We start from the raw sequence: 113,926 nt of genomic DNA on the forward strand, positions 1-113,926 counted from the left end.
CTCACTGACAAACTTGCTTATCTTATCTCCATAACTTTGCACCACTTCTACCGTGCCATCTGTACTAGCACCATCTACTATGATGTATTCTATATCTTTATAAGTTTGCCCTAACACCGAGTCTATGGCATCTTTTATAGTTGCGGCATTGTTCCATACTACAGTTATGATTGAGATTTTCAAAGTTTTTTCTCCCACTCATACGCACTTTTCACTATCAACTCAAGATTATTATATTTTGGTTTCCATTTCATCTTTTGTATTATTTTGCCATTGTCTGATACAAGTATAGACGGATCACCTTCTCTTCTATCGCCTTTTATTACTTTAAACTCATGTTTTGTAGTCTCTTTAACACTTTTAATTATCTCTTTAACACTATATCCATGTCCATAGCCACAGTTAAAAGTATCGCTTTGATTTTTATCCAAATACTCTATAGCTTTAATATGTGCATCGGCTAAGTCATCTACATGTATATAATCTCTTATACATGTACCGTCATGCGTATTATAGTCTTCACCAAATATAGTAATAGCTTCTCGTTTTTGTAGTGCTGTTTTTACTACTAGTGGTATGAGATGCGTTTCTGGATCATGTGACTCTCCTACTCTTGGGGCTAGTTTTTCACCCTCGTAGTGTATATCAGCTCCAGCTACATTGAAGTATCGAAATATACAGTATTTAAAATCTTTCTTTACTTTGGCTTCATCTTTTATCACTTGTTCACTCATGAGTTTGCTTTGACCGTATGGATTTATGGGCTTTGTGTCAAACTCTTCTGTGATGGTTTGTTGGGCGTCATTTAAAGTTGGTTCGCCATATGTAGCAGCAGTAGAACTAAAAATAAACTTCTTCACACCATAGCTTGAAGCACACTTTACTAAGTTAGTAGTATTTACAGTGTTGTTCATGTAGTACTTCATAGGATTTTGCATCGATTCGCCTACTTGAGAAAATGCTGCAAAGTGCATTATCGTATCTATCTCATAAGTTTCAAACAGCTCTGCAACTTTGTCAAACTCTTTGAGATCAAGCTTTACAAAATCAAACTTTTTTATCTTTTGGAGTGTGTCTATAGTGCTTTGAAATCCTGTAGAGAGATTGTCCACTACCACTATGTCTTTGTCTTGTTCTAAAAGTTGTTTGGCTACATGGCTTCCGATGTAACCTGCTGCTCCTGTTATAAGTGTCATTTTAACTCTCCATTACTATTTGCTTCAAACTTTTTATATATCTACCCAAACTATATTTCTCTTTAGCTTCTTTTTTATTATACTTTTGGATTTGTTTCAACTTCTCTTTGTCATTTATCAAACACTCTATCCCCTCAACCAAACTTTCTACTGATTTTGGCTCAACTAAAACACCATTTTTACTATTAACAACTTCTGGAAGATACTTATAATTTGTAGTAACAATAGCATTTTCACACGCCATAGCTTCGATGATAGATATGGGAAATGCTTCAGACTTATAATAGCTTGGTAGTACAAATATATCTGAACTTTGAAGTAGCTTTACTTTATCCTCTCCAAATGTTTTACCTATATATTTGATCTTATCGTTTTGAGATATTTTACTCTCAAACATCTCTTTTACTTCATCTATGTTCATATATTCATCTGCTATATATCCACCTGCAATACTCAAACATATATCATCATATTTTTTACTTAACTTTTCAAAAGCATCTATAAGCTCAAATATCCCTTTGCTACTCATGATATTTGATAGATAGACTAGATTTGTCTTACTTGCATCTTTTTCCACCAGCTTTTCATCCAGCTCTTTGTCATAAAAGTTTGGTATAACCTCTACTTTCATACGCTCAAAGTCTCCAAACTGTAACTTCATACTATCAAGTAGCACTATAGAAGTATCTACTTTCTCGTAACTTTTAAAAAGTATCTTTTGATACCACTTCGGACTACTGTGTAAAAACTCATAAAAGTCAGAGCCATGAAGATGATTGACTATTTGTACACCTCTTAAGCTAACAAGATTTATAAGCACTATATCTTTTATACTACCAAGCATACTGCGACTACATGTAAAATACACTACATCATACTTACTAAACAAAGCTTTTACAGATATAAAAAAAAGTGTCTTAAAAGTACCAAATATTTTGCCTAGTTTTGATTTATCCTCAAGGTTTGTATTTACTACTATTTTTTCACTCTCTTCTATACTCTCTACAAACCTTGTAAATGCTAGTGACTGACCATGAACAGGTGGTAAAAGTGGACCTAGTAAAAATATTTTTTTCACTTTGCTAACAACTTTTTCACAAACTTGTGTCCACCATACTTTTTCAAAAAATACCCTATCCGCGTAAATAGTTTTAAGTTATGGTAGCTTTGAAAACACTCCACTAAAGCAAAATCAACATCTAAGTTTTCAAACTGAACCTCAGCATTGCTTGCTTTTACATCCCATTTAGAACTACCACCACTATTATGAGTGCCCTTGGCATCATTAAAGCCATCATTGACAATTTTTGAAAATTTTGGATAAACAGTATAGCTTTTTTGCAAAAACTGAGAAAACCCCCATCGTATTGCCCACGAGTCGATCTTTCCAAGCATTTGTAGCTCTAGCATTTTATACATATCGTTACCCCCGAGTTCAAACTTTTTTCTCATTTGTTTGTTATGTTTTAACTTCTCAAAACTTTTTACATCCCAATCTACACTATTCCATTTATCTTTCCAAGTCGCCCATCCCCATGATGAACCACGAGGTGAAAGATACAGATCTTTGTCGTAAGTTTCAAGACACGGAAGCTTAGGACCATACCCAGAGATAGACCAGATATTGCTATCGTTTTTATAAAATTCTAGTGCATTATTCATATAGTCTAAAAAATCACTAGACACTATTAGGTCATCCTCTAGAACAATCACTTTTCCATACTTATTTATAATCTCACTAACTCCATCTATTATAGAGTTTGCCAAGCCTTTATTTTGTGGAGCTTCTATTATCTGAGTACTCTTAAAACCATTGATAGTCTGTAAGTACTCTCTTACCTCTAAAACATCGTTTTTGTCAACTTCACTTTTGTACCCATCTGAATAGATAAAAAGCTCACTTTTCTTTGCCAAATCATTTTGAAGTAAACTTTCTATTGTATCTTTTGGGACTCGTCTGTATGTGAAAAGGACAATCGGAACTAAATTTTTATTCGTCATTTTTTAATCTCGTATCTTTTTTATTTAATTGTATTGCATAAACAAGTACCAACCCTGCCATTAAAAATAGATCCCTGCTTGCTATTAAGGCAAAACTAACTTGTCTTGTCATAATGAATGCAAAATAAACTACCATCAGCAAAACTAGTAGCTGTTGTGTAAACGACTGCAATATCATTAATCTCATATGACACTCTGATTTGTAAACATACGATAGACATAAGTATTAAACATCAAAAAATAAGCTAAAATCAACAAAATTGCTGTGATTTTTTCATATAATTTAATCGAATAATAAACAGAGCTTGCAGCAACAATTGCAAAACAAATATTAAAGTAGACTGTAATTCTACCAATTATTTCTACTGCAAAAAATATATTAGTTAAAATATCACCTAGAAAAAAGAGTACAAAATATAATGCTAGCTTTGGTTGTTTATCCAAAACAGTTTTACTCTTATATAAAATAAACAGTGTCGTTGTTATCCTCAGTAGCACTCCAAGACCGCTACTTATTCGCTCTTCATTGAAAGCAAACTTCGCTGTTTCAAGATATTGTATATAATGTGAAAAAACATCAATCCCTGAGCCAATTAATGAAAGCAATGAAGCCATTTGGGTTAAAAACCAATCACTACCAATAAAAGCTATCGATAAAACATATAATACAAAAAACAAATTTCGGTTAAACTTTACTATTCGTAAAAAATAAACCGACAACATAATTAATGCTGACACATGAAAGAGTGAAGCAACTAAAATATAAATTGCATATTGAAAAGGTTTCTTTTCTATGATAAACTGAATCGCATAGAAAAAGATTACAACAGCTAGTGACTGTCTTAGTCCACTGAGCGTCCAAAAGAAAATACCATTTGTGATGACAAAAAAGAACATAAGAGGCAATAAAAATTGAAATCTGTAAGATGCTTTGATAAAAAAGAACCATATCAAGCCCGCAACTAATCCAAAAAAAAGACCTGCAGGTACACCAAGCTTTGCAAAAATAAAATTTAAATATTCCCAACCTACCTCATTCTCTTTCCAGAATGACGGAAATTTACCATGGTTAAGTATGTAGTTGTAAAACTCCAAGTATCCGCTGTAGTCTACTCCTACATAAGATTCTCTCGTTCCTGCAACTATGATAATCGCAACAATAACCCAGAAAAGTCTAATATTCCAACTAAATCCTGAAGTTTCATTTTTAAGTGAATTTATATTATTATTTATTATTTTTCCTGCAGGCAATGCAAGTGTTAAAAACAACAATATATTATATGTTAAAAGTGCAATAATAACTGTCATTTTATAACTATCTTATTTGGTAATCGGTTAGGAAAAAATATCATGTTAAATATTCACTTCATACTTGTGTAATTTTTTAAATTGCAAAAAAAATCCTTTAGTTAAAAAGAACACTTCGTGTAAACGCAACTTCCTCAATATCTTTTGAACCAGATCTTTAAATTTCTGATATCCGGTTCTCGTTATTTTGACTTTTGATCTCTCCCTCAACAACAAGCTATCCCCAATAAAACTATCGTCCACTAAAATCATCGATGGAACAACACCATATATATTTAACTTTTTGTCATTCCATTTGTCAATGGGTTTATAAATCACTTTGTATTCAGCCAACATCTTATGTGCTCCGCTTTTGTTGATTAGATAGCCGTATGCACCGACAGGAGCTTCTGCAAAACGAACAAGCTTTTGAATCTGTGAAATTTTCTTTTGATGCCATACTGAGGACAATGCATCGATATGCCTTGATCTTTTCGTATGATGGCCAAGCATAACACACTCCCAATCTGAGGGCAACTGCTTTACAATACTTTTCAAATCTTCTTGCCCAAACGAAAAATTGACATCATCTTCTAGTATAAGTGCCAGTTCAATATCATTATCTATCATACTTTGATAGATAGAGAGTTGGCTTAAAGCGACTCCTATTTCACCTTCGGTCAATTTCCGGCCTAAAATTCTTTCTGCTTTCGCCTGATCGGCTACTTTGTCAAGATATGATTTTTCAAGCTCTTTACCATATACCGCTTTGATAAAAGTTGGTTTGATGCTGTTTATTTTGCATATATGAAGCATCTCTGTTTTTTTTTCTACATCTTTTTCCAAATTAATAATAAAACATTTTATATCATTCATTTCTTTTTCACTTTGAGAGAATTTAAAAATTTTAAGACTGACTGTTTAGTAGTTTGCTTAGAGTGAGTTATGAGGATATTCACTTTTTCAAGCACTTTGATATATCTTGCCTTAACTGCTTCACTCCATTTACTTTGATAGAAAAGTCTTTGAATTTTTAGTTTCTGTAAAATAATTATACTTACTAATGCTCTATTCTCACTCACCATGCAGAGCTCCCATCAAAAATTCCAAAGACTTTTTCTTTTCACTATTTAAAATCATATTTACTCTACTATAGTCAATCTTCTCTAACTCTTTGCCTTCCAAATCTTTCACATCAAAAACAAGTCTCTCTTCTAGTCCTAACTTAGTGGTTAACGATACAAACCTGTCCATCCCTCGACCCTCATTTCCTATAACTACAAAATCTTTTTCAAAGATTATAGAAAAAACCATCCCATGAAAAGAGTCTGTCACTACTGCATCAGCATTGGCAAAAGATGCAAGCCACTGCGGTACTGAGTAGGTCACTTGCGAACTATCAAATCCTTTAAGATGATGTACACTTTTCATATCAGCACTTTTTTGCACAAACTCTATGATCTCTTTTTTCTCTTCTGCTTCATCGAGCACATAAGTTAGAAGTCCACCTGCGTTTGTATTTACTGCATCGTACTTTGCAATAATCTCATCTTTGTAAAACTCTTTGCTCATAAGCATTGTCGGGTCTAGCACATGTACAGCTTTGTCATAGTCAAAGGTATCTTTACAAATAACTACGCCAGAAGACTCTCTAACCGATACAGCTACAAAATCTTGAAGAAGCTTGGCTATTTCTTGGCTATCGCCTTTACCCTCCCAAAAGTCTTTTCCAAAAGAAGCCGCATAAGCTATTTTTTTAGTTTTGCTACCATCTACAAAGTCTAAAAAGTAGCTTTTATAATATTTGTCATTTATATACGCTTTTCTCCAAACTTGGTCACTTCCTACTATGACCGCATCAAAGTTTTCTTTTTTAGCAAAGTTTTCTAAATCTTGTTTTGTATATAAATCTTCACTGATTTTAAATATCTCTTTTTCGATAAATGGTCGATGAAACTTCTTTCTTTCTAGTCTTGCTTCATTTAGTTTATTGTTATTTTTCATATTTCTAAAATTATGAAAAGGTATTTTGAGTAATATCTCTTTTATTATTTTTTTCCACCATACTTGAGTATTAGTACTTTGCTTATATATCAAAACCACATCATGCTCCTGAGCATCTAAAAGCCTATATAAAGCAACTGCTTGTAAAATCCCCCCATAGTTTTCAGCTATTGGTAGAGTTAGAATTCCTATTTTCATCCTAATCATTTCTCCCATCGTCTCTTGCAAAATATCTTATGATACATGAGTGAAACAGTACCCATGAAGCATAAGAGAGTTCTTTTATTTTTATTGTTTTTATATCTTGTTGCATATACTCTTTTGAGATGGTCATTATCTTTGTAAAGTCAAAAAAGTACTCACTATCATCGCCTAAAAAATCAGGTATATACATGTGCTTGTAGTTTTGAAAGTTTTTTAGTCCGTTTTTAATCTTTTGAGGTGTATCTGCATTTAGTTTTTGCAGGGGTATTATATTTGTGTATGGTAAGTCTTTTATATCTCTTGCAAAATCACAAGTATTACCTAAAACTATCCAAAAACTACTGTAAGTTTCTGCTTCAAAACTACCGCTACTATTTAAGCTCACAAACTTTTTATCAAGCTTTATAATATCACCTTGGTACAACTCATTTTGTTTAGATGCTGGTGTATAAAATCCTTGTGAATAGTTGTCATTTACTATCTTTTTTATCTGTTTTTGTAACTGTTCAAAATCATAAACAGTAGGCCATCTAGAGCTACAACTCATATATCTAATATCTCTTTATCTGTTCCGCTATATGTAGCTAAGTAGCTATCTATCTCTTTATCTAACTTCTCATCTACTTGCAAAAAGTCAAAATTGGAAGCGATAATCTGCCTGTGTGCATCTTGCATGATGCTTTGAGCTTGGTTTTGTATGGTTGTTGTGTTTGCAGCAGGTGCTAAATATTCTTGAGGTAATGAGCTACTAAAATTTGTATGTGTTTCATACGAACTGCCCAAAGAAGAACTTGCTAAAACTCCCACCAAAAACATATGATTGATATAACTTGAGGTACTTTGTGTGTTATAAATATTATATTTAGTTTGCATCTTCATCTCCATATATTGGGTTGAAAGTATCTATAAACTCTTTTTGTAGCATCTCAAAAAAGAGCTCTTTGTTTATCTCATGGCACTTTTGTAAATAGACTTCATAATTGCTCATAAAGTCATCAAGCTCACCCATAAAAGTGTCTATATCTATCATTGAACCTTGTATAGCTCTGCCGTTCATCACAAAAGTAGAGTTGTTTGAAACTACAATGTTATTAAAAGTATCATCTTTTTTTATAGTTTGCACTATTTGTGTTTTTGCTGTATCTTTTCTTTTGCCATCTTTGTTTAAAAGATTAAACTCAGTATGGTCAAATATATTTGGTACTGCAAAAAAATCACCGTATCTTATGCCAAGTCGTTTGACTTGCACTATAAAATCTAAAGCAAAAATAGTTTTGTAAAGCTCCACCAACTCTTGCTTTATAAATTCACTCCATCCTGGATAGTCATTGGTATCGTCAAAGTTTTCTTTACTATAAACAAACACAAAAACTCTAGGACCCACTAAGATACTATAAGGAGTAGAGTTATTGAAAAGTCTATAGTGCGGTTGATCTATAAGATTGTCTTGAACTCTAATATCCTCAGGTATATGAGCTACAGGAAGCTTCTCACTCATATGAAACTTCTGTTTTAAAGCATGTTGCACCAAACCATACACAGCATCTATAGGGCAAGATATATCAAACCTAATCTCAATAGCAGCAGAGACTATAGGCGTAGGTGATATTTTACTAGGATACGGTGGTTTCATTATCTCTCTTTTCTTTCATTTGGTTTAATTTTAGCTAAATTTTGCTTTTGTTTAAAGTAGTTAAACTCATCATCTTCAAAGCTAACTTCTTTGACTATTATTCCATACTTTGTTTATCTTCTACTTTCATCTTCTCAAAAACCCCTTAACAGCTTTTACACCCTTATCTCCCAAAATACCTCGAATAGCATTTTTAGCTTTACCTGATGTATTGCTCACCATTGATGTAACTGTCTCTAAAGCATCGCTTTCTTCATCATCGTTTGTAAACACTTCCAGAAGCATTGGTTTGTCACTCATCTCTTTAGTGAAAAATCTCTCATAAACCTCTTCATACTCTTTTTTGCTCGATGCACTCATATATTCAAATCCAAGACTCTGGGCATAGCCTTTTACAAGGGTTTTAGACTTATTTCCAAAGTGTCCACCTGCTGCATGATAAGCATCTGATGACTCTCCAAATGCTGCTGCTGGGTGGTTAAAGTTTTTAAACTCTGTACCTATTCCATTATTTATAAGCAATATTCTTACATTTTTTCCTACATGTCTATTACCAATAGAGTTCATATCATAGAAAAATGCCAAATCTCCAACTATACTAAAGTAAAGTTTTTCTTTATTTGCAAGTGATGCACCTATGAGTGATGATACACATCCATCTATCCCAAAACCACCTACATTGCTAGCTGATTCTACACCTTGAGGTAAATCAAACAAATTCCATGCTCTTAAGCTATTTAAAATCCCAAAATGCACTACTGAATTTTGAGGGATTTTATCGTGAGATTTTTTTGCAAGCCATATATTTGAAAATGGCACTTCTGATACTGCTTGATACATTTCTTTCATGTGATATTTACATACTTTGAGGTACGAATCACTTTGTCTAGTTTCTTTTGTATAGTTTTTAAAAAATGCAATCTCTGGCATCTCAAAAACATACTTTAATTTTCTAAAAGTATCTCTTATCTCGCCATCTTCACTTACTCTCCAAATGCTCTTTCCTATTATTTTGCCGCAAGAATAATCACCCGTTATTTCTCCGATATGAATAGTTAAATCTGGCTTGATTTCACGAAACATCGCAAGAGTCTGAGAAGACGAAATAGAATGAAGAACTTTATAGTTTCCATAATATCCACTTGTATGGTCACAAAACACCACGGCATCATTTGATGCACAAAAATCATCTATGACTTGTGTCAGTTCTTTACACATATTCTGATGCGAACCTACAAATATAGCTATTTTTTTATTTTCAATAGATGGAAAATCATTTGATAAAGTGATTCGTTTTATAGCTCTAACATCTGGTAATTTTTCAACATCAAAATTTTTACTATATTTTGTAGTAAGATTAATATGAACAGGACCACCACCATTTCTAAAAAGTTCTAAAATAGCACTATTTACTTTTACTTCACAACTCCAAAAATCATCATCATCTTTTACAATGGGTAAATGTACACTCAACTTTACAGTATCTTTTGGCATAACAGTTCTATCTATTAGCTGCGGACTCATATGCCCTATCTTTGCTATGTCTTGGCTCGATGTTACAGCAAGTACTGGCAACTTTCTATAATACGCCTCAGTAAGAGCAGGCAGATAGTTTCTTGACGCCGTGGCACCCGTACAGCTAAGAACTACAGGCTCACCTGATTCAGCAGCTAATCCACACGCCATATATGCAGCTGATCTCTCATCTACTGCGGAGTATAGTTCAAAAAAAGGATCATTTTGCAAACTTCGTACAAAAGTAACATTGGTTGCACCTGGAGAAGCAATAATTTTTTTTATTTTATTTACTTTTAGCACTGATATAAGTATCTGTACATTTTTTTCATCTGAATAGTAGGTTTTCATTTTATTGTCCTTGTGTTATATAAAGTATCGAAACAATATATATTTTATTTTATTTTTTATGCCATTGATTTCATTTAGTGGTGTAAATTCTTTTGTAAATTTATCTTTTTTAGCTTCCATTCTCCAACTGACTGGATTAAATTTTGGATTTTGCATAAACTCTTTTAAACATCTTTTTAGTCCATCTTTTGCATCAATAAATTCAGCTGTGTTGATAAACTCATTGATTTTAGAGTTATCAAACCTTCTATCATACAATCTATCATAAATGATTTGGTACTTTCCATGGTTCCAAGTAGAAAAATCATCCATATTTTGAAATAATACTTTTGGTCGTTTTCCTGTCATTTCTTCAATGGCGTCTAAATAAACTGCTAAAAGCTCTTCCCAAGTATATGAAGTGTTGCTTGTGATATGGTAGGCTTGTCCCAAAGTATTTTGTTGATTCATGAGATTCACCATAGCTTTTGCTACATCAAATCCATAAGTTACCGTCGTAAAATGATTCTTTATATCTTCACTAAAAACTATTGTTCTTCCCTGTAATGCACGATAAAGCCAATTTTCTTTTTCTAATGTTCCTAACTGTAAACGAATCTCACTATAGGTGATATAGGGTCGGATGATTGTCCAGTTTTGTTTAGATGATGATTTTAAAATATCCTCTTGCCTTGCTTTTGAAAGAGCATATTCACTTGTAGCTAAGTACTCTTCATCTTTGCATGTATCAAGTAGTCTTGTTGAGTCTTCTTTGATATACTCCATACTATTGTCATACACTCTTGAAGAGCTTAAAAAAATATATTGAGAAGTAGCATCTAAAAGCTTATGCACTCTTGCTTGAAATTCATCCTCTTTATAGACCATAAAATCAACTACTACATCCCATTTCTCTTTTAAAAGAGTATTTAAAAAGTTATCATCTTTTGCATCACCTTGAATATACTCAATAAACTCACTTGAGTCCCTTTTGCCTCTTGTAGTTACAAATACTTTTTCTCTTCTTGAAGCTAAAATATCAGCAAGATGCACACCCATAGCACCCGTACCGCCTAAAAGTAATATTTTCATTTTCCTGCCCTTAAAGATTTGATATGTTTTAAAGTATTTAAACTCCAATAAAGTGATAATGCTTTTGCTTGCATAAAAAACATAATTCTTGTTTTTGGGCTAATAGAGTTTAAAAGCCATACTGCCACTCCCTGTGATATTGCAGTAGCAACTGCGGCACCAACTGCTCCATAAATAGGTATCAGTAAATAGTTTAAGGCAATATTTAAAATAAGTCCTGCAAACGCTCTGTAAAAAGAGTATATTTGTAAGCCTTCTGCTAGAAAATATCGAAATGAAATAATACTTATTGCATTAAAAACCATACCCCAAATATGTATTATTAATATCGATGAAGATTGACTATAACTCTCTCCAAAAATTAAATTCATAAAAGGTGAAGCTATAAATATAACACCGATTGCAACACTTACTCCTAAAACAGCCATCAAGTTTAAAAGATGTTGAGTTCTTTGTAGATATAAAGTATAGTTATTTTTTCTAGCATTAAGCATAGCGGGGAATAATGATGTAGCAATAATGGCAGGAATAAACATCCAGCCCTCACTTATTCTAACAGCAGCAGCATAAACTCCCACCGCTTCATCACCTATCATGCTACCAAGCATGACTTGATCGATTCTAGTAAATAGTACAAATACAGCGCCCGATAAAATAAGAGGATAAGCTTCTTTTAATAAGTATTTTACTTTTACAAATGAAACCTTCCAATCTGAAATCTTATTTGATTTTTGAATATAAATTATGATGAGTCCAGTAGCAAGCAAAATACTTTCGATTAATACCACCCAAGCAAATGCAATAAGTGGGGCTTCGAGTATGATTAAAACTCCTTTGATAGTTGAACTAGTAAAAATAACTATTGCATCAATTATTGCACTATATTTTGCTTGAACATGTGACTCAAACCAGTACTTTATAACTTCAAAAGAAGTAAAAAAGAAAGCTGAAGAGATGATGATAACCATGATAAATACAAGATCATTCTCAGGTCGCACGATGGAGATACTAAATGCAGCCAATGGTAAAAGTAAAATTGCACCAATAAAACGAAGAGTAAATGATGTGCCCATAATCTCATGACTGTCTTGAGGATGAGAAAGCAACTCTTTAGTTACAAGCTTATCTAAACCCAATGATGACAACACCCCAAAAATCGCCACAAAAGAAAGAGCATAGTTAAAAATACCAAACTGCTCAGGACCCAAATAACGAGCAAGCCAAACAGTAATAAATAAACCAATAGCTATACGAAATATTTTTTCAGCAAAAAGCCATGAAGTGTTTGATAGGTATTTTTTGAAGCCTGAGTTATTTGTCACTTGATTTCCAAAAAGAATTTACTAGATTTTTTATGCCGATACCTTCGCCTGTGCCTATGTTTATGTGGGTGTTTCTTGTCTCTTGAGATCCTTCGCTTCGCTCAGGATGACGGAGAGAAGGCTCAGGATGACGAGGGTTTTGCTCAGGATGACGGAGAGAAGGCTCAGGATAACAAAGGTTCGTCACTCTGAGTGAGCGTAGCGAGTGAAGAGTCTCTGTTGAAGCATTATTAGAGATAATCAACCTAAATTTCCCTTGCAATCCCTCATTTTTAACTAGCTTGTCGAGATATAAAATATTTTTTACCAAATCCTGCTCTCTGTTATAAGTAGGTATTAATATATCAATCATGTGATTTTATCCACTCAATCATCTTCCTAATCCCCTCTTCCTTAGAAACCTTTGGTTCCCAACCTATCAACTCTTTTGCTTTTGATATATCAGCTACAAACACTCTTTGGTCTGACTCTCTTGGAGGTAATTGAGTATATGTCATTTTAATATCTAACTCTTGTTCTAAAAAAGAAAAAAGTTCTAAGAGTGAAGATGAGTTTTGCATACCACCTCCAATATTAAAAGCTTGCCCTTTTATGGTATCTATCTTTTGAGAAGCTTTTAAGTATAAATCTACACAATCACTCGCATAAAGTAAATCTCTTACTTGTTTTCCATTTCCTGAAATTGTAAATGGCTCTTTTAAAGTATTTGTTTTTATCTCTATTGCTTTTTGTGTGAACCATCCAAGCCAACCTTGATCATAAGTAGCAAATTGTCTTCCACCAAACATAGAAGAGTGTCTAAATACTGCTGTTTTAATACCATAGATTCTTGCAAAGTCAAGCATATACTGATCAGCACTTCCTTTAGAAGTACCATAAGGTGAGTGAAAGTCTAAAGTTACTTTTTCATCAAAGCCATTTGGTTTATCGGTGCATTTGTATCTTGTGTCTGTTTCTTCATAAGAGTATTGTTCTAAATCACCATAAACTTTATTTGTAGATGAGTAGATAATAGTTGAATCTGGACTATAAAGTCTTACGGCATTCAGAAGATTGAAACTTCCTCCTACATTTACCTCAAAGTCCATTCTTGGGTCTGCTATGGAAGTAGTCATAGCAACTTGACCAGCTAAATGATAGATAACATCTGGCTTATGAGTTTTTATTGTTCTCTCAACATCGTTTGTATTTCGTATGTCTCCATGGATAAATATAAACTCACCTTGAGATTCCAGCCACTCTTTGTTTTGATAGCTTCCAAATCTATAAAGACTATCAAATACTACAAGCTCATCACCTCTTTTTAGTATTTCACTTGCTATGTTTGAACCTAAAAATCCACATCCGCCTGTTATTAGGTATTTCATTGTTTAGCCTTTACAAACTCTCTAATCTTCTCAATCATATACCCTATAGCCTCATCACCCATACCAGGATACAACCCTATCCAAAAGCTATCATTCATAATCTTATCAGTATTTGTAAGCTCGCCTACTATTCTATAATCTACATTTAGCACCATACTATCAAACATAGGATGTCTTGTCATATTTCCTGCGAAAAGATTTCTTGTTTGGATATTGTTGTTTTCCAAATGCTCCACAAGTTCATTTCTGCTAAATTTTGCACTATCAGTCAATGTCATCATAAATCCAAACCAGCTAGGATCTGAGTTTGGCTGAGTTTCTACGAGTTGCAATTCTTGTAAATCTATAAGTGCATCATAAAGTTTCTTTTGGTTCTCTTTTCTTTTTTTTACAAAGCTTGGGAATTTTTCTAACTGAGCTACACCAACTGCTGCTTGCATATCTGAAACTTTGAGGTTAAATCCAAAGTGAGAGTAAACATACTTATGATCATACCCTTTTGGCAATGTTCCAAACTGTTGCGTAAATCTACATCCACATGTATTGTCAACACCGCTTTCACACCAGCAGTCTCTTCCCCAGTCTCTCATACTCAGCATAATTCTTCTAAGGAGTGGATTGTCTGTATATACAGCCCCGCCTTCTCCCATAGTCATATGATGTGGTGGATAAAAGCTAGATGTTCCTATGTCTCCCCATGTTCCGGTTGGTTTTCCTTCATAAGTACTTCCCAATGCGTCACAATTATCTTCTATGAGCCAAAGGTTGTGTTTATCACAAAACTCTTTTACAGCTCTTAGGTTGAATGGATTTCCTAAAGTATGAGCTATCATGATAGCTTTTGTTTTAGGGCTAAGGGCAAGTTCTAGCTTTGTCACATCTATATTTGCATAAATTAGTTCCATATCTACAAACACAGGTACGGCACCATACTGAACTATAGGAGCTACAGTAGTAGGAAATCCAGCAGCAACAGTGATAACTTCATCACCTCTTTTTATTTGTCTATCTCTTAGCATAGGGGAAGTCAAAGTATAAAATGCCAACAAATTAGCAGAACTTCCAGAGTTGACTAAAAATGCCCATCGTACATTTAAAAAATCAGCCAACTCTTTTTCAAACTTTTTAGAATAGTCCCCATATGTAAGCCAAAAATCTAAAGAACTATCAACAAGATACTGCATCTCTGTTTCATCAAAAACTCTTCCTGCGTAGTTGACTCTACTTTTTCCTGCTACAAACTCTTTGGTTTGTTGTGGTTTATGTACGAGTTCATAATACTCTTTGGTTTTTTGTAAAATTTCCTGTTTTAACTGCTGTGCTTGTGTCATTGTATAGCTTCCTTTATTATTAGTTTAATCCCATCTTCTATGGAAATTTTTGGTTTCCAGCCTAAATCAAACAAAGGCTTAACATCTTCTTCAATTTCCATAAACTCACCTTCTCTATAAGCTTTAGCACCAAAATTTAGTTTTGTACTAATTGGTTTTATTTTTGAAATCTCTTTGTAGATTTTCAATATAAACTCTTTGAGTTCTATTTGATCGCCTGTTCCAACATCAAATTCGCTAAATGCTTGAAAAATCTTCGACTTTTCAAGCATTAATAAATAAACATCTACAACATCATCAATATAAATAAAATCTCTTTTTTGAATACCCTCTGTTAAATCAACAGACTCTACATTTTGAAGCATCTGATTTGTAATCCATGTTACAAATTTTGTATTATCATCTTTTGGACCATACATATGTTCTAGTTTTAAATTTACTACTTTTATCCTATCACTAAAATATTTCAACCACTCTACAAACTGCTTTTTTGAAAGTGAGTAGTGGTTTAAATACTTATAAAGAAGTGTGTCCGTGTTGAAAAATGTGTCCGTGTTGAAAAATGTGTCCGTGTTGAAAAATGTAGCTGTCTCCAAAAGTTTTAGTGAAAACATCAAATTTGTATCAACTATATTTGATATACTTGAATTATTTCGTCCATAGTTTGTAACCGTATGTATTACAGCATCTATTTTTTGATCTTCAAAAGGTTTTTCTATGGCAACTTTGTCTATATCATAGCTTTTTACTTTTGATAATACTGAATCTATTCTCCAGATATTTGAAGTACTTCTTTTTAAAATAACTACTTCATACTTCAACTCTAATAATCTATGAAGAAGATGACTTCCTAAAAATCCTGTTGCACCTGTAAGTAAAATAGTCATTTAGCTAATTGCCCACTCTATATTTTTAGCTTTTGCATCCACCACATAGCTTTCTAAATCATCGTTAGTTAACAGTGCTTTATCATTTTCATAATAAGCTTTATACCACTTGACAGTTTTCTCAAAAGTAATTTCACTGCTCCAAACATCTTTCCATTTTAATAGAATATGAGCTTTGCTACAATCAAGTTTTAGTAAATTTGCTTCATGTAGTTGATTTGGGTCTTTGTTTATTTCATAATCTATTTTATCCCAATGTTTTTTTACATTTTTTACCACTTCTTCTACTGTTATACTTCCCTCATCACTTGGTCCAAAATTCCAAGCTTCACCAAACTCTACTTTTTCTTCGAGAAGTTTTTGTCCTATGTTTAAATATCCACTCAAAGGTTCAAGAACATGTTGCCAAGGACGAGTTGCATATGGGTTTCGTATGCTTACTTTTTTGCTTTGAGAGACTGAGAGCATGATGTCTGTTATCAGTCTATCTTTTGCCCAGTCACCGCCGCCTATGACATTTCCAGCTCGACAAGATGCAAGTAAAGTGTTGTGAGTTTTTTTATACTCTTTTGGATTAAAATAAGAATTTCTATATGAATTTGCCAGTAAATCAGCACACCCTTTTGATGAACTATATGGGTCATATCCACCCATAGGGTCGTTTTCTCGATAACCCCAAATCCATTCTTTGTTTTCATAGGCTTTGTCACTTGTGATGTTTACTATCGCTTTTACACCGTTTCTTCTACAAGCTTCAAAAACTTTGAGAGTACCTATCACATTTGTTTCATAAGTCTCAATTGGATTTTCATAAGAAAGCCTTACGAGTGGTTGAGCTGCAAGATGAAATACGATATCTGGTTTGTAAGTTTCAAAGGTTTGATTTAATTTTTCTAAATCTCGTATATCTCCGATAATTGAAACTATGTCAAGATTTAAGAGTTCTATATGGTTTGGGTTTGTAGGAGCTTCCAACGAGTACCCGACAACTTTTGCACCCATTTGATTTAACCAATAAGCCAACCAAGAACCTTTAAAGCCAGTATGCCCTGTAACAAGTACAGTTTTGTCTTTATAGATTCCAGAAAATAGATTTTGCATTACCAAATTTTCCATGGAGCTTTTCCATTATCCCAAAGTTTGTTTAAATCATTTTTATCTTTTAAACTATCCATTGGTTTCCAAAAACCGTCATGCTTAAAAGTAAATATCTCTCCATCTTGCGCAAGATTTTGAAGAGGTGCTTGTTCAAATACCGTACTGTCACCTCCGGTAATATAATCAAATACTTTTGGTTCACATACGAAAAAACCTGCATTTATCCATCCGCCATCGCCTTTTGGTTTTTCAAGAAAATGTGTTACTTGATTGTTTTCTTCTATATTTAAAGCACCAAATCTTCCATCAGGTTGAGCTGATGTCATAGTCATGGCTTTTCCATGTGATTTATGGAAATTTACAAGTTCTTCAATATTTATATCACTCACACCATCACCATAAGTAAGCATAAATGGTTCATTCCCCACAAACTCCTGCGCTCTTTTTACTCTTCCGCCTGTCATACTATCTACCCCAGTATCAAGAAGTGTCACTTTCCACGGTTCGCTAGAGTTGTTTAAAACTTCCATTTTCCCATTTTGCATATCGATAGTCACATCGCTTTGATGAAGAAAATAGTTCGCAAAATACTCTTTTATATAGTATCCTTTGTAGCCAAGTAAAATCACAAAATCATTAAAACCATACTTTGAGTATATTTTCATAATGTGCCAAAGAATTGGTTTTCCTCCAATCTCTACCATCGGCTTTGGTCGAACATCCGTCTCTTCCGAAAGACGAGTTCCAAATCCACCTGCTAATAATAATACTTTCACTTATTTCACTCCTTTATAATTGTTTAAATACCATTTATACATACTCACAACACCATCTTCAAGCTCAACCTTATGTTTCCATCCCAAAGAGTGAAGTTTGCTAGGGTCAGTGAGTTTTACCATCGTTCCATCAGGTTTATCTGTATTGAAAGAAAGTTCACCTTTGAAACCGATAATTTCTTTGATAAGTTCAGCTAGTTCTTTGATGGAGATATCTTTGCCTGTTCCTATGTTGATATGAGTGTTTTTTATCTCTTTATTTTTGTTTGCTTCACTTTGTTCGCAATGACAATTTGATGGAACTGCATGATTCACTTCATTTTTAATGACATCTTGAAAATCTCTATTTTCTAGTAAAAATACACATGCATCTGCCATATCTTCTGAGTACAAAAACTCTCTTCTAGGCTCTCCTGTTCCCCAAATTTCTACACTCTCTTTTGTAACGCCAAATTTTGCTAGATATGTTTTTGCTTCTTCTAGTGTTGAAACATTTAAGTCTTCTATCGCTTCATTATATCTTTTTTCATTGAGAAGTTTTGCCAGATGAATCTTTCGTATAAGAGCTGGTAGTACATGAGATTTTTCAAGGTCAAAGTTATCATTTGGTCCATACAAATTTGTAGGCATCACAGATATGAAGTTTGTACCATATTGGATATTGTAGCTTTCACACATCTTTATCCCTGCTATTTTTGCTATAGCGTATGGTTCATTTGTATATTCGAGTGGAGAAGTTAGGAGACAATCTTCTGGCATAGGCTGAGGAGCATTTTTTGGGTAGATGCATGTACTTCCTAAAAATAGCAGTTTTTTTACTCCATGAACGAAGCTTTGGTGGATAACATTGTTTTGAATCTGTAAGTTCTCATAGATAAAGTCTGCTCTATAAGTGTTATTTGCGATTATCCCGCCTACTTTTGCGGCAGCGAGTATCACATACTCTGGTTTTTCAGATTCGAAAAATTCTTCAACTGCTTTTTGGTCGATAAGGTCTAGTTCTTCATGAGTTTTTGTGATTAGATTTGTATAGCCTTTAGCTTCAAGGTTTTTGACTATAGCACTACCCACAAGTCCACGATGTCCTGCTATATATATTTTACTGTTTTTATTCATATTTTTACTCGAAATAACTCATAGTTTTGTATCCGCCATCTTTGAGGTAAACATCTTTTGTCATAAGTTTCAGGTCTGATTTCATCATGTCGTTTACAAGGTCTTGCAAGTTATACTCTCTATTCCATCCAAGTTTTTTCTCAGCTTTTGTTGGGTCGCCTAAGAGCAAATCAACCTCTGTAGGTCTGAAGTATCTAGGGTCTACACAAACAACTGTTTGATCTAAAGTCAAGTGAGAGATATCTACATTTGATGCTTTTGCTTTTTCCAAGTCTAAAGAATCAATGATACCTACTTCATCAACCCCAACACCTTCAAATCTTAGATTAATTCCAGCATAAGCAAAAGCAAATTTTACAAAGTCTCTAACAGTTGTTGTTTGTCCAGTTGCGATAACCCAATCTTCCGGCTCGTCAGCTTGAAGTATCATCCACATCATGCGTACATAATCTTTTGCATGTCCCCAGTCTCTTTTTGAATCAAGATTACCAAGATATAATTTATCTTGTAGTCCAAGAGCTATCTTAGAAGCTGCTCTTGTTATCTTTCTGGTTACAAATGTTTCACCTCTTACTGGGCTTTCATGGTTAAATAAAATACCGTTGCATGCAAACATTCCATAAGCCTCTCTGTAGTTTACGGTTATCCAGTATGCGTACATCTTTGCCACTGCGTATGGGCTTCTTGGATAAAATGGAGTTGTTTCACTTTGAGGAGTCTCTTGCACTTTTCCGTAAAGTTCTGAAGTAGATGCTTGGTAAATTTTTGTTTTTTTAGTTAAGCCTAAAAGTTTAACAGCTTCTAAAATTCTAAGAGTTCCTGTACCGTCCGCATTTGCTACATACTCAGGTGTTTCAAAAGAGACTGCCACATGGCTCATTGCAGCTAAGTTATATATCTCATCAGGTTGAGTCTCTTGGATGATTCTAGTTAAGTTCATACTATCTGTCATATCACCATAATGCAAAATAAGATTTCTGTTTTCCACATGCGGATCTTCATAAAGGTGATCTATTCTGTCTGTATTAAATAAAGAACTTCTTCTTTTTATACCATGTACTACATAGCCTTTTTTAAGTAAAAACTCTGCTAAGTATGATCCATCCTGTCCTGTTATACCGGTGATAAGTGCTACTTTTTTTTCTGCCATTTTATTTATTTTCTCCTATATTTATTTTTTTGAAATAATCTTTTACATATGCGTGAACTTCGTCACTTTGAAGCAGCTCTTCTACACTAAACCATCTGTATTCGCTATGCTGCTCTTTTGGCAGGTTCTTCAAGTTTGGCACCTTTAGTTTGTACCCTAAGTTTACATAGTGTGTAGAAACATTTTCATAAATACTATCATCATAAAAATGTTGAAAAACCCCTATAAAGTTAGGTTCATCTACTAGTTCTATTCCTAACTCTAGTTTTGCAAGCCGTTTCATTGCATTTGCAAGTGTTTCATTTTTACGAACTATGCCGCCTGTGGTAAAATAATATCCAAAAGCCGGTTTATTGACCCTTTTGCCTAAAAGCACTTTGTCTTTATGCATAGCTATGAGATCTATAGAAACCAGAGGCGCATACTCTATTACAGTTTTAAACATTTCATCTGGAACCATACTACTCTCTTGCAAAATCATCATCAAGTCTCACTATATCATCTTCACCGGTATACTCTCCGACTTGAGCCTCTATAAGTACTACTGGGATCTTTCCTTCATTTGCCAATCTATGAACCTCTCCCATTTTTATATAAGTAGATTCATTTGGTCGTACCAATCTTTTCTCATTTCCTACTGTTACTGTAGCCGTGCCTGATACTACTATCCAGTGTTCGTTTCTATGATAGTGTTTTTGCAGGCTCAGTCTCTGTCCGGGTTTAACTTCTATGCGTTTTATCTTGTATGTCTTCTAAGACTGTGTAAGTTCCCCATGGACGATGAGCTGTGAGATGAATATTATGAAGTCCGTTTCCTTCTGCTTTTATCTTTTTTACTACATCTTTTACTTTTTGAGATGAGCCTTTTTTAGAGATAAGCAGTGCATCACCGGTATCTACAATAATAAGATCTTCTACATCAACTGTAGCAATTTTTCTCCCTGTTCCGTAAACAAGATTGTTTTTAGAATCAATACTTATATGGTTTGGATTTTTTGTATTTCCATCTTTATCTTTTTCAAGTTCTTCAAAGAGTGCATCAAAACTCCCCACATCGCTCCATGAGATATCTGATGGCACCACTTTTACTTTACTTGATTTTTCCATAACTGCATAGTCAATGCTCTCTTCTGGGATAGCACTCATAAATTCGTGAGTTATTCGTAATTGGTTATTAGTTATCAATTGTTTATTTTCAAATGCTTTTTTTGAGGCTTCAAATATTTCAGGTGAATATTTTTGAAGTTCATCTAAAAATACTCCTGCTTTAAAACAGAACATTCCGCTGTTCCACAAATAGTGGTTAGTGGTTAGTGGTTGGTTGTTAGTGTCGATATAACTTTGTGCTGTTTGCAAGTCCGGTTTTTCATGAAAAGCTTTTACATTCTCGCCGTCGCTTTCGATGTAACCAAATCCGGTTTCGGCAAATGTTGGTTTGATGCCAAATGTTACAAGAAAGTTTTCGTTAGCCAGCTCTTTTGCTCTTTGAATGACTTTTTGATACTCTTCTTCATTTTTTATGAGGTGGTCTGATGGAGTAATAAGCACTATCTCTTCATAATCTAGTGCCATACAAGCCAAAGCTATTGCAGGAGCAGTATTTCTTCCAACCGGTTCAAGAAGATAGTTTGTGGTTGATGGTTGATAGTTGATAGTTTTTTGGATCTCTTCAAATTGATCTATTGCTAAAAAGTACTGCTCACTGTTTGATACGATAAACTGACTTTCGCACACTTTGGAGTTTCGCTCAACTGTTAGTTGAAACAGTGACTTATCATCAAAACGACCATCGAGACTCTCTTTAGTAAATAGCTTTACAAACTGTTTTGGCATAAGAGTTCGGCTGATCGGCCAAAGCCGCGTACCGCTTCCACCGCATAAAATTATATTAGTCATATTATTTTCCTCATCATCTCAAGTTCGTGCTGGAGCATCTCATACTCCTCTTTTTTTCTTTTGATAAACTTTTGCGTAAGCGAGATTTTCTCCTCCAACCCTTTTGGAGTCAGAAGGTAGCGGTACTGTTTTTTGTTCTGGTTGTTGTAAAAATTCTCTACTTTAAGAAGCCCTTTTGCGCCGAGTGCTTTTAAGACATAGTTGATTTTGCCCACGCTATAACCAAGCTCATCCGCCAAAGTTTTTTGTGTAGTAACTCTTCCCAAGCTTCGCAAAATAGAAAGTTCTAACTCTTCGTTTGTCAATGTTTAATCCTAATAAATTTTATGCTCTAATTCAAAATATGAATTGTACATGGTTTATGCTTTGTTTTTACTTTTTTGGCATGTGAATAATCTGAGATAAAGTTCGAGGGAGAGAGAGATTCTTCACTTCGTTCAGAATGACGGACGCCCGTCACTCTGAGTGAGCACTTCCTTCGTCACTCTGAGTGAGCATAGTGAGTGAAGAGTCTATGTCGCAGTTCAAGCGAGATCCTTCGCTTTGCTCAGGATGACGGTAAGGGGCACTCAGGATGACGGAAACTCGTCACTCTGAGCGAGCGCAGCGAGTGAAGAGTCTCTGTCTGTTATATCAAATCCTCATACAAATCTTGCCAAGTTTCATTTTCTTTCTCAATGAGACTTATTTTTTTGCTTCTTTTCCATCCTTTGAGAACTTTTTCTCTTGTGATTGCTGTTTCCATCTCATCACAAAGCTCAAAATATACTAACTTTGTTACATTGTATTTTGCACTAAAGCCTTCCATGACATGATTTTTATGCTCATAAATTCTTTTGATCAAGTCAGATGTAACGCCTACATACAAAACATGATTTGACTTGTTGGTAAGTATATAAACAGCAGGTTGTTTTTGCAAGTGTTTGCCTTTTTGAGTTTTGTAAATTATAACAAAATTTTGACTTGAGTTTATGAGGGAGATCCTTCGCTTCGCTCAGAATGACGAGGTGACACTCAAAATGACAAACACTCGTCGCTCTGAATGAGCACTTCCTTCGTCACTCTGAATGAGCGTAGCGAGTGAAGAGTCTATGTCGCAGTTCAAGCGAGATTCTTCACTTCGTTCAGAATGACGGAAAACTCGTCACTCTGAGTGAGCGTAGCGAGGGAAGAGTCTATGTTGAAGTTAGAGAGAGATTCTTCACTTCGTTCAGAATGACGGAAAACTCGTCACTCTGAATGAGCGTAGCGAGGGAAGAGTCTATGTTGAAGTTAGAGAGAGATTCTTCACTTCGTTCAGAATGACAGGGGCTCAGGATGACGGGAAAGGCTTACTCTTCAGATTTATAAAACCCTTTATACCACTTCACAAACTCGCCTATTCCATCGACAAGTTTTGTATCGGGTTTGTATCCAAAATCATTCATCAGATCTTGTGTATCGGCGTAGGTTGATTCTACATCGCCGGGCTGCATATCCATAAAGTTTTTCTCTGCTTTTTTGCCAAGTGCGTCTTCAAGCGTCTCTATAAACTCCATCAAACTTACTGGAGCATTATTGCCTATGTTGTACACACTATAATCAGAAGGATTGTCTATAACCTTGATAACACCGTCTACTATGTCATCAATGTATGTAAAGTCTCTGCTCATCTTGCCGTGGTTAAATACTTTTATGGCTCTGTCATTTGATATGGCGTCGGCAAAAAGCATCGGCGCCATATCGGGTCTGCCCCATGGTCCGTAAACCGTAAAAAATCTCAGGCCGGTAGTCTGTATGCCGTATAGATGGCTATATGTATGAGCCATAAGCTCGTTTGATTTTTTGGTAGCAGCATAAAGACTTATAGGGGTGTCCGTTTTATCCGTAGTTTTAAATGGCTGTGATTCATTGAGCCCATACACGGATGAGCTGCTTGCGTATGAGAGATTTTTTACACCGTAGTTTCTGCAAGCCTCCAAAATATTTAAAAATCCTACAACATTGCTCTGGATGTAAGCATGCGGATTTTCTATGGAGTACCGCACACCCGCTTGAGCAGCTAAATTCACCACTGCGTCAAATTGCTCAGTTTCAAAGATATGATTGATAGCTTTTGTGTCCTCTAAGTCTACTTTGTAAAACTTGTGCAGTGGGAATTTAGTGCTTAGGGTATAGTGATTAGGGATTAGGGATTTTTTTTGGATTCCTAATTCTGCCAATCTTGCATACTTTAGATTTACATCATAATAGTCGTTTATATTGTCAAGACCAACTACCTCATCGCCACGCTCAAGTAGTTTTTTTGCAAGGTGAAAACCGATGAAGCCTGCTGTTCCGGTGACAAGGATTTTCATTTTGAAATCCTTGTAGTGTTTAGTGTGTAGGGGTTAGTGATTAGTGTTTTCATCTATATTTTCCTTTTCAGTGAACTTATAAGTCCGTTTATCATTTTTTTTATTTCATTTATATCTTGACTATATTGTTCTATATCTTTAAAATATCCTATTTTTTGACCTATTATAATTTGAGTCTCAACTTCTGAAGCTGAACCAAGTGCAATATATAAAAACTGCACATACTCTTTTGTGCTATTTCTTCCAAAACCTTCTGCAATATTGCTAGGGATAGACACAACCGCTCTTCTTATCTGATCAGATAAAGCATAAGTTTCTTCTTTTGGTAACTGTTTAACAAGCAAATATACAGATGCAACAAAATCTATACTTTTTTGCCAAACTGTCAAATCTTTAAAACTTTTTACCATTCTCTATCTCCTCCCTAACCCCTAAACCCTAAACCCTAACCCCTAACCCCTAAACACTAAACACTAACTATCGCTATTAAATATATCACGAGTGTATATTTTCTCTTCGACATCTTTTATGTCTTCTGAAATTCTATTTGCAACAATAACATCGCTTATCTTTTTAAACTCGTCCAGATCTTTTATGACTCTTGAGTTGAAAAAATCATCCTCTTCATATGCAGGTTCATAGATGACGACTTCTATCCCTTTCGCTTTGATGCGTTTCATGATGCCTTGGATAGCGGAGCTTCTAAAGTTGTCAGATCCTGATTTCATTACAAGTCTGTAGATTCCAACTGTGCCAGTTGGAGTTGATTGTTGATAGTTGATAGTTGATAGCTTCTTTATGATTGAATCTGCTATGAAATCTTTTCTTGTGCTGTTTGATTTTACAATCGCCTCTATCATATTTGAGGGTACATCTGCATAGTTTGCAAGGAGCTGTTTTGTGTCTTTTGGCAGGCAGTATCCGCCGTAGCCGAATGATGGGTTGTTGTAGTGTGTGCCGATGCGCGGGTCAAGCCCTACTCCCTCTATGATCTGCTTTGTGTTTAGTCCATGAGTCTGCGCGTAAGAGTCAAGCTCGTTAAAATATGCTACTCTCATAGCAAGGTAGGTGTTTGCAAAAAGTTTTATCGCCTCAGCTTCCGTTGCATCGGTAAAGAGAATCGGGATATCTTTTTTGATGGCACCCTCAGCCAAAAGATTTGCAAATACTTCCGCTCTCTTGCTCTTTTCACCTACTATAATGCGGCTTGGGTAGAGGTTGTCATGAAGAGCCAAACCCTCTCTTAAAAATTCGGGAGAGAAGATAATGTTGTCCACTTTAAACTTCTCTTTTAAGCTTTTTGTATAGCCTACCGGGATTGTGGATTTTATAACTATGACAGCATGCGGGTTGATACTAAGCACATCGTCTATAACATACTCTATGCTTTTGGTGTTAAAGTAGTTTGTATCCGGGTCATAATCTGTAGGAGTTGCAACAATAACATACTCAGCATTTTCGTATGCTTCGTTTTTATCTAAAGTCGCGCGGAAGCTTCCTTGGTTATCAGGGTTTAGTTTTTGGGGGTTAGTGATTAGTGTTGTGAGATACTCTTGTATATCTTTATCTTCTATCGGCGAGATACCTTTGTTTATCATCTCCACCTTTTCAGGAATGATATCCAGTGCGACCACTTCGTTATGCTGCGCTAGTAAAATCCCGTTGCTTAGTCCCACATATCCCGTACCTGCTATTGCTATCTTCATCTACTGCCTTTATATTTTATATTGAAGTTCGAGCTCATAAGTCCCTCAATCTCTTCATTTATCAACATTTTATCCTTTTGTTGCATGAAAATTCAATTGTTGAATTTTACCAAATTCAAACTTCAGATTCTTTTATCGTTTTATACTTTGTGCTTTTTTTAGTCTTATTTCAGTAATTTTTAATAAATATTTTATTATTTAACAGATAGAATGTTTGCATAAAACAAAATAGTTTATGGAAAGAAATGAATGCGAATACTATAAGCAAAATTGATACTTTGGTAAAAAAAGTATACTACACTCATGAAAGATTTAATGTAGAAGCGGCATTTGCTCTGCTCTATCACAAAGAGCCCTTAAGTGTAGGTGAACTTTCAAAATTTATTAGAATCTCAGATGAAGTAATAGCGCTTGATGAAACCTGTTATTTCATCGTTTTTCAATTTACTTCCGAAGAAAAAGCATATAAAGCATCGCAAAATATAATCCATAAACTAGATCAATACTATAATGCACATTCAGAATGTTTTATTGCAGTCGATAGTTTAAACATTAACAAATCTCCACAGAACATATTATGCCGACTAAAACAAATCATTACTTTGGCCCGTCAAAATTCTTCTACTAGAGTTGAGACAGAAGATGTACTGGATAAATTACAATGCTAATACAAAAAACTAAACGAGAAACAAAATGTTTATAAAAGAGATGAAAGAATTGGTAAAGTTTGCAATAGAACTTGACATAGTAAACATGTGTACAAAAATTGGTTATAAGGGTGATTACATTATCTCATTTTCCGGACAAAAAGAAGCTATATCCAAGATCAAATACTTTTGTAATGAATCCGGTATAGAAAACAAAATAATGCACGAACAAGCAAAAGCATACAGCACTATATTTTGTGTATTTCACGCCGGAGATGACATCTACAAACTAAAAGATTAACGCGCTTGGTTGTTTAATGGGCGAAGGATGGTGCGGATGAGAGGACTTGAACCTCCACGCCTTGCGGCACCAGATCCTAAGTCTATTTTTTAGTGTTTTTCATCTTTTCTTAAACTATTTCATTTCCTTTCAAAATCCCTATATTTAGGGATTTATAAAAGGTTTAAAATTTTCATATCATATCATCTATTTTCATTGTTTTTCAAATTTTGTAGTAAAAACTGTAGTAAAAAAAATGATTTTTAAAGTACAATTTGGCATCTAACTAAATTTTATTAATCAATCTGTTTTATGATATAATATTTATGTCATTTGATATAAATATTATATCAATATTAGGAGCAAGCATGTTAGAAGCACTTTTGGGTACCAAAAACCGAGAATTAACCTTACAGTATCTTCTTGTATTCAAAGAAGGTTATGCACGAGAAATAGCTAAATATTTTGATGTATCTTTGCCATCTATTCAAAACCAACTGAAACATTTTGAAGAGAATGGTTTGGCACTAAGTAAAATGTCTGGTCGAACTAAGGTCTATTTTTTTAATCCAAGATATGTATTTCTTCCTGAGCTTACTACATTACTCGATAAAGCGAGACTATATTACAAACCAGAGTTAAAAGAAAAACTAGATATGCAAAGAAAACGACCAAGAAGAGTAGGAAAACCTTTATGAAAAAACAAATTAAAGATATGGATTTAAAAGAACTAGGAGGACTAATATGTGATGCTCTTATCGCTAAAGATATACATGTTGTTCTCTCTGGTGGTTCATGTGTAGAAATTTATAGTAGAGGTGAATATACATCTTGGGATTTAGATCTAATCAACCAATACAATGAACAATTTAAAAAGATTCATGCGGTAATGAAGGAACTTGGATTTAAAGAACACAATAAATATTTTGTACATGACGATACAAAATTTTTTATAGAGTTTCCTTCTGGTCCATTAGGTGTTGGTGATGCACCTGTTGAAAATATCGCTGAAATTGATACAGAAGCAGGTGTATTAAGACTTTTAACTCCAACAGACTGCATCAAAGATAGACTTGCTGCATATTACCATTGGGATGATGAGCAATCATTGCAACAAGCTATATGGGTTGCCCAACAAAATGAATATGATCTTCAATCAATAAAAGAGTGGTCTATAAAGGAAGGTTCGGAAGCTAAATATACTATTTTTGAAAATAGTCTCAAACATAGGGATAAGTAATGGCACTAAAACCAGCAGGTGGTAAATAAAAAGTTGATTTTGAAGTTTTCTTAAAGCGACTGTAAAAAGTCTTGTGAAGCCCTATTTTAAAGGATGGTGCGGATGAGAGGACTTGAACCTCCACGCCTTGCGGCACCAGATCCTAAGTCTATTTTTGAGCGTTTTTCATCTTTTCTTAAACTGTTTCATTTCCTTTCAAAATCCCTATATTTAGGGATTTATAAAAGGTTTAAAATTTTCATATCATATCATCTATTTTCATTGTTTTTCAAATTTTGTAGTAAAAACTGTAGTAAAAAAAATGATTTCTTACTAAAAGACCTACCATAAATATTTCATTGATTTTAGCAAAACCATCAATCTACTTTTTCAGGAATAAGCTCTGGAATTATCTGCGAAGCAAAGAATGAATTTACTTTGAGGCGAAGTGGTGCTTTACTATGTTCACTTTCTATATAGCCCATTTTCGTTAGGGTGCTTACGAGTTTTGTTGCTGTACTTACACTTTTACCTATGGCAGAAGGCACATATCTTCTCTCTAGTTCACCATTTAACAACAAATGAGAGAACAGTAGTTCAGAATACTTTGGTAAAGGTTCTTGTTTGTAAAACATCCCCTCTTGTGAAAATTTTACAAATTTTCTAATTTTATCGTTAAGCTGGTCAAGTCGCAAACCATTTCCCATAAACTCTATTTGATCCAATGCAACCTCAAGCATATATTTCAAGTAACCTTCGAGTCCTCTAAGTGAGAGTTCACCTCTGCCATCAGTCGCACCTTGTTGTTTCATATCTGCATAAGATAAGTAGTGCTGATACTCTTTAACATCTCTTGCAAGTCCTCTTGAGATATTCCACAGTCCGTAACCTTCAAGTTTCATACTCCAGAACATTGCATCAAGATGCAGTCTTGAAACTCTTCCATTTCCATCTAAGAAAGGGTGAAGATACACTAATCGATGATGAGAACTAAATGCTGCAAGTAGTTTTATCGCTTTTGTAGAACTGCCAAATACCGCAGAGTACTCTTTTTCATAGTAATTAAAAACAGTTGTGATTAAATCACTTGAAGGTGCAATATGGTTGCCAACTTGAACATCTTTAGTTCTGAACTCTCCGGGTATCATCTCTATGAGTTCATTATCTTTTTCAAGTTTTGTAAATTTTTCCATACCTTCACTAGAGTAAAAGAGTCGATGGATCTCTTTTATGAAGTTTCTATCAATTACATTGTACTCAGATGCATAGCTTTCAACAAACTTTTGTGTTTGAATATGTGCAACCGAAAGCTCTTGAAGTGCCTTTTGTTTTGAATCTTCAGAGAACTGTTTGAGCATAGCTTTTTCAATATCTATAGGGTGTGTACTCTCAGCTTCAATTCTGTTTGAATAGTAGCTGTTTGTAATCCGTAAAACATCCCTAAAAGCATTGACAACATGTTGATTGTATCCGCTTGCGATCTTTGCACTTTCTATACAAACTTTTTCTGCAAGCTCTAATAATTCTGGCTTTATCTGCCCTTTTAGATCATAAGGCATAATTGGAGATATTAACATTTTATCCATCCTTGATGTCATTATATCTATTTTCTCTATTTTATTGCAACTTTTACGAGATAAATTATTAGAAAAAAATTATCATAAAATCCTATATGTAGGAGTATTAATATTATAATTTAATTCAAACAGATATTTTTTTACGAGATAAATTACGGTGTATATTACGAGACTACTTCACTTTTCAACATTTCACTAAATAATTCCCAATCTGTTTTTTCATATCATTCATTGAAGCGATAACACTTCTATTGGAAATTTTAGAGTAGTAAAATGTTTCCATGCTCTCTAAAATTTTTTCAAATTGACTTTGAGCTAATCCACTTTCTACGAGGAGTTTAAATACTCTTTCTCTTATAACCTCTTCAAAGTGTTTAAAATCATCTGCTTTTAATCCAAACAAGAAAAATGAATACAGAGTTTTATTATTAGTGATCAACACACAATTGTACCTTCCAAATTTCAGAAGATTACAATGAAAATCATCTATATCACTATGCGGTGTCAAACGAACTCTAAAATTGGTAATTTTTTAGTAAAAAAGTAGTAAAACTTTGATTTTGAAGTTTTCTTAAAGCGACTGTAAAAAGTCTTGTGAAGCCCTATTTTAAAGGGTGGTGCGGATGAGAGGACTTGAACCTCCACGCCTTGCGGCACCAGATCCTAAGTCTGGCGTGTATACCAATTTCACCACATCCGCATGTGATTGTTTAACAGTGTAAAGGTGGTACGCCCTACACGATTCGAACGTGTGACCGATGCCTTAGAAGGGCATTGCTCTATCCAGCTGAGCTAAGGACGCATACATTTATAAAAAATGGTGCGCCCGATAGGATTCGAACCTATAACCGTCGGATCCGAAGTCCGAAACTCTATCCAGTTGAGCCACGGACGCCACAAAGTTTATTATTATTAAGTTTTTTTATATTTAAGATTTATGGGGTGAGATGCGGGATTCGAACCCGTGACCCCCGGCACCACAAACCAGTGCTCTAACCAGCTGAGCTAATCTCACCATATTTTTTAAATATAAAAGGGTGGTCGGGGTGAAAGGACTCGAACCTTCGGCCCCCTGGTCCCAAACCAGGTACTCTAACCATACTGAGCTACACCCCGACCTATAACATTAAAACAACCTAGTAGCTGATTAATGAGGCGAAATTATAGTTAATTACTTTTAAAATGTCAATAGTTTTCTTGCATATTATCAAAAAAATTCAAAATCAATACAAAAAGAGATTAAGATTAGTTTGTTACAATAACATCTATATGGTTTTGAAAGGTTAATTTTGGGTGAAGTATTTAGTAATATAAACTCTTTTTTAGAGACACTTCTATTTTTTGACATTCTTTTTGGAACGGTAGATGGGGTCACCTTGCCGTTTTTAGTTGTGTGGCTTATTGCTGGAGGTATATATCTTACATTTTTACACAACTTTATAAACCTAAGAGCGTTTGGCCACTCTTTTAATATCATAAGAGGCAAATACAATACTGCAGACGATACTGGGCAAATCTCCTCTTTTGGTGCATTAACAACTGCATTAAGTGCTACAGTCGGACTTGGAAACATCGCCGGTGTTGCTCTTGCCATCGCTATCGGAGGTCCCGGAGCAACTTTTTGGATGATAGTCGCCGGTTTTTTGGGAATGAGTCTTAAGTTTACAGAAGTAACACTCTCTCTGCAATACAGAGAGTTTTTAAAAGACGGGACTATTATGGGCGGTGCAATGGAGTATCTCTCAAAGGGTTTGGCAAAAAAAGGGTATGCAAAATTCGGTAAAGTTCTTGCTGTTGTTTTTGCTGTTTTTATGATCGGCGGAGCTATCGGCGGCGGAAATACTTTTCAAGTCTCACAGGCACTAAGCGCTATCTCTCAAGAGGTTCCATTTTTTGGAAATTATCCTATAATCTTTGGAATTATTATCGCTACTCTTGTCGGCTTTGTTATTATAGGCGGTGTTACGAGAATAGCACATATCACTGAAGCACTTGTTCCTCTAATGGCAATCATATATATAAGCGCTTCTGTATGGATCTTGGGGCACCACTCTGAGAAGATAGTTGATGCTTTTAGTATTATTTTTACAGAAGCTTTTTCAACAAGTGCGATTTATGGTGGTATCATAGGGTCACTTATCCAAGGTTTTCAAAGAGCCGTTTTCTCAAGTGAAGCGGGCATCGGCTCTTCTCCGGTTGCACATGCTCCCGTTAAAACAAAATATCCTGTCAGACAAGGACTGGTAGCTCTTTATGAGCCGTTTATAGATACTATCGTCATCTGTACCATGACCGCGCTTGTTATCGTTATAACAGGTGTTTATGCTCATGATGGAGCCTATGTTGATCTCATAGAGGCAAAACAGGGTGCGGCTCTTACAAGCGCGGCATATGGAACTGTCATTGACTGGTTTCCTGCCATACTATCGGTAAGTATAACCCTTTTTGCTTTTTCAACCATGATATCGTGGTCATACTACGGCGAGCGCGCATGGGTCTATCTTTTTGGTTCAAAATTTTCTATAGTCTATAAAATTCTATTTCTTTCTCTAACTGTGATAGGAACAGTTGTAAGCACGGGACTGTTGGTTGATTTTAGTTTTATGCTTCTTCTGGCTATGGCACTGCCAAATATTTTAGGGCTATTTATCCTTGGAGGAGATGTTAAAAAAGAGCTGAATGTTTATATGGAAAAACTTAAAAGCGGTGAACTTGACAGAGAGGCTATAAGGTAAAAGAAAAAGGAAAAAATTCCTTTTTCAAAATACTAAAACTGTATCATCCCATCAACCGGTGAAGATGCAGTAGCATAAGGGCGTTTAGGGATTCTTCCTGCAAGATAGCTCATGCGCCCTGCAATTACAGCATGCTTCATCGCCTCAGCCATTATCATAGGGTTTTGTGCCTGCGCTATTGCAGTATTTGTCAATACTCCGTCAGCGCCAAGCTCCATAGCATAAGCAGCATCGCTTGCACACCCTATTCCTGCATCAACTATTACGGGAACATTTACTGCATCACGGATAAAAACAACATTGTATGGGTTTTGAATCCCAAGTCCGCTTCCGATTGGCGCGGCAAGAGGCATAATAGCATGAGCGCCAGCATCTTCAAGTCTCTTTGCCATAATCGGATCATCTGAAGTATACGCCATAATGGTAAAGCCCTCTTTTGAGAGAATTTCGCACGCTTTTATAGTCTCTAAAACATCAGGATAAAGTGTTTTTTGTGTATCGCCGATAACCTCTAGTTTTATCAGATCTATCCCGGTTGCTTCACGAGTAAGCCTAAAGGTGGTAATAGCCTCTTCAGCGGTTACACATCCAGCAGAATTTGGCAGAAACTTTACATTGGTTCCGGCAAATGTATCACGAAGATTCTCTTTATCAGGATCTGTGATGTTTAAACGACGAACAGCAACAGTTATAAGTTCGCTTCCGCTTGCAATTGTCGCCTCTTTTGTGGTTTGAAAATCCTTATATTTTCCACTTCCAACGATAAGGCGCGAGCCAAGTTCATATTTTCCGATTTTTAGTATATCTTGCATAAATATTTTCCTAATTATTTTATTTTGTTATTTATATCATAAGCAATCTTATAATCTGCCTATGCCATCTATCAAATCATCAGGAGTAAGTGAAAAATCAGCTCCCCTGTAATTCAATGCTGTCTTTGTATGCGCTAAAGAGGCATTTATGGCAGCATCAAGCGGTTGATAGCCTTGAGCCAAAAGTGCACCTATAAGACCGCTAAGCACATCACCGCTTCCACCCTTTGCCAAAGCAGAAGTTCCATGCGGATTTATATAAAACTCACTCCCTTTTGCTATTATGACATTTGCACCTTTTAAAAGAAGTGTTACATTTGGAAACATTTTACAAAATTCTTCAACATATTTAAAACGATTTTTTTGTACCTCTTGTATTGTTATATCTGCAAGATTAGTTATTTTTAAGAGTGAAACAAACTCTTTGGCATGTGGAGTAAGCACTACTCTTTCTCTTTTTAAAATTTCTAAAATTGTCTGCATATAAAAAATATCCGCATCTGCGATAACTGGCAGTGTGTTATCTAGAAACTTCTCCAGCTCCAAAGTACTAAACTCAGCTCCCAGTCCCATTCCTATCGCCAAAGCTGTTGCATTTTTCGGCAGTTTATGCGAATACATCAAACAGTGAGGTATCTCTATTTTTTCAAATCCGACAAGCGTTACAAGTCCGCTTCCAAATCTAAGAGCAGAGAGAGCACTCATTATACCGGCTCCACACATTTCTCCCGAAACTACCGCCAAATGACCGTAAGAGCCTTTGTGAGAATCTTTTTTTACTCTGTTTGGGAGTTTTAAATCATCCAAATCAAGCACGCTCCAGTTACTCTCTTTTTCATATATATCTCTGCTGATGCCCAGATCTAAAACTTTTATCTCCCCGACGCTCTCTTTTGCCTCATCTAAAAACATTCTCTTTTTTAAAGCACCCATTGTCAAAGTCACATCTGCAATAAATTTATAACCAGAAGGAACATCGCATGCAATTTTAAAAGCAACTAAAGAGTTCATTTTGTTTATAAGATTTTTCAGCTCTTCGCTAAACTCTCCGCTAAAACCAGTTCCGACTATTGCATCTACTAAAACATCACAATCTTTAAGCTCTTTAGACTCTTTTACTCCTACGCTTTGCGCGCGCTTTGCCTGTAGAAGCGCCATTTTTGAAGATGGCTCTTTTGCATAAAAAAGAGAAGTGTCAAAATCTCCATGCAAAAGCCTTGCAAGGGCAATCCCGTCAGCTCCATTATTGCCGCTTCCGCATACAACAATAATTTTTGAATTTTTTGCAAAATTGTTACGAATATACTCAGCCATGCCACTTGCCGCATGTTCCATCAATATATCTTCGCTTAAAAAAAATTCCTCATAGCATCTCCTATCCAGAGATGCCACTTCATCAAAAAGTTTTTGCATAATTACTCTTCAATCATATACTCATCTATTTCGACTATATTGCTTTTTATATCATTAAATAAAAGAGTACGGTAGTCTGTTCTATACTGATAAAAAAATCTGTTTTTTGGCAATTTTTTTAAATTTGCAGTATTGAAATACTCAAAATTAGAACATTTCCCAAGATAAAGAAATGTAAAAAGCAGTTTTATTTGCGGATTTTCAAAAGTACAGTGAGGCTGTGCCAGGAAAGTCAATCCATACTTTTTCATATTTAAAAAGTTAAGCATATAGAGTAAAAAATCCTCAAATTTTGTATAAAAACCATTTAAATTTTCAATATCATGAAAAAAGTAGTAGTAGTTATCCAAAAGCCCTTGTATTTGAAGCGTTTCAGTCAATTTACTTTTTATATCTCTTTTATTTGAAAAGTAAGCCGGATCAACTGCCATATATATATGTTTTTTTTCATCTATAAGCTTATTGAACTCTTCTAAAAATGCATCGCTTTCATCAAATCGTATATAGTTAAAATACTCATCTTTATATCTTAATTCTATATCATCTATATCAGAGTTGGAAAAATCAAGATAGAGAGTTGCGACATTGCTATCGATGATATAGTTTCTTATTCTACATGCGAGATTGGTTTTACCGGCACCCTCTTCTGCTAAAATAAGCGTATTGAAATACATCACTCTCTCTTCCATCTTCAATGTGTTTATACTGCTTACATATTTTCCTAATTTATCTCTCATTTTTGTTCTCCCAGTAAAGTTTTTGTGACTATTATAACTTATCTCTAATAAATAAAATAAGTTTATTTGGATATGCTACATAAAGTGCAAATAAATAATATTGCATTAAGTTAAAAGAAAGTAAGATTTGTGACAATTTTTAAAAAGGACATATTATGTATAATAAAACTATTTTGACTTTAGCTTTTACTGCTTCATCGCTCCTAGCTTCTTCTAGCTTGATGACTGATGCAAAAAATGCCGGTTTAATACCCATTCCTACTGATAAAAAAGAGCTCTTAAAGTTAACTGACAATCCAAAAAATCCTATAACAGCTGAAAAAATTGAACTTGGAAAAAAACTATATTTTGATCCTAGACTCTCAAAAAGCGGTTTTATAAGCTGCAACAGCTGTCATAACCTCAGCGAAGGCGGAGATGATGGAATCCCTGCTGCAATAGGTCACAAATGGACAGCAAATCCGCACCATTTAAATTCACCGACTGTTTACAACTCTGTCTTTTTTAGCTCTCAGTTTTGGGATGGACGCGATCCTCACCTAGAGGCACAGGCTCAAGGTCCTATGCAGGCTGCTCCAGAGATGGCTGCACTGCCGGAACATGTCGAAGCGGTAGTTGCTTCAATGCCTGAATATGTGGCAGAGTTTAAAGGCGCGTATGGCAAAGATGTAAAAATAACATTTGAAAAAGTAGCTGATACAATCGCAACTTTTGAGAGAACACTTGTTACCCCTTCTGCATTTGATGACTACTTAAACGGAGATGAAAATGCTCTGACAAAAGCTCAGAAAGATGGTCTTAAAACATTTATAGACAAAGGGTGTGCTACATGTCACAACGGTATCGCTCTTGGCGGTGAAATGAATGCTTTTAATATTACAGGAGAGTATAAATACCAAAATGTTGGTGACTTTAAAGGTGATGCAAACGGTATGGTAAAAGTGCCTACTCTCAGAAATATCACGCAAACTGCTCCATACTATCACAATGGTCAAATTTGGGATTTAAAAGATGCTATCATCGAGATGGGGCGTATCCAGCTTGGTGCTTCTATCAATGACAAAGAGGCTGCTTCAATCGAAGAGTTCTTAAAAGCACTTGACGGCAGAAAAGCTGATGTAGTTCTACCTCAACTACCGGTTTCAACTTCTAAAACTCCAAAGCCTGACATTAACTAAATCTCTCATGCAATTTATACCCAAAAAGGGTATAATTGCATTATGAATTACAAACAAATAGCACAAGAAACTTTACAAATTGAAGCCCAAACGCTCTTAAACAGCGCTCAAAACATAGACGATGTTTTTGACAAAGCAGTTGAAGTCATCCTTGCATGCAAGGGCAAACTTATTGTCACGGGAGTTGGCAAATCGGGACTTATCGGAGCAAAAATGGCTGCAACCTTTGCTTCTACAGGAACTCCGAGCTTTTTTCTGCACCCCACAGAAGCGCTTCACGGTGATTTGGGAATGATAAGTCAAAATGATGTTGTTATCGCCATCAGTTACAGCGGCGAAAGTGAAGAGTTAAGCTCCATTCTTCCGCACATCAAAAGGTTTGACACTCCGCTTATAGGCATGACAAGAGACAGAAATTCTACACTTGGCAAATACAGCGATTTGGTTATAGATGTTGTAGTGGAAAAAGAGGCATGTCCCTTAAATATAGCGCCTACAAGTTCAACAACGCTTACTCTCGCACTCGGCGATGCTCTTGCAGTTTGTCTTATGAAAGCAAGAGATTTTAAAAAAAGTGATTTTGCTTCTTTTCACCCCGGCGGAGCTTTGGGAAAACAGCTGTTTGTAAAAGTCAAAGACCTTATGCGAACAAAAGATCTGCCAATCATCAGTGCAGATACAAAAGTAAAAGATGCGATTGTAAAGATTAGCGAGGGCAGAATCGGAACGGTTTTGATTACAGATGAGCTTGGCAGACTTTTAGCTCTTGTAAGTGACGGCGATATTCGAAGAGCATTGATGAGTAATAACTTTTCACTCGAAGACAATGTTTTAAAATATGCCACCCTCAATCCAAAAGCAATAGATAATGAAAATATGCTTGCAAGCGAAGCACTTGTAATAATAGAAGAGATGAAGATACAGCTTTTAGTTGTAACAGATAAAGAGAAGAAAGTAACTGGCGTGCTTCATATCCATACTTTGATAGAAAAAGGTATATCGTGAGATTAAACAAATACATCGCACACCACTCAAGCTACTCAAGAAGAGAAGCCGACAAAGCAATACAAGACGGTTATGTCAGAGTTGACGGAGAGATTCAAACCAACCCTGCAACCCAAATCCAAGAAGGTGTCAATATCGTTTATGTAAGCGGCAAACAGGTCAGCCCAAGAGACAAATATACTGTTATTGTTTACAACAAACCCAAAGGTGAACTTGTAACAAAGAGCGACCCTAAAGGCAGAAGAACCATATATGACACTTTAAGCAAAGAGTATAAACATTATGTCCCCGTAGGAAGACTTGATTATGCATCTGAGGGTTTACTGCTTCTAACCGATGCCTCAAGGGTTGCATCTGCTCTTATGGAGTCAAATCTGGAGAGGATCTACAAGATTAAGATAAAAGGCGAAGTGACTCCGGATATGGAAGATGCTATGCTTAAGGGAATGACACTTGATGATGCATCTGCGGGCGGTCACTCCCACTCAAAAATAAAAGAGATGGAGTTCAAACCTTTTATAGGCTATAAAGTCCAAAAAAATCAGCCGAACTACTCCATTTTAAAAGTGGCACTCAGTGAGGGAAAAAACCGTGAACTCAGAAGATTTTTTGCACACTTTGGAGCAGAAATAGTCGATCTTAAAAGAATCAGTTTTGCAGAGATTGAACTCAACAATCTCCCTGAAGGCAAAGTACGATTTTTAAGCCGCAGCGAATACTCCGCTTTAGCAAAATTTCTAAAAGATGAGAAAAAATCAGCACTAAAAGAGAATAACGAAAAGAGAAGTTTCAAAAGTGAAAAAAAAACAACTTTTAAAGAGAAGAAACCCACTCAAAAGAAGAGATAAAATTGGCTGATTTTACGCATCTTTTACGCCCGCAATTTTTCGATGATATAGTCGGTCAGGAGCACTTAAGCGCTAAAAATGCGCCTTTAAGAGTACTGTGTGAAAAAAATGTTCTTGGACACAGCTTCTTTTTTGGACCTGCAGGATGCGGAAAAACCTCTATTGCAAGAATTATTGCCAAAAAAATGGAGCTTCCATTCTATGAATTTAATGCAACAAGCATAAAAATCGAGCAGTTAAGAAAGATTTTCGAGCAGTATAAAAACACGCTGCAAAAACCTCTTCTTTTTATAGACGAAGTGCACCGCTTAGCCAAAAATCAGCAGGAAGTTCTGCTTCCGGTTATGGAGAATAACTCTGTTTTGATTATCGGTGCTTCTACAGAAAATCCATTCTTTTCGCTTACCTCTGCAATCCGCTCCCGTTCAATGCTCTTTGAACTCTACCATATAACCAACAAAGCACTTGAGGAACTGCTGCAAAAAGCAATCTCAGGCGCTTCTCTACTATGCGACGAAGATGCGGCGGAGTACTTGGTAAAAAGCAGCGGCGGCGATGCAAGAGCGATGTTAAAACTTCTGGAATTTGCTTCAAATATAGACTCGCATATAACACTGGGTATCTTAAAATCTCTCCGACCAAATGCGCTGAGTGCCGGAAGCAGTGAAGCTGGTGTACACTATGACCTCGCAAGTGCGATGATTAAGTCGATAAGAGGTTCAGACATGAATGCCGCCATCTACTATCTGGCTCGCTTAATTGAAGGGGGAGAGAGTGCCGATTTTATTGCAAGACGCCTTGTAATACTTGCAAGCGAAGATATAGGAAATGCAAATCCCCAAGCACTCACTCTTGCTACTTCTGCCATGACAAGCGTCTCAAAGATAGGCTATCCCGAAGCAAGAATAATATTGGCGCAATGCGTTATCTATCTGGCATCTTCACCAAAATCAAACTCCGCTTATTTGGCGATAAATGAAGCGCTAAATGCTGTAAAAAACGGGGTGATTTTGGATATTCCAAAAAATATAACTCAGCAAAATGAGGGGTATCTCTATCCTCATGACTTTGGCGGATATGTAAAACAAAAATATCTCTCTCGAGCACTTAATTTTGTTAAATTAAAAGATATAGGTTATGAGAAAAAGATTAAAGAGTGGTTACGCAATATTTCTGATTTTGATAAAATTGATAAAGAGGAAGAATGAAGTGTAACAAAAGTTACACTTTCAAACTTATTTGTTTAATGCTGACTTTGCTGACTCTACAACTGCACTAAATGCTGCTGCGTCATTCATAGCCATATCAGCAAGAATTTTACGATCAAGCTCGATGCCAGATTTTTTGATACCATTCATAAATGATGAATAATTCATACCGTTAAGACGACATGCTGCATTGATACGGATAATCCATAGTTTACGGAAATCACGCTTTTTCTGCTTGCGGTCACGGAATGAATACATCATTGAGCGCTCTAACTGCTCTTTTGCTTTACGGAAGTGTTTACGACGACCGCTATAAAAACCTTTTGCAAGTTTTAATATTTTTTTGTGTCTTCTTCTACGAACAACACCTGTTTTTACTCTTGGCATTTTAATTCCTTTTTTTCTTTACCCAGACACTATCTTGTGTTCAAGGTGCCACATCTTAGGTGGTCTTGCCCAGATTATAATTCTGGAGATTTAATAATCAACCGTTATTAGTTAATCATAGCCTTAATATTTTTCTCATCTACTTTAGCAACAACTTTTGGCGAGTTTTGCTTACGGCGAGTATCAGCATCTTGTTTTGTTAAGATATGGCTGCGAAACGCTGTTCCACGCTTGATTGTGCCATTTTTCTTAACTTTAAAACGCTTTACTGCGCCTTTAACCGATTTCATCTTTGGCATCGATAACTCCTTTGTAAAATTCTCTTGCAGCACGAAATGTACTTTGAGAGCGAAATTATACCCAAATATTTTTAAATTTTGTTATGATACTGTTATGAATTCTATAAAACATATCACAAACGCTTTAAACGATTTAGACAAAGAGGTTGAAGCCATACTTGCCGACATGAGTCTGCCTATGAATGAGAAAGACAATCGTATGCTGCCGCTGCTGCAACAAAAAAGAGTTTTAAAACAGACTCTCGAAGATTTAAACTATTTAAAAAACAATCCGCCAAAATTGAATCAGGCATGCGGAATTTCCAAATACAGAGACGATAAATAGTTTTAAATATTACAAAGCGAAATAAAGTTAAGTTTGGGGAGTCTGCTTGAAGTACTTCCCCCCAGATACCTGCGGCACATAATGAATCAAGGTGTGCTGCTGTATTCCTACCCTGACACAGTATCTCAAAACACTATTGCACAGGTCTAAAGAGAAGCAACGGAATTATATCTAAAAAAATTAAAATAGCAAAATTTTGATACAATATTGCATGTTGTATATTGTAACCGCGCTAAAACCTGAAGCACAGGCATTTGTCGATAAATACCGTTTAAGCAAAACAAAGTGTGATAATTTCACACTTTTTAGCGGTGAAAATTTAAAGGTTATTGTAAGTGGAATCGGTATTGAAAATACAAAAAATGCTGTAAGAACACTTATAGAAAAATTTGCCCCTGCGAATAATGACACTTTTATAAATATCGGGATCTGCGGTGCGGACAAACGCTATAAAATAGGCGAACTTTTAGAGATAGGATCCATTGTATATAAAGAGAAAAAGTATATGTTTGATGAAAATATCTCGCATACTATTACATGCAAAGAGATAGAAGTAAGTGAAAATATCTGCGATATAGCGGACATGGAGTCATTTGGCTTTTATACGGCTACAAAAGAGATAAAAAACCGCTGTATTTACAAAGTGGTAAGTGATCATTTTGAGCCAAACAGGGTTACAAAAGAGGGTACAAAAAAATTGATTTTTGAGATAATAGATAAAGTCATTAAAGAGGAGAGAGCTTGAAAAAAGTTGTTGTAACGGGAGCAAGCAGCGGCATCGGAAAAGAGATAACACAAAGATTGCTGCATCTGGGATACAGAGTCATCGGGATAAGCAGAAATATAAAAAAAGAGGATTTTAAAAATGAATATTTCACTCCTCTTCAAGCAGATTTATCAAATGAGGCTGCAACAATTCAAATTTGCGAAAAACTCTCAAAAGAGGATATATCCATACTGGTAAACTGTGCTGGATTTGGGAGGTTTGAACCACATGAAGAGCTTAGCGCCGCAACTATTACGGATATGGCTTTTCTAAATCTTACCGCACCTATGCTGCTTACAAATGCCCTGCTTCGTGATTTGAAAAAAAACAGCGGCTATCTTATAAACATCAACTCCATAGAAGCGCTTCGCTCTTCAAAATTTGCGGCTCTGTACAGTGCCACAAAAAGCGGATTAAAAGCATTTGGGGACGCACTCTTTGAAGAGACAAGAAAAAGCGCCCTAAGCATTACAAACATAAATCCGGATATGACCCAAAGCAATTTTTACAATGAACTTAGATTTGAGACCAGCAGCAAAGAGGATGAAAAACTGCTCACCAGCGATATCGCCGATGCAGTTGAGCATATACTCTCTATGAGAAAAGGCGCAGTTGTAAGCGAATATACTATTAGAAGCCTTAATTTTGGGATTTCTAAAAAGAAATTATAAATAGATATTTAACTTTTTTGCTTAAGAGCTTCTCTGCTCTTTGAGTTTATTTCCGCTATTTATACTTTTTTTGCTAAACTTCCAAACTTAAAATACACAATACTATATATAATGTATAGCACATAGGAAAACTATTGAACTTAATTATTGTCGAATCACCAGCAAAAGCTAAAACCATCAAAAACTTTTTAGGTAAGGATTATGAGGTTATTGCATCCAAAGGTCATATACGAGATCTTCCAAAGTCTCGTTTTGGGATTACCGTAGATGAAGAGAACCATCTCGTACCGGCTTACAGTGTTGCAAAAGAGAATATGCCTACCGTAAAACAGATAAAAGATTTAGCCAAAAAAAGTGATACGATATATATCGCAACCGATGAGGACCGCGAGGGAGAAGCTATTGGATGGCATATAGCGCATGCTATAAAAAAGGACCCCGAAGAGCTTCCTAGAATAGTATTTCATGAGATAACAAAAACTGCAATCAACAATGCGCTTCAAAATGCAAGAAAAATTGATATGAATATGGTAAATGCACAGCAGGCGCGCCGTCTGCTTGACCGTGTGGTCGGTTACAAACTCTCTCCTCTTTTAAGTTCCAAAATCCAAAAAGGTCTCTCGGCAGGTCGTGTTCAATCCTCAGCACTTAAGATTGTGGTTGACCGCGAAAGAGAGATTAAAGCTTTTGTTCCTCAAGAGTACTGGACAATTGATACTCTGTTTAAAAAAGATATAGAAGCAAATCTTATATCACACAATGAAGAAAAGCTCTCAAAACTATCAATAACAAACAAAGAGAGAGCAGATGCTATCGTAAAAAGTGTAAAGAATGACTCTTTTGTAATCTCTAAAATAGAAACAAAAGAGAGAAAAAGTTCGACTCCTCCGCCATTTATGACCTCAACTCTTCAACAAGTTGCTTCAAGCAAACTCGGATTTACTCCGAAAAAAACAATGATGGTCGCTCAAGCTCTTTATGAAGGTGTTAAAACTCCAGATGGAACTTCAGGTGTTATTACCTATATGAGAACCGATTCACTTAACCTGGCATCTGAGGCAGTGAGTGCGGTTCGTGATGTAATTAAAAGCAGATTTGGAGAAAAGTATCTGCCAAAAACTCCAAAGGTTTACACTAAAAAAGCAAAAGGCGCACAAGAGGCTCACGAAGCCATTCGCCCTACTATGCTCGAGTTTACCCCCGAAGCTGCACAGAGCTTTTTAAAGCCCGATGAGATTAAACTCTACCGTCTGATTTATGAAAGATTTATGGCATGTCAAATGAATGATGCTGTTTTTGAACAGCAGAGCATTATCTTTAGCGGCAAAGAGAATGAGTACAGAGCAAGCGGAAGAAAACTTATCTTTGATGGTTTTTATGCACTTTTAGGAACAGAGGACAAGGATAAGCTTCTACCGGCTCTCAAGGAGGGAGACGCTGCACAGCTGCAAAGCATTAAGCCTGAACAGCACTTTACAGAGCCTCCTGCTCGCTACTCGGAAGCTGCGCTTATCAAAAAACTAGAGAGCGAAGGAATCGGACGCCCATCAACTTATGCGCCTACTATTGCAACTCTTAGCAACAGAACCTATGTAACTATCGAAAAAAAGCAGATTATCCCCACAGAGATGGCTTTTACCGTAACAGATATTTTGGAAAAAAACTTTGCAGATATAGTAGATGTCTCTTTTACGGCAGACATGGAAGAGGAGCTTGATAAAGTAGCAGAGGGAGAAAATGATTGGCAAAAGCTTTTAAGCGACTTCTACTTTCCTTTTATCGAAAAAGTAAAAGAGGGCAAAGATAAGATAGTCTCGCTAAAAGTTGCCAAACCTCTCGGAAGAGCTTGTCCTAAATGCGGAGAGGAGCTGCTGCTTCGCTCTGGAAGATTTGGAGAGTTTATCGCATGCAGCGGCTTTCCAAAGTGTAAATATACCGAACAGGTTGAAAGCGAAAAAGAGGATAAAGAGAAAAAAGAGTCAGAATCAAGCAATGAAATATGTGATAAATGCGGCAAAGAGATGGTTGTAAAAAGCGGAAGAAACGGTCCGTTTTTAGCATGCAGCGGTTATCCTGAATGTAAAAACACAAAAAGCATAAGCGTTGAAGAAAAAGTAAGCGAAACTCCATGTCCGGAGTGCGGCGGCAAACTAAGCCTTAAGAACTCTAGACGCGGCCCTTTTTGGGGATGTGAAAACTACCCTGATTGTAAATTTATCTCTAAATTTGAACCGACAACCATAAAATGCAAAGAAGATGGATGTGACGGCGCTTTGGCAAAAAGAGTTTACAGAGGCAAAGAAGTTTACGAGTGTATCAAGTGTAAAAAAAGAACACCGGCAGAAGAGATAGAGTAAGCAGAATCATGAAAATAGGCATTATATCTGATACCCACACTAAAATTAAAAAAGCTCAGCGGGCAATTGATACTTTAATAAAAGAGGGTGCAGAATTTATAGTTCATGCCGGTGATATAGTTGAAGTTGAAACTCTTGAACTTCTTCATAACAGCGGTCTTAAATATATAGCTGTTTACGGAAATAATGATGCACATTTGGTAAGCTTTCACAATAGATTTAATCTGGTTCAAGAGCCGTACTACTTTAAAGTTGCAGATACAAAGTTTAAACTTATGCATATCCCTTTTTATATGTCGCCCGATGCGGATGTTGTTATATTTGGCCACACGCATAAAGCCGCTTTTGAGTTTACAAACAATACGCTCTTTTTAAACCCCGGAGAGGTTTGTGCTAGAAACAAACCTCTTTCTGAGTGGGCAATGCTGGAGATAAAAGAGAGTGAATTTATAGTAACGAGATATACAAAAGAGAAGAAAAAAGAGATAAAAAAAGAGAATTTTAAGTATATAAGAGAGAGCAATGAGTAAAAAAATATTTTTATGTTCCATTTGCAATATAAACAGCGGTACATGCAATGAGGATTGCAAATTTTGTTCTCAAAGCGTTCGCTATAAAGCAGATATAGAACGCTATAAACAAAAAAACATGGAGCTGATTTTACAAGAGGCAAAAGCCGCATATGCAAATGGGGCATTGGGTTTTTGTCTTGTTACCTCAGAAAAAGGACTAAGCAGTAAAACTCTTGAGTTTGTCTGTTCCATCGCTAAAATTTTAACAAAAGAGCTTCCGCAGCTCAGACTTATCGCATGTAATGGAACAGCAACTCTAGAACAGCTGTTAATTCTTAAAGAAGCGGGCATAAAAGCCTATAATCATAATCTGGAGACTTCAAAAGAGTTCTATCCTCAAATCTGTACAACACACTCCTGGGATGAGAGATATGAGACTTGCCAAAATATAAACAAAGCCGGTTTAGTTCTTATAAGCGGTGGTATTTTCGGTCTGGGCGAGAGCCATAAAGATAGAATCTCAATGCTAAAAGCGTTAAAATCACTGAATCCGGCATCGGTTCCTGTAAACTTCTACCATCATAATGAAGCTTTAGAATTAAACCCAAATCCGCTTACGACAGATGAAGCATTAAAACTTATACAGCTAACAAGAGATATGATTGTGGATGCAGACAGGATTATGGTTGCAGGCGGTCGTGAGCTGATGTTTAAAGATAGACAAAGTGAAATTTTTTCTTATGGAGCAAACTCTATTGTTGTAGGAAACTACCTCACTACAAGCGGAAGAGCCGTTAATAAAGATTTGGAGATGTTGCACTCCTTAAACCTTGAAGTTGCAAAATCCGTAAAATAGACAAAGTGCCCTGCAAAGGGATAAATAAAATAAAAGGAGAATTTGTATGAGCGAAAATGTAATACTTATAATAACAATTTCACTTATAATTATTTTTTCTCCATTTTTTGCAAAACTTTTAAAGCTTCCGGTTACTCCTATTGAGATTATTTTTGGAGCTGTTTTTGGTTATGTTGGATTTTTGCATGAAGAGCATCTTTTTGATGTCGTAGCAGAGTTTGGATTTTTATATCTGATATTTATTGCCGGAACAGAGATAAATCTAAAAAGCATGTTAAAAACACCTAGAGAGCTGATGAATAAAATCATTCTCTATCTTGTTATTTTATACGCTTTTTCCATTGCGCTCTCTCTCTACCTGGATCTTGGAAAAGTATTTATGGTTTTAATGCCTCTTATCTCTGTAGGGCTTATCGCAACACTCTCAAAAGAGTATGGAAGAACTCCATGGCTTAAACTCTCAATGACCGCCGGAGCAGTAGGTGAGGTTGTAAGTATAGGATTTCTTACACTTACATCTGCCGCACTTCATTCAGGAATTGGGTTTGGGCTGATAAAAACACTTTTTGCTTTAGCACTCTTTTTATTTTTTATGTTTTTGCTCTTTCGTGCCATGGAGCTTCTCTTTTGGTGGTTTCCGGAAGTCTCAACTTCGCTTATGCCGCATAACGACAACAAAGAACAGGATATAAGACTCTCTATGGGAATATTCTTTCTACTTGTCGGAGCGATGCTCTATCTGGATCTAGAACTCGCTTTTGGAGTCTTCATAGCCGGAATGTTTATCCCAACATTTTTTGAACATAAACATGAACTTCCAGAGAAACTAGCCTCTTTTGGTTTTGGCTTTTTAATACCTATATTTTTTATTCACATAGGCAGCTCTTTTAATTTAGAGATGCTCTTTATGGACGGACTTATAGCAAAAGCGCTCTTTATAACGCTTGCCATGACAATCATGAGAGTTATAGCTTCTCTTGTGTTTATAAAAGATTTAAAGCTCACAGACTCTATACTTATGGGACTATCCCACTCTATGCCGCTTACACTCCTTATCGCTATGGCGACACTGGCTTTTAATGCAAAAAGTATAGATGAGCTTCACTACTATGCACTTATTTTAGCTTCACTTTTCCAAGTAATAATTATAATGGTTATTATCAAGTTGATAAATAACTATAAAATTAAAAATACAGCTAAAGAGAATAAAACTATTAATTTATCATGATACTGACAATTTCAAATGGTGATCTGTTATTATATTTTGCAATAGCATCAATAGACTCTTTTTTATCCAGTGAAACTCCACTCTCTTGAAGTTTTAATAGAGCTACTTTTTCATCATTAATTGCAGAAAACAAGTATTAATAATATTTTACTAATAAGATATATTTATTTATGGTTAATATATATTGTCCTACAATTGCACAAAAACCTTTTTGAAGCTGCATATAAAATTCAATAGGAAGTTTTTTTGCTCTTACAAAAAGAGAGCAAGATATTTTTGAAAATTCTCTTATAAAAATTTTAAAAAATATATAAAAGGATGAGAAAATGAAGTTGTTTAAAAATATTATAGCCTTTGCAATGTTGGCTCAATTGGCTTATGCGCAGACACCTTTTGACCTCGGAGGTATAAAAAGCTACTATCCGGTAGTAGAGATAAGTACTAATCGTGTTGATACCAAATACAAAGATATATTACTGGATATGATAAAAGAGACATCAAAAGAGATTGGCATAAATACGGAGAACTTCTCATCTAGATCTTTGGCTTTTTTAGTAAGCTATATAAGCGTAGACGATATGCTTGCTTTAAAACTGGAGCTGCTTCTTGGAGAGACTATGATGAGGCTTGATACCAAAGATAAGGTTTTTGTCATATCATATATGAGCGGGCGCATTTTTGTTCCAGAAGATGAAGATGATCTTATCGACAATGCCCAAAGCATGCTTGAGAGTTTTGCAAACCAATACAAGGAAGATAACTTATGAAAACAGTGTTAACACTTTTGCTTATATTTTTTACAGCGTCTGCACAGGAGTATAAAGAGTTTGCCAAAGAGATGGGTTATGAAACAAAATATGAGACTGCTCTGGCAAAAGCAAAAAAAGAGAAGAAAGACCTTATGGTTTTAATGGTTACAAACTACTGTCCATGGTGTTCTAAATTTGAAAAAAAGACGCTCTCAGACAAAAAAATAGATGAAAGCATTAAAGCAAAGTATATCCCACTTATCATAAATAAAGAGGAGGGAGGATTCCCGTCCTACCTCAATACTCCCATAGTTCCTACCACCTACTTTATAGACACAAAAGAGGAAAAATCCTACTATGAAAGAGTGGGATTTGTAAATAAGATAGAGTTTTTAGAAGCCTTAAAACAGATAGAGTAAGCCCTTAAAACTCAACGGTTTTGTTGAATATAACAAGCGATCGCATAGCCATGATTTAGCCCAAGAGCTATGCTTCCGCCTGACTCTTGTGTTATATCCCCCGCCACAAAAAGACCTTTGATATTTGTCTCATAATTATCATCATGCACCGGTTTGCCATCTTGCTCTTTTATACCCGAATTTGCTAAAAATGCGCTTGGAGTTGTTCCGCCTATTGCGTAAATCACTCTATCAAATATTTGCGGTTCAAGATCATTAAAAATCACTTTTACTTTTCCATTTTCATCTTCTAGATGGTCAATATCCACTCCAAGCATCGCCTCTATCTCTTTATGCAGTATTGCATTTGTTATATCGCTTTGATTTGTTGGATTTGCCCGTCTGAAAGTCTCTCTTCTATAACAAATAGTAACCTTATTTTCAGCACTTAAATCAACCGCGTACTCAATAGCGCTGTCTCCTCCGCCGACAACTAAAATATTTTCACCTTCCCCACAGCCATCAAGTGTAAATCCCACTCTGTTTTTAATTGCCGGAGGTATCTTGTATTGAGGTTTGTTCGGTCTGCCCATTCTGCCGATAGTAACAACCACATATTTGGCAGTTATGCTTTTTCCAGGCATAAAAATTTCAAAATAGCCATCCATCTTTTTTATATTTTGCACTTCTACATGTGTTTGAAGCTCCACAGAATGGTATGCCAAAATCTCATCAAAAAAATCAAGAGTTGTCTCTTTTGTTCCATCCACAAAATAGATTCTGCCATCAAGCTCAATCTTTTGTCCCTTCCAGTCTTTATCTACTCTTTTGTTGTCTTTATAATATTTTCGTATCGTAGAGTTGTGATTTTCATCTTTTTCAAGTAAAACTATATCTCTAATTCCTTGCAAATACCCCTCTACAGCTGTAGCAATTCCGGCTGGACCGGCACCAATAATTGCAAGATTGTACATATGGCTCATAATGAATCCTTTTTTCTGATTGAAGCTATTTTATCACAATTAAAAAATAATATAAATATCTTTTATACTATAATTCCAAAATTAAATCTCTTTTTTTGGAAAATCTCATTATGAACTTTTTTAATTATGCCTCGTATCGATAACAAAACATTTTACTCGACTGCAATAGAGAAATACGGCATCACGGCGAAAGGGGTAAACTGGCACTCAAAAGAGTCTCAAAAACTGCGATTTGATATTCTCTTGGAGATGCTCCCGAGTGATCTAAGCTCTTATAGTATCGCCGATGCCGGATGTGGATTTGGCGATTTGTACCTCTATATGTTAAAGAAAAAAAGAGCTCCAAAAAAGTATATCGGCATAGACTCTTTGGTAGATATGTACTCCATAGCAAGCGAGAGAACCGGATGTGAGATACTTATTGCAGATATTTGCACTCCAAAGGCATTTTCTCCTTATGGTCATGACGCAGACGCGCTTCCGCCTGCCGATTTTTACACATGCAGCGGTGCTATGAATGTTTTAGAGGAGTTTGAAACACCTCTTTTTGTGCGCAACTGCTTTAGCGCATGCAGAGTCGCTTTTATATTTAATGTGCTTCATGGAGAGAAAAAAAGCGAAACATACAACTACCTCACAACAAAGCAAATAGAACAGATGGCAAGAGATTTGGGCGTTAAAAAAATTATTCTCAGGGATGACTATATGCAAGACGATATAACCGTCGCTTTTTTTAAAGAGAGTATCTAGTGTGTGCCGTCTTTGGAATTTTAGGAGAGTACAACGAATATATGGCAAAAAAAGCTCTTGCTTTGCTTGCTCACAGAGGTCCTGATTTTTGCGGAATTGTACAAAAAAAAGATCTCTTTTTTGCACACCAAAGACTAAGTATTATAGATATGCACTCCCGCTCAAACCAGCCGCTCTTTCACGAAAAAATTCTACTCTCTTTTAATGGAGAGATATACAACTTCAAAGAGCTAAAAGATGAATTAAAAGATGAGTTTAATTTTAAAACGCAAAGCGACGGCGAAGTTATCATTGCAGCCTATTTAAAGTGGGGAGTCGATTTTGTAAATCATCTGCGCGGCATGTTTGCAATCGCTCTTTTAGATAACGAAACGCTCTACCTTTTTCGCGACAGACTCGGCAAAAAGCCGCTCTTTTACCTGCATAACAAAGCTTTTATATTTGCTTCTGAGATAAAAGCACTTATACCTTTTTTGCAAAAAGTTGAGATGGATGAGGATGCGCTTTTAAGTTATCTCTCATTTTTGGCACCGACTCCGCCCTTTACTTTCTTTAAAGATATAAAAAAATTGGCTGCCGGCGAGTATCTGACTTTTAAAAACAATCATATTGAAGTGAAGCGCTATTTTGACCTGCTTGATGTAAAATCAAACAGCATTACAGACAGAGATGAAGCAGTTTATATACTAGAAAATCTGCTTGATGAATCTATAAAAATCAGACTAAATGCAGATGTGCCGACAGCTTCACTGCTCTCAGGAGGGATAGACAGCGCAACATTAAACGCTTATGCGCTTAAAAATGGAATAAGTCTTCAAACATATACTCTGGGATACAAAGAGTATGCAAAATATGATGAGAGGAAGAACGCCAAAGAGAGCGCAAAACTTCTCGGGGTAGAAAACAAAGAGATTTCAATCTCACAAAATGATTTTTTAGATGCAAGCGACAGAGTATTGCAAACGCTAGATGAACCTCTAAATGACCCTGCAGCTGTTCCTCTTTATCTGCTCTTTGAAAATATTAAGAAAGATGGCATCAAAGTAGTTTTAAGCGGGGAAGGGAGCGATGAGCTTTTTCTAGGATATAGACAATACTTTGAGTTTTTAGATATCCAAAGCTTTTCAAAACTTAAAAACAAAAACTGGCTTAAGAGATATTTTCACTCAAATTTTTCTATAAACAGAGAGTGGGAATACTATAAACGCATCTTTGAAGATACCCTGCTCTTTCGCACATCCGGCGAAAATTTTACCGACCTTCAAAAAAATCTTTTGTTAAAAAGAAACATTAAAGACAATCACTCTCTGCACTATTTAAAAAGTTATAGAGAGAGATTTGAAAACTCTTTACATACTGACGAGAGCATATGGTACAGCTATATAGATCTAAACCTTTTTCAAGCAGAGCATTTTTTAACAAAACTCGACCGTGTAAGTATGGCACACTCTATTGAGTCGCGCACCCCTTTTTTGGACCATAAACTGGCATCTGCCATCTTTAGCATTGACCCAAAGCTGCGCTATAAAGATGGAGTCACAAAATCACTGCTCAAATCAATCGTAGCACCGCATATAAGTGAAAAAATAGTCTTACGAAGAAAAAAAGGTTTTTCAAACCCTTATATGGAGTATCTTGTACAGAGCAAAAGAATCTCTCTCATAAAAGAGGTAAACCAGAAGAGTGCTCTGTTTAAAAAAGAGGCGTTGGATGCATATATACAAAAAGCTTCATCAGGAGGCTTTAAGCAGCATATATGGGGGCTTTATGTGCTGAGCGTATGGCTAAAAAGACAGTTCTTTTAGCCAGCTTTTTATGAAATCAGCGAACTGATCGGTTCAAACTGTGATATTTCAGGATCATAGTAACTTATATCCCCTGTTTTTATATCATAATACCAGCCGTGAATCATAAGCTCTCCGCTGTCAAATCTTTTTTTTACAGAAGGGTATGTAAGCAGATTCTCTATCTGGATAATAATGGAGAGTTTTTCTGTTAGACGCAAAAGATTCTCTTTTTTTGCATCTTTTCCAAGAGCTAAAATGGCTTGTTTTTTTGCCGGTTCGCCCAAAGTGAGCCACTTTCTTGTGTGAATCAATTCAGGATCATCTAATTTCTCCTGCTCAAATATCGCCTCTATTGCCCCGCATTTTGTATGACCGCAAACAATTATATTTTTTACCTCTAAAACAGTTACCGCGTACTCAATAGCAGATGCCGTGGAGTGAAAATCCTCATCAGGACTAAAAGGTGCAACAAAATTGCCTACATTTCTTATAACAAAAAGCTCACCGGGAGCACTTTTTGTCATAAGATTTGGTATAACTCTGGAGTCTGAACAGCCAATAAACAAAGCTTTAGGGTTTTGTCCGTTTTCAGCTAGCTCTAAAAACTTTTTTTCATGTGTTTTATAGTAGTTTTTCTTAAACGCTGCATTCCCAAATATAAGTCCAAAATCTTTCATTTTTTAACCTTTTTTATTTTGTAATTATTTTTTTAGCACTTAAAAATATATAATCTTTTCCGCTTACAATAACCCTGTACTTTTTTTGCTGAAGATATTTTTTACAAAAAATTATATCTTGTAAAACTACGCCAAGTTCACTAAAGTTATAATTTGCGGGTTTTGCACCATAGATCATCTCACCGTCTATCCATCTGCAGTTTGGAAAGCCAAGTACCATTGTACCACCCTTGTTCAAATACTCTTGATAAATTTTCATAAATGTTTCATTAAAATTTATGCTTGAGCTTTGAAGTGTTCCTATGGAGATAATAAGATCAAATCTGCCCAGATTTAACTGCTTTAACTCATTTACATCATGACATATAAACTCTACATTTGAGTCTGAAAAATCTCTCTTTGCATAATCTATGGCTGAAGAGGAGTAGTCAATCCCCACAAACTCTTTATTTTTAAACACTTCATATGGAAGCATCTCTTTAATGGTTTTAAACTCATCGCCTCTGTTTATTCCAATATTGAGAACTCTTTTTCTATTTTTAATATCTGCAAAATTAAGTGCTTGGCGGTAATGATATAAAAAACTAAATTGCAAAGTTTTGTCTATTTGAAAAAACTGACTCTCTACACCATACTTTTCAGTACTATTTTCTTTACTTTTATGAAAAGAGAGCTCCTTTTTGAGTTTATAAAATTTAAGCACAACACTCTTTTCATCTTTTTTAGCAGGTGTGAGCATCTTCATAAAAAATAGTTGTGCCAGATCAACAAAAGCTTTATATCCAAAACGCTCTATATCCGATTCTAAAACTTCTGCTTCAATAACTTCGCCCTCTTTTGCATCTAAAGCTTCAAAAATTTCAATTATCTGCGTTGAGGTTTTATTTTTTAAATCAATAAACATTTAGTTATTTAACAGTATTGTAAGAGCGGTCACCCGCATCTCCAAGTCCTGGAATGATAAATTTGTCGCTGTTTAGACGCTCATCAATCTGGGCAATATAGATATCTACTTCAGGATAAGCTTTTGTTATCCTCTGTAAACCTTCAGGAGAGCCGATAATATTTAGTGTAATTATCTTAAGAGGTTCTCTGCTTTTGATAAGTTCCAGAGCATCCATCATAGAGCCGCCCGTTGCAACCATCGGGTCAACCAAAATAACGGTTTTTCCCTTGCACTCAGGAAGCCTGTCATAGTAAAGAACGCTTTTGTGAGTACTCTCGTCTCTCTTCATTGCCAAAAAACCTGCCGATACTCCAGGAAGAAGATCTATAGCGCTATCAAGCATCGGCATGCCCGCTCTAAGAACAGTAGCTACAACAATATTGTCCTCATCTATAACTTCATAGCTCTCTTTGCCTCTCCATGTTGTTATGCTTTTTTGAACTAAGGCAGGCTCTTTAAGCGCTTCATACATCAACTGTTTTGTAAGTTCGCCGATAGTATGTCTAAAACGAAGAGCATCGCTGCTTTGGTCTCTTAGGTGCGTAATCAATGTTTTTGTAACCGGATTTGATAACTCATAAACCATTTTCATGCCTTTTTAAATTTTTCTCTTATGAAATTATAGTCTATTCAAACAAAGTTGTAACAAAATTAAAAAGCATCATCGCGCCAAAACCAAAGAGAATAAGCGAAGAGAGAAGGTTTATCATGCTAGAGAGATTTTGCGAAATCTTATGTTTTGTTTTATGTATAAAATATGGCATTATAACAATCCACAAAAAAATAGCGCTAAAAAGACCTGCAAGTGTGATTGAAAAATCTAAATTTTTTCCCGCTATATATCCGGCAGCGCTTAGCCAAAAAGCAATGGTATAGGGGTTTAAAAGTGTTAAAAAATAGCCTTTTGCAAAAAGCTTGAAACTACTCTTTTGTACAATATCTGTAGAGATCTCTGCAAGTTTGTTCTTTCTACTTATAAAAATATTGTATGCCAGATAGAGCAGGAAAAAACCGCCTAAAAGCGATAAAGCATTTAAAATAAAAGGTTGATTTATATACGCCAGAATTCCCAAAGTGATAAAAATCAGATAGGTTACATCTGCGCTCATTGCGCCAACTCCTATCATCACACCGTTTTTGTACTTTTTAATGGCTTCATTCATTATCAAAATATTTATAGGCCCAAGAGGAACAGCCGCTCCCAGTCCCAACAAAAAACCCTCTACAAAAGAGAAGCTCATGCGATAAACTCCTTAAAATATTCATTAATATCCAAATCACAAAATTGTCTATATTTGTAAATTTTTTTATATAAAATATATTTCTCTATAATATTTAAATCTAAAATCTTGTCATATATAGAAAGAATAATTTGATTTTTGGGAATATTTTTATACTCAACGGTTATAAAAACTTTTTGAAACTCTTTTACATCCTCCATAGACAAAAGCTGCATGGGTGAATCTATAATATAAAGAATCTCTTCAAAAGTAAAATTAAGTTTTATGATTGAAGAGTACTCCTGCAAAAGCAGATTTATCTCATCGTTTTGCTGTATATTATAATCTGCATTTTGCAGATATCTATAAAGCTTGGGCTTTGTTTTTTGCCAGTTATACAGCGTATTTATCTGTACTTCAAATATATTGCTTATCTCTTTAGGCGTTAACATTTTCTCTCTCTTGAAAAATTGCATAAGTTGCTGTCGCATAGGCGATGAGTATATCTTTTGCAAAAATCTCTATAGTTGTAAAAGCTGTTCTTTTTGTTCTGTTTATCACTTTTGCCTGCGCTCTTAGTATATCGCCTCCGGCAGGTTTGAGATAGTTTACTTTTAGCTCAATAGTCACGCTGCTGTAACCGCTTTTGATTTCAGAGATTACGGCATACCAGCCGGTATGATCAGCCAAAGTTGCTATTGCTCCGCCGTGGACAGTCCCGTGATGCTGCTTATGATAAGGCTTTATCTCAAAAGCAACTTCGGCATAGCCGTTGCTCAAATCCAAAAGCTCTCCTCCGATATACTCTAAAAAATCTATGTCCTCTTTGCAGACCTCATCTTTGTTCAATACATATACCTTTATATTTTTTCAAGTAATTCTACATCCGCTTTACTTAATACCTGCAGCGCTTTTTGAAAATCATTGATATCTACTTTAAAGATAAACGCGCCATTTTGCGCATTGCTTACCGTGTAGGTATACTCTATATTGATATCATTTTGAAAAAGAGCAGAAACGACATCATTAAAACTTCCCACATGATCATCTATTGCAACAGCAAAAACATCTGTAATTTTGAGAGAAAATCCTGCCTCATCCAAAATCTCTTTTGCTTTTTTCTCATCATCAACGATAAGTTTTAAAATTCCAAAATCTTCAGAATCAACAAGGTTAATAGACTTTATGGATATATTATTCTTTGAAAGAAGCGTTGTAACATCCGTCAACTCCCCTTTTTTATTTTCCACAAAAATAGAGAGCTGTTTAATTCTGCTCATTTTCTCTCCTTTTATCAATAATTCTTACCGCTTTACCCAGGCTTCTCTCAATGCTTCTTGGCTCTACAAGCTTTACTATGGCATTGATATAAAGATTGTTTAAAAGTGCACTTTGTATATTTTTTTTGATTTTTTCCATCTCTGATATATTGTCGCTCATAATCTCATCACTAACTTCAATATGAATCTCAAGCTTATCCAAATGCCCTTTTTTATCCGCAACAATCTGATAATTAAGCGTGACACCGTAAGCATTTGCTATAACATGCTCAATCTGTGAAGGATATACATTAACACCGCTAATGATAAGCATATCATCAGCGCGTCCTACAATCGACTCCATTCTAAGCATCGTTCTTCCGCACTTGCATGGCTCTTTGGTTATAGAGGTGATATCTCCGGTTCTATATCTTAATAGCGGAAGTGCCTGTTTGGTAAGCGGTGTTATAACCAACTCGCCTCTCTCACCCTCAGGCATCTCTTCTCCCGTTATAGGATCAATAATCTCAACAAAGAAGTGATCTTCAAAAACATGTAAAAGTTCAGATTTTTTACAGCTGCATGCAACGCCGGGACCTATTATTTCACTTAATCCGTAAACTTCATGATAATCTATCCCCCACGCTTCTCTCACCTCTTGTTTAAGTCCTTTAGAGGTTGGCTCTGCACCAAATATACCGGCTTTTAGTTTATAATCTTTTAGATAATCCGCTCCCGCTTTTTTGGCAACTTCTGCCATATGCAGCGCAAAAGAGGGAGTAAGCGCCATGATTGTGGCTCCAAAATCTTTCATAAGAAGAAGCTGTCTCTCAGTAAATCCCCCGCTTGCAGGAACAATAGTAGCACCTACTTTTTCTGCACCGTTATGCATGCCCAGTCCGCCGGTAAAAAGACCATATCCATATCCGTTATGAACGATATCCTCAGCCGTTGCCCCTGCCATAGTAAAGACCCTTGCCATTACCTCATCCCAGACATCCATATCTGATTTTGTATATCCCACTACTGTTGGTTTGCCCGTCGTTCCACTTGAGCTGTGAACTCTTACCACCTCACTCATGGGAACCGTAAAGAGTCCAAAAGGGTAGTGTGCTCTTAGATCTTTCTTTGTTGTAAAGGGGAGTTTTCTTATATCCTTTAGAGATATAATATCATCAGGAGTTATACCCCTTTCTTGAAATTTTTCTCTATAAAAAGGGGTAAGTGCATACACTCTTTGCAAAGTCTCTTTTAGTCTTGAGAGTTGAATATTTTCTAAATCTTCTCTGCGACTGCTCTCAATCTTGTTCCAAATCATACTTGCTCCAATCTCTATGATATATAATTTTTTATAGCCATATCTAATATCTTAATATTTTGCTCAGCTACTTTTGCATTCATTTGAGTTATGGCTCTCTTTACCTCATAAACACTAAAAGGAAAATCTTCTACACAAGCCAAAGCCACTCCAAGCATATAGACATTAAGCCCTTGAATAGGAAACTCTTTATTTAAAGCTTTGGCATTTGCATCAACTCTTGCAAGTTTAAAAGGTATCGATGGGTAATCCTCTTTTGCATTTGTCACCATTGTACCGTCTGCTCTTAAAAATGCTATATTTCTTAAACTCTCGTTTGCATCAAGTCCTATAATCAAATTTGCCTGATTTTTATCGATAACGGGATTTGTAAAATCCCCTATTTTAATATCACAGCTTACAGCGCCGCCTCTTTGGCTCATTCCATGATTTTCAGTTCCCAAAAATGGTATATCTCTGTTTCCTGCGCAAATTGCAAGAACTTTTACCAAAAAAACAACACCCTGCCCGCCAAATCCGGCAATAACAATCTGATACTTCATACTAGTTTCCTTTTTTGAGATAGTTTTCATCTACTATAAATGCATCTGTCGGACATACAACTTCAAGACATCCAGCACACCCTGCACATAAAAATGGATCTATCTCTATTTTGCCATCGGCATTGTAACTCATAGGAGGACACTTATAGACGGTTGTACATTGATCACACGCCACACACAAATCTTCATCCACTTTTACAAAAATATTTGGAACAAAGTCAGGTGCCCTCTGGGCATCCAAAATACAAAACTCTCTTACCACAACAACTGTCGGCCCTTCTGTGCTTGCATCATAAACATCTTTTACTTTTTTGAAAAAATCAATATTCTCATGCATCTTGTAACTGTAATGATGCTCCAGACACTCTATCCCCATGCCTTCTACAATTTTTTTAATATCTATTTGTTTATGGACTCTGCCCGGAGTCACCTGTCTTCCAGTCATGGCAATTGTTGAATTATCCAAAATCACAAGCACAAATCTATGCCCTTGGTATATCGCATTTAAAAGCGGCGGAATTCCTGAGTGAAAAAATGTGCCATCACCGATTGTTGCGACAACATCTTTGCTCGGGTCAGCCAAAGAGTAGCCGCTTGCCATTGCCACAGAAGCACCCATACACAAAAGAGAATCAATCGCACCCTGGGCGATACCCAAAGTATAACATCCAATATCAGACGGATAGATCGATTTTTTCTTTTTAAAGACCTTCATAATTGCATAGTAGACATCTCTGTGCGGACATCCAGGGCAAAGTGCGGGCGGGCGGGCAGGAACATCAAAGCCCAAATCTATCTTGGGTGCTTCATAAATATTTGCACCGCTATAAAATCCTATTTTTTGAAATGCCTTTAGCACCTCCTCTTTTTTCATCTCATCTATTGCATGGGTAGTGTTTGTATTTTTCCCATACACTTTAGGATGCGCAATCTGCTCCTCTATACATGGATAAGGCTCCTCCACCACAAGCACTTTTTCATATTTTTCAAACTGCTCCTGAATCTCTTTTACAGGAAGAGGATAAGGCATTATAACCTTTACAACATCTGTCTCAAGCCCCAGATCTTTTAAAGTCTCAAGAGTAAAACCGTGACCGGTGCCGCTTGTAATAATAAGCAATTTTCCGCCCTTGCAAGCTTCAAACTGAGGTTTTAAAAAATTCTCCCAGTTATATTGTGCGATAATCTCAACTCTCTTTAGCTGATCCAAACCTTGAACAAATCTTCCATCTCTAGGCACCGCGCCCCATCTAGGAACATCCCTTACAAACTCGCCCTTATTTGGCTGGTAGTCTGTTGTATCGTCCATCTCTATAATTTCTCTGGCATGACACACTCTCATAACCGGACGAAGCATAACTGGAATTTGAAATTTTTCTGAGAGTTCAACGCCCATTTTTGTAAAATCATAAGCATCCTGCGGTGTTGCAGGATCAAGAACAGGAATCCTTGCAAACTTTGCAAATACACGGCTATCCTGCTCTGTTTGCGAAGAGTAAAAACCGGGATCATCGGCACTAACTAGAAGCATCCCGCCTAAATTTCCAATATATGCAGCACTCATTAAAGCATCACTTGCTACATTGAGTCCCACCTGCTTCATTGTCGCACATGTTCTCTTGCCGGCAATTGCACCCGCATAAGCCACCTCAAAGCCGACTTTTTCATTTGCTCCCCACTCCGCATATGTGTCAAGCTTTAATTGATGTTTTATTTTTTGAACGCCGGTTAATATTTCACTCGAAGGAGTTCCAGGATATCCACTGACCATATCCACATTTGCGTGAATAAGCCCCCATGCAATTGCATCATTTCCCATTAATGTCTGTTTCATATTTACAACCCGATATTTTTTTGAACAATTATACTAAAATAACTTTTATTTGTACAATTATTTGGAAAAATAAAAACTTATTTTGTAAAATCACAATTATTTTAAAATTTCAAACTGCTAATATGAAATTTTTGACTATAATTCAATCGAGTAAAAAAAGTTGAAAAAAATTAAAAAGTGGGATAAATTTGTGTTAGAGTGACTAAAGAGAGAAGTTAAGACTCTTTAGGCTCTTTTGGAACATAGTGGCACTCTGTGCCTGAATAGAGGCATGATTTTGATATGCTTCTCTCAAATCTCTCCTCTTCTATGCCGGCTTCTTTACGCTCATAATGGCGTATCGCTGCACCAAAAGCGGTAAGAACCATATTTGCACTGTCTTGGGACTCTGTTGCAACACGCTCAACTTGCTCTCCTTCGGGTTTTGATAAATCAACTTTGGGAGCAGGAATAGATGCATAACTCTCTTGAAGCTCTTTTTCCAAATTCGAAGCTATTTCAAGCGCATTCTCTACCGTTTCGCCTTTTATCATTTCAGTAAAAATCGAACCTAGCGTTGTAGTGTCTTGTGTACCGTTTGTAGCAAACATAATATCGAGAATTTTATTTTCATCTCTTTTAATATACATTATTACATAACTTTTTGTAGCATGATCCATTCCTACACCCACGCAGTTGGCATCCTCAAGTTTTCCATAGTTTTCAGGCTGCATAAGGTGTTTGCCTATCTCAGCTTTTAACTCTTTTTCTTCATTCATAATTCAATCCTCATAATTAAGTTTTTCAATGCTTACTCCATTGTCTTTAATAAATTTTGAGATTACCTCAGAGTGCGTATGCTCATACGGTTTTAAATATACAATTCTTTTAATCCCGCTGGCTATAATGTTTTTACTGCATTCACTGCACGGCTCTAATGTTACATAAATTGTAGCATCTTCTATACAGATCCCTTTTCTTGCCGCCCAAATAATGGCATTCATCTCCGCATGTATCTCATAAGTTTTTGACCAGTCATGATGTTCAGGCGTATACTCATCATCCCAATGCTCACAGCAGTTTATATATCCTGCAGGAGTACCGTTATAGCCCGTACTCAAGATTCTTCCATCTTTAACTATAACAGCGCCTACCTGTTTAGATACGCACTTTGAAGCAGTTGCTATCTCCTGTGCAATTTTTATAAAATTTTTATCACTTAACATTTACTCTTTTACTTCTCTAATAATTTGAATATCTGCATTATTTCTCAATCTTGCAAAATAATCACCTAAAACTTGCTCTCTTTTTTGGCTCATTATCATATTGATTATCTGCTCTTTTACACTCTCATAACTTGTCTCTTTGGAGCTTTGTATCTCTTTGAGATAAAAACTTGTATAAAGAGCATTTGTATCCTGAAAAATAGGAGTAAAACTCTTCTCTTTTGTATTTTTAAGCATCTGAAGCAATTCAGGTGGAAGTCTGTCATATGGAAGTGTCTGTTCATCGATTCTTATCTCATCAGAGTGGTACAGAGGAGTAGTTCTCTTTTTTTGCAGAGCATCTCTATTTTGAGAACTGTATATAACAACATCAAAAGCACTTGGGTGCGTGAACTGCTCTTTGTGAAGCTCATAATACTCTTTTATCTCCTCTTCCCCTGGAACATCTAGAGAAGAGTAGGCTATTGATGCATATAGTTTTTGGGAGAGAAGCTTCTCTTTTGTTTTTTCTTTGAGCTCTGTAGAGGTGAGCCCGTTTGAATTTCTAACAACATCATAAAATTCATCGATACTCATTTTATTCATAGATGCTATTTTTTTAATATCATCATAAACTTCAGAACTGCTTACACTTATTTTTCTCTCGTTTATTTCTGCTTCTTCAAGCTTTTTTCTTATCAAAATGTCAGTTGCCTGGGCAGCATCAACATTAAGTATGCTCATCTCTTCTTTAATATCATAAAGAGTAATCGGCTCTCCCTTTACGACAACACTTACACCGTTGATCAATTCAGCACTCAAAAATGTACTAAAAAAAAGAAATACAAATATTTTATATATCATTAACTATCCTATAAATTTAAAATGGCATTTTACCCGATTTTAACAAATAATAGCCTAAAATTGCGCAACTAAAACAAAAGGTTTTTTATGGTTGTTACTCGTTTTGCTCCAAGTCCTACAGGTTATTTACATATTGGCGGTTTAAGAACAGCACTTTTTTCTTATCTTTGGGCAAGAAAAAACGGCGGTAAATTTCTTCTTCGAATTGAAGATACAGATAAAGCGAGAAATTCACAAGAAGCGGCAGATGCAATTTTAAAAGCTTTTGAGTGGTTAAATCTTGAACATGACGGTGAAATAGTCTATCAATCACAAAGAGATGATATATATGCAAAATATATCAACAAACTCCTTGATGAAGGCAAAGCTTACAAATGCTACATGTCAAAAGAGGAGCTGGCGGAACTTCGTGAAGCTCAAATGGCAAACAAAGAGAGAACCAAATATAATGGCAAATATCGTGATTTTAAAGGCACTCCGCCTGATGGTGTTCAACCTGTTATCCGCATAAAAGCACCTCTTAGCGGAGATATTGTTGTTAAAGACGGCGTCAAAGGCAATGTCATTTTTAAAGCTGAAGATATTTTAGATGATTTTATTATTGCCAGAGCAGACGGTTCACCGACATATAACTTTGTTGTGGCAATTGATGACCATTTAATGGGAGTAAATGAGATTATTCGTGGTGATGATCACCTCTCAAATACACCAAAACAGATAGTTATCTATGAAGCGCTGGGCTTTGATGTGCCAAGTTTTTATCATGTGCCTATGATCCATAATTCAGAGGGCAAAAAGCTCTCTAAAAGAGACGGTGCTACCGATGTTATGGCTTATAAAGAGATGGGATACACTCCTGAGGCGCTCTTAAACTTTTTGGTTCGTCTTGGTTGGAGCTACAAAGATCAAGAGATATTTTCCATGAATGAGATGAAAGAGCTTTTTGATCCAAAGAACATCAATAAATCAGCATCTATCTACAATACAGAAAAGCTCGACTGGCTTAACTCTCACTATATCAAAAACACTCCAAACAGTGAGTTGGCAAAACTCCTTGAACAGTACGGTTTGCTGCTTGCTTCGCATGATAAAAAAGAAATTTTGCTCGATGCCATAAAAGAGCGTGCCAAAACTCTTAAAGAGATGTCTAATCTTGTCTATGAGATTATTACAACTCCGACCTATTATGATGAAAAAGCCGCAAAAAAATCATTTAAAGACAATGCTATAGAGATTTTAGAAGCATTTAGCGAAAAAGTAAGCGCAACAAAAGAGCTTCATCTCCCAAGCGATTATCATCATCTAATGCAGGAAGTAGTGGATGAGATGGAGATAGGTTTTGGGAAAATAGGTCAGCCGCTTCGCATAGCACTCTTAGGAAAGATGTCTGGTCCCGGGTTGGACAGTATTATGGCTATTATAGGCAGAGATGAAACGCTTTTAAGGATATACAAAGCAGTAGAAGCTCACCGATAATTATATTTTTTTGGAGAAAGCGTTATGATGGGTTCAGACAAACTTTTAAAATCAATTCTTGATACCATAACTCAGCATATTTGCGCAATTGATAAAAATGGCAACATTATCTATGTCAATAGAAGCTGGATTACATTTGGAGAGAACAATAGCTCCTCTATACACAAAGGCTGGGATAAGATTAACTATCTTCAAGAGTGCGACAAATCCGCATTAAAAGGGGATAAAGATGCGATTATGGCAGCCAAAGGGATAAGAGATGTTATAAACAAAGTGAAAAATTTTTACTATCTTGAGTATCCATGCCACAGCCCGAATGAAAAGAGATGGTTTATGATGAGAGTTACTCCGTTTAAACTTGAAGAAAAAGAGTATTATGTTATTTCACATGAAATAATAACAGAGAGAAAATTAGCTGAAGAGAAGGTACTTAACCTCTCTCGAATTGATGGACTGACAGATATTGCAAATCGCAGATATTTTGATGATTTTTTAGAAAATGAGTGGAGACGCTGCGTACGCTTAAAGATGCCGCTCTCTCTTGCCATTATTGACCTTGACCACTTTAAACTGCTCAATGACACCTATGGACATCAAGCGGGGGATGAGTGTTTAAAAAAAGTGGGGTCTGTACTTAAAACATTTGCAAAAAGACCGGCTGATCTTTGTGCGAGATACGGCGGAGAGGAGTTTGCAGTAATCTTAGGCGATACAACCCTTAAAAATTCACTAACCTTGATGAATAGTCTGCTAGATGCCATCCGTCAATTAAAAATTCCAAATAAAGATTCTTCGGTAATGCCGACATTAACGGCAAGTATAGGATTGGCAACACTCTATCCTCATGCCTGCAAGGAGAAAGAGGAGCTTATAGCAGCTGCGGACAAAATGTTATATAAAGCAAAAGAAAACGGTAGAAATCATGTTGCATATGAAAATAAATAACTTGATATACTTTTATTATTTCCAATAGGAGCAAAAAGTGAAAAAAAGAGTTTTAATTTTGCATGGCTGGGGCGGAAGCGATTTCCCTCACTGGCAGAGCTGGCTGGCAGGAGAGATTGCAAAAGATTACGGGTGTGTAAGTTTTTTAAAATTCAGCGATCCTGATTTTCCCGATAAAAACAGATGGAAAGAGGAGTTAACCAAAGAGCTCGATGCATTTAATCCGGATATTGTTATCTGCCACTCTGTTGCAAATATACTATGGTTTCACATCTGCAATGAAACAAAACCCAAAGAGCTGGAAAATCTTTTTCTCGTTGCTCCGCCAAGTCTAACATGCGATATCAAAGAGATAGAGAGTTTTTACCCTTGCAAAATTCCTGCAAATTTCTACGCAAAAGAGTCTCTTCTTATCACATCAACAAATGATCCCTACATAACGCAAGAAGAGGTACAAGAACTTCAAAAAAGACTAAATATACCTATAGAAGTTTTAGAAAATGCAGGGCACATAAATGCTTCAAGCGGTTACGGTGAATGGCCGTGGATACTGCAAAAAATTAAAATTTCTCCAAATAAAAGAGATTAATGATACAACTTATAAATATCTCAAAAAGTTTTGCTTCACAGGAGCTTTTTTCCAATCTAAACTTTAAACTAAACTCAGGCAATAAAGTTGGTTTGGTAGGACGCAACGGAAGCGGTAAATCAACACTCTTTAAAATCATTTTAGGTGAAGAGCTTCCCGACAGCGGGGAAGTGATTATTCCAAAAGGGTATAAGATAGGCGCGCTAAAACAGCATTTGAAATTTAGCGAAAACTCCCTTAGAGAAGAAGCGGCGCTCGCACTTGAAGAGGAGATGAAGTATGATCTCTACAGAGTAGAGAAGATTCTCTTTGGCTTGGGTTTTACGCAGGAGGATCTGGAAAAAGACCCACTCTCATTCTCAGGCGGCTATCAGATCCGCATCAATCTTGCAAAGCTCCTAGTTACAGAACCAAACCTTCTGCTCTTAGACGAGCCGACAAACTATCTCGATATCCTCTCTCTAAGATGGTTAAAAAGCTTTCTGCGCTCTTTTGAGGGAGAGGTGATTCTTGTCACTCATGATCGCGACTTTATGGATTCGGTCACAACACATACAATGGGAATTATCAGAAAAAAATTAAATGTTATCCAAGGCGATACCCATAAGTTCTATGAACAGCTTCAAGCCGATGAGGAGCTCTATGAAAAACAAAAAATTTCTCAAGATAAGAAGGTAAAAGAGCTTGAAGATTTTATAGCAAGAAACAAAGCCCGCGCCTCTACGGCAGCTCTTGCACAATCAAAAGTGAAACAGCTGCAGAAAATGGATCGGCTTGAAGATCTGGGATATGATGCAACACTAAAATTTGATTTTAACTACAAAGAGACACCTGCAAAAGTTCTGCTTGATGTAAAAGATCTCAGCTTTGGATATACAAATGATAATATTTTGTTTAAAAACATCTCATTTTCTCTTCAAAAAGGCGAGCGTCTTGGTATTATCGGAAAAAACGGCAAAGGAAAATCAACCCTTTTAAATACTATGGCAGGAGAATTAAAACCGCTAAGCGGAGAGATTCATATGCACCCAAGTACAACCTTTGCACACTTTGGGCAGACAAATATCGCTCGACTTCACCCAGATAGCACGGTAACGGATGAGATTCACTCGGCAAATACAAAACTCTCGACTCAGGTTATCAGAAGCATCTGCGGAGCTATGATGTTTAGCGGAGACAGCGCCGATAAAAAAGTATCTCTTCTCTCAGGAGGAGAAAAAAGCCGTGTAATGCTTGGTCAGATTTTAGCCCGCGATGTAAATCTTCTTTTTCTCGATGAACCTACAAACCATTTAGATATGGACTCTATAGAAGCGCTTACAAAAGCGATTCAAAATTTTCAAGGCTCCGTTATTCTTGTTACCCACTCAGAGGAGCTGCTTCGCCGCGTCTGCGACAGACTTATCATCTTTAAAAAAGAGAGTGCAGAGTATTTTGAGGGCGGATATGATCTCTTTTTGGAAAAAATAGGCTGGGATGAAGAGGAGGATGAGCTTCAAAAACCAAAGCAGAAACCAAAAACAAACAACAAAGAGAACAAAAAGATAAGAGCAGAGCTTATCCGACAAAGAAATATGGAAATCTTGCCTCTGAGAAAAAGAGTTGAAAAATTGGAGAGCTCTATTATGAAAACAGAGGAGCTTTTAGAGGCAAATCATAAAAAACTTATAGAGATCTCAAACAGCGGTGAGAGCTCTAAGCTTATGGAACTCTCAAAGCTTGTCTCTTCGCAGGAGAGTGAAGTTGAAGAACTCTTTGAGCAGCTGGAGAGCGCCCAAAATGAACTAGACTCAATTACACAAGAGTATGAAGAGAAGATAGCAGAGATTGAGGATTAACCCCACTTCTCAATCTTGCCTTTTATATCTATATGCGTCAAATAGAGCCTCAAATCAAACTCTATCTGATGATAAGAGGGCTGCATATACTCACACAAACTATAAAACGCTCTGTTGTGTTCTTTCTCTTTGAAGTGCGCAAGCTCATGTACAACTATCATCTCCAAAAACTCTAACGGAGTGTTTTTAAACATTGTAGCTATACGAATCTCATTTTTGCTTTTTAGCTTTGAGCCCTGCACTCTTGAGATAAAATGATGGGTTCCAAGCGCATTGTGAATAATATTAATCTTTCCATCATAAAGAACTTTGCTAAGAGGCGCAACCTTTTTCATATGGGCATTTTTAAGTTCATTTACATAAGCAAAAAGCGCCTTGTCTGTTTTTATGGCATGAGAGTTCGCGTACTTTTTTTTAAGGTACTGCCCTAACTTCTCTTGCTTTATAAGTTCTAACACCTGTTTTTTTGTTGTTTCTGAGTAGTGATTTATATACTTTAGAGAATCCAAACTGAAAATTTCTTCCCTTTGATTTTTCCATTTTTGAGCTTCTCATGTGCCTCATCTATTTTCCCGGCTTCAATAGCAACATAACTCTGTCTGTCGTAAATATCTATCTTTCCAATAGAGTCGCCGCTAAGTCCGGCTTCACCGGTGAGTGCACCCAAAATATCGCCTGCACGGATTTTATCTTTTTTTCCGCCCTCTATAACAAGTGTTATATTTTGAGGCTTCATCTCAAAATTTTGCACGGGTTTTAACAGGTTTGCATCTTCAAAGAGACGATTCTCATCTCTGTACTCATCTGCTTTATCCGCTTCATAAGGATTTATAAAGGTAAAAGCCAAGCCTTCAGCTCCGGCTCGCGCCGTTCTGCCGATGCGATGTGTGTATATCTCTTGACTATGGGGCAAATCATAGTTTATAACCATAGAGAGCTCTTTGATATCAAGTCCACGCGCAGCAACATCGGTTGCTACTAACACCGGAGTGCTTTTGTTAGCAAACTGTACTAACACATCATTTCTCTCATACTGTTCCAAATCGCCGTGAATTGCAAGAGCGTCGATTTTGTTTTTTTGCAAAGTATCTGCGATCTCCTGCACTTCTGCTTTTGTGTTTGCAAACACTATAACATTTTCAGGTTTGAAATTACCGAGTATATTTATAAGAGTGTCTAGCTTTTGAGAGCTTTGCAGCTCATAAAAACGCTCTATTATTTTGTTAGCAACCTCTGTTGAAACTGTCTTTATATTTAGAGCATCTTTTTGAATAGATGCACTGATATCTAAAATCTCATCTGTGTAGGTGGCAGAGAAAAGAAGCGTTTGCCTCTGTTTTGGAACAAAGCTTAAAACCTCGTTTATCTCTTCGCTAAAACCCATATCCAGCATTCTGTCTGCTTCATCAAGAATGAGTGTATCAAGATCTTCAAGCGAAAGTGTCTCTTTTTTTAAATGTTTTAAAACTCTTCCCGGAGTTCCTACAACAATATGCGCTCCATGTCTAAGAGAACCTAGCTGTGGTCCAAAAGCACTTCCTCCGCACAGAGTCAAAATCTTTATATTATGCTTAAATCTAGCAAGCATTCTAAGCTCTTTTGCAACCTGATCTGCCAGTTCACGCGTTGGGCAGAGTATAAGAGACTGAACTCTAAACTTTTTCACCTGCAGCTTATGAAGCAAACCTATGCCAAAAGCCGCTGTTTTGCCGCTTCCTGTTTTTGCCTGAGCTATTACATCTCTGCCCTCTAAAATATATGGCAGACTTTGCGCTTGAATCGGTGTCATCTCTTTGTAACCAATCTCATTTAGGTTACTAAGCATCTCTTTTGATAGAGGAAGGTTTGAAAAATCTTTTTTATTCATTAATATATCTTTTTTACTCGTCCGACTTCACGGCTCATAAGACGAACTTTGATACCGTGGGGATGAGATGGGGATTTTGTTAAAATATCGCGCACTACTCCATCTGTTAAGCGGCCGCTCTCTTGATCTTGTTTAAGTACAATCGCTACGCTCATGCCACTTTTTATATCTGCTCTTTTTGTACCGTCCATAGGAGTATCCTCTGTTTTATATATGCAATTATATCTATTTTATGCGTTATGCTACAATACAGCAATAATTTGGAGAATATAAAAGATGTTTGAAGCCCTCTATGTAATAATAGGTCTGCTATTTGGCGCCATCGCTGTTTGGATTACAACTGTTAGCAATTTAAAAACTCAGCTTGAGAGTGAAACCATAAAATCAAACACTTTGATGAATGAAAATGCGGTTTTAAAAGAGCGTATAAACGGTATAAATGAGAAAAATCAGGAAAAGATAGAGCTGCTAGAAAAGAACAAAGAGCAGATGAAGCTTGAGTTTAAAGAGCTTGCAGATAAGATATTCGAATCCAACTCCCAAAAATTCTCTCTTCAAAATCAAGAAAGTATCAGCAGAGTGATAAATCCGATAAAAGAGCAGTTTAACGAATTTAAAAAACAGATAGATGATGTCTATATAAAAGAGGCAAAAGACCGCTCCATGCTTCAAGCGGAGATAAAAAGCATCAAAGAGATAAATCATCAGATGAGCAAAGATGCCAAAAATCTTACCAAAGCATTAAAAGGCGAGAGCAAAAAACAGGGTGTTTGGGGTGAGATGGTTTTAGAGAGCGTACTTGAACACTCAGGCCTTAGACTCGGTATTGAGTATGAACGAGAAGTCACTCTTGAACATAACAGCGACGGCAGCAGATACCGCCCCGATGTTGTAGTGCATCTTCCAGACAACAGAGATATTATTATTGATGCAAAAACTTCACTTAAAGCTTACGAGGAGTATACATCCTCTGAAAATGAAGAACAAAAAGAGCTCTTTGCCAATCATCATGTCGCTTCTATAAAAAAACATATAAAAGAGCTTAGCGAAAAGGATTATACAAACCTAAAGGGTATCCAAACACTTGATTTTATCTTTATGTTCGTACCGATTGAAAGTGCGCTGCTGATGGCTATGGAGTATGACGGTTCGCTATTTGACCAAGCCTTTAAGAAAAATGTTATTTTGGTTGGACCGACTACCTTAATGGTCTCTCTTCGCGCCGTTGAAAATACATGGAAATATGAGAATCAACAAAGAAATGCACAGGAGATAGCAAAAAGAGCCGGACTTTTATTTGATAAATTTTCAAGCTTCGTTGAGAGTTTTGAGAAGCTCGGAAAACAGATAGGAACTGCACAAAAAACATATGATGAGATATTTTCAAAAATGCACACGGGAGCAGGAAGTGTAACAAGCCAGTTTCAAAAGTTGGAAAAACTTGGTGCCGCTACCAGCAAAAGTTTGCCCGAACATATAGTAAGAGCACTTGAGGATTAAATCGCAATTATTATATAATTTGCAAAAAAAAGGAAAAATATATGCAGATGATTGAAGATTTAGAAGAAGAGCTCGAAGAAACACTTGCAAAGATAGATGATATCGCAGCAAAGGTCCAAAAAAAAGAGCTGGATGCATATGAAGGTTTTATGAAAACTGAAAAATATAAAAACAAAATAGTAGAAATTGGAAACAAACTTAAAGAAAAAGGCGTAGATATAACCAATCGTTAATAAATCATTAATATGAAATTAAATTATCGTTAACATCACTGATATATAATTTTACCAGCATCTATTAGAAGAGGAAATTATAATAAAATATGAAAACAAAAATTAAAATTTATCTAATCGCAATTTTTTTCTCTTTAACAATAGCAGACGCGCAGGATGTGGAACTATTATCCCCGCAAAAACAGGATATTTTGCATCAGCAGCAAAATAAGTACGAAGCTGAAAATGAAAAACTAAGAAACAACTGGATTGCACCGCTTAATCTGGGTGCTTCTTACAGTTACGACAAAAGCGCAAACGGCAATCACAGCGACACCAAAAAAGTTTCTGCATCCATAAATCAAGATATATTTCGCTCAGGGGGAATTATCTATCAAATCAGTTATGCCGATGCAAAAAAAAGAGCCGATGCGATTGAATTAAAACAAGAGATTGCAAATCTCAATGAAGAGCTCTTTAGTGCACTGCTCAATTATAAAAAAAGCAGATACGAGCTAAAGCAAAGCGGCAAAAAACTTGATAACTACGATATTGAAATCTTTATCAAATGCCAGCTTTATGATGTGGGAAAAGCTGATATAACTGAGCTTAATAATGCACTGATGGATAAAAGCGGCGAACAAAAAACATATGCCTCATTGGAGTATGAAATAGCTAAAGAGCGGCTTGAAATTGCAAAACTAAGTGATATAGATCCAGATAATTTTCCTCTTTACTCTTTTGATTTGGTTCAGGAGGATGCATATCTTCAAAACAATTTTGAAGTGCGCTATGCCCGTGCGCAGAGCCAAACATATGAAGAGCAGTATAATGTAACAAAGAGCAGCTATCTTCCTGCCGTTGCCGTTAATGCCGATGCGGGATATCTTAAATATGACCCAAAAGAGCTTTATGAGGGGTATGACGGCAATTTTTACACAGCAGGAGTTTCAATAAATATTCCGCTTACCTATAATGCTTCAGCCGCAAAAGAGGAGGCAAAAGCACTCTATCTAAAACAGAGTGCGGATGCGGCAGATAGGGCACGCAATGCAAAAGCATCCTATGCTCAATCTCTTGAGCTTATTGAGAGCTATCGCCGCTATATTGACATCAGTTTAAAAAACATAGTGCTTTATGATGAGTTAATAGAGACAACAAAAGCAGGAGTGGATGCCGGCTCAAAAACCGGATATGATCTTCAGACGCTTAAAAACACCAAAGCAATCGAAGAGTACACTATAAAAATAAATGAGATCAATATACAACTTGAACTGGCAAAACTTCACTTTGCCCTCAACACAAACAGGGAGATAAAATGAATCCTTCAACAGATGAGATAGAAAAAACACTTGGTCTTACTCAAGACTCTAAAAAATCATATAAAAAATATATTTGGATAATCTCTTTTTTTATGCTTCTCTTTATTGGCATCTTTTTTTACAAATTTTATACTGATTCCGGTAATGAAGTGGTTTATAAAAGCGCGCCTGTAGAGCTAAAAACAATCACTACAACCGTCTTGGCAACCGGAAACCTTGAGCCTACAAACAGCGTTGATGTAGGAATTGAAGTATCAGGAACCATTAAAGAGGTTTTGGTGGATTACAACAGTCGTGTAAAGGTTGGAGAGATTATGGCGCGTCTTGACACTACAAAACTTGCTTCGGCGGTTGAGAGTTCAAAAGCGGCTCTTTTGCGATACAAAGCAAATGCCGCCGAAGCAAAGGCATCTCTTGTATATGCACAAAATGAGTGGGAGAGAGTTGATAAAATGTACACGGCGACAAAAGGCAACTATCCCTCAAAAAAAGAGGTTGACGAAGCATATGCTTCACTGCAAAAAGCAAAAGCTGTCCATGATGCCGCGCTGGCTCAAACCAGACAGGCATCCGCCGAACTTGCATCCAATGAAGATGATCTGCGCAAAGCAATTGTTGTCTCTCCGATAGATGGAATTGTACTGGATCGTAAGATAGAGCCCGGGCAAACTGTTGTTGCCTCCATGGAAACACCCATTCTTTTTACAATGGCAAAAGATTTAACAAAGATGAAAGTCATTTTAAGTGTAGATGAAGCGGACATAGGCGAGGTAAAAGAGGGACAAAAAGTTGAATTTAATGTCGATGCCTATCCTGAAAAAAAATTTCACGGTATTATCACTCAGATTCGCCTCAATTCTGAAATTATTAACGGAGTAGTTACCTACAACACTGTTGTTGAAGTAGATAACAGTGATCTTCTGCTGCATCCCGGCATGACTGTTTCAGCTTCTATTACTACCGCTATTTTAGATAGTGTATTGAGCGTGCCAAATGCGGCACTTCGCTTCACTCCTGCAGTGGAACAAAAAATCGGTAACAAAAGTATCCGCTCAAAAACACAAAGCGTGTGGATACTTCGTCAAAACGAACCACTTAAAGTAGAGGTAAAAACCGGCAAAAGCGACGGCACTTCAACATATATTACAGATACATCTTTAACAACGAATGACAGCGTACTTATCGGGATAGAAAAACAATGATAAAGCAAAAAAAACCTATCATTGAACTTCGCCAAACTGTCAAATCCTACGGAAAAGGAGAAGCAACGACTTATGCTCTTAGAGGAGTAGACCTTAAAATAGAACAAGGAGAGTTTGTTGCCATTATGGGTCCTAGCGGCTCTGGAAAATCAACCGCTATGAATATTATCGGCTGTCTTGATACTTCCAGTAGTGGCAACTATCTCTTTAACGGGGTTGAGGTCGGAATGCTTTCTCGTAATCAGCGTACACTATTGCGGCGAAATTATATAGGTTTTATTTTTCAGGGATTTAATCTGCTAGGAAAAACATCTGCAATTGAAAATGTGGAACTCCCGCTGCTATACCGCGGTCTGCCTGCCAAAAAAAGACATATCTTGGCAATGAAAGCTCTGCAAAGTGTGGGACTCGAACATGTAGCCCATCACACTCCGGGAGAACTCTCAGGCGGACAACAGCAACGCGTAGCAATTGCAAGAGCGATTGTAACCGATCCGCTGATTCTTTTAGCTGATGAACCGACAGGGAATCTCGATACCGTCAAAAGTATAGAGATTATGAATCTCTTGCAATCATTCAATAAAGAGAAGGGAATAACCATTATCATGGTAACACATGAAAATGAGATGGCGAAATATGCCTCGCGAACAATTCATTTTCGCGATGGAAAAATTGATGACGCAAACGGCATAAAGGAAATTTTATGATTTGGAACGCTTTTTTACTTGCTTTGCGCGAAATCCGCAGAAGTGTTATGCGCTCAACGCTTACAATACTAGGAGTTGTTATAGGCATAGCATCGGTTATTACCATGGTCATGCTGGGCGATGCGACAACCGCATATGTAACGCAAAGCATCTCAAAACTGGGCACAAATATGCTTATGGTGATACCTGGGCAAGAGCGTAAAGGACCTCCCAGCAGTGACCTTACAGCCAAAAAATTTACGCATAACGATGTTGAAGCATTAAAAAGAGAGATTGCTGAAGTACGCGGAGTAGCGCCTGTGGGATCAAGTACAATCCAAGCAGTATATGGCAATAAAAACTACTCAACAACCGTCGAGGGGAGCAATAATGACTACTTTATCGTTAAGGATTGGGTTTTTGCTTCGGGTAGAAACTTTAACGAGAGTGAACTCAGAGGAGGAAAAGCGGTATGTGTAATTGGGGCAACAGTTAAAAGAGAGCTTTTTGATGATCAAGATCCCATTGGAGCTGCTTTGCGACTCGAAAATTTTTCATGTGAAGTGATTGGAGAACTTGAGTCTAAAGGTGCGGCAATGTTTGGAATGGATCAAGATGATATTGTCGTTGTTCCGATTCGGATGTTTCAAAGGCGTATCAGCGGAAATCAGGATATCTCTCGAATTATGATTTCAGCAAGTGCGGCATCGGCTATCGAAGATGTTAAATCCTCTATCACTCTGCTTATGCAGGAGCGTCGTCGTATACAGGCGGGAGAGGAGAATGATTTCAATGTACATGATATGCGTGAAATGGTTCAAACTCTCTCTTCGACAACAAAGATGCTCACCATCTTACTTGGAGCCATTGCAGCAATCAGTCTGCTAGTGGGCGGCATAGGAATTATGAATATTATGCTTGTCTCCGTAACAGAGCGAACCCGTGAAATAGGGATACGGCTTGCAATAGGTGCAATGGAGCGGGAGGTTTTGCTGCAGTTTTTAGTCGAAGCCGTTGTTCTTGCATCTCTAGGAGGAATCATCGGTATCATCCTGGGAGTAAGTGTCGGCGTGGGCATCACTCTTTTTTTTGATCTTCCTTTGATTTTCAATACCTTTATTATTATCATTGCATTTCTTTTCTCTACATGCGTAGGAGTTGTTTTTGGTTACTTTCCGGCACGCAAAGCGGCACAGTTAAATCCTATCGATGCATTGCGATATGAGTAAATTTTTATATATCCATAAGCATTGATATTTTTATTTTCAGATTTTTCTTTAGAGATAGTTTTTATTCCTGTATAATTTCAAAAACAGATTAAAGGCTTTCTTATGGCAAAACATCCATCACTCTTAGAACAGTTTCGCTCTTTTTGTTTTCAAAACACTCCACAAGAGCTAGAGCAGGCAATAGAGTACTTCTCTGTATTTGGCGGAACGAGCTGGAGTGTTGACATGTCAAAGAGTCTTGATGAGTTAGTAGAGAACAAAATTTTAAAAAATTACACCTATATCCACGGTGATATTACAAAAATCACTCGCAGCGACAAAACAAGCCACGCACTTTTAAGCGCGGCTGCAACGGGTGACGGACGAGTTCATTCCGCGCTAAAGAGAGCACGCATCTCAAGAGCTGAAGGCGAAGAGGCGATTGATGCGCTTTGCGCTAAAAATATCCTAAAGCGTGAATATTCGCTTGAGTCTCCGCCAAATGAGGATGAAAAGGTAGATGAAAAACTAAACTTTAGCACCCCTTTTATGCGTTTTTGGTTTGCTTTTGTCTCTCCATATTTTAAAACTATCAAAGATGGAGACTTTAAAGAGGCGATGGAATCGTTTGCAAACCGCAAGAGCGAGTTTTACGAGCTTACTTTTAAAAAACTCTCCCATGAGCTCATCAAAAAAAGCTTAAAAGATGACCCGATTATAGAGATAGGAAGCTACTGGGATAGAAATACACAAATCGATATCTTGGCAAAAACAAAGTCTGGAAAAGTCATTGCAGGAATATGCAAATACTCCAACCAAAAAGCAAAAAAGAGTGAGCTCGGCAAACTTCAAGAGCAGTGCCGCCAAGCTGAACTAACGCCTAACATCTATTTTATTGTCTCCAAAGGCGGTTTTTCAAATGAGCTAAAAGCCTTAAAGGGCGAAGATGTTAAACTATTTGCTCTAAAAAATTTTAAAACACTTATAGAAGACTTGAGCGAAAAAGATTTTATAGAGTGCGTAGGAAAAAAATATTAATAATTTAATCAATCTGCTAACCAAAAAAACTGCTCTTAAACGAGAACATATAGAAAATATTTTAAAGCTTCTTGAGGAGGGTTCAACCATCCCTTTTATTGCCCGTTACCGCAAAGAGATGACGGGCGGAGCGGATGATGAAGTGCTCCGTGAGTTTGAAACTATATACATAAGTGCCAAAAAACTACTTGAGCGAAAAGATGAAGTTTTAAGGCTTATTAGCGAAAGAGCGACCTTAACCGAAGCCGTCAAAAAGAGCATAGAAGAGGCTCAGAGCTTAAGAGTCTTAGAGGATATCTACCGTCCATACAAAGAGAAGAAAAATTCCCGTGCGGCAACTGCCATAGAAAATGGTCTCTCTCCTCTTGCGGATATTTTAGAAAAAGCGCGGCTTAGCGAAGCCGAGTTCAAAACAAAAGCCAAAGAGTTTGTAAGAGGCGCTATTACATCTGTAGATGAAGCAGTGCAAGGAGCGCAGGATATTTTGGCAGAGCGATATGCAGATATGCCAAGAGAGCGTGAAGCAATAAGAAACAATATGCTGCGTCATGGAGTTTTAGAGATTAAAAAAACAAAAAGTTTTGATGAAAACGGACTCTTTAAAAACTTTGCCCAAAAAAGCGAAAAAGTAGCTTACATACCGTCTCATCGCTATCTTGCCGTAATGCGCGGAGTTAAAGAAAAAGAGCTTAGCGTAAAGATAACGATCGATACCGACTACATAGAAACAAATATAAAGCAGTACAAGATCCTGCGCAATGCTTCAAGCTCGAAAGAGCTGCTTTTTGAAGCCTACAGAGACGGACTAAAGAGGCTTCTGCTTCCATCCATTGAGCGAGAAGTTCAAGCCGAGCTAAAAGAGAGAGCCGACATAGCCGCAATTTCGGTCTTTGGAAAAAATCTAAACCAGCTTCTTATGACTCCACCTGTCACAAAAAGAGTAATACTAGGAGTAGACCCCGCTTTTAGAACAGGGTGCAAACTGGCTGTTATTGATGAAAACGGCAATTATCTTGAGTCATGCGTTATCTATCCGACCGAACCACAGAGGGATTATGAAAACTCCAAAAAGAAAGTACTTCTCCTAACAAACAAGTATAACATCACGGGCGCGGCTATCGGAAACGGAACAGGTTCAAGAGAGACGCAGGAGTTTTTTGCAAGGCTAAACAGAGATGAGAATGCAAAACTAAACTACACGGTCGTCTCAGAAGCAGGCGCATCGATCTACTCTGCTTCAAAGATAGCTTCGCAGGAGTATCCAAACCTTGATGTGACTATAAGAGGAGCAATCTCCATAGCTCAAAGGCTCCAAGACCCGATGGCAGCTCTTGTTAAAATAGACCCGAAATCTCTAGGCATCGGGCAGTATCAGCATGATGTTGATCAAAAACTTTTAGAGAAGAAACTTAGCGATGTTACGCAGGATCTTGTAAACCGCGTAGGTGTTGATATAAACTCCGCATCTCTCTCGCTTCTCTCTTATGTAGCAGGTGTGAGTGCAAAAGTAGCCCAAAACATTATCGCTTTTAGAGAAGAAAACGGTCCATTTGAGACAAAAGAGCAACTCTTAAAAGTAAAGGGTTTAGGTAAAAAAGCGTACGAGCAGGCTGTGGGATTTATCCGCATCAAAAATAGTAAAAACATTTTTGACAACAGCGGAATCCACCCTGAGAGTTACGAAGTTGCTAAAAAACTTCTCGGTTTGGATCTCGCAACTGTTAATGTTAAAGACAAAGCTGCCCAGCTGCATGTCGGGGAAGAGACGCTAAAAGATATCATAAAAGAGCTGCAAAAACCCGGTTTTGACCCAAGAGAAGAGTTGCCGCCTATCCCATTTAAAGAGGGCATAACGGATATTAAAATGCTGAGTGTAGGAAGTTTTGTCTCTGGGGTTGTCAGAAATATTGCTGATTTTGGGGCATTTGTGGACATTGGACTGAAAAATGACGGCATGATTCACATCTCAAAAATGAGCGTAACAAAAATTTCTCATCCGCTTGAAGTGCTATCACTAAATCAATACCTGCCTCAAATCGAGGTTGTATCAATAGATGAAGGAAAAGTCGGACTTAGTCTGATATAAAACACAATGAAACCAACACTATACTTTCTAAGATCTTCGGAGCAAAAAATCGCAACCGATATGCTCCACTACGCCTACCGTCTTGATGAAGTCGGCAAAACGCTCAAAGATGTCATGGAACTGGAAACTTACAGCAAATTTTACGGATTATCCTCCAAAGATTTAGGGCTTTACGCTTTGAGTGAACACAAAATTGCAGGCGCTGCATGGCTACGGTTGCTAAGGGAAGATGACAATGCAAACGGTTTTATAGATGAAAAAACGCCTGTTCTTACAATCGGGATAAAACCGGAATTTAGAGCTATAGGCATAGGTTCCGCAATGCTTGAACAGCTCTTTTTAGAAGCAGGTGCACTTTTTGAGTACATGAGCGTTAGTGTTTTAAAGAGTGGAAAAGCACTCAGTTTTTTTAAAAAGCACGGGTTTGTAGAGGTTGAAAACTCTTTTGGCAAGAGTCCAGTTGACGGAAGTGAAGTTGTAATTATGGTAAAAGAGCTGCCAAAAGAGAGAGTCGTAAGACCAAGTGACGGCTACGACTCCCGTAAATGGATGGATTGAAATTTAGAAACGAAGCATTACACCTGCATAAAAACCTGAATAATCAATATCAAGTTTTGCATCTGCATCACTCTCGTCAATATCTATCTTTTGTGCTCTATAACCAACCTCTAAAGCGGGTTGAATAACAGGAAAAACATCTAAAGTATAATCAACTTTTGCTCTTATATCATAGACAGTAGAATCACCTGTAGTGATGTACTTTACATCTGCTTCAAGACCGATATCTGTAGATGGAATCTCAAATCTTCCTCTTGCATATAAAAGAGGAACAGGCAAAATAAAATCATCGCTATAGCCGGTAAATAAACCAACTGGAGCAACTGAATAGGAGACATCCATAATTTTAATATCAAGACCCAAATCAAGTGTAATCCAAGCAGTATTGTCTAAAATATTGTAGTATGGAATAATATCGTACTGTTTCATATCATATGATAATGAGGTTAAATCTGAACCGATGCTAAAATCTTTAAATGCTCCGCTTGCAGTACCACTGTCCTCTAGCGTTACATATTCAAGTCTAAGATTTGGCAAAACAGGAACAGGATGTTTTATATTAACCCAAAAATATGGCTCTGTGCTATCCCCCTCTTTTGAAGTATAAATACCATCTGCCCCGTTCTCGGTATATGTTACTTTCCCTTCAGGAGTTTGCATCCAAGCTCCCGCACCCACTTCAACCCTTGCAAAATCAGCCATAACGCCGGAAGCCAAAACAGCCCCACATGCAAAAGTATATAAAACTTTTTTCATATAGTAAATCCTTATTTGTAAAATAGGATTATTGTATCAAAATTTTACTTGATTGATATAGGGCAAAAGCCCTATATTTAAGGAAAAAGGAGAAATATTATTATTTTACAGCAGCGATTGCAGCGTCGTAGTTTGGCTCTTCCGTAATTTCTGGAACGATCTCTTTGTAAGTTACAATACCGTTTTCATCAATTACAAAGATTGCTCTACAAGTAACACCTGCAAGAACAGAACCGCCAAGAAGTACACCATAAGCGTTAGCAAAATCTTTGTTTCTAAAGTCAGATGCAACAGTTAGTTTGTCAATTCCCTCTGCAGCACAAAATCTTCCTGATGCAAATGGCAAGTCCATTGAGACAACAGTAGTTTTAACACCCTCTAATGAAGCTGCTTTTGCATTGAAGTTACGAGTCTCAGTAGCACATACACCCGTGTCTAGTGAAGGAACAACGATTACTAACTGCTTCACGCCTTGCGCGCCACCAACTACTACATCGCCTAAACCATCTGAGTTTACAACTTTTACTTCTGGTGCTTTATCACCAACATTTACCTGATTTCCTAATAACTCTACTTCTGTACCTTTAAATTTTGTAGTTGCCATCCTGGCTCCTTATTTTAATATTTATATGAAGTAGTATATTTGAAATAGAATAATTTTGCTCTTAATTAGAAAAAAAGAGCATTATGCTAAGTAATTATTAAGTTAAATGACACTTTTGGGACAAACTTTTAACTCATCAAGCGAACTAAACATCTCTTTTTTATACATCTCAAGTGCAACTCTTCCTATCATTGCCGCGTTATCAGAACAGTATTTGAGTTCACTTAAGAGCAGTTTTGCCCCATAGAGCGCTAAAAGCTTCTCTATTTGCTCGCGCAGGTAGAGATTTGCACTTGCTCCGCCTACGATAGCAAAGTTTTTTGGAGGAGTCTCTTTAAAATACTTTCTCAGCTTTTGAATAATATGTGCAGTGGCAATATGTTCAAAAGAAGCGGCTATATCTTTATAGTCACTCTCCTCTGCTTTTTCAACGGCAAGTCTGACAGAATTTTTTAATCCTGAATATGAAAAGGCGATAAGTGGAGATTGGTGAAGCGGAACGGTGAAATTGTATTTTTTTCTATCTCCATCTTTCGCCAACTCTTGTATTAACGGACCTCCAGGATAACCAAGATGCATCATTTTAGCTACTTTATCAAAACTCTCACCGAAACTATCATCCATGCTTTTTGCAACTGTTTTGATATTATCCAAAGATTTCACCTCCATAACCTGCGTATGCCCGCCTGAGACCAAAAGAACCGTCAAGGGAAAAATCGCCTCTTTTTCAATAAACAGAGAGTAGATATGCCCCACAAGGTGATTTACTCCGATTATCGGAATATTAAGCGCTATGGAGATGGCTTTTGCCATAACCACACCTTCAATAAGGGTAACCGTGAGTCCGGGCGAAGAGGTGACGGCAACCGCTTTTAAAGTTTTAAAATAGGGCTTGCAATCTTCTAAAATTTTAGGAAGAGCCTCTGCATGAAGTCTGGCTGCAAGCTCTGGGACAACCCCGCCGTAAACCGAGTGTTCTATCTCTTGGGATATCTTTTTATGAAAAATGAGTTTTTTTGTAGCTATCTCTGTTATCGCTATCGCACTGTCATCACACGAGCTCTCTATGCTTAAAATCATTCTGCCCTCACAAAATTTCTAACTTCTTTATCTATAGCAAACACATCATCTAAATTTTTTGGCTGTGCATCAAATTTCTCATACGCTTTTATGATATTTTTTGCTATATCCATAAAACCTATCTCTTTAGCTATAAACTTCTCTATAGCAACTTCATTTGCGGCATTTACAACTACCCCTCGAGAAGGATTTTGCAAAAGTTCCTCTTTTATCTCCCATACAGGATATCTCTCTACTGTTATTTCACGAAACTCCAAAGAGCCTACTTTTAACAGATCCACATGTGAGAGTATCTTTTCTTGCATCTTAGAGTCAAGTGCGAAAGCGATAGGGAGCTGCATATTTGCATCAGCAAAATGTGCAGTTGTTGAACCGTCTTTAAAGTCGATAAGTGCATGAATAAGAGATTTTGTTTCGATAATCGCATCATATTTACCCTCTCCAAAGAGCCATCGTGCCTCTAAAAGTTCAAACATTTTATTTACCATAGTTGCACTGTCTATAGTAATTTTCTGTCCCATCGACCAATTTGGGTGTTTTTGAGTATCTGCCAAAGTAGCCCTTTGAAGCTTCTTTATATCCCAGTCTCGAAATGCCCCGCCGCTTGCCGTAATAATCATTTTCTCAACCGGCCTGTTTTGCAACAGATACCAAAGCCCAAAATGTTCGCTGTCTATAGGCTGGATTTTGGCTGTATCTATAAATGCTCCGCATGCTACTAGAGACTCTTTGTTTGCAAGAGCCACTCTTTTGTTGCATTTAAGAGCTGTAAGTGTTGGTCGAAGTCCCAAAAAGCCAACAAGCGCGTTTACAACCAAATCACTCTTTGAATCTTCTATAATCTTTAAAATAGCCTCTTCTCCGCACAAAACATTTGGGTGTTTTACTTTAAAAAGATCATCTTTGTTTGCGATAACAACCGTTTTTGGGTTGTGCTCTTGTATCTGTTTGTTTAATAACTCTATATTATTGCCGGCAACCAAAACCTCAATATCGATTGAAAATTTTTTGGCAACTTCTAGAGTATTGACTCCGATAGAACCTGTTGAACCAAGAACTATCAAACAAGTCCTCTTAAAAGCACAAGCATTACGATAGCGCCAAAAAGATAACCGTCTATGCGGTCAAGCATTCCGCCGTGACCCGGTAAAATAGTTCCGCTGTCTTTAACACCGGCAGCTCTTTTTAGCGAGCTCTCAAACAGATCTCCAAAAATCGAACTCACTGCAACCATAAAAGAGATAATAAACGCAATACCCAAACTTACTACAGACAAGCCCACAAACATACCGCCGATTGTTGCAACCACTATGCCGCCGACAACACCCTCCATCGTTTTATTTGGAGAGGTCTTGCTAAAAGGAGTCTTTCCTATACTTTTGCCAACTGCATACGCTCCAACATCAGTCATAGCAACGACTACTAAAAGCCATAAAAGGGAGATTACGCCATACTCTTGATACATTGTCAAAATAAAAAGCATTCCTGCAGTCGGATAGATAAAAGGAAAAAAGTTTTTCCAAGTTATATCTCTGTTAAATGCAACAGCACTCGCGTACGCCACACCTGCCAAAACAAAAAGGTCATCACTGTAAGGATATATTCCGGCTAACAGCCAAATCCCCGCAGCAAAATATATCAAACTGCTGTTTTTTATATCAAACAATTTCATTGCTTCATTAAATGCCAAAAGATAAACAGCTCCCAGAAAAAGCCACATAAGCAGGAAGTTGTCTATAAAACCTATAATAAGCACTCCGGCAACAAGCGCCACTCCGGTTGTGATTCTCTCTTTAGAACTTGTAAATATACTCATTAAAATTCCTAATAAAATAGTAAAATTATTATAACCAATCACACTTTAATATCTGGTATATATATAAAAATTACTATATCTACTCCCTAGTATCAACCTCTATGGTCTTATATTTGTTGTAAAGCACATTAGCACCGTTTTGTATAGTTACTTCTCTTCGTGGAGTATAGTCAACCAAGTATCTGTCTTTTTGAAACATTGTAAAGTCTACGCACAATCTAGCCGCTCTCTCTATAACACTTAAAGGAACATTTTGTTTATCAGTTGTAATAATTACATGAGCGGATGGTCTCTCTTTCATATGAAGCCAGATATCTCTTGCGCGTGCTTTTTGAAGCAGTTCTATATTGCCTTTTTCATTTTTCCCAAGACTCACTTTATAACCCTCTATCCAAAAAGTCTCAATGGAATCATTGGTTTTTACCTTTTTAGCTTGTATGTTTTTTGGAAAAAGAAGTGCTATTTTTGCAACATCTTTTGCTTCTTGGACCGTATGGATAAAAAGTTTTATATGCTCTATTTTTGAAAGAAGAGAACTCTTTTCTATATGCAGATGAGAGGCTCTCTGTTTTGCTTTTTTACTTCTGCTAAAGAGTGAATTTGCCATCATAGAAACGGAAGAGAACTCTTTATGAAGCTCTATCTCAACTCTATTTCCATCATAATCTTCTAACTCTATAACTCTTTGATACGGCTTTACTTTATGCATATTTGCCAAAAGCAGATTTCCAAAATAGTTATATTTTGCCGCCTCAGTTTCAAGCTCTTTTTCATCATCTAACAAACTATATAGCTTCTGTAATTTTTTTAGTTTTTTATTTAAGAGTGCTATTTTTTGTTTCTTTAAAGAGGAGAGTTTATCCTCCATCTCTTTTTCGTACTCATTATATAAAAACTGCTCTACATCATCAATAGGATACTCTTTTGCAACAAAGGGGGCAGCAGGAACATCTAAAAGTTTTTGACCGACTCTTACTTCACGAAACGATGAAAAGATATCTACATGACGAAGCGCTTCAAGAACAATATTCTCTTCATCTAAGATAATTACATTTGTATATTTTCCGGTAAATTCAAACTGCAGATAGGTAATCTCCTCTTTATAAGCAGAAGCAACGGAGGTTTTAAAGCGTATAATCTTGTCGTTATTTAAAAGTTCTATATTTAAAATATTTGCACGATTAAACCGCTTTGCCAAAAGAACATCAAAAGGAGCATTGTAAACTTTTGAACGATCGTAAGAAGCGCACTTAAATATCCTGGAATTTGAGCGCTGCATCTCAAAATAGAGCTCGTCATCTCTGTCAAAAGCCACTTTGATAATAGTATCGCTTACTCTGTAAATTGCGGAAATTTTCAAAAATTTCCGCAAATAAGCAACGATTTGTTTAAGATGTGATAATTTCATAAAGAAATTTTATCATAGATAAAACAACTACGCTTGCAATAATATCTCAACCTTATTCAAAGGCAGCGGTTTTGAGTAGTAGTAGCCTTGAATGGAATCTATTTTGTTCTCTAACAAAAAGCTATGCTCCTCTTCTGTCTCCACACCCTCTGCAAGTATATCTATGCCAAGCTCTTTTGCCAAAAAGATAATAGTTTTTACGATTATCTGATTTTTTGGCTGCTCTCTTATATTCATAATAAAAGATCTATCAATTTTAAGCTTATCAATCGGAAGATTTTTCAGATAAGATAGGGAGGAATAACCGGTACCAAAATCATCCATTGAGATATAAAACCCAAGCGCTTTTATTTTTTGAAGCAGATTGATAACAAGATCCGGATTTTCCAAAACAGAACTCTCAGTAATCTCAAGTTCTATCCAGGATGCTTCACATCCGCTCTCTTGAAGCATACTTTTTAGAGTGTTTATAAAGTCAAGATGTGTAAGTTGGCGTGCAGATATATTGATAGACACTCTTCCTTTTGCTATTTTTTCGTCATGCCATTTTTTAGCAGTTTTAAAGCCTTTTCTCAATGCAAAATTTCCTATCTCAACTATCAAACCGCTTTTTTCTGCTACCGGCATAAAAAGATCCGGAGGTATCATCTTCCCTTTATGATTCCACCGTAAAAGAACTTCCATGCCGACTATAGTGCCTGTTTGTGCGTTGTTTTGAGGCTGGAAGTAGAGTTCAAACTCCCCCTTTTCAATTGCCTGTTTTAAGTTTGAGACTGTTTCCGCATAATAGACAGCATCTTTTTTAAATTGCAGATCATAAAAACTGTAACTGTTTTGAGTTGTTTTTTTAGCATTGTACATTGCGGCATCTGCCGCCTGATACATCTCTAGCATGGTTTTTGCATCATCTGGATAGATACAAATACCCGAACTTGCCGTAATATAAACATCTATTAAATCAATTATAAAAGGATTATTAAACTCATTGTACAGTTTTTGCATCAAAATTTCTATCTCTTTTTTATCATTTAAATCCACAACGATTCCAAACTCATCACCGCCCATACGAGCGATAAAGGCGGTGGAATCAAAGACCTTTTTAAGAACTTTTGATATTTCAATGAGAAGCTTGTCTCCAAAACGGTGACCGTATGAATCATTTACTATTTTAAACTCATCAAGATCAAGCAGTATAAGAGAAAATGAAATATGTTGAGAACACTTATTGATTAAAAATTCACTGATATGGAGTCTATTGGGCAAGGAAGTCACTTTGTCTTGATGTGAGAGCTTATAAAATTTATCTTTTGTTTCTATTAAAAAACGCTCGTGCTCTTTATGCTCAGTTATATCTCTGGATATTGCGAATGTTCCAAAAATTCTCTTTTGTTTATCTATAAGAGCGCCCTTGGTTGTTGAAAATACTTTCTCTATTCCGCCGGTTAATATATGCCTTTCATCTTTTTTGATTATTTTGCCGTTTTGAACAATCTCTTTATCTTCAGCTTTTATTTTTTCAGCGTCCTCAGATGTAAAGATCACTTCATCGCCCTTGCCCAAAATATTTTGTGCATCTAAATTTACCATTTTTGCCGCTGCATCGTTAAAAAGTATATATCTTCCATCTCTATCTTTTGCATAAATTGCATCAGGAGAGTTGTTGATTATCATATTTAAGAGCGTATCATATTTTGAGAGTTCTTCATGAGAATCTTTTAAACTCTCTCTTAACTTTTGCTTTTTCATAAGATATTCTAAATTTTTATTATATTGCAATCGCATAGTGTAAAAAAATTTATAAGTTACAAAAAACAAAATGACTGTAGTTACAAAAACAAAAAAAATACCTTTATATGTTTGCAGCATCGTGATTTCATCTAAATGTTCTATCATTAATATAATAGAATAATCTGATAAAACTATCCAGATTGTAGCAAATATAAAATAAACTATAGAGAGATAAAATGCACTTTTATAAGGATTTAGATTTTTGTTTTGCACTTTCTATCCTTTCTTTATTTTATTTTTTTAAAAAATTTTATGTTAAAAATTATTTTAAAAATAGTTTTCTATAATAGTCATGCCGATTCTTTGAGCTATAACTACATTTTAAGCAGCTTCTCAAACTCATCTAAAGACAACGGTTTTGAGTAGTAGTAGCCTTGAATGGAATCTATTTTGTTCTCTAACAAAAAGCTATGCTCCTCTTCTGTCTCCACACCCTCTGCAAGTACATGTATGCCAAGCTCATTTCCTAAAAAAATAGTTGTTTTTACAATAATTTGATTTTTTGGTTCAGTTTGAATACTCATAATAAAAGATCTGTCAATTTTAAGCTTATCAATCGGAAGATTTTTCAGGTAAGAGAGGGAGGAGTAACCGGTCCCAAAATCATCTACTGAGATATGAAATCCCAATGCTTTTATCTTTTGAAGCAAATCTATAACTAGATCTGGATTTTCCAAAACAGAACTCTCCGTAATCTCAAGTTCTATCCAAGATGCCTCGCATCCACTCTCTTGAAGCATACTTTTAAGAGTGTTTATAAAATCAAGATGGGTAAGTTGGTGCGCGGATACATTGATAGCCACTCTTCCTTTTGCTATCTTTTTGTCATGCCATCTTTTAACAGTTTTAAAACCTTTTCTTAGTACAAAATCTCCTATCTCCACGATCAAACCACTTTTTTCAGCTGCCTGAATAAAAAAATCAGGAGGTACAACTTCCCCTTTATAATTCCACCTTATAAGAGCTTCGGCACCGACAATGCTGCCTGTTTGTGCATCATTTTGAGGTTGAAAGTAGAGTTCAAGCTCTCCTTTTTCAACCGCCTGCTTTAAGTTTGTAACTGTTTCTGTATAGGAGATAGCATCTTTTTTAAACTGCAAATCATAAAAGCTGTAGTTGTTTTGGGTTCTCTTTTTAGCATTATGCATTGCAGCATCTGCAGCTTGATACATCTCCTGCATCGTTTTAACATCATCAGGATAGAGGCAGATACCGGAACTTACTGTAATATAAACATCTATAGAATCTACTTGAAGCGGATTGCTAAATTTGTAATGCAGCTCTTGCATTAATCTCTTTATCTCCTCTTTATTGCCCGAGTTTACTACAATTCCAAACTCATCGCCAACCATTCTGGCAATAAATGCAGTTGATATAAAGACCTCTTTAAGAACTTTTGATATCTCAACAAGAATCTTATCTCCATAAAAATGGCCGTAAGAATCGTTTATGATTTTAAAATTATCAAGATCAATAAGAATTAAAGCAAACGGCAAATTTTGTGAGCACTTCTGTGTTAAAACTTCGCTCATATACAATCTGTTTGGCAAAAAGGTTACATCATCGAGATGTGAAAGTCTATAAAATTTCTCTTTTGTTTCTATCAAGAAACGCTCATGCTCTTTATGTTCGGTCATATCTCTGGCTATTGCAAATATTCCAAAAACTCTCTTTCGCTCATCTACAAGAGCGCCCTTGGTTGTTGAAAAAACCTTCTCTTTTCCACCTACTACAGTATATTTTTCCTCTTTTTTGATTATTTTTTTATTCTCTATAATTTTTTTCTCTTCATCAGCTGTTTCGACAGCATATTCAGGTGTAAATAGTGTCTCATCTCTTTTGCCTACAATATTTTGCGCATCTACATTTAACATCAATCCCGCAGCATCATTAAATAGTATATATTTTCCATCTCGATCCTTTGCATAGATGGCATCAGGTGAAGTGTTTATAATAGTGTGTAAAAGTTTTTCATATTTTGAGAGTTCTATCTGCGAAGACTCTATAAGTTCTTTTGCCTGAACAAAATTTTTCTGTTTTTTATAATTTTTTTCAATATCTTCTATTTTTTGAAAATATAAATTATGAATATTATGAAAAAATTTGCGACTTAAAAAAAACAAAATCAAAGCAGTGGTGAAAATAAAAAACCACTCTTTATACGCTTTCATTAATGAAGCTTCTGCCGGATTAGCTGCTAAAGAGGAGATTGCTGAATCAGATAACATTATCCATATGACTCCTACTGCCAAAAATATTGCAGAGATAAAAAATGCACTTCTATTATTTTTAGAATATTTTATATGCACTCTTTATCCTTTTGTCAAAATATTTACCCTATTATATTATATAATTATTTTAAAATCATTTTAATGATAAAATTTTTTCAGATACATCCTGTTATAATAACGAAAAATCAATATGTGGGATATTTGTGAAACTTCCAAGGGGCTTTGGCAAAAACTATTTTACACTAAGAGCAATTACTGCAACCGTAAATCAAATAAGCCTTAATGCCAACGCATCTCGTGTGCAAAATTTTCACATATCAAACTTTCAAGGTGACGAGATTGAAGCCGAACTTGAAGAAGAGGAGCTTGCCGCCATACTCCTTTCTTTTGAACTCTCTTCAAAACCTTGCCATTGCAACTGTTACTATTTAAAAAAAACAAGAAAAACACTCCTGCTACACCCAAATCAAAACTACTTTTTTGACTACTTTAAAACTCTAAACAACGCTATCTCTCCGCCCATTTTCTATTTTGATTCACAAAAAAAATATAAATAAACAATGGAAAACAATAATGAAAAAAAAGATATTTTTGTCACTGCTTACTTCAAGTATATTAGTCGCTCAAACGATTGAGCTAGAGCCTCTCAATATTACTTCAACGGCAATAAAAACAGACGAGTTAAAATCAACCGACGCAGTAGAGATATATACAGCTGAAGATATACAAAACGCACATGTACAAAATGTTTATGAGTTTTTAAATCAGCAAACTTCTGTTATTGCTATGCCCTCTTACGGAAACTCATTTTCTCAAAAATTAGACTTTAGAGGATATGGCATCAACGATGGATATCAAAACATTGTTATTACACTTAATGGTAGAAAAATCAATAATATAGATATGGTTCCATCCTTACTCTCTTCTATCTCTCCCTCTTCCATCGAGCGCCTAGAGATTATAAAGTCCAGCGGTATCGTAAACAGCGGAGATGGAGCAAATGCGGGAGCCATCAATATAATCACCAAAAAAAACAGGGACAAAGAGATAACTCTTTACGGCGGCAGCGTAATCGATGGCTCTTTTTATCTAGGACACAGCAATGAAAAATTATCTATCTCAGCAAACGCAGAAATACAAAATAGTGACGGTATCCGAACCATAAACAGCAACGGAGACAAAGATGAAAGCAGTTTAAAAAGTGCTGATTTTCATGCTGTATACGCTCCTATTGAAGATTTGGAACTTAGAGCCGGTATCTCCTACGCCAGAATGGATCTCATCTATGCAAGCTACTTAACGCTTGATGAGTATAACGATGACCCGAAACAAGCAGGAGCTGCAAATTGGGGTGCAACTGAGCAAGAGTTTGATACAGATACTATAAATGGAGGATTTAGTTACTACCTGAGCGATAATCTCTCTCTAAATATTGATGCAAGCCGTGAAGAAAAAGAGTCAAACTATATAACTTACGCATCTGTTGCCGATTATGTATACAACTCTGGCAAAGCCGCTTTCAATTACGAAAATAAAAATATAGCAGTTGTTGCAGGGATTGATAGTTTTGAAGGTAAACGAAGAGCTTATGAAAATGAGACAAGCAAAGATAATCTTGCAGGTTTTGTTATAAGTAATTTTATGTTTAAAAGCCACTCTATAAAAGCAGGAATGCGAGTCGAAGAAGTATCATATAAATACAGAGATACGACTTTATCACTTAAAGATGACCATTCGCTATACGGTGCAGAGCTTGGATATAACTATACTTTTAACAAAGAAAATTCTCTTTTTATAAACTATGCACACTCTTATCAGGCTCCTGACATTGACAGATTTTTCAATAAAGAGTGGTCTGGAAATGTTAGTTTCAACGGTTTCATAGACCCAATGCAAACAGATAGTTTTACTCTTGGCTACAACAATATTCACTCAAACAACAAGTTTAAAATTTCTCTTTTTTATATCGATTTAAAAGATGAGATTTATCTAAGCCCTTTAACTTGGACAAACACCAATATTGACAAATCATATAAGTATGGTTTGGATATTTATAACAAGTGGTTGGTAACGGATGAGTTTAATATTGCGCTCAACTATAACTATGTCAGAGCAATTATTGACGAAGAAGGGGACTATTCGGGTAACGATCTGCCGGGTGTTTCAGACCATAACATAAAAGCGACACTCAGCTACCTTCCAAACAAAAACATTACTTTGGCACTCACGCAGGTATATCGCTCAGAAGCATATGCGGCAGACGACTTCAATAACGACTTTGCCCAAAAGCAGGAGGCGTACAAAAGTACTGATGTATCTCTAACCTATACAAAAGATAGTTTGGAACTTTTCGCTAAAATAAACAATCTGTTTAACCAAAAGAACGGTTTATGGATACGAGATGACGCCATCTACCCTATAAACTTTACTACAACTGCGACAGCAGGGTTTAAACTAAAACTCTAAGGATAATGCTTTGAGCATAAAAACTATTTTTTTACTACTGCTTTTTACGCTCACACTCACTGCTAATGAAAGAGTTATCTCTCTTAGCCCCTCTATTACGGAGATAGTTTATGCTTTGCAAAAAGGGGATGATTTGGTTGCAACAAGTGCGTTTTCACTCTATCCAAAAGAGGCTCAAAATCTGCCTGTTATAGGCGGCAATTCAGCTCCAAACTTGGAGAAGATTATAGCGCTATCCCCCACTTTGGTTATCGGGCAGGATTTTAGTCATGCGATTTTAGAGAAACTAAAAAGATTTAAGATAGAAACTTTAATGCTCAAACTCCAAACCATTAACGATATAAAAAATTCCATCAAAACAGTTGCCAAGCAGCTGCATGTAAGCTCCAAAGAGATTATAAAAGATATTGACAATGCTATAAAAAATGCTCCTAAGAGCAAAAAACCGCATAGAGTCATGATAGTTTACGGTCTGCATGAAGATTTACGAAGCGGTATCTATATAGCGGGCAACGACATCTTTTTTGACGACATCATCACACTCTGCGGCAACACTAACGCATATGATGCTAACCAAACTAACCAACCCGTTTTAAGTTATGAAAATGTTATAGCTCTAAACCCCGACCGGATTATCATACTCCACTCAGACGCTTCAAACAGTTCGGTTGACAAAGAAAAAGCCTTGAGTGCATGGCACTCACTTCCTACTAACGCGAGTAAAAACAGACTCATAACGGTAGTGGATGAGAGTTATATTCACATACCTTCGCATAGAGTAGCCCTAACTATAGAGCGCCTCTGCCGTGAGATGAACAGATGATTGAGCTAAAATCCCTCTCATGCAGTTACGGCAGCAATATAATCTTGCAAGATATCAACATGGAGATAGAGTCTCATCTTAGCATACTCGGTGCGAACGGTTCGGGAAAAAGCACTCTTGTTCGTGCCATCTGCGCTCTTGTCTCTTACGGGGGAGAAATCTACATAGATGGCGTAGACGCAAAAGAACTCTCACTCTTGGAGATGGCAAAAACTATCTCTTACATCCCCGCAAAACTTGAGATTTACGACTCGTTTATAACCGTGAAGGATTTTGTGCTGCTTGGAAGATTTGCCTATAAAAAAAACTTTTTCGAGTATTCACATGAGGATAGAGTCATAGCTGCGCAAAAGATAAAACTCTTAGGGCTTGAACATCTAAAAGAGCACACTCTTGCCTCTTTAAGCTCAGGAGAACAGCAGCTTTCCCTCATTGCTGCGGCACTAGCGCAGGAGAGCAAAATCATCATCTTTGACGAACCGACTGCAAACCTTGACCCGCACAACTCAAAAGTAATCGCACACTATATAAAAAAGCTAAAAGAGACGCATCAAGTGATACTCATCACTCATGATCTGCATCTGGCATGCTATATTGACAACCCCATCGCTTTTATAAAAGAGAAAAAAGCGCATCTCTACGGAAGGGATTTTTTCGACGACGAGGTATTAAAAGAGCTTTGGGGAGTTGAGTTTTTCTCGCTGGCGGTGAAGTATGGGTAAATATTTGGTTTGGTTTTTGCTTCTGTGTGTTTTTATACTCTCTCCGTTTGTCGGCGCGGTAGAACTTGAAATGGCTGAGATTTTTGACTTCTCCACTCTTGCTTCAAGCATCTTTTTTGAGCTTAGAGTGCCGCGGGTTTTGTTTGCTTTTTTTGCGGGAGTCATCCTTGCTCTTAGCGGGCTGCTGTTTCAAACACTCTTTCGCAATGCGCTTATGACGCCCTACACGCTGGGCATCTCAAGCGGCGCTGTTTTGGGTGCGGGAGTTGCCATAAAACTTGGTCTGGGAAGCCTCTTTTTTGGTCTTGGCGCCATTCATCTATTTGGCTTTTTCGGCGCGCTCTTTAGCGTTTTTTTACTTCTTTATCTCTCAAAATTTCTAAAAAATGCACACCATGAGTCGCTCCTGCTGCTTGGAATCGCTCTCTCGCTCTTTTACACCTCTGCTCTTATGATTGTTTTTTATCTGGGGAGTGCAATCCAAAACGATATGCTTATCCGCTTTACGATGGGTTCACTCTCCGTCATCGGATGGCAAAATCCAATTATGGTGGGTTTTATAGCCGCTGTTTTACTTAGCGCTGTTTACATCTACCGCTTTGAGCTTCAACTTTTGGGCATCTCGGACGAGAGTGCGAAACTAAAAGGTTTGGATACCAAAAAAACAACGAGAGTACTTCTTGTCGTCTCCTCTTTTGCTATCGGCACGCTTGTAAGCATAAGCGGGCCTATCGGCTTTGTAGGACTTATAACACCGCATATTGTCGCAAAACTCCACCCCTGCACTGTAAATAGACGCATAATGAAAACCGCTCTTTTGGGGGGACTTTTTTTGGTTTTTTGTGACACAATAACAAGGGCTTTATCCACGCAGAGCGAACTGCCCATCGGGATAATAACAGCGCTTATCGGCGGACCGTTTTTTATATATCTTATAATGAGGAAAAAATAGTGAATCTTTTATCAAAAACCGCTCCGCTGGAGGAGTCCATCGCAAAGATGCAAAAAGTTTTGGAGGATGTCGGCTGCAAGGTTCTTTTTTCACAAGAGAAACATCCACTGCAAAACTGTTACTCCGTAAATCTAAGCTCAACAGAGGCACCAGAGCACATCTACTCAAACGGCAAAGGAGTCTCAAGCGAAGCATCCATGGCAAGCGCTTTGGGCGAATATATCGAGCGGCTTCAGACAAACAACTTTTTTAGCGATTTTTATCTTCCCTCCCGCAAACTCTATCCCGATGAAGCGGCTTTTGAGTTTGGCGGAGATTTTTTAGATGATGAGCTTCTAAACATTTACGACCCAAATGGCGAACTCGGCGATGAGGATTTGGTGGACTACAACAGCGATTACTTAGACAAAATAGTAACTCTGCCTTTTAAAAAATTTTCCGATAACAAAAGCATCTATTTTCCCATAAATATTCTAAGCAACCTCTATGTAAGCAACGGTTTGGCGGCTGGCAATACGCCAAAAGAGGCTCAAGTTCAAGCGTTAAGCGAGATATATGAACGATATGCAAAACTTCAGATTATCAAAAACGGTTATGCGCTGCCGCTGTTCCCCACCGATGTTCTCGCCTCATTTGAAAAAGTTTACAGCGATGTTATGACTCTAAGAGAAAAAGGCTATATCGTAGAAGTTCTTGATGCCTCACTCGGCGGAGTGTTTCCCGTGACTGCCATCTCGCTTATAAACCCCAAAAATGCAACGCTTTTTGTCTCTTTCGGTGCGCATCCGATTTTGGAAGTCTCCTTGGAGAGAACCATGACGGAGCTTATGCAGGGGCGTGACTTGGAGAGTCTTGAGAGTTTTGAGACTCCTACTTTTGACATGAGTATAGTAGCGGACAGCTTCAACTTAGAGTCTCATTTTGTGGATTCAAATGGGAAACTCGGGTTTGGATTTTTAAGCGCAAAAAAGAGTTTTGAGTTTGCGCCATGGAGATACAGCGGAAGCGGCACTCAGGATGAGTTTGAATTTTTAACAAACATCGCCAAAGAGATGGACAGAGAGATTTACATGAGAGAGTATGACTACCTCGGATTTTATTCATGTCAGGTTCTTATTCCGAGTATCTCTGAGGTTTATCCTATGGAGGATTTGGTCTATAACAACAAAAACAGCGGCAAGCTAATCCGTGATATGGTTTTAAACTTTAGTGAATATGACCCTGAAGATATTTTAGATGAAATAGAGTCGCTTGACAACTCTCTAAGCATGGAGAAGTACATCGGCGTTATCTTTGAAAACAACTTTACGATGGCAGAGTTTAAAGCGCAAAACCATCTCCTTCTGGGCGAACTGGAAGAGGCGCTTGAACTTTTAGAGTTTGGAGAAAATAGACTCGGACATGTGGTTGCAGAACTTATCCGCATGCGTGAAGCGAGGCTTGATTTTGAAGAGTACAAAGAGGGGCTTTATGCCGTATTTACAGAAGCTAGAGTTGAAAAAGCGGTGCGGATTTTGGACGGAGAAGATTTTTTTATAGATGTGGAGTTTCATAACGATTACCATAATATGTTAGCATTATATGATAGACTTGAAACAAAGAAAAAAGGAGTGATTGCATGAGTTACGAAGAGTGGTTTGAACAACACGCCGCAAAACATAAAAAGATAGTCGAGAAGCTCGTAGTGCACGGTTTAAGCGAAAATGAGATTATAGACTATTTTGATTTTGAAAATATGGTAAAAGAGGAGAATGACTTCTGCCCGCTTTACATAGAATCCCGCAAATGCCACGACATAGAAAAACTCAACTGCTACCTCTGCGGTTGTCCGCACTTTAGATTTAACGACGAAGGGCTTGGTGAGTACAATGGATTAAAGATACTAAGCCGTTGCGACATCAACAACGGTTCCACCATCGGCAGAAGTGGAGCCATCCATCAAGACTGTTCAAAATGCACCGTTCCGCACCATAGAGCCTATGTAAAAAAGAAGTTTAGCCTTGATTGGAAAGAAATCATGAAAGATTGCAGCGTAACCCATATGTAATAAATATCTTCTACTATTTTGACATGAAAAAAGATAAAGTTTATGTCATAGACACCAACATTATTTTGCAAAATCTGCAAAATATAGATACCCTGAGCGATAATGGTTCTAACATAGTTGTGATACCTGAGACGGTACTGCTTGAACTTGAAGATAAAAAGAAACTCACAAACGAACTTGGTTACTACTCAAGAGAGTTTGCAAGATTTTTAGCCTCCACCAAAATAAAAGAGATAGATTATAAGAAAAACTACAAAGTTGTCAAACTCTATAAAGGCGATGTAATTATTCACATTATCTCAAAAGAGAGCTACGATACCCAGATAGAGCAACACCACATCTCCGAGAGCAATGACAAAAGGATTATAGAAGTTGCCGAGGTTGCAAGAGATTACTATAAAGGGCAGAAGGTCATCTTTATCTCTATCGATATCTATGCTCGAACATTCGCACTCTTTAAAAACATTAAAACCCAAACACTAAATGATGACAAGAGCGAGGTTCCTGACTTCTCTTTTGTAAAAAGCACGCCGCTTGAGTCCATCTACTTTAACAATTTAAATCTTCAAAGTATTAAAGAGATAGATGGTCAATACAAGCCGGAGAATTTTTGTTATACATTTGAGTCAAGTGATGGAAACAGCGCATATGGAATCATTGCGAACGAGCGCGTGATGGTTATGGATGAGAGCGATTTCAACCCTCTTGCTGTCAAACCTGCAAACCTGAAACAGAAATTTTTTGTCAAAGCCATAATTGAAAATGTTTACAACCTGCTTGTAATCGACGCCAAAGCCGGAAGCGGTAAAACACTTATGTCTTTTGTGGCAGCGATGAGACTTGTGGATAAAGGGCTTTACGACAAAATAGTCTATGTGCGAAACTCTATAGAATCTATCGACAGAGGAGCAGAAGTAGGCTTTTTGTCGGGAAATGATGAAAAATTTCGCATCTACAATATGGCACTGAGCGATACCATGGAGTTTATAGCAAAAAAGCGACTCAAAAATGGAATAAACGCCGAAAATCCCGAATCTATCCGCTCTAAAACAGAGGAGCTTATAGCAAGATATGACATACAAACACTTTGGCCGGGAGAGGCAAGAGGACGCACGCTAAGTGAAGCTATCGTTATTATGGATGAGTGGCAAAACAGCAGTGAAAAGACGACACAGCTTATCCTCTCACGACTTGATGAGAGCTGCATGGCAATCGTTATCGGCTCCAACAGACAGATAGACAATCTCTATCTTAACAAATACAACAACGGTCTGACAACGCTTTTAAAACAGACGAGAGCAACACACCCTGAGCTTGGCATGTTTGCTATAGAGCTTGAAAAAGCGGTGCGCGGAAAATTTGCAGAGTTTAGCGAGAGAATTTTCGTCTAATGACAAATAAGTTTATAAACGATACCATTTACAGCCATATTGAATACACAAAATTTGAGGGAGAAATACTTCAAACAAAAGTTTTAAGCCGCTTGCAGTTTATCACGCAAAATGCACTGGCTTACTTTGCTTTTCCATCTATCAATACTAAAAGATATATACATAGTTTAGGAACAATGCACTTAGCTTCGCACATGTACAAAGGCGCGCTTTTAAATGCAAAAAGCGAGATGAGGTCTCTTTTTTTAAAAAATCTCTACAAAGCCATAAAAAAAATAGAATCCAGGCTTGAAATTGATAGTAAAATCCAAAAATGTAATCTTTTTGAAGATGATGCGCTCTACCAATTTCTTATACCTCTTAAGAACCCCAAAGAGAAGTATGCCTATCTTTTATCACTTCAAGCACTAAGACTTGTAGGGCTTTTACATGATGTGGGACATTTGCCCTTTTCACATCAAAGCGAATATGCAATGCAAAATATCTATGAAAATCTTCTGCTTTGCTCTAATCTCAATAAAGAAGAGAAAAACTTTATACTATTTTACGAACATATCACCGAAAAAAACTCCAAAGTTCTTCATGAAGCGATGGGGATAGAGTTTACAAAAATGCTTTTTGAGTATGAAATTCTTCAAAGTTTTGAGCAAATTATTGATAAAAAATATATACAACTTATCTATAAATTAGTGGATTTTATCTTGCAAGATACAAAATTCGGTGGATTTGATTTTGCAATGTTACACTCTTTTATCGATTCAAGTGTTGATGCGGACAGACTTGACTATGTAAACCGTGATATGCTCGCCAGCGGCTACATCAGCGGAGCAGTTGATCTGCTTCGAATCACTAAACAGGCAGTTTTAACTTCAAATAAAGATATATATCATCTCTCTTTTTTTGACAGCGCTATTTTAGATATAGAACATATGTTAGAGATGCGTTTCAATCTCTACAAAAAAGTGATTTTCAACCATCAGATAGCAAAAAAAGATGCGATGCTTGAAAATCTTATTCTTTATCTATCTAAAGAGTACTTTACAAAACAAAAAGAGCAAAAACTAAACGATATTTCAATGCTCTGGAAATTTTTGGATGCCACAGACAATGCAAAAAGACTCGACACCATAAGTCTTATGGATGAAAATTGGCTTATTTCGCTCTTTAAAGAGGAGTATTTTCGGCTCAAATATTCAGAACAAAAAGAGACACAAAAAATGCTTATGATTTTTGAAGAGGTTCTTTTTGGCAAAAAATATTTTCACTCCATCTGGAAAAATCTAAACGACCTCTACGATGTACTCAACTTTAGTACAACACAAAAGTATCAATTTCGTGAAAGTTTTGGCTATATTTGCGAGTCTAAACTCACCATCTTAAAAAACTCTTTGCAAAACTTTGTCTTACACCATGAAGCAAAAAACAGTTCTCTTTTTTTATCCTATCAGATTGTTTCTTTTAATCTTGGAATCTCAAAAGATTTCACTCTCTTTAGCGGCAAAAACCTAGTTCCCATTGACGAAGTTTCCACCCTGAGAAAAAGACTCAAAAAGTCGATGCTCAACACCGTTCCATTTTTTATATACTGCAACAAAAGTGAACTGAGTACAGAGATAAAAGAGAGTTTAAAAGAGATTTTAATCTCTGTTTTTGAAAAAAATATGGAGTGGAAATCCTAAATAACTAGACAACTGACTAATTGCTTACAGCACTTATAGGGTCAAGTGATAACTATAACTTGAAAAGACATTATTTACAATTTATAGAAAACATAAGCAAACAAATAGAAAAAATTTTCTCAAAAATAGAACAAGTGCCAAATCTTCTTGTACAAAGATGATAATTGCAACAAAAATATATTGATTATATGCAGTTTTTAACTATATGTTAAATTATGAAACATAAAAATTAGATTGATTGTAGGTTTACAAAAATATTTTAAAAATAATTATATTTTTATGCTATTGTAATAACACATAAAAAAGGAGATATTATGAAAAAGTTTACATTTTCAGTAGCCGCATTAGTTTTAATAAGTGCATCTGTTGTAGCAAGTGAGAGTACTAACACAGGATTTTATGTTGGTGCAGCAGTCAGTTCAATTCAAAATGAGTTTGCAGCCAAATCACACTATTATTATTACGAAGAGGATAGTGATATGGCTAAAGGAGATACAGACCATGTAGGAGCTATGTTACAGCTTGGATATAAATTCAACCCTTATATTGCAGTTGAAACACGCTACTAGGCTACCGGTGGTAGAAGTTGGCAAGATTTAGAAAACTGGAGCAGTGATCCTGACGATTCGTTTGAAACAAAATTTGATGCAATGGGGCTTTACCTTAAACCAATGTATCCGGTAGCAAACGGATTTGATGTATATGGATTGCTTGGTTTTGCGCTGATGAATTATGATTTAACTTATATATCCAATGGTGAAGAGTATGCGCATCGTAACTTTTCAGATACTTCATTCTCTTATGGTGTAGGAGCTTCTTATGCTATCAATGATTCACTTACCCTCTTTGCAGACTATGTAAGGCTTTATGATGATAAAATAACAGTATTTAGTTCTTCATATAGTCATGATTATGCAGATATTACTACTGATACTTTTAACTTCGGTTTAGCTTACAAGTTTTAGAAAATTTTTCTGTCGCCTTATACGCGGCAGAAGTCAACCACTGCAAACTTCTCTTTATATTAAAACAATCTCCAATTGAAGTTTTCAAAGACTCTTTAAAGAGTCTTTGCATTGACAATTTATTGCTGCTGTTGCTGCATCATATTGCGTTTTGGAAGCATGTATCCTTTGATCATGTTCTTTTTGATAGTTTTTTCGATCATGTGCGCTGTAAACTCACGCGTGAAAATTTCTCTCTGCTCTTTATCTAGGATAGCATAAATACTTTCAAGCATATTTGCTCTAGCGCTAATCATAGCATCAGGTTTGCTTAGCATGGTTTCTCTGAATACTTTTTTATCAAAACTGTTTCCTTTAAAAGCTTCAAGAGGGCAAACAGGTCCTTTTTGTTTTATTTTAACCTTTGCCTGTTTGTAAACATTGATTGCATCAGTCACTTTTTGAGCTTGTACAGCATTAATACCTGTTTTACTGACGGCATTAACAACCTTTTTGACGAACTCTTTCTTTTGTTTATTGTGACTTCCCTCATCTTGTTTGTTACTCATGGAAGAGCCGCCCATATTGCCATGACTTGACGCTATTGCAGCTCCTGAAAGCAAAGTAGAAGCAAGAACACTTGCAATTAAAATTCGTTTATACATACTATCTCCTCTTATGTGATTTTCAACTTAATTATATCTTACCCATAATTAAATAAAAAGTCAAAAAAGTTGATTTATATCAGCCAAACCTATGTAAAAAAGGTTTATCATTCGCCATATTTTTCTATTGGAGATACATATTTGAGAAAATATCTTACAAGAATGCGTTCAAAAGAGAGACGCCCTACAAGAAAGCCCATCAGTAAAATACTTTGGTCAACTTTCGGTGCTTTTATAAGCATATATCTTCTCTCAAAATTCAGCCAATATTTTTCACCGCAAGATGGCTTTTTTTTACTTGGTTCTTTCGGAGCTTCTGCAGTACTTGTTTACGGTGCACCGGATGCCATTTTTTCTCAGCCTAGAAACCTTCTTGGCGGTCATATACTCTCCGCTTTTGTATCTGTTTTTTTAGTGAAGTTTTTTGGAAATATATTAGAATTTGAAACTCTTTGCGCCATTAGTGTATCTTTATCCATTTTATTAATGCATTTCACTCTCACCTTGCATCCTCCAGGTGGTGCGACAGCACTTATTTATGTTATAGGGAGTGATGATATAAGGTCTCTTGAATGGTTGTATCCTATCACTCCTATTGCCACTGGGGCTCTTATTATGCTTCTTGTTGCACTTTTAATAAACAATCTCTCAAACAACACCAAAAGACATTATCCGCTTTATTGGTATTAAAAGGGCAAGTGATTCAAGAGTAAAGGAGCTAGGTGATATAGATATCAAACAGGCAGATTTACCGCCTGTTATGTTACTTAAAAAATATAGCTAAAGCAGATTGTTGATAAACATAAAGTTTATCAATCATACTTATGATAAAGATATTCAGCTAATCCGCTTGATTCACTATCCGTCATAGCCCCTTTTAAAGAAGGCATAAGACCAAACTGCTTAATAGCTTTTTTTCCATAAATAGATTTTCTTCTGTCAGGCTCGTTGATGTAATCTTTTATAAAATCTACAAATTCTTCTTTTGTTTTGGTTTCAGTTTTTAACTTATGAATAACATCTTTGGCATATGGTGCGCCATGTATATTTGTAATTTTGCCGCCGGACTCATCGACACCTAGCACGGTAACATGGCACTCTGCACAATATTTGTTAAAAAGCTCTTCATTTGCTTTTTCCAACTGTGCCGATTTTTCATCTTTTTCATAAGAGACAACTTTTTCTTCTGTTTTTTGTGGCTCTTTGCCATAATCGCTATAAAGATATTCAGCCAATATGCTTGATTCACTATCTGTCATAGCCCCTTTTAAAGAAGGCATAAGACCAAACTGCTTAATAGCTTTTTTTCCATAAACAGATTTTCTTTTGTCAGGTTCATTGATGTAGTCTTTTATAAAACTTATAAATTCTTCTTTTGTTTTGGTTTCAGTTTTTAATTTATGAATAACATCTTTGGCATACGGTGCGCCATATATATTTTTAATTTTACCGCCGGATTCATCCACACCCAGTATGGTAGTATGACACTCTGCACAATATTTGTTAAAAAACTCTTCCCCTGATTGAGAAAACAATGTAGATGTAGTTAATAGTGTATAGAGTACAATATTTTTCACTTTCATCTAATACATCCTTTTGTTAAATTTATTAAAATGATAACATATAATTCTGGCAAAAATAGGACAAAATGCCCAATAAAATAGTTATCATTAATAAATATTATAAATGATGTTAATATATAAATATATTTAACCCTTAAGAATTTTGAATAAAATCTTTGACCTTTGCTTCAATCTCATCACGGACGCTACGCACTTTTTGCATAATCTCTTCATCACTTCCTTTAAAGCTTGAAGGATCAGAAAAACTCCAAGCAATAATTTTATTTATACCTGGAAAAATTGGGCACTGCTGTGATGCTTCATCACACACAGCAATCACATGGGTAAATCTTTTTCCTTCTTTATAAAGATCAAACACCGCCTTTGGAGTATTATCTGAAATATCAACTTCTTTTTCAGCCATAGCACGAACAACATAAGGATTAAGCTTACCGGGTTTAATTCCTGCACTTTGGGCTGTGTCGTCAACATCCTTTGCATATAGATTAAAAAAAGCTTCTGCCATTTGGCTGCGAGCACTATTATGCACACAAACAAATAATACTTTTAACATATAAATTCCTCAATTAATTTAAATTTTTTAAAAAATATCGCCAACACATATCAATCTTTATTGTATGTTTAGGGCTTAAATAAAATATTATAGTTTGTCTTCATTACAAAATGATTACTTTTTTATCCATTTTTTAAGCATAAAAAAAACTTAAACAGAAACGCTAATTATAAAAGTATAAGAGAGTCAAAAGTTAAATCGGATAAAATTACTCCGATTTAAAAACAGTAGAGGGTAAGGCTCTCTTAACAAAGGATACACAATGAAAACATTTATTTTACTAATCGGATTAACACTAGGTGCTCTTCAAGCTGACAATACTGTAACTTACAACACAAACAGCGGCGGCAACACCGAGGGCATTAAAACCAATCACCCAAATCAAGACCTTTATTAAGGTTTGATTTTACACCTCATCTACTTCTTTAGATGAGGTTTCTCCCTCTTTCTCTCTTTTTTAAAAAACATAAACTTCTGCAAATATCAATAAATATGCTAAAATAAATCCAAATTTGATAAAAAAGGTTAGTTGTATGAGCGATAAATCTAACGAATCAAAAAATAAAAAATTTTTATCATTTTTTAAAGATAAAATCAAAGAGTTTAAAAAATCAATAGGTATAGTAGATAAAAAAGAACCTATCTCTTTTGAACTATCCGAATTTATTCAAGAAACAGAATCTGCTTTGCAAGAGCTGCCGCAAAATTATAAAAACCTTTATGAACTCAAACCTGCGCAAGAATATTTTTTTGTAAATAGAAAAAATGAAATAGAAAAACTTGAAAAATCTTTTACAAACTGGACAAAAAACCGTTTTGTAACATGCGCCCTAATCGCTGAAAAAGGGTCCGGGGTAACTTCTCTGCTCAATAATTTTTTAGAAAAAATTCCACAAATAGACACCATTAGAGGTGAAATGCATGAAAAAATCTACACAAAAGAGTCCTATTTTGAATTTTTCAACTCTCTTTTAAATACACAAAATATTACTACAAATAAAGAGCTGATAGATTTTTTAAATAATTCGCAAAGTGCAAAAATAATTATTATAGAAAATCTCCATCATATGTTTTTAAAAAAAGTAGGCGGATTTGAGAGCATAAAACTGCTCTTTGAACTTATCTCCTACACGACAAAAAAAGTACTTTGGATTGGAAATTTTACACCTGAAACATGGAGCTATCTTGATAAAACAATCTCCATTTCAAACTACTTTACAAGCGAAATAGCCATGGAAGAGCTAAATCATGAGATTATCAAAGAGATATTATTTAGAAGAAACAAGTATGAAGATCTTACAATAGAGTTTATACCGCAAGAAGATACTTTAGAGAGTAAAATATTTGAAAAATTAGATGATGATGAAAAACAGCCTTATCTGGAAGAGAGATTTTTTAAACTACTATATAAACTCTCATATGGAAATATATCTCTTGCTTTACTCTACTGGGTCAGAGCAATTGACAAAATTGATGAACAAACTATCTTTGTAAAAGAGATAGAAGATCTTGACTACTCATTTATTAAAAATCTCTCGGCTAAATCTCTCTTTACATTGCAAGCACTTATGCTCCATGATGGGCTGACTCTGCATGATTTTGCTATTGTAATGAATGAATCATCTGAAGAGTGCCGTAAAATACTTATGCCTATGCTTGAAAAAGGGTTGCTCATTCAGCCGTATAAAAAGTACAATATAAATCCGGCTATATACAAACAAGTTCATAATTATCTCTCATCTAAAAATTTTATTCACTGAAACGGGATACTTATATGAAATTTATAATACTTTTCTTTTTAACTTTTTTTACACATATCCTCTATGCAGCAGATATTTTGCAAAAAGATGATGCTTCAAAGGTTGATCCAATGGATTTGATTGCGATTATCTCGGTTTCAAAAATTCTTTGGACACTGCTCTTTTTTGTTATCGCATATATTTTTATAACTTTCTTTACAAAAGCACTTGAATTTTTTGCCGAAAAGAGTTCAAAAGCGAGAATAACCATCAAAGGTCTAATTCCTATTATCAGAATTGCTCTTTGGGCAGCAGTTATTGTTATAATTGTAAAAGTGATCTATCATCCGCCAATGGAGATGCTTATGACGGCATTGGCATCCGTAGCCATTGCCGTAGGTTTTGCAACACAGGACCTGCTCAAAAATATATTTGGCGGAATTATGCTTCTGTTTGACCGTCCTTTTAAAGTGGGGGACAAGATTGAAGTCGGAGAAAATTACGGTGAAGTTATAAATATCGGTCTGCGGGCAACGCGCATCGTAACTCCTGATGATTCAATGGTTATTGTTCCAAATATGGAGCTTATGAACACATCGGTATCCAACAGTAATTCAGGCGAACTATACTGTCAAGTAGTTGCAAAAATAATGCTCCCCATCGATGCTCCCATGGACAAAATCCGTAAAGTTGCCATCGAAACAGCTCAGGTTTCAAGATATATCTATCTCAACAAACCCATTGAAGTACTATTTACAAACAGAATCTATCAGCACAAATCTTTTTTAGAAATGAAGATAAAAGCTTATGTTATGGATATCCGCTATGAATTTAAATTTAAAAGCGATATGACAGAAATTGTTATAAAAGAGCTTCTTGCTCAAGGTCTTGTAAATAAAGATGAACTTGAATAACTATAGTATCTTTACAAACAAGACTCATTTGCAAAAGTAATAACAAACTTTTTAAAGCCCTCTTTGTTGTTGTTTAAGTATATCTGACGCAACATCTTTTTTTTGAGTAAATCCACATCCGCAAGATTCTATATCTTGATTTTCAAGTGCTTTCATCTCTTTATATTTACCCCAAAGTCCAATGCCATTCTCTTTTGCGTAGTTTTGAGCAATTAACATTCTATTTTTCAATCCGGTTGGCAGACTTGGATCTTCAACATCAGTCAAAGCATAGCCATCTCTAACTATCTTGTAGTTAAAATCATTGTTGCTTATCCACACATATTCAAGACCATGCTCATCTTTAGAAAAAATTTGATATGAAAGATCTACGCCCTCAGGAAACATTTTTTTCATATATGACAAAGCTTCTCTTTTTAACTCATCTCTTTTATTATAATCTACAAGCTGAATGGTTTCTTTGCTGTTATTTGCTTTTGCAAAAAGTTCTATTCCACTTAAGTGAATCTTTTTTTCAACACCGTCTTTGTCTATTTTCACTGTATTTTCCGAAATAATTTCAACCATTTTTGCAGATTGGGCGAAAACCAGAGAGGTAAACAAAGCTATAAGTAAAACAAATTTTTTCATCTGTACTCCTTTATAAGATTTAAAAATGATAACAAAAAAATACTGATTTTTCTTTATAAAAATAAATAATAAATAAAATATTTAAAAAATAAAATGATTTTTTACTTGACAAACGAAAATATGCACATTATAATTACAGCTGAAATTGAACATATGTTCAAAATTAAAGGAAAAAACAATGAACCAATTTGGCAGAAAAAGAAAACACAGAAGAGTAGATGAAGATCATAGTGATATCTGTTTTAAGCCATGTGGTGTATGCAAAAAATCGCTTGAGTATGTAGTACTGTTTGAAGAAGAGATGGAAGCTATAAGATTGAGTGATTCTTTGGGTTTGTATCAACAGGAGTGTGCTGATCGTATGGGTATATCACGAACTACTTTTTCCCGAACGATTGAGAGTGCAAGACGAAAAATTGCAGATGCGTTGTTAAATGCAAAAGCAATTATTATTCATACAAAGGAATCATATAATGAGAGTAGCATTTCCAACGAACAATGAACAAACAATAGCAAAACATATCGGTCTTTGTAAAAAAATTGTTATCTATGAAAATGAAAAAAGAGTTGAAGTAATCGAAAATCCGATTTTAAAAATGGTAAAACAGCAGAATCTGCCGATTTCAAAAGCAGGAGAAAGACACTTTGGTACGGGCAGAATTTTGTCACAATTTTTGTCAGAAAAAAATATTGATATTTTTGCTGCAGTGGAGTTTTACTCACAAGGGTTAAAACAAAATCTTGAACAATTAGCAATCACAGCCTATGAAGCACAGGAAAAAGATATAGAAACAGTGTTGAATATACTTAGCAAAAAAGATATGTTTACAAATAATGATGAGAGAGGTAAAGAGATGTATACAAAAAGAGGATTGAGTGCTATGCAAGGAAGAGGCATAAGAAAAGGTCGCGGCATGGGCCTTGGCAGAAATGAAAAAAGAAGTGAGGATATAAATACCAATTATCTAAGAGATGAAGAGAGTTATATAAAAAGAGGGTCAAGTTTTATGCAAAGAAGATGTGCAAGAGGAGGTCGTGGCATGGGATTTGGTAGAGGCACTGGAAGCCTGTAATGAAGATAACTATAGCAAGCGGAAAAGGCGGGACTGGTAAAACTACCATTTCTACAAATCTCTCTTCCTATCTAGCAAAAGAGGCAGATGTTGTGCTCGCGGATCTGGATGTTGAAGAACCAAATTCCAAACTCTTTATCGAGGGGAATCTGATTTTTGAAAAAGCATGCGACAAAATGGTACCTCAATGGAAAAAAGATGAGTGTACTTTATGCGGCAACTGTGAAGAGGTCTGCAGATTCAATGCAGTTATAAAAGTAGGTGACGAAATTTTGGTATTTCCGGAACTTTGTCATAGCTGTTATGCCTGCTCAGAACTATGTCCGACTGAATCTCTTCCAATGATACCGCAAAAAATTGGCGAATTAAAGCATTTTAAAACTGAAAATTTAGATTTTGTTGAGGGAAGATTAGACATAGGAGAGGAGCAGGCTGTCCCTCTTATCAGCCAGGTCATTGAGTATATAGATGAAAAATTTTCACAAGACACCATCAAGCTCTTTGATGCTCCTCCGGGAACTTCCTGCCCGGTCATTGAGGCGAGCCGCGGAAGCGATTTTGTTATATTGGTAACCGAATCGACCCCTTTTGGACTCAATGATCTCAAGCTTGCTGTAGAAACAATGAGAGTTTTATGTCAAAAATTTGGTGTAGTAATCAATCGCCATGGCATCGGCGACAATGGTGTAGAAGAGTATTGTAATGCCGAGGGTATCCCTATAATTGCCAAAATTCCAAACGACAGAAGAGTCGCCGAGCTTTACTCCAAAGGCGAGCTGATTTATCCGAAAATTCAAGAGTTTGAAACCGCATTAAAGCAGATAGCAGAGTTTGTCGGGGGTGTCAAATGAAAGAGGTAGTCATTATCTCAGGTAAAGGGGGAACCGGTAAAACCTCTTTTGCTGCATCCTTTGCCTATCTTGAAAAAGAGAATGCCGTTATAGCTGATTGTGATGTCGATGCTGCAAATATGCATCTTCTTTTGGAAGCTGATTTTAGATATCAGGAGGATTTTTATAGCGGCGAGATAGCTGTTATCGACGAAGAGAATTGTATAAATTGCGGAGAGTGCAAAGAGGTATGCCGATTTGATGCTATTCATGTGATAGATGATCAGCATCGTGTTGATCCTATTTCGTGCGAAGGGTGTTGGTACTGTTCCAGAATCTGTCCGGTAGAAGCAATTGATATGAAAACACAAAAAGTCGGAGATTTTTATCTCTCCATGACAAAAGCCCAAAGCGAAATGGTACATGCAAAACTTGGTTTTGCAGCAGAGAACTCCGGAAAGCTCGTGGCAAAAGTAAAAAATGAAGCGAAAAAACTAACTTTGGCAAATAAAAAAGAGTTTTTGATTGTTGATGGAAGTCCCGGTGTGGGATGTCCTGTTATCTCCTCCTTAAGCGGGGCAGATTTGGCACTGCTGGTTACGGAAGCAACCGTTTCGGGACTTCATGATCTTAAAAGAGTTTATAAACTGGTTAAAAGTTTCAATATAGAAGCTGCTTGTATTATCAACAAGTATGATTTAAATATAGATGTAACCAAAGAGATTGAGGCTTTTTTAGAAGAAGAAGATATCACTCTTATAACAAAAATTGCCTATGATGAAACATTTGCAAAAGCTCTTTCTCAAGCAAAAACGATTATAGAATATGGCGATAGCAGTCTTAAAACAGAGATTGAAAAAAGTTGGCAATACATAAAAAATATACTAAGGAGTTAAAATGAAAATTGTATTTACGGCAAAGGGTGAGAGCTGGGATTCTTTAATGGACCCAAGATTTGGAAGAACTGACACACTTGTTGTGTATAATGAGGAGGATGATTCTTTAAGTTTTATCTCTAATGCGGATACGGAGACAATGGAACACGGAGCTGGACTTCAGGCGGCAAAAAAAGTGCTTGAACTCAATCCCGATATCCTTATAACCGGAAATGGACCCGGTAACAAAGCTTTAGAGATATTAAAAAAATCAAAAGTAACCATGTATGTAGACGCAGGTGACATGACGGTTAAAGAAGCTTATAGCGCATTTATTGCCAATAAATTAACAAAATTTCAAAAATAGGGAGTAAAAAAATGAGAATAGTTTATCCAACAGATGAGAATATGGGATATTTGTCAAAAATAGGTGCACACTTTGGAAAAGCAAAATTTTACACAATTATTACATTAGAAAATGACAAAATGATTGATGTAGAGGGAGTAGAAAATCCCGGTCACAGCGGAGGAGCCTGCGGTAATGCAGTAGCCAATATTATGAGTTTAAATCCTGATGCTTTAGTTGTCTCTGGAATAGGAGGTTCTCCTGCACAAGGGTTTGCACAAGCCGGACTGGATCTTTACTTTGACTCTACTTCAAAAACAGTTCAAGAAAGTGTGGCACGACTTATAAAAAATGAGCTGCAAAAAAGCGACGGTCAAGGAACCTGTTCAGCACATTAAATTTTTATGGGCTAAACTCTATCAAGCAATTTTTTTAAAATATAGAGTTTAGCTTTTAAATCCTGTAGCTCTTCCTCATTGGAAGACTCTTTTATCTCTTTTTTTGTCTGCTCAATCTTTTCAAAAAGTTTCTCTTTTAACATCTGCTGCTTTTTTTCATCGTTTATTTCACTAAAAAAGAGTTTTTCTATGCCTTTAAATACCTTGTCTATCTTCATTTTTGAGTTCCTAGTGTTCTAATATCTGCATCTTTTATCCACAATATTGTAGCAACTTGTAACAACTTTTGTGTTACATCATAAGCAAACGAGCTGTCATTGATAAGCGATGTCGCCATCTTGGAATCAATCCTGTTTTCTCGTATAAGTGTATCTATCCTGCTGTTTTTTATGTTGTCCAGCGCTTTTGTACTCTCTTTTAAAAGCTCGATTGTAGAGATGACATCCAAATCATCATCATGCTCTTTTAACTTCTCTATAGCATCTATTGTCTTTGCAATGTAAACTCTTAGGTTGTTATACTCCTCTTTAACATAACTATTTTTTGATTTGGAGTAGTAAAAGATGTTTTTTTGCAGCTCTCTCATATATTTTAAAGCCTCTACAATCTCGCGTGAAGCAAGTTTTAGGTCATACACTCTGTTTTGATCCTCTTCATTCATATTTTCCTGAGAAAGAGTCGCATAATGGATTATCTCTCCGTAAAGTGATTTAATCTTATTTGCATAAAACTCATCCACATCCGTATTTACACTTATATCTGAATTTTTTACAACATTCTCTATATCTTTACTCCCTATAAATTTATGACGGTGCAAAAACATAGAGTGAGAAATGGCTTCAACGGCACTGTCATAAAGATGTATAGTCTCTTTTTTTATCGACTCTATCGCCGCATTCGGAACATTAATAACTATATTATCAAGATATAAAGGTTTAATAGTATAAATATTTACTTCTATAAAAAGTGTCTCCAAATACTTTACGAGTTTTTGTGTGAAAGGAGAGACAATTATAACCCCCAAAATATTAAAGAGTGTGTGAAAAAGTGCAAGTTTCATGGCATAATCGCTATCTGCAATGCCTATTTTTGAAGCTAAAAATGTTGTCAAATCGCTTAACTGGTAGAGAAAAACAATAGCAACAACTGCCGTCGTTATATTAAAAATAAAGTGTGCAACAGCCACTCTTTTCCCATTTGAGTTTGAAGAGATAGCTCCCAATATAGCGGTAACAGTTGTACCAATATTTGCTCCGATAGCAAGTTCAAGAGCATTGATATAGATGATTTGGTTTGTTGCAAGTGCTGTAATAACAAGTGCCATCGTTGCCGCGCTTGACTGCATAAGAACAGTTGCTACAATTCCAAACAATATATAAATCAAAACACCAAAATAGCCTTCAACCGCATATTTTGATAGATTAAGCGTACTTTGCAAAATCTCAAATCCATCTTTCATATAAGCAATACCGAGAAAAACAAACCCTAGTCCAAGCAAAACTTTTCCAACCCCTTGATAGCTTTTACTATTTGAAAATTTAAGAACCACCCCAAAAATTATCATAGGCATTGCAAAAGTCGCTATATCTATCTTTACACCAAATGAAGAAACTATCCACGCAGTCGTTGTAGAACCGATATTTGAACCAAATATGACTCCAATGGCACCGCTTAAACTAATAAGCTCTGCACTTAAAAATGAGATAATGATGATAGAAACTAAAGAGGAGCTTTGCATAATGGCAGTTGCAACAAATCCCGTACCTATAGCCTTTGGCAGAGTATCGGTACTAGCTTGCAAAGCCTTCTCAAGCATACCGCCGCTAAAGAGCTTAAAGCCATCCTCCATAAAAAACATACCGACTAAAAATATGGCAATTCCAGCTATAATGATCTTGTAGTCGTCACTATAAAAAACCACAAATGCAAGAGAAAGTAAAAAAAACTGAAAATAGTACTTTTTAAACATCAACGACCTTAGATGAAATGAGTGTGATTTAACATACTACTATCTTTTGTTTTAAATTTGCTTTTTAATAAAATCATCTTTTGAAATACTCTAATACTACTCTTTTTGCTTCTGCTCCGTTTGCGCCTTCGCCTTTTATGTTAAAAGCAAAAACAGTAGTTTTACCACTCTCTTGCACAAAACCCACAAACCAGCCTACTCCGGCACAGCTTCCTGTTTTTGCCGCCAATGTATAGCCATTGTGCTTTTTTAGAGTCATAATATTTTTTGTAATCTTCATGGCGCGAGGCGAAAACGGCAACTCATTTTTAACAAGTGACGCCATAAAATCTACTTGTTCATTTAGTGATATTTTTATACTTCCGCCGCCAAGCCAAAAACCATCAAGCGAACTTGAAATATCCATGTTTCCATATTTTACAGCTCTGACGCTCCTCTTCATCTGCTCCTCGCCGATTCGCCTTGCCATCTCTTGATAAAACCATACGGTAGATACGGCTATGGCAGAACGCATTGAGTGGTCGCGGTTCCATACTTCATACTCTCGCTTCACTCCATCCCACTTTACTGTTTCATTTTCATCTTTAACGACTTTGCTATCAAGCGCGATCAATGAGTTTAAGATCTTAAAAGTTGAACATGGGCTCAGTCTCTCATCGGCTCTGCTTCCAAAAACTTTTTTTTCTGAACTGTTGAGATCCAAGATAACCGCACTTCCGTTATATTTGCCGAAATTTGGCTCTTTAGCAAAGAGAACTACACTCAGCATAAATAGCATTATTAATTTAAACATTTTAACCTCATCACAACTCTACAACTCCCTCAAGATATTTTACGCCGTATCCTGCTATCTCAACTCTTAAGCCGTGAAGTTTGCAAAAAACTTCTCCGCCTCTTTTTGAGACCTGCTTGGCTCTAAACTCTTTTTTGTCCAGAACTTTACTCCAGTAAAGCACAAGCTGAGTAAAGGCGGCACCCGTCACGGGGTCTTCATCTATCCCTATTTTTGGAGCAAAGAAACGGCAGACAAAATCATACTCTTTGCTTTTTGAAGTGATGATCACGCCTCTGGCATCGATGTTTTTTAGCTTCTGGAAATTTGGTTTTAGATTTAAAATATCTTCTTCGTTTTCAAAAACAAGCAGATAGTCCATCGACTTGTAACACTCTTTTGGCTGAATCTCAAACGCTTCTGTTAGAGCATACGGAACTGCAGATGCCGCAATCTCCTGAGCCGGAAAATCCATAATAAACTTATCATGCTCTTTTTTGACGCGCAGTTCGCCGCTTTTTGAATCAAAAACGATCTCATCGTTTGGATAGTTTAAAATCTCAAACAGCACAAATGCACTAGCCAAAGTAGCATGTCCGCACATGTCAACTTCTGCAATCGGCGTGAACCAGCGGATGTGATAACGCTCACCCTCTTTTACAAAAAAAGCTGTTTCACAAAGGTTATTCTCCATCGCTATCTTCTGCATTAACTCATCATCAAGCCAACTATCCAGCGGACAAACTGCCGCAGGATTTCCTTCAAATATTTTTTTTGCAAAAGCATCTATTTGGTAAAGTTTAAGATGCATTATATTTTCCTTTCAAACTGCATTAAAATAGCTAAAAACACTCTTCCACTCCTGCAACTTTTTTAACAAGTGATGAAATAAAATTTACTTGTTCACTTAGCGATATTTTTATACTTATGCCACCAAGCCAAAAGCCATCAAGTGAACTTGAAATATTATTGTTCGCATATTTTACAGCTTTTGCTCTCTTCTTCATTTGCTCTTGAACAAACAGAGGTAAAATAGACATTTTTTTTACCTTGATGCTATTTTCATAGCAAGCTTGCGTGCAAAAGGAAATACAAGCAGTATGGTCGGAAATGCAATAACATAAGCCACAAACCATGCATGCATCCAAATTGAGACAAAATTATCCACTAATCCCAAGTTAATAAATGTAATCGCTCCCGACATGATAAAACTCATAAAGCCCGAGAGCAAAAGTGCCTGAACCTGATGAAGATATTTTACTGAAACCATTTTTCCCCTTTTAATTACCGCAACATAAACAATAATAGTATTTTACTTTAATTTATCACTGCCATTTGAATTTTTTAGTCAAATTGTGGATAAGCTCTTTTTATTTTAATTCAAACAAACTCTATATTATCATAGATATGAGGGAAAAAAGGGGTTCTTCTTTTTTACCCCATTTACAAAGGGAGAAAAATGGAGAGCTTCAAGAGATACTGGAACAGGAGAGATGCACGGGAAGAGCGATGCTTGTAATGCTCGAAGATATTCAAGAGCAAAACTATACTTTGTAACACTTTTTGCATCTCTACAATGTTTCATATATTCAGCGCCTAAATTGGTTATCATAAAATCAAACCATCGACTGATCTCAATGATGATGTTCTTCCTTTAGCAGCTCTTGTGCTGCCTCATCCGAGAGCTGTTCTATCTCCAAAATCTTGCCGCTTGCAATAAGTGCGATTCCTGCTAGTTCATGATTTGCATTTAGGATTGCGTGCTCTTTGTCTATGCTCTCAATGACATATACGATGCCTTCCTCTTCGCCGTCAAGTTCTGCACCTACATAAATATCTTCAGGCAAATCCTCTAGCAGCTCTTTTAAAACCAAAGACTCGTCGTACTCTCCAAACGCCTCTGCCGGAGTAAGCGTAACATGAAAAGTATCACCTACTTTTTTTCCCTCAAGCTCATCTTCTAGCTTTTTAAAGATTTGATTGTAACCGCCATGAAGATACATAAGCTCCTCACTCTCATCGATGATATTGCCCTCTTCGTCTTCTAACTTTATAAGCATTGACACAATCGTATTTTTTTTAATTTTATCCACAGAAAATCCTTTTATTTTTATCTACCAATTAGCTCTTTTTGTTTTTTGGTAAGTTTATCGTAAAAAAAAATTTTCTGCTTCTTTTAATTAAAAGCACTTCTCCACTCCTGCAGTTTTTTTTCACTGTAAAAGCGTGATGGAGTAGGAAGAAATCCAAATTTTATACCGTTTTTATCGCAAAACTCTTTTATCTTATATATTTCGTCTCTTATGTTTTGTACATTTTTATCAAACGACTTTCTGGTAAAGTAGACCTCTTTAGTTTTGCCTTTTGAGAGAGTTTTTAAAATATTAGGCGTGTTCCACTCTATCACCTCTTTTAGTTTATCGTCGCCGTAACTGCATATATCTTTTTCGCTCATCTCGACACTTAGTATAAGATCGCTCAGCTCTATGTCATGTTGCATTAAAAACTCTTTTTGTTTTTGCACATC

125 protein-coding genes, 5 tRNA genes, 1 other RNA gene and 2 pseudogenes (2 of these 133 only partly in view) are annotated in these 113,926 nt (G+C 36.3%); 54 read left to right on the forward strand and 79 right to left on the reverse strand.

Annotation, left to right across the window (positions count from 1 at the left end; genetic code table 11):
* From CVO_RS08475 to CVO_RS08610, 28 genes and pseudogenes are all read right to left on the reverse strand, one after another.
* A protein-coding gene (locus CVO_RS08475) for a glycosyltransferase family 2 protein (RefSeq protein ID WP_159571578.1) crosses the window boundary here: on the reverse strand, positions 1 to 183 show its 5' portion. It extends 567 nt beyond the left edge of the window; the window shows 183 of its 750 coding nt (coding positions 1-183); it begins with the start codon at positions 181 to 183; the stop codon falls past the left edge of the window.
* Entirely contained in the window at positions 180 to 1,196 is a 1,017-nt protein-coding gene (galE, locus tag CVO_RS08480) for a UDP-glucose 4-epimerase GalE (protein ID WP_159571581.1), read from the reverse strand. The genes CVO_RS08475 and galE overlap by 4 nt, the downstream gene beginning before the upstream one ends.
* A 1-nt stretch (position 1,197) precedes the next feature.
* Positions 1,198 to 2,274 carry a glycosyltransferase family 4 protein gene (locus CVO_RS08485; protein ID WP_159571584.1) on the reverse strand — a complete coding sequence of 359 codons (1,077 nt, stop codon included), beginning with the start codon at positions 2,272 to 2,274 and terminating at the stop codon, positions 1,198 to 1,200.
* Positions 2,271 to 3,197, reverse strand: coding sequence for a glycosyltransferase family protein (locus CVO_RS08490; protein WP_159571587.1), 927 nt, complete (start codon positions 3,195 to 3,197; stop codon positions 2,271 to 2,273). The genes CVO_RS08485 and CVO_RS08490 overlap by 4 nt, the downstream gene beginning before the upstream one ends.
* A 183-nt stretch (positions 3,198 to 3,380) precedes the next feature.
* Complete coding sequence (locus CVO_RS08495) at positions 3,381 to 4,505, reverse strand: EpsG family protein (RefSeq protein ID WP_159571590.1); 1,125 nt, start codon at positions 4,503 to 4,505, stop codon at positions 3,381 to 3,383.
* 45 nt (positions 4,506 to 4,550) lie between these two features.
* Positions 4,551 to 5,360, reverse strand: coding sequence for a glycosyltransferase family 25 protein (locus CVO_RS08500; RefSeq protein ID WP_159571593.1), 810 nt, complete (start codon positions 5,358 to 5,360; stop codon positions 4,551 to 4,553).
* A gap of 198 nt (positions 5,361 to 5,558) precedes the next feature.
* Complete coding sequence (locus CVO_RS08505; RefSeq protein ID WP_159571596.1) at positions 5,559 to 6,686, reverse strand: polysaccharide pyruvyl transferase family protein; 1,128 nt, start codon at positions 6,684 to 6,686, stop codon at positions 5,559 to 5,561.
* 1 nt (position 6,687) lies between these two features.
* The gene (locus tag CVO_RS08510) at positions 6,688 to 7,239 is read right to left on the reverse strand and encodes a hypothetical protein (RefSeq protein ID WP_159571598.1); all 552 of its coding nucleotides are present in this window, start codon (positions 7,237 to 7,239) and stop codon (positions 6,688 to 6,690) included.
* Entirely contained in the window at positions 7,236 to 7,565 is a 330-nt protein-coding gene (locus tag CVO_RS08515) for a hypothetical protein (RefSeq protein ID WP_159571601.1), read from the reverse strand. The genes CVO_RS08510 and CVO_RS08515 overlap by 4 nt, the downstream gene beginning before the upstream one ends.
* Positions 7,555 to 8,325, reverse strand: a complete 771-nt coding sequence (locus tag CVO_RS08520) for a TIGR04255 family protein (RefSeq protein ID WP_159571604.1) — start codon at positions 8,323 to 8,325, stop codon at positions 7,555 to 7,557. The genes CVO_RS08515 and CVO_RS08520 overlap by 11 nt, the downstream gene beginning before the upstream one ends.
* A gap of 126 nt (positions 8,326 to 8,451) precedes the next feature.
* Entirely contained in the window at positions 8,452 to 10,191 is a 1,740-nt protein-coding gene (locus CVO_RS08525) for a thiamine pyrophosphate-binding protein (protein ID WP_159571607.1), read from the reverse strand.
* A 15-nt stretch (positions 10,192 to 10,206) separates the two neighbouring features.
* Complete coding sequence (locus CVO_RS08530) at positions 10,207 to 11,262, reverse strand: NAD-dependent epimerase/dehydratase family protein (RefSeq protein WP_159571610.1); 1,056 nt, start codon at positions 11,260 to 11,262, stop codon at positions 10,207 to 10,209.
* Positions 11,259 to 12,584: a flippase gene (locus tag CVO_RS08535; RefSeq protein ID WP_159571613.1), complete on the reverse strand. Its 1,326-nt coding sequence runs from the start codon at positions 12,582 to 12,584 to the stop codon at positions 11,259 to 11,261. Before CVO_RS08535 ends, CVO_RS08530 begins: the two co-directional genes overlap by 4 nt.
* Positions 12,574 to 12,936 (reverse strand): glycosyltransferase family 2 protein, encoded by a 363-nt coding sequence (locus CVO_RS08540; protein WP_159571616.1) that lies wholly within the window; start codon positions 12,934 to 12,936, stop codon positions 12,574 to 12,576. The genes CVO_RS08535 and CVO_RS08540 overlap by 11 nt, the downstream gene beginning before the upstream one ends.
* Positions 12,929 to 13,951 carry a GDP-mannose 4,6-dehydratase gene (locus CVO_RS08545; RefSeq protein WP_159571619.1) on the reverse strand — a complete coding sequence of 341 codons (1,023 nt, stop codon included), beginning with the start codon at positions 13,949 to 13,951 and terminating at the stop codon, positions 12,929 to 12,931. The genes CVO_RS08540 and CVO_RS08545 overlap by 8 nt, the downstream gene beginning before the upstream one ends.
* Positions 13,948 to 15,282 (reverse strand): lipopolysaccharide biosynthesis protein RfbH, encoded by a 1,335-nt coding sequence (gene rfbH, locus CVO_RS08550; RefSeq protein ID WP_159571622.1) that lies wholly within the window; start codon positions 15,280 to 15,282, stop codon positions 13,948 to 13,950. The genes CVO_RS08545 and rfbH overlap by 4 nt, the downstream gene beginning before the upstream one ends.
* Complete coding sequence (locus tag CVO_RS08555; RefSeq protein ID WP_159571625.1) at positions 15,279 to 16,169, reverse strand: NAD-dependent epimerase/dehydratase; 891 nt, start codon at positions 16,167 to 16,169, stop codon at positions 15,279 to 15,281. The genes rfbH and CVO_RS08555 overlap by 4 nt, the downstream gene beginning before the upstream one ends.
* Positions 16,170 to 17,285 (reverse strand): CDP-glucose 4,6-dehydratase, encoded by a 1,116-nt coding sequence (rfbG, locus tag CVO_RS08560; protein WP_241690963.1) that lies wholly within the window; start codon positions 17,283 to 17,285, stop codon positions 16,170 to 16,172.
* On the reverse strand, positions 17,270 to 18,043 hold the full coding sequence (gene rfbF / locus CVO_RS08565; RefSeq protein WP_159571628.1) for a glucose-1-phosphate cytidylyltransferase: 774 nt from the start codon (positions 18,041 to 18,043) through the stop codon (positions 17,270 to 17,272). The genes rfbG and rfbF overlap by 16 nt, the downstream gene beginning before the upstream one ends.
* On the reverse strand, positions 18,044 to 19,159 hold the full coding sequence (locus CVO_RS08570; protein WP_159571631.1) for a GDP-L-fucose synthase family protein: 1,116 nt from the start codon (positions 19,157 to 19,159) through the stop codon (positions 18,044 to 18,046).
* A 4-nt stretch (positions 19,160 to 19,163) separates the two neighbouring features.
* Positions 19,164 to 20,309 (reverse strand): GDP-mannose 4,6-dehydratase, encoded by a 1,146-nt coding sequence (gmd, locus tag CVO_RS08575; protein WP_159571634.1) that lies wholly within the window; start codon positions 20,307 to 20,309, stop codon positions 19,164 to 19,166.
* A 1-nt stretch (position 20,310) separates the two neighbouring features.
* The gene (locus CVO_RS08580) at positions 20,311 to 20,793 is read right to left on the reverse strand and encodes a GDP-mannose mannosyl hydrolase (RefSeq protein WP_241690964.1); all 483 of its coding nucleotides are present in this window, start codon (positions 20,791 to 20,793) and stop codon (positions 20,311 to 20,313) included.
* A pseudogene (locus CVO_RS08585) lies at positions 20,771 to 22,205 on the reverse strand (mannose-1-phosphate guanylyltransferase/mannose-6-phosphate isomerase). The gene CVO_RS08580 and the pseudogene CVO_RS08585 overlap by 23 nt, the downstream one beginning before the upstream one ends.
* On the reverse strand, positions 22,202 to 22,510 hold the full coding sequence (locus tag CVO_RS08590; RefSeq protein ID WP_159571637.1) for a MarR family EPS-associated transcriptional regulator: 309 nt from the start codon (positions 22,508 to 22,510) through the stop codon (positions 22,202 to 22,204). Before CVO_RS08590 ends, CVO_RS08585 begins: the two are co-directional and overlap by 4 nt.
* Positions 22,511 to 22,833: 323 nt before the next feature.
* Positions 22,834 to 23,124, reverse strand: coding sequence for a GIY-YIG nuclease family protein (locus CVO_RS08595; protein ID WP_159571640.1), 291 nt, complete (start codon positions 23,122 to 23,124; stop codon positions 22,834 to 22,836).
* A gap of 412 nt (positions 23,125 to 23,536) precedes the next feature.
* A complete protein-coding gene (locus CVO_RS08600) occupies positions 23,537 to 24,541 on the reverse strand; it encodes an NAD-dependent epimerase (RefSeq protein WP_159571645.1) in 1,005 nt (334 codons plus the stop codon).
* Between the two features lie 53 nt (positions 24,542 to 24,594).
* Entirely contained in the window at positions 24,595 to 24,951 is a 357-nt protein-coding gene (locus CVO_RS08605) for a four helix bundle protein (RefSeq protein WP_159571648.1), read from the reverse strand.
* A 63-nt stretch (positions 24,952 to 25,014) separates the two neighbouring features.
* Complete coding sequence (locus CVO_RS08610) at positions 25,015 to 26,247, reverse strand: nucleotide sugar dehydrogenase (RefSeq protein ID WP_159571651.1); 1,233 nt, start codon at positions 26,245 to 26,247, stop codon at positions 25,015 to 25,017.
* Positions 26,248 to 26,492: 245 nt separating this feature from the next.
* Here CVO_RS08610 and CVO_RS08615 point away from each other — a divergent pair, with 245 nt between their 5' ends.
* From CVO_RS08615 to CVO_RS08630, 4 genes are all read left to right on the forward strand, one after another.
* Positions 26,493 to 26,915, forward strand: a complete 423-nt coding sequence (locus CVO_RS08615; protein WP_159571654.1) for a hypothetical protein — start codon at positions 26,493 to 26,495, stop codon at positions 26,913 to 26,915.
* Between the two features lie 40 nt (positions 26,916 to 26,955).
* Positions 26,956 to 27,195 (forward strand): hypothetical protein, encoded by a 240-nt coding sequence (locus CVO_RS08620; RefSeq protein ID WP_159571657.1) that lies wholly within the window; start codon positions 26,956 to 26,958, stop codon positions 27,193 to 27,195.
* A 347-nt stretch (positions 27,196 to 27,542) separates the two neighbouring features.
* Entirely contained in the window at positions 27,543 to 27,872 is a 330-nt protein-coding gene (locus CVO_RS08625; protein ID WP_159571660.1) for a winged helix-turn-helix domain-containing protein, read from the forward strand.
* Positions 27,869 to 28,414: a hypothetical protein gene (locus CVO_RS08630; protein ID WP_152298608.1), complete on the forward strand. Its 546-nt coding sequence runs from the start codon at positions 27,869 to 27,871 to the stop codon at positions 28,412 to 28,414. Before CVO_RS08625 ends, CVO_RS08630 begins: the two co-directional genes overlap by 4 nt.
* Before the next feature lie 356 nt (positions 28,415 to 28,770).
* Here the strand turns inward: CVO_RS08630 and CVO_RS08635 are convergent, their stop codons facing one another.
* The 7 genes from CVO_RS08635 to CVO_RS08665 form a co-directional block, all read right to left on the reverse strand.
* On the reverse strand, positions 28,771 to 29,970 hold the full coding sequence (locus CVO_RS08635) for a Fic family protein (protein WP_159571663.1): 1,200 nt from the start codon (positions 29,968 to 29,970) through the stop codon (positions 28,771 to 28,773).
* Between the two features lie 184 nt (positions 29,971 to 30,154).
* Complete coding sequence (locus tag CVO_RS08640; protein ID WP_502707862.1) at positions 30,155 to 30,478, reverse strand: DUF6933 domain-containing protein; 324 nt, start codon at positions 30,476 to 30,478, stop codon at positions 30,155 to 30,157.
* Between the two features lie 107 nt (positions 30,479 to 30,585).
* Positions 30,586 to 30,670, reverse strand: a tRNA-Leu gene (locus CVO_RS08645).
* Positions 30,671 to 30,695: 25 nt separating this feature from the next.
* Positions 30,696 to 30,772, reverse strand: a tRNA-Arg gene (locus CVO_RS08650).
* A gap of 16 nt (positions 30,773 to 30,788) precedes the next feature.
* Positions 30,789 to 30,865 (reverse strand) — tRNA-Arg (locus tag CVO_RS08655).
* Positions 30,866 to 30,908: 43 nt separating this feature from the next.
* Positions 30,909 to 30,985 (reverse strand) — tRNA-His (locus CVO_RS08660).
* 23 nt (positions 30,986 to 31,008) lie between these two features.
* A tRNA-Pro gene (locus CVO_RS08665) sits at positions 31,009 to 31,086 on the reverse strand.
* A gap of 173 nt (positions 31,087 to 31,259) precedes the next feature.
* Between CVO_RS08665 and CVO_RS08670 the strand changes: the two genes are divergently transcribed.
* On the forward strand, positions 31,260 to 32,705 hold the full coding sequence (locus CVO_RS08670) for an alanine/glycine:cation symporter family protein (protein ID WP_159571667.1): 1,446 nt from the start codon (positions 31,260 to 31,262) through the stop codon (positions 32,703 to 32,705).
* A gap of 32 nt (positions 32,706 to 32,737) precedes the next feature.
* Here the strand turns inward: CVO_RS08670 and CVO_RS08675 are convergent, their stop codons facing one another.
* Genes CVO_RS08675 through CVO_RS08685 form a run of 3 tightly spaced genes read right to left on the reverse strand, consistent with a single transcriptional unit; the run spans position 32,738 to position 35,667 of the window.
* Positions 32,738 to 33,517 carry a thiazole synthase gene (locus CVO_RS08675; RefSeq protein ID WP_159571669.1) on the reverse strand — a complete coding sequence of 260 codons (780 nt, stop codon included), beginning with the start codon at positions 33,515 to 33,517 and terminating at the stop codon, positions 32,738 to 32,740.
* A gap of 48 nt (positions 33,518 to 33,565) precedes the next feature.
* Positions 33,566 to 34,930 carry an NAD(P)H-hydrate dehydratase gene (locus tag CVO_RS08680; RefSeq protein ID WP_159571671.1) on the reverse strand — a complete coding sequence of 455 codons (1,365 nt, stop codon included), beginning with the start codon at positions 34,928 to 34,930 and terminating at the stop codon, positions 33,566 to 33,568.
* A 2-nt stretch (positions 34,931 to 34,932) separates the two neighbouring features.
* Positions 34,933 to 35,667: an ATP-binding protein gene (locus tag CVO_RS08685; RefSeq protein WP_152298604.1), complete on the reverse strand. Its 735-nt coding sequence runs from the start codon at positions 35,665 to 35,667 to the stop codon at positions 34,933 to 34,935.
* A gap of 155 nt (positions 35,668 to 35,822) precedes the next feature.
* On the opposite strand from CVO_RS08685, the gene CVO_RS08690 reads away from it, so the two are divergent.
* The 4 genes from CVO_RS08690 to CVO_RS08705 are packed head-to-tail and all read left to right on the forward strand — an operon-like array spanning position 35,823 to position 39,906.
* Entirely contained in the window at positions 35,823 to 36,845 is a 1,023-nt protein-coding gene (locus tag CVO_RS08690; RefSeq protein ID WP_159571673.1) for a cytochrome-c peroxidase, read from the forward strand.
* Between the two features lie 42 nt (positions 36,846 to 36,887).
* Entirely contained in the window at positions 36,888 to 37,850 is a 963-nt protein-coding gene (locus CVO_RS08695; protein ID WP_152298602.1) for a KpsF/GutQ family sugar-phosphate isomerase, read from the forward strand.
* Positions 37,847 to 38,698, forward strand: a complete 852-nt coding sequence (locus tag CVO_RS08700) for a pseudouridine synthase (RefSeq protein WP_188093938.1) — start codon at positions 37,847 to 37,849, stop codon at positions 38,696 to 38,698. Before CVO_RS08695 ends, CVO_RS08700 begins: the two co-directional genes overlap by 4 nt.
* A 2-nt stretch (positions 38,699 to 38,700) precedes the next feature.
* On the forward strand, positions 38,701 to 39,906 hold the full coding sequence (locus CVO_RS08705; protein ID WP_152298600.1) for a replication-associated recombination protein A: 1,206 nt from the start codon (positions 38,701 to 38,703) through the stop codon (positions 39,904 to 39,906).
* A gap of 27 nt (positions 39,907 to 39,933) precedes the next feature.
* Here the strand turns inward: CVO_RS08705 and rplT are convergent, their stop codons facing one another.
* Together rplT and rpmI are read right to left on the reverse strand one after the other, a co-directional pair.
* Positions 39,934 to 40,293 carry a 50S ribosomal protein L20 gene (gene rplT, locus CVO_RS08710; RefSeq protein WP_152298599.1) on the reverse strand — a complete coding sequence of 120 codons (360 nt, stop codon included), beginning with the start codon at positions 40,291 to 40,293 and terminating at the stop codon, positions 39,934 to 39,936.
* A gap of 107 nt (positions 40,294 to 40,400) precedes the next feature.
* A complete protein-coding gene (rpmI, locus tag CVO_RS08715) occupies positions 40,401 to 40,592 on the reverse strand; it encodes a 50S ribosomal protein L35 (protein ID WP_152298598.1) in 192 nt (63 codons plus the stop codon).
* 94 nt (positions 40,593 to 40,686) lie between these two features.
* Between rpmI and CVO_RS08720 the strand changes: the two genes are divergently transcribed.
* The gene (locus CVO_RS08720; protein ID WP_152298597.1) at positions 40,687 to 40,917 is read left to right on the forward strand and encodes a hypothetical protein; all 231 of its coding nucleotides are present in this window, start codon (positions 40,687 to 40,689) and stop codon (positions 40,915 to 40,917) included.
* A 55-nt stretch (positions 40,918 to 40,972) separates the two neighbouring features.
* On the opposite strand, the gene ffs is transcribed toward CVO_RS08720, so the two are convergent.
* Positions 40,973 to 41,070, reverse strand: an RNA gene (gene ffs / locus CVO_RS08725) — signal recognition particle sRNA small type.
* A gap of 58 nt (positions 41,071 to 41,128) precedes the next feature.
* Between ffs and CVO_RS08730 the strand changes: the two genes are divergently transcribed.
* From CVO_RS08730 to CVO_RS08755, 6 genes are all read left to right on the forward strand, one after another.
* A complete protein-coding gene (locus CVO_RS08730; protein ID WP_159571675.1) occupies positions 41,129 to 41,662 on the forward strand; it encodes a nucleoside phosphorylase-I family protein in 534 nt (177 codons plus the stop codon).
* Positions 41,659 to 42,354 carry an SDR family NAD(P)-dependent oxidoreductase gene (locus CVO_RS08735; RefSeq protein WP_159571678.1) on the forward strand — a complete coding sequence of 232 codons (696 nt, stop codon included), beginning with the start codon at positions 41,659 to 41,661 and terminating at the stop codon, positions 42,352 to 42,354. Before CVO_RS08730 ends, CVO_RS08735 begins: the two co-directional genes overlap by 4 nt.
* 134 nt (positions 42,355 to 42,488) lie before the next feature.
* Complete coding sequence (topA, locus tag CVO_RS08740; RefSeq protein ID WP_159571681.1) at positions 42,489 to 44,711, forward strand: type I DNA topoisomerase; 2,223 nt, start codon at positions 42,489 to 42,491, stop codon at positions 44,709 to 44,711.
* Positions 44,712 to 44,719: 8 nt separating this feature from the next.
* Positions 44,720 to 45,241 carry a metallophosphoesterase family protein gene (locus tag CVO_RS08745; RefSeq protein WP_159571684.1) on the forward strand — a complete coding sequence of 174 codons (522 nt, stop codon included), beginning with the start codon at positions 44,720 to 44,722 and terminating at the stop codon, positions 45,239 to 45,241.
* The gene (locus CVO_RS08750; protein WP_152298592.1) at positions 45,234 to 46,079 is read left to right on the forward strand and encodes a biotin synthase; all 846 of its coding nucleotides are present in this window, start codon (positions 45,234 to 45,236) and stop codon (positions 46,077 to 46,079) included. The genes CVO_RS08745 and CVO_RS08750 overlap by 8 nt, the downstream gene beginning before the upstream one ends.
* A gap of 46 nt (positions 46,080 to 46,125) precedes the next feature.
* Complete coding sequence (locus CVO_RS08755; protein WP_159571687.1) at positions 46,126 to 47,307, forward strand: cation:proton antiporter; 1,182 nt, start codon at positions 46,126 to 46,128, stop codon at positions 47,305 to 47,307.
* Here CVO_RS08755 and CVO_RS08760 read toward each other — a convergent pair.
* On the reverse strand, positions 47,294 to 47,440 hold the full coding sequence (locus tag CVO_RS08760) for a hypothetical protein (protein WP_159571690.1): 147 nt from the start codon (positions 47,438 to 47,440) through the stop codon (positions 47,294 to 47,296). The genes CVO_RS08755 and CVO_RS08760 overlap by 14 nt on opposite strands.
* Before the next feature lie 193 nt (positions 47,441 to 47,633).
* Between CVO_RS08760 and CVO_RS08765 the strand changes: the two genes are divergently transcribed.
* Both CVO_RS08765 and CVO_RS08770 read left to right on the forward strand, forming a co-directional pair.
* Positions 47,634 to 48,074: a hypothetical protein gene (locus CVO_RS08765; protein ID WP_159571693.1), complete on the forward strand. Its 441-nt coding sequence runs from the start codon at positions 47,634 to 47,636 to the stop codon at positions 48,072 to 48,074.
* Positions 48,071 to 48,475: a thioredoxin family protein gene (locus CVO_RS08770; protein ID WP_159571696.1), complete on the forward strand. Its 405-nt coding sequence runs from the start codon at positions 48,071 to 48,073 to the stop codon at positions 48,473 to 48,475. Before CVO_RS08765 ends, CVO_RS08770 begins: the two co-directional genes overlap by 4 nt.
* 11 nt (positions 48,476 to 48,486) lie before the next feature.
* Here the strand turns inward: CVO_RS08770 and CVO_RS08775 are convergent, their stop codons facing one another.
* Positions 48,487 to 49,437 carry an NAD(P)-binding domain-containing protein gene (locus tag CVO_RS08775; RefSeq protein WP_152298588.1) on the reverse strand — a complete coding sequence of 317 codons (951 nt, stop codon included), beginning with the start codon at positions 49,435 to 49,437 and terminating at the stop codon, positions 48,487 to 48,489.
* Positions 49,438 to 49,563: 126 nt separating this feature from the next.
* Between CVO_RS08775 and CVO_RS08780 the strand changes: the two genes are divergently transcribed.
* Together CVO_RS08780 and asnB are read left to right on the forward strand one after the other, a co-directional pair.
* Positions 49,564 to 50,187 carry a class I SAM-dependent methyltransferase gene (locus tag CVO_RS08780; protein WP_152298587.1) on the forward strand — a complete coding sequence of 208 codons (624 nt, stop codon included), beginning with the start codon at positions 49,564 to 49,566 and terminating at the stop codon, positions 50,185 to 50,187.
* Positions 50,187 to 51,992 (forward strand): asparagine synthase (glutamine-hydrolyzing), encoded by a 1,806-nt coding sequence (gene asnB / locus CVO_RS08785; RefSeq protein WP_159571699.1) that lies wholly within the window; start codon positions 50,187 to 50,189, stop codon positions 51,990 to 51,992. The genes CVO_RS08780 and asnB overlap by 1 nt, the downstream gene beginning before the upstream one ends.
* A gap of 8 nt (positions 51,993 to 52,000) precedes the next feature.
* On the opposite strand, the gene CVO_RS08790 is transcribed toward asnB, so the two are convergent.
* The 13 genes from CVO_RS08790 to CVO_RS08850 form a co-directional block, all read right to left on the reverse strand.
* The gene (locus tag CVO_RS08790; protein WP_152298585.1) at positions 52,001 to 52,651 is read right to left on the reverse strand and encodes a carbonic anhydrase; all 651 of its coding nucleotides are present in this window, start codon (positions 52,649 to 52,651) and stop codon (positions 52,001 to 52,003) included.
* Positions 52,652 to 52,664: 13 nt separating this feature from the next.
* The gene (locus tag CVO_RS08795) at positions 52,665 to 53,555 is read right to left on the reverse strand and encodes a class I SAM-dependent methyltransferase (protein WP_159571702.1); all 891 of its coding nucleotides are present in this window, start codon (positions 53,553 to 53,555) and stop codon (positions 52,665 to 52,667) included.
* A gap of 4 nt (positions 53,556 to 53,559) precedes the next feature.
* The gene (gene upp / locus CVO_RS08800; protein ID WP_159571705.1) at positions 53,560 to 54,183 is read right to left on the reverse strand and encodes a uracil phosphoribosyltransferase; all 624 of its coding nucleotides are present in this window, start codon (positions 54,181 to 54,183) and stop codon (positions 53,560 to 53,562) included.
* Between the two features lie 40 nt (positions 54,184 to 54,223).
* Complete coding sequence (locus tag CVO_RS08805) at positions 54,224 to 54,838, reverse strand: LysE family translocator (RefSeq protein WP_152298582.1); 615 nt, start codon at positions 54,836 to 54,838, stop codon at positions 54,224 to 54,226.
* The gene (locus tag CVO_RS08810; RefSeq protein WP_152298581.1) at positions 54,835 to 55,269 is read right to left on the reverse strand and encodes a hypothetical protein; all 435 of its coding nucleotides are present in this window, start codon (positions 55,267 to 55,269) and stop codon (positions 54,835 to 54,837) included. The genes CVO_RS08805 and CVO_RS08810 overlap by 4 nt, the downstream gene beginning before the upstream one ends.
* Complete coding sequence (locus CVO_RS08815) at positions 55,256 to 55,666, reverse strand: PaaI family thioesterase (protein ID WP_152298580.1); 411 nt, start codon at positions 55,664 to 55,666, stop codon at positions 55,256 to 55,258. The genes CVO_RS08810 and CVO_RS08815 overlap by 14 nt, the downstream gene beginning before the upstream one ends.
* 11 nt (positions 55,667 to 55,677) lie before the next feature.
* Positions 55,678 to 56,097, reverse strand: a complete 420-nt coding sequence (locus tag CVO_RS08820) for an ACT domain-containing protein (RefSeq protein ID WP_152298579.1) — start codon at positions 56,095 to 56,097, stop codon at positions 55,678 to 55,680.
* A complete protein-coding gene (locus CVO_RS08825) occupies positions 56,084 to 57,394 on the reverse strand; it encodes a phenylacetate--CoA ligase family protein (RefSeq protein ID WP_188093939.1) in 1,311 nt (436 codons plus the stop codon). Before CVO_RS08825 ends, CVO_RS08820 begins: the two co-directional genes overlap by 14 nt.
* Before the next feature lie 14 nt (positions 57,395 to 57,408).
* Complete coding sequence (locus CVO_RS08830) at positions 57,409 to 57,936, reverse strand: 2-oxoacid:acceptor oxidoreductase family protein (protein WP_159571708.1); 528 nt, start codon at positions 57,934 to 57,936, stop codon at positions 57,409 to 57,411.
* A gap of 1 nt (position 57,937) precedes the next feature.
* Complete coding sequence (locus CVO_RS08835) at positions 57,938 to 59,770, reverse strand: thiamine pyrophosphate-dependent enzyme (protein WP_152298577.1); 1,833 nt, start codon at positions 59,768 to 59,770, stop codon at positions 57,938 to 57,940.
* Between the two features lie 215 nt (positions 59,771 to 59,985).
* Complete coding sequence (locus CVO_RS08840) at positions 59,986 to 60,528, reverse strand: iron-sulfur cluster assembly scaffold protein (protein ID WP_152298576.1); 543 nt, start codon at positions 60,526 to 60,528, stop codon at positions 59,986 to 59,988.
* 3 nt (positions 60,529 to 60,531) lie between these two features.
* Positions 60,532 to 60,975, reverse strand: coding sequence for a deoxycytidylate deaminase (locus tag CVO_RS08845; protein ID WP_152298575.1), 444 nt, complete (start codon positions 60,973 to 60,975; stop codon positions 60,532 to 60,534).
* Complete coding sequence (locus CVO_RS08850; RefSeq protein WP_241690966.1) at positions 60,976 to 61,818, reverse strand: peptidylprolyl isomerase; 843 nt, start codon at positions 61,816 to 61,818, stop codon at positions 60,976 to 60,978.
* An 87-nt stretch (positions 61,819 to 61,905) separates the two neighbouring features.
* Between CVO_RS08850 and gltX the strand changes: the two genes are divergently transcribed.
* Genes gltX through CVO_RS08870 form a run of 4 tightly spaced genes read left to right on the forward strand, consistent with a single transcriptional unit; the run spans position 61,906 to position 66,666 of the window.
* Complete coding sequence (gene gltX / locus CVO_RS08855) at positions 61,906 to 63,294, forward strand: glutamate--tRNA ligase (RefSeq protein WP_159571711.1); 1,389 nt, start codon at positions 61,906 to 61,908, stop codon at positions 63,292 to 63,294.
* A gap of 24 nt (positions 63,295 to 63,318) precedes the next feature.
* Positions 63,319 to 64,239 (forward strand): sensor domain-containing diguanylate cyclase, encoded by a 921-nt coding sequence (locus tag CVO_RS08860; protein WP_159571714.1) that lies wholly within the window; start codon positions 63,319 to 63,321, stop codon positions 64,237 to 64,239.
* 37 nt (positions 64,240 to 64,276) lie between these two features.
* The gene (locus CVO_RS08865) at positions 64,277 to 64,828 is read left to right on the forward strand and encodes an RBBP9/YdeN family alpha/beta hydrolase (protein ID WP_159571717.1); all 552 of its coding nucleotides are present in this window, start codon (positions 64,277 to 64,279) and stop codon (positions 64,826 to 64,828) included.
* Positions 64,828 to 66,666 (forward strand): ABC-F family ATP-binding cassette domain-containing protein, encoded by a 1,839-nt coding sequence (locus CVO_RS08870; protein ID WP_159571720.1) that lies wholly within the window; start codon positions 64,828 to 64,830, stop codon positions 66,664 to 66,666. The genes CVO_RS08865 and CVO_RS08870 overlap by 1 nt, the downstream gene beginning before the upstream one ends.
* Here the strand turns inward: CVO_RS08870 and CVO_RS08875 are convergent.
* The 3 genes from CVO_RS08875 to CVO_RS08885 are packed head-to-tail and all read right to left on the reverse strand — an operon-like array spanning position 66,663 to position 68,724.
* Positions 66,663 to 67,175 (reverse strand): M48 metallopeptidase family protein, encoded by a 513-nt coding sequence (locus CVO_RS08875; protein WP_159571723.1) that lies wholly within the window; start codon positions 67,173 to 67,175, stop codon positions 66,663 to 66,665. The two genes, CVO_RS08870 and CVO_RS08875, sit on opposite strands and share 4 nt — an antisense overlap.
* Positions 67,163 to 68,533 carry an ATP-dependent RNA helicase DbpA gene (gene dbpA / locus CVO_RS08880; protein WP_159571726.1) on the reverse strand — a complete coding sequence of 457 codons (1,371 nt, stop codon included), beginning with the start codon at positions 68,531 to 68,533 and terminating at the stop codon, positions 67,163 to 67,165. Before dbpA ends, CVO_RS08875 begins: the two co-directional genes overlap by 13 nt.
* Positions 68,533 to 68,724 carry a YwbE family protein gene (locus CVO_RS08885; RefSeq protein ID WP_152298568.1) on the reverse strand — a complete coding sequence of 64 codons (192 nt, stop codon included), beginning with the start codon at positions 68,722 to 68,724 and terminating at the stop codon, positions 68,533 to 68,535. Before CVO_RS08885 ends, dbpA begins: the two co-directional genes overlap by 1 nt.
* 85 nt (positions 68,725 to 68,809) lie before the next feature.
* Here CVO_RS08885 and CVO_RS08890 point away from each other — a divergent pair, with 85 nt between their 5' ends.
* From CVO_RS08890 to CVO_RS08930, 9 genes are all read left to right on the forward strand, one after another.
* The gene (locus tag CVO_RS08890) at positions 68,810 to 70,033 is read left to right on the forward strand and encodes a DNA recombination protein RmuC (protein WP_152298567.1); all 1,224 of its coding nucleotides are present in this window, start codon (positions 68,810 to 68,812) and stop codon (positions 70,031 to 70,033) included.
* A gap of 41 nt (positions 70,034 to 70,074) precedes the next feature.
* The gene (locus CVO_RS08895; RefSeq protein ID WP_152298566.1) at positions 70,075 to 70,266 is read left to right on the forward strand and encodes a hypothetical protein; all 192 of its coding nucleotides are present in this window, start codon (positions 70,075 to 70,077) and stop codon (positions 70,264 to 70,266) included.
* An 89-nt stretch (positions 70,267 to 70,355) separates the two neighbouring features.
* A complete protein-coding gene (locus tag CVO_RS08900) occupies positions 70,356 to 71,567 on the forward strand; it encodes a TolC family protein (RefSeq protein ID WP_159571729.1) in 1,212 nt (403 codons plus the stop codon).
* Positions 71,564 to 72,769 carry an efflux RND transporter periplasmic adaptor subunit gene (locus CVO_RS08905; protein WP_159571732.1) on the forward strand — a complete coding sequence of 402 codons (1,206 nt, stop codon included), beginning with the start codon at positions 71,564 to 71,566 and terminating at the stop codon, positions 72,767 to 72,769. The genes CVO_RS08900 and CVO_RS08905 overlap by 4 nt, the downstream gene beginning before the upstream one ends.
* Entirely contained in the window at positions 72,766 to 73,476 is a 711-nt protein-coding gene (locus CVO_RS08910; RefSeq protein ID WP_152298563.1) for an ABC transporter ATP-binding protein, read from the forward strand. The genes CVO_RS08905 and CVO_RS08910 overlap by 4 nt, the downstream gene beginning before the upstream one ends.
* On the forward strand, positions 73,473 to 74,684 hold the full coding sequence (locus CVO_RS08915) for an ABC transporter permease (protein ID WP_152298562.1): 1,212 nt from the start codon (positions 73,473 to 73,475) through the stop codon (positions 74,682 to 74,684). The genes CVO_RS08910 and CVO_RS08915 overlap by 4 nt, the downstream gene beginning before the upstream one ends.
* Before the next feature lie 102 nt (positions 74,685 to 74,786).
* Entirely contained in the window at positions 74,787 to 75,701 is a 915-nt protein-coding gene (locus CVO_RS08920; protein WP_159571735.1) for a DUF234 domain-containing protein, read from the forward strand.
* Positions 75,697 to 77,787 (forward strand): helix-hairpin-helix domain-containing protein, encoded by a 2,091-nt coding sequence (locus tag CVO_RS08925; RefSeq protein WP_159572243.1) that lies wholly within the window; start codon positions 75,697 to 75,699, stop codon positions 77,785 to 77,787. Before CVO_RS08920 ends, CVO_RS08925 begins: the two co-directional genes overlap by 5 nt.
* A 6-nt stretch (positions 77,788 to 77,793) precedes the next feature.
* A complete protein-coding gene (locus CVO_RS08930) occupies positions 77,794 to 78,345 on the forward strand; it encodes a GNAT family N-acetyltransferase (protein ID WP_188093940.1) in 552 nt (183 codons plus the stop codon).
* A gap of 3 nt (positions 78,346 to 78,348) precedes the next feature.
* Here the strand turns inward: CVO_RS08930 and CVO_RS08935 are convergent, their stop codons facing one another.
* The 8 genes from CVO_RS08935 to CVO_RS08970 all read right to left on the reverse strand — a co-directional run bounded on the left by CVO_RS08935 (position 78,349) and on the right by CVO_RS08970 (position 88,106).
* Positions 78,349 to 79,101: a TIGR04219 family outer membrane beta-barrel protein gene (locus CVO_RS08935; RefSeq protein WP_159571738.1), complete on the reverse strand. Its 753-nt coding sequence runs from the start codon at positions 79,099 to 79,101 to the stop codon at positions 78,349 to 78,351.
* A 100-nt stretch (positions 79,102 to 79,201) separates the two neighbouring features.
* On the reverse strand, positions 79,202 to 79,705 hold the full coding sequence (gene tpx, locus CVO_RS08940; RefSeq protein WP_159571741.1) for a thiol peroxidase: 504 nt from the start codon (positions 79,703 to 79,705) through the stop codon (positions 79,202 to 79,204).
* Positions 79,706 to 79,807: 102 nt separating this feature from the next.
* Positions 79,808 to 80,785, reverse strand: a complete 978-nt coding sequence (tsaD, locus tag CVO_RS08945) for a tRNA (adenosine(37)-N6)-threonylcarbamoyltransferase complex transferase subunit TsaD (RefSeq protein WP_159571744.1) — start codon at positions 80,783 to 80,785, stop codon at positions 79,808 to 79,810.
* Entirely contained in the window at positions 80,782 to 81,849 is a 1,068-nt protein-coding gene (gene dxr / locus CVO_RS08950; protein ID WP_159571747.1) for a 1-deoxy-D-xylulose-5-phosphate reductoisomerase, read from the reverse strand. Before dxr ends, tsaD begins: the two co-directional genes overlap by 4 nt.
* Positions 81,846 to 82,601 carry a phosphatidate cytidylyltransferase gene (locus CVO_RS08955; protein WP_152298555.1) on the reverse strand — a complete coding sequence of 252 codons (756 nt, stop codon included), beginning with the start codon at positions 82,599 to 82,601 and terminating at the stop codon, positions 81,846 to 81,848. Before CVO_RS08955 ends, dxr begins: the two co-directional genes overlap by 4 nt.
* A 79-nt stretch (positions 82,602 to 82,680) precedes the next feature.
* Positions 82,681 to 84,009: an NFACT family protein gene (locus CVO_RS08960; protein ID WP_159571750.1), complete on the reverse strand. Its 1,329-nt coding sequence runs from the start codon at positions 84,007 to 84,009 to the stop codon at positions 82,681 to 82,683.
* 27 nt (positions 84,010 to 84,036) lie between these two features.
* Positions 84,037 to 86,010: a putative bifunctional diguanylate cyclase/phosphodiesterase gene (locus CVO_RS08965; RefSeq protein WP_159571753.1), complete on the reverse strand. Its 1,974-nt coding sequence runs from the start codon at positions 86,008 to 86,010 to the stop codon at positions 84,037 to 84,039.
* Positions 86,011 to 86,111: 101 nt separating this feature from the next.
* The gene (locus tag CVO_RS08970; protein WP_159571756.1) at positions 86,112 to 88,106 is read right to left on the reverse strand and encodes a sensor domain-containing protein; all 1,995 of its coding nucleotides are present in this window, start codon (positions 88,104 to 88,106) and stop codon (positions 86,112 to 86,114) included.
* A 125-nt stretch (positions 88,107 to 88,231) separates the two neighbouring features.
* Between CVO_RS08970 and CVO_RS08975 the strand changes: the two genes are divergently transcribed.
* From CVO_RS08975 to CVO_RS09920, 10 genes and pseudogenes are all read left to right on the forward strand, one after another.
* The gene (locus CVO_RS08975) at positions 88,232 to 88,585 is read left to right on the forward strand and encodes a hypothetical protein (protein WP_152298551.1); all 354 of its coding nucleotides are present in this window, start codon (positions 88,232 to 88,234) and stop codon (positions 88,583 to 88,585) included.
* A gap of 16 nt (positions 88,586 to 88,601) precedes the next feature.
* Complete coding sequence (locus CVO_RS08980; RefSeq protein WP_159571759.1) at positions 88,602 to 90,494, forward strand: TonB-dependent receptor; 1,893 nt, start codon at positions 88,602 to 88,604, stop codon at positions 90,492 to 90,494.
* Between the two features lie 10 nt (positions 90,495 to 90,504).
* The gene (locus CVO_RS08985) at positions 90,505 to 91,317 is read left to right on the forward strand and encodes an ABC transporter substrate-binding protein (protein WP_159571762.1); all 813 of its coding nucleotides are present in this window, start codon (positions 90,505 to 90,507) and stop codon (positions 91,315 to 91,317) included.
* Complete coding sequence (locus tag CVO_RS08990; RefSeq protein ID WP_152298548.1) at positions 91,314 to 92,039, forward strand: ABC transporter ATP-binding protein; 726 nt, start codon at positions 91,314 to 91,316, stop codon at positions 92,037 to 92,039. The genes CVO_RS08985 and CVO_RS08990 overlap by 4 nt, the downstream gene beginning before the upstream one ends.
* Positions 92,032 to 92,991: a FecCD family ABC transporter permease gene (locus CVO_RS08995; RefSeq protein ID WP_152298547.1), complete on the forward strand. Its 960-nt coding sequence runs from the start codon at positions 92,032 to 92,034 to the stop codon at positions 92,989 to 92,991. Before CVO_RS08990 ends, CVO_RS08995 begins: the two co-directional genes overlap by 8 nt.
* A complete protein-coding gene (locus CVO_RS09000) occupies positions 92,991 to 94,613 on the forward strand; it encodes a YcaO-like family protein (RefSeq protein WP_159571765.1) in 1,623 nt (540 codons plus the stop codon). Before CVO_RS08995 ends, CVO_RS09000 begins: the two co-directional genes overlap by 1 nt.
* On the forward strand, positions 94,610 to 95,038 hold the full coding sequence (locus tag CVO_RS09005; protein ID WP_159571768.1) for a hypothetical protein: 429 nt from the start codon (positions 94,610 to 94,612) through the stop codon (positions 95,036 to 95,038). The genes CVO_RS09000 and CVO_RS09005 overlap by 4 nt, the downstream gene beginning before the upstream one ends.
* Positions 95,017 to 96,429 (forward strand): PhoH family protein, encoded by a 1,413-nt coding sequence (locus CVO_RS09010; RefSeq protein ID WP_241690967.1) that lies wholly within the window; start codon positions 95,017 to 95,019, stop codon positions 96,427 to 96,429. The genes CVO_RS09005 and CVO_RS09010 overlap by 22 nt, the downstream gene beginning before the upstream one ends.
* A complete protein-coding gene (locus CVO_RS09015; protein WP_241690968.1) occupies positions 96,429 to 98,108 on the forward strand; it encodes an HD domain-containing protein in 1,680 nt (559 codons plus the stop codon). Before CVO_RS09010 ends, CVO_RS09015 begins: the two co-directional genes overlap by 1 nt.
* A 314-nt stretch (positions 98,109 to 98,422) precedes the next feature.
* Positions 98,423 to 99,073 (forward strand): annotated as a pseudogene (locus CVO_RS09920) (porin family protein).
* Between the two features lie 119 nt (positions 99,074 to 99,192).
* On the opposite strand, the gene CVO_RS09030 reads toward CVO_RS09920, so the two are convergent.
* Positions 99,193 to 99,717, reverse strand: a complete 525-nt coding sequence (locus tag CVO_RS09030; RefSeq protein WP_152298543.1) for a hypothetical protein — start codon at positions 99,715 to 99,717, stop codon at positions 99,193 to 99,195.
* Positions 99,718 to 99,858: 141 nt separating this feature from the next.
* Here CVO_RS09030 and CVO_RS09035 point away from each other — a divergent pair, with 141 nt between their 5' ends.
* Positions 99,859 to 100,407 carry an HPP family protein gene (locus CVO_RS09035; protein ID WP_152298542.1) on the forward strand — a complete coding sequence of 183 codons (549 nt, stop codon included), beginning with the start codon at positions 99,859 to 99,861 and terminating at the stop codon, positions 100,405 to 100,407.
* Positions 100,408 to 100,529: 122 nt separating this feature from the next.
* On the opposite strand, the gene CVO_RS09040 is transcribed toward CVO_RS09035, so the two are convergent.
* Both CVO_RS09040 and CVO_RS09045 read right to left on the reverse strand, forming a co-directional pair.
* Positions 100,530 to 101,300 carry a c-type cytochrome gene (locus CVO_RS09040; protein WP_159571777.1) on the reverse strand — a complete coding sequence of 257 codons (771 nt, stop codon included), beginning with the start codon at positions 101,298 to 101,300 and terminating at the stop codon, positions 100,530 to 100,532.
* A 133-nt stretch (positions 101,301 to 101,433) separates the two neighbouring features.
* Positions 101,434 to 101,853 carry an arsenate reductase ArsC gene (locus CVO_RS09045; RefSeq protein ID WP_152298540.1) on the reverse strand — a complete coding sequence of 140 codons (420 nt, stop codon included), beginning with the start codon at positions 101,851 to 101,853 and terminating at the stop codon, positions 101,434 to 101,436.
* 262 nt (positions 101,854 to 102,115) lie between these two features.
* Between CVO_RS09045 and CVO_RS09895 the strand changes: the two genes are divergently transcribed.
* The 3 genes from CVO_RS09895 (at position 102,116) to CVO_RS09055 (ending at position 104,506) form a co-directional block, all read left to right on the forward strand.
* Positions 102,116 to 102,250, forward strand: coding sequence for a hypothetical protein (locus tag CVO_RS09895; protein ID WP_256365630.1), 135 nt, complete (start codon positions 102,116 to 102,118; stop codon positions 102,248 to 102,250).
* Positions 102,251 to 102,386: 136 nt separating this feature from the next.
* Positions 102,387 to 103,613 carry an ATP-binding protein gene (locus CVO_RS09050; RefSeq protein ID WP_159571780.1) on the forward strand — a complete coding sequence of 409 codons (1,227 nt, stop codon included), beginning with the start codon at positions 102,387 to 102,389 and terminating at the stop codon, positions 103,611 to 103,613.
* Positions 103,614 to 103,627: 14 nt separating this feature from the next.
* Positions 103,628 to 104,506, forward strand: a complete 879-nt coding sequence (locus tag CVO_RS09055) for a mechanosensitive ion channel family protein (RefSeq protein ID WP_152298538.1) — start codon at positions 103,628 to 103,630, stop codon at positions 104,504 to 104,506.
* 51 nt (positions 104,507 to 104,557) lie between these two features.
* Here CVO_RS09055 and CVO_RS09060 read toward each other — a convergent pair whose 3' ends face one another.
* Positions 104,558 to 105,136, reverse strand: a complete 579-nt coding sequence (locus CVO_RS09060) for a thermonuclease family protein (RefSeq protein WP_159571783.1) — start codon at positions 105,134 to 105,136, stop codon at positions 104,558 to 104,560.
* Between the two features lie 178 nt (positions 105,137 to 105,314).
* Between CVO_RS09060 and CVO_RS09065 the strand changes: the two genes are divergently transcribed.
* Genes CVO_RS09065 through CVO_RS09090 form a run of 6 tightly spaced genes read left to right on the forward strand, consistent with a single transcriptional unit; the run spans position 105,315 to position 108,658 of the window.
* Complete coding sequence (locus CVO_RS09065) at positions 105,315 to 105,638, forward strand: DUF134 domain-containing protein (protein WP_152298536.1); 324 nt, start codon at positions 105,315 to 105,317, stop codon at positions 105,636 to 105,638.
* Entirely contained in the window at positions 105,610 to 106,209 is a 600-nt protein-coding gene (locus CVO_RS09070) for a NifB/NifX family molybdenum-iron cluster-binding protein (RefSeq protein WP_159571786.1), read from the forward strand. Before CVO_RS09065 ends, CVO_RS09070 begins: the two co-directional genes overlap by 29 nt.
* Entirely contained in the window at positions 106,209 to 107,060 is an 852-nt protein-coding gene (locus tag CVO_RS09075) for an ATP-binding protein (RefSeq protein ID WP_159571789.1), read from the forward strand. Before CVO_RS09070 ends, CVO_RS09075 begins: the two co-directional genes overlap by 1 nt.
* Positions 107,057 to 107,935, forward strand: a complete 879-nt coding sequence (locus CVO_RS09080) for an ATP-binding protein (protein ID WP_159571792.1) — start codon at positions 107,057 to 107,059, stop codon at positions 107,933 to 107,935. The genes CVO_RS09075 and CVO_RS09080 overlap by 4 nt, the downstream gene beginning before the upstream one ends.
* Position 107,936: 1 nt before the next feature.
* The gene (locus CVO_RS09085) at positions 107,937 to 108,281 is read left to right on the forward strand and encodes a NifB/NifX family molybdenum-iron cluster-binding protein (RefSeq protein ID WP_159571795.1); all 345 of its coding nucleotides are present in this window, start codon (positions 107,937 to 107,939) and stop codon (positions 108,279 to 108,281) included.
* Positions 108,282 to 108,292: 11 nt separating this feature from the next.
* Positions 108,293 to 108,658: a NifB/NifX family molybdenum-iron cluster-binding protein gene (locus tag CVO_RS09090; protein ID WP_152298531.1), complete on the forward strand. Its 366-nt coding sequence runs from the start codon at positions 108,293 to 108,295 to the stop codon at positions 108,656 to 108,658.
* Positions 108,659 to 108,669: 11 nt separating this feature from the next.
* Here CVO_RS09090 and CVO_RS09095 read toward each other — a convergent pair whose 3' ends face one another.
* The 6 genes from CVO_RS09095 to CVO_RS09120 all read right to left on the reverse strand — a co-directional run bounded on the left by CVO_RS09095 (position 108,670) and on the right by CVO_RS09120 (position 112,669).
* Positions 108,670 to 108,876 carry a hypothetical protein gene (locus CVO_RS09095; RefSeq protein WP_152298530.1) on the reverse strand — a complete coding sequence of 69 codons (207 nt, stop codon included), beginning with the start codon at positions 108,874 to 108,876 and terminating at the stop codon, positions 108,670 to 108,672.
* Entirely contained in the window at positions 108,873 to 110,627 is a 1,755-nt protein-coding gene (locus CVO_RS09100; RefSeq protein ID WP_188093941.1) for a Na/Pi cotransporter family protein, read from the reverse strand. The genes CVO_RS09095 and CVO_RS09100 overlap by 4 nt, the downstream gene beginning before the upstream one ends.
* 73 nt (positions 110,628 to 110,700) lie before the next feature.
* The gene (locus tag CVO_RS09105; RefSeq protein ID WP_159571801.1) at positions 110,701 to 111,396 is read right to left on the reverse strand and encodes a penicillin-binding transpeptidase domain-containing protein; all 696 of its coding nucleotides are present in this window, start codon (positions 111,394 to 111,396) and stop codon (positions 110,701 to 110,703) included.
* A 34-nt stretch (positions 111,397 to 111,430) separates the two neighbouring features.
* Entirely contained in the window at positions 111,431 to 112,210 is a 780-nt protein-coding gene (locus CVO_RS09110; protein ID WP_159571804.1) for a PhzF family phenazine biosynthesis protein, read from the reverse strand.
* Between the two features lie 31 nt (positions 112,211 to 112,241).
* The gene (locus tag CVO_RS09115; RefSeq protein WP_159571807.1) at positions 112,242 to 112,439 is read right to left on the reverse strand and encodes a hypothetical protein; all 198 of its coding nucleotides are present in this window, start codon (positions 112,437 to 112,439) and stop codon (positions 112,242 to 112,244) included.
* Between the two features lie 5 nt (positions 112,440 to 112,444).
* Positions 112,445 to 112,669, reverse strand: coding sequence for a DUF2798 domain-containing protein (locus CVO_RS09120; RefSeq protein ID WP_159571810.1), 225 nt, complete (start codon positions 112,667 to 112,669; stop codon positions 112,445 to 112,447).
* A 137-nt stretch (positions 112,670 to 112,806) separates the two neighbouring features.
* Between CVO_RS09120 and CVO_RS09125 the strand changes: the two genes are divergently transcribed.
* Positions 112,807 to 112,956: a hypothetical protein gene (locus tag CVO_RS09125; protein WP_159571813.1), complete on the forward strand. Its 150-nt coding sequence runs from the start codon at positions 112,807 to 112,809 to the stop codon at positions 112,954 to 112,956.
* A gap of 77 nt (positions 112,957 to 113,033) precedes the next feature.
* Here CVO_RS09125 and CVO_RS09130 read toward each other — a convergent pair whose 3' ends face one another.
* Positions 113,034 to 113,492: an FKBP-type peptidyl-prolyl cis-trans isomerase gene (locus tag CVO_RS09130; protein ID WP_159571816.1), complete on the reverse strand. Its 459-nt coding sequence runs from the start codon at positions 113,490 to 113,492 to the stop codon at positions 113,034 to 113,036.
* Positions 113,493 to 113,575: 83 nt separating this feature from the next.
* A protein-coding gene (locus tag CVO_RS09135) for a hypothetical protein (RefSeq protein ID WP_159571819.1) crosses the window boundary here: on the reverse strand, positions 113,576 to 113,926 show its 3' portion. Its footprint extends 177 nt past the window's final position; the window shows 351 of its 528 coding nt (coding positions 178-528); its start codon lies beyond the right edge, outside the window; the stop codon is at positions 113,576 to 113,578.

The sequence above is a fragment of the Sulfurimonas sp. CVO genome, assembly GCF_009883775.1.
GTDB lineage: Bacteria > Campylobacterota > Campylobacteria > Campylobacterales > Sulfurimonadaceae > Sulfurimonas > Sulfurimonas xiamenensis.

What these genes read in the sequence shown, in the direction of transcription:
- galE (WP_159571581.1), bottom strand. Translation starts at nt 1,196, where the DNA reads ATGACACTTATAACAGGAGCAGCAGGTTACATCGGAAGCCATGTAGCC.
- CVO_RS08490 (WP_159571587.1), bottom strand. Translation starts at nt 3,197, where the DNA reads ATGACGAATAAAAATTTAGTTCCGATTGTCCTTTTCACATACAGACGA.
- CVO_RS08495 (WP_159571590.1), bottom strand. Translation starts at nt 4,505, where the DNA reads ATGACAGTTATTATTGCACTTTTAACATATAATATATTGTTGTTTTTA.
- CVO_RS08500 (WP_159571593.1), bottom strand. Translation starts at nt 5,360, where the DNA reads ATGAATGATATAAAATGTTTTATTATTAATTTGGAAAAAGATGTAGAA.
- CVO_RS08505 (WP_159571596.1), bottom strand. Translation starts at nt 6,686, where the DNA reads ATGAAAATAGGAATTCTAACTCTACCAATAGCTGAAAACTATGGGGGG.
- CVO_RS08510 (WP_159571598.1), bottom strand. Translation starts at nt 7,239, where the DNA reads ATGAGTTGTAGCTCTAGATGGCCTACTGTTTATGATTTTGAACAGTTA.
- CVO_RS08515 (WP_159571601.1), bottom strand. Translation starts at nt 7,565, where the DNA reads ATGCAAACTAAATATAATATTTATAACACACAAAGTACCTCAAGTTAT.
- CVO_RS08520 (WP_159571604.1), bottom strand. Translation starts at nt 8,325, where the DNA reads ATGAAACCACCGTATCCTAGTAAAATATCACCTACGCCTATAGTCTCT.
- CVO_RS08525 (WP_159571607.1), bottom strand. Translation starts at nt 10,191, where the DNA reads ATGAAAACCTACTATTCAGATGAAAAAAATGTACAGATACTTATATCA.
- CVO_RS08530 (WP_159571610.1), bottom strand. Translation starts at nt 11,262, where the DNA reads ATGAAAATATTACTTTTAGGCGGTACGGGTGCTATGGGTGTGCATCTT.
- CVO_RS08540 (WP_159571616.1), bottom strand. Translation starts at nt 12,936, where the DNA reads ATGATTGATATATTAATACCTACTTATAACAGAGAGCAGGATTTGGTA.
- CVO_RS08545 (WP_159571619.1), bottom strand. Translation starts at nt 13,951, where the DNA reads ATGAAATACCTAATAACAGGCGGATGTGGATTTTTAGGTTCAAACATA.
- rfbH (WP_159571622.1), bottom strand. Translation starts at nt 15,282, where the DNA reads ATGACACAAGCACAGCAGTTAAAACAGGAAATTTTACAAAAAACCAAA.
- CVO_RS08555 (WP_159571625.1), bottom strand. Translation starts at nt 16,169, where the DNA reads ATGACTATTTTACTTACAGGTGCAACAGGATTTTTAGGAAGTCATCTT.
- rfbG (WP_241690963.1), bottom strand. Translation starts at nt 17,285, where the DNA reads ATGGAAAATTTGGTAATGCAAAATCTATTTTCTGGAATCTATAAAGAC.
- CVO_RS08570 (WP_159571631.1), bottom strand. Translation starts at nt 19,159, where the DNA reads ATGAATAAAAACAGTAAAATATATATAGCAGGACATCGTGGACTTGTG.
- gmd (WP_159571634.1), bottom strand. Translation starts at nt 20,309, where the DNA reads ATGGCAGAAAAAAAAGTAGCACTTATCACCGGTATAACAGGACAGGAT.
- CVO_RS08580 (WP_241690964.1), bottom strand. Translation starts at nt 20,793, where the DNA reads ATGATGATTTTGCAAGAGAGTAGTATGGTTCCAGATGAAATGTTTAAA.
- CVO_RS08600 (WP_159571645.1), bottom strand. Translation starts at nt 24,541, where the DNA reads ATGAAAATCCTTGTCACCGGAACAGCAGGCTTCATCGGTTTTCACCTT.
- CVO_RS08605 (WP_159571648.1), bottom strand. Translation starts at nt 24,951, where the DNA reads ATGGTAAAAAGTTTTAAAGATTTGACAGTTTGGCAAAAAAGTATAGAT.
- CVO_RS08610 (WP_159571651.1), bottom strand. Translation starts at nt 26,247, where the DNA reads ATGAAGATAGCAATAGCAGGTACGGGATATGTGGGACTAAGCAACGGG.
- CVO_RS08615 (WP_159571654.1), top strand. Translation starts at nt 26,493, where the DNA reads ATGAATGCGAATACTATAAGCAAAATTGATACTTTGGTAAAAAAAGTA.
- CVO_RS08620 (WP_159571657.1), top strand. Translation starts at nt 26,956, where the DNA reads ATGAAAGAATTGGTAAAGTTTGCAATAGAACTTGACATAGTAAACATG.
- CVO_RS08625 (WP_159571660.1), top strand. Translation starts at nt 27,543, where the DNA reads ATGTTAGAAGCACTTTTGGGTACCAAAAACCGAGAATTAACCTTACAG.
- CVO_RS08630 (WP_152298608.1), top strand. Translation starts at nt 27,869, where the DNA reads ATGAAAAAACAAATTAAAGATATGGATTTAAAAGAACTAGGAGGACTA.
- CVO_RS08635 (WP_159571663.1), bottom strand. Translation starts at nt 29,970, where the DNA reads ATGTTAATATCTCCAATTATGCCTTATGATCTAAAAGGGCAGATAAAG.
- CVO_RS08675 (WP_159571669.1), bottom strand. Translation starts at nt 33,517, where the DNA reads ATGCAAGATATACTAAAAATCGGAAAATATGAACTTGGCTCGCGCCTT.
- CVO_RS08680 (WP_159571671.1), bottom strand. Translation starts at nt 34,930, where the DNA reads ATGCAAAAACTTTTTGATGAAGTGGCATCTCTGGATAGGAGATGCTAT.
- CVO_RS08685 (WP_152298604.1), bottom strand. Translation starts at nt 35,667, where the DNA reads ATGAGAGATAAATTAGGAAAATATGTAAGCAGTATAAACACATTGAAG.
- CVO_RS08690 (WP_159571673.1), top strand. Translation starts at nt 35,823, where the DNA reads ATGTATAATAAAACTATTTTGACTTTAGCTTTTACTGCTTCATCGCTC.
- CVO_RS08695 (WP_152298602.1), top strand. Translation starts at nt 36,888, where the DNA reads ATGAATTACAAACAAATAGCACAAGAAACTTTACAAATTGAAGCCCAA.
- rplT (WP_152298599.1), bottom strand. Translation starts at nt 40,293, where the DNA reads ATGCCAAGAGTAAAAACAGGTGTTGTTCGTAGAAGAAGACACAAAAAA.
- rpmI (WP_152298598.1), bottom strand. Translation starts at nt 40,592, where the DNA reads ATGCCAAAGATGAAATCGGTTAAAGGCGCAGTAAAGCGTTTTAAAGTT.
- CVO_RS08720 (WP_152298597.1), top strand. Translation starts at nt 40,687, where the DNA reads ATGAATTCTATAAAACATATCACAAACGCTTTAAACGATTTAGACAAA.
- CVO_RS08730 (WP_159571675.1), top strand. Translation starts at nt 41,129, where the DNA reads ATGTTGTATATTGTAACCGCGCTAAAACCTGAAGCACAGGCATTTGTC.
- CVO_RS08745 (WP_159571684.1), top strand. Translation starts at nt 44,720, where the DNA reads ATGAAAATAGGCATTATATCTGATACCCACACTAAAATTAAAAAAGCT.
- CVO_RS08750 (WP_152298592.1), top strand. Translation starts at nt 45,234, where the DNA reads ATGAGTAAAAAAATATTTTTATGTTCCATTTGCAATATAAACAGCGGT.
- CVO_RS08755 (WP_159571687.1), top strand. Translation starts at nt 46,126, where the DNA reads ATGAGCGAAAATGTAATACTTATAATAACAATTTCACTTATAATTATT.
- CVO_RS08765 (WP_159571693.1), top strand. Translation starts at nt 47,634, where the DNA reads ATGAAGTTGTTTAAAAATATTATAGCCTTTGCAATGTTGGCTCAATTG.
- CVO_RS08770 (WP_159571696.1), top strand. Translation starts at nt 48,071, where the DNA reads ATGAAAACAGTGTTAACACTTTTGCTTATATTTTTTACAGCGTCTGCA.
- CVO_RS08775 (WP_152298588.1), bottom strand. Translation starts at nt 49,437, where the DNA reads ATGAGCCATATGTACAATCTTGCAATTATTGGTGCCGGTCCAGCCGGA.
- CVO_RS08780 (WP_152298587.1), top strand. Translation starts at nt 49,564, where the DNA reads ATGCCTCGTATCGATAACAAAACATTTTACTCGACTGCAATAGAGAAA.
- CVO_RS08790 (WP_152298585.1), bottom strand. Translation starts at nt 52,651, where the DNA reads ATGAAAGATTTTGGACTTATATTTGGGAATGCAGCGTTTAAGAAAAAC.
- CVO_RS08795 (WP_159571702.1), bottom strand. Translation starts at nt 53,555, where the DNA reads ATGTTTATTGATTTAAAAAATAAAACCTCAACGCAGATAATTGAAATT.
- upp (WP_159571705.1), bottom strand. Translation starts at nt 54,183, where the DNA reads ATGGTTTATGAGTTATCAAATCCGGTTACAAAAACATTGATTACGCAC.
- CVO_RS08805 (WP_152298582.1), bottom strand. Translation starts at nt 54,838, where the DNA reads ATGAGCTTCTCTTTTGTAGAGGGTTTTTTGTTGGGACTGGGAGCGGCT.
- CVO_RS08810 (WP_152298581.1), bottom strand. Translation starts at nt 55,269, where the DNA reads ATGTTAACGCCTAAAGAGATAAGCAATATATTTGAAGTACAGATAAAT.
- CVO_RS08820 (WP_152298579.1), bottom strand. Translation starts at nt 56,097, where the DNA reads ATGAGCAGAATTAAACAGCTCTCTATTTTTGTGGAAAATAAAAAAGGG.
- CVO_RS08825 (WP_188093939.1), bottom strand. Translation starts at nt 57,394, where the DNA reads ATGATTTGGAACAAGATTGAGAGCAGTCGCAGAGAAGATTTAGAAAAT.
- CVO_RS08830 (WP_159571708.1), bottom strand. Translation starts at nt 57,936, where the DNA reads ATGAAGTATCAGATTGTTATTGCCGGATTTGGCGGGCAGGGTGTTGTT.
- CVO_RS08835 (WP_152298577.1), bottom strand. Translation starts at nt 59,770, where the DNA reads ATGAAACAGACATTAATGGGAAATGATGCAATTGCATGGGGGCTTATT.
- CVO_RS08840 (WP_152298576.1), bottom strand. Translation starts at nt 60,528, where the DNA reads ATGAATGAAGAAAAAGAGTTAAAAGCTGAGATAGGCAAACACCTTATG.
- CVO_RS08845 (WP_152298575.1), bottom strand. Translation starts at nt 60,975, where the DNA reads ATGTTAAGTGATAAAAATTTTATAAAAATTGCACAGGAGATAGCAACT.
- CVO_RS08850 (WP_241690966.1), bottom strand. Translation starts at nt 61,818, where the DNA reads ATGATATATAAAATATTTGTATTTCTTTTTTTTAGTACATTTTTGAGT.
- gltX (WP_159571711.1), top strand. Translation starts at nt 61,906, where the DNA reads ATGGTTGTTACTCGTTTTGCTCCAAGTCCTACAGGTTATTTACATATT.
- CVO_RS08860 (WP_159571714.1), top strand. Translation starts at nt 63,319, where the DNA reads ATGATGGGTTCAGACAAACTTTTAAAATCAATTCTTGATACCATAACT.
- CVO_RS08870 (WP_159571720.1), top strand. Translation starts at nt 64,828, where the DNA reads ATGATACAACTTATAAATATCTCAAAAAGTTTTGCTTCACAGGAGCTT.
- dbpA (WP_159571726.1), bottom strand. Translation starts at nt 68,533, where the DNA reads ATGAATAAAAAAGATTTTTCAAACCTTCCTCTATCAAAAGAGATGCTT.
- CVO_RS08885 (WP_152298568.1), bottom strand. Translation starts at nt 68,724, where the DNA reads ATGGACGGTACAAAAAGAGCAGATATAAAAAGTGGCATGAGCGTAGCG.
- CVO_RS08890 (WP_152298567.1), top strand. Translation starts at nt 68,810, where the DNA reads ATGTTTGAAGCCCTCTATGTAATAATAGGTCTGCTATTTGGCGCCATC.
- CVO_RS08895 (WP_152298566.1), top strand. Translation starts at nt 70,075, where the DNA reads ATGCAGATGATTGAAGATTTAGAAGAAGAGCTCGAAGAAACACTTGCA.
- CVO_RS08900 (WP_159571729.1), top strand. Translation starts at nt 70,356, where the DNA reads ATGAAAACAAAAATTAAAATTTATCTAATCGCAATTTTTTTCTCTTTA.
- CVO_RS08905 (WP_159571732.1), top strand. Translation starts at nt 71,564, where the DNA reads ATGAATCCTTCAACAGATGAGATAGAAAAAACACTTGGTCTTACTCAA.
- CVO_RS08910 (WP_152298563.1), top strand. Translation starts at nt 72,766, where the DNA reads ATGATAAAGCAAAAAAAACCTATCATTGAACTTCGCCAAACTGTCAAA.
- CVO_RS08915 (WP_152298562.1), top strand. Translation starts at nt 73,473, where the DNA reads ATGATTTGGAACGCTTTTTTACTTGCTTTGCGCGAAATCCGCAGAAGT.
- CVO_RS08920 (WP_159571735.1), top strand. Translation starts at nt 74,787, where the DNA reads ATGGCAAAACATCCATCACTCTTAGAACAGTTTCGCTCTTTTTGTTTT.
- CVO_RS08930 (WP_188093940.1), top strand. Translation starts at nt 77,794, where the DNA reads ATGAAACCAACACTATACTTTCTAAGATCTTCGGAGCAAAAAATCGCA.
- CVO_RS08935 (WP_159571738.1), bottom strand. Translation starts at nt 79,101, where the DNA reads ATGAAAAAAGTTTTATATACTTTTGCATGTGGGGCTGTTTTGGCTTCC.
- tpx (WP_159571741.1), bottom strand. Translation starts at nt 79,705, where the DNA reads ATGGCAACTACAAAATTTAAAGGTACAGAAGTAGAGTTATTAGGAAAT.
- tsaD (WP_159571744.1), bottom strand. Translation starts at nt 80,785, where the DNA reads ATGATTTTAAGCATAGAGAGCTCGTGTGATGACAGTGCGATAGCGATA.
- CVO_RS08955 (WP_152298555.1), bottom strand. Translation starts at nt 82,601, where the DNA reads ATGAGTATATTTACAAGTTCTAAAGAGAGAATCACAACCGGAGTGGCG.
- CVO_RS08960 (WP_159571750.1), bottom strand. Translation starts at nt 84,009, where the DNA reads ATGAAATTATCACATCTTAAACAAATCGTTGCTTATTTGCGGAAATTT.
- CVO_RS08980 (WP_159571759.1), top strand. Translation starts at nt 88,602, where the DNA reads ATGAAAAAAAAGATATTTTTGTCACTGCTTACTTCAAGTATATTAGTC.
- CVO_RS08990 (WP_152298548.1), top strand. Translation starts at nt 91,314, where the DNA reads ATGATTGAGCTAAAATCCCTCTCATGCAGTTACGGCAGCAATATAATC.
- CVO_RS08995 (WP_152298547.1), top strand. Translation starts at nt 92,032, where the DNA reads ATGGGTAAATATTTGGTTTGGTTTTTGCTTCTGTGTGTTTTTATACTC.
- CVO_RS09005 (WP_159571768.1), top strand. Translation starts at nt 94,610, where the DNA reads ATGAGTTACGAAGAGTGGTTTGAACAACACGCCGCAAAACATAAAAAG.
- CVO_RS09015 (WP_241690968.1), top strand. Translation starts at nt 96,429, where the DNA reads ATGACAAATAAGTTTATAAACGATACCATTTACAGCCATATTGAATAC.
- CVO_RS09030 (WP_152298543.1), bottom strand. Translation starts at nt 99,717, where the DNA reads ATGTATAAACGAATTTTAATTGCAAGTGTTCTTGCTTCTACTTTGCTT.
- CVO_RS09040 (WP_159571777.1), bottom strand. Translation starts at nt 101,300, where the DNA reads ATGAAAGTGAAAAATATTGTACTCTATACACTATTAACTACATCTACA.
- CVO_RS09045 (WP_152298540.1), bottom strand. Translation starts at nt 101,853, where the DNA reads ATGTTAAAAGTATTATTTGTTTGTGTGCATAATAGTGCTCGCAGCCAA.
- CVO_RS09895 (WP_256365630.1), top strand. Translation starts at nt 102,116, where the DNA reads ATGAAAACATTTATTTTACTAATCGGATTAACACTAGGTGCTCTTCAA.
- CVO_RS09050 (WP_159571780.1), top strand. Translation starts at nt 102,387, where the DNA reads ATGAGCGATAAATCTAACGAATCAAAAAATAAAAAATTTTTATCATTT.
- CVO_RS09055 (WP_152298538.1), top strand. Translation starts at nt 103,628, where the DNA reads ATGAAATTTATAATACTTTTCTTTTTAACTTTTTTTACACATATCCTC.
- CVO_RS09060 (WP_159571783.1), bottom strand. Translation starts at nt 105,136, where the DNA reads ATGAAAAAATTTGTTTTACTTATAGCTTTGTTTACCTCTCTGGTTTTC.
- CVO_RS09065 (WP_152298536.1), top strand. Translation starts at nt 105,315, where the DNA reads ATGAACCAATTTGGCAGAAAAAGAAAACACAGAAGAGTAGATGAAGAT.
- CVO_RS09070 (WP_159571786.1), top strand. Translation starts at nt 105,610, where the DNA reads ATGAGAGTAGCATTTCCAACGAACAATGAACAAACAATAGCAAAACAT.
- CVO_RS09075 (WP_159571789.1), top strand. Translation starts at nt 106,209, where the DNA reads ATGAAGATAACTATAGCAAGCGGAAAAGGCGGGACTGGTAAAACTACC.
- CVO_RS09080 (WP_159571792.1), top strand. Translation starts at nt 107,057, where the DNA reads ATGAAAGAGGTAGTCATTATCTCAGGTAAAGGGGGAACCGGTAAAACC.
- CVO_RS09085 (WP_159571795.1), top strand. Translation starts at nt 107,937, where the DNA reads ATGAAAATTGTATTTACGGCAAAGGGTGAGAGCTGGGATTCTTTAATG.
- CVO_RS09090 (WP_152298531.1), top strand. Translation starts at nt 108,293, where the DNA reads ATGAGAATAGTTTATCCAACAGATGAGAATATGGGATATTTGTCAAAA.
- CVO_RS09095 (WP_152298530.1), bottom strand. Translation starts at nt 108,876, where the DNA reads ATGAAGATAGACAAGGTATTTAAAGGCATAGAAAAACTCTTTTTTAGT.
- CVO_RS09100 (WP_188093941.1), bottom strand. Translation starts at nt 110,627, where the DNA reads ATGTTTAAAAAGTACTATTTTCAGTTTTTTTTACTTTCTCTTGCATTT.
- CVO_RS09105 (WP_159571801.1), bottom strand. Translation starts at nt 111,396, where the DNA reads ATGCTGAGTGTAGTTCTCTTTGCTAAAGAGCCAAATTTCGGCAAATAT.
- CVO_RS09110 (WP_159571804.1), bottom strand. Translation starts at nt 112,210, where the DNA reads ATGCATCTTAAACTTTACCAAATAGATGCTTTTGCAAAAAAAATATTT.
- CVO_RS09115 (WP_159571807.1), bottom strand. Translation starts at nt 112,439, where the DNA reads ATGTCTATTTTACCTCTGTTTGTTCAAGAGCAAATGAAGAAGAGAGCA.
- CVO_RS09120 (WP_159571810.1), bottom strand. Translation starts at nt 112,669, where the DNA reads ATGGTTTCAGTAAAATATCTTCATCAGGTTCAGGCACTTTTGCTCTCG.
- CVO_RS09125 (WP_159571813.1), top strand. Translation starts at nt 112,807, where the DNA reads ATGAGGGAAAAAAGGGGTTCTTCTTTTTTACCCCATTTACAAAGGGAG.